We start from the raw sequence: 114653 nt of genomic DNA, 5'->3' as shown, positions 1-114653 counted from the left end.
GTACCAGAACGCCTTCAGCGCGGTGCCGCCGAGGACGGACGAGAAGATCTCCGACATGCCGAGGGCGAAGGTCGGCGCGCCGCCGGTCCGCGACAGCAGGCTGGTCTCCTCGACGTCCTTGGCCGCCTGGGCGAGTTGGTCGGGCGAGATGGTGAAGCCGAGGTTGGCGACCGCCTGCGACGCCGATTCGACCGTACCGCCGATGACCCCGGCCGGGGAGTTGACCGCGAAGTACAGACCCGGGTCGATGACACAGGCCGTGATCATCGCCATGATCGCGACGAACGACTCGGTCAGCATCGCGCCGTAGCCGATCATCCGGATCTGGGTCTCCTTCTGGACCATCTTCGGAGTGGTGCCCGAGGAGATCAGGGAGTGGAACCCGGAGAGCGCGCCGCACGCGATGGTGATGAAGACGAACGGGAACATCGATCCGGCGAAGACCGGCCCGTCACCCCGGCTCGCGAACTCGGTCACCGCGTCCATCTTCAGCGTCGGAAGCGCGATGACCACGCCGAGCGCGAGCAGCACGATCGTGCCGACCTTCATGAACGTCGACAGGTAGTCGCGCGGCGCCAGCAGCATCCACACCGGGAGTACGGAGGCGAGGAAGCCGTACGCGATCATCCAGATGACCAGCGTGCTCGCTTCCAGCGTGAAGGTGCCGGCGAGCGAGGACTCCGCGACCCAGCCGCCCGACACGATGGCGAGCAGCAGCAGCGCCACGCCGATGACCGAGACCTCGGTGACCCGGCCGGGCCGCAGCACGCGCAGGTACACGCCCATGAACAGGGCGATCGGGATGGTCATGGCGATGGAGAAGACGCCCCACGGCGAGTGGGCCAGGGCGTTGACGATGACCAGTGCCAGCACGGCCAGCAGAATGATCATGATCATGAAGACCGCGACCAGCGCGGCGGCCCCGCCGAAGGGGCCGATCTCGTCCCGGGCGATCTGGCCGAGCGACCGGCCGTCGCGGCGGGTGGAGAAGAACAGCGTCACCATGTCCTGGACGGCGCCGGCGAAGATCACGCCCGCCACGATCCAGATGGTGCCGGGCAGATACCCCATCTGTGCGGCGAGGACGGGACCGACCAGCGGCCCGGCCCCCGCGATGGCCGCGAAGTGGTGGCCGAACAGCACACGCCGGTCGGTGGGGTGGAAGTCGACACCGTTGTCGAGCCGCTCGGCCGGGGTGGCCCGGGTCTTGTCGACCTTGAGCACCCGGTTGGCGATGAAGCGGGAGTAGAAGCGGTAGGCGATGGCATACGAACCCAGGGCCGCGGCCAGCATCCAGGCGGCCGACACCTCCTCGCCGCGGGAGAGGGCGAGCACCCCCCAGCCCGCCGCGCCCACCAGGGCGACGAGCGCCCAGACGGTGATTGATCCGGGCGTGAGCTTCGGGGCCGCGCCCGGTGCGGATCCGGGTGCGGAACCGGATCCGGGTGCGGCGTCGGGTGCGGCGTCGGTCGGTGCGGGCTCTGGCATGGGCGAGTGGTCCCCTCACTGGTCACCTGCTGAACACGCAGGAAAACTAAGCCAGGGGATCGCCCGCCGTCACCCCCCGTCCGGACATCGGTACGGAAAGTGTGGATTCGGCAAGGAGTTGGTGACGGTCTCGCCGGTCGGCGTGAGTTGGTCAGCGCGCCGACCAGCGCGGCACTCAGCGCGCCGGGCGCTTCAGCCGCGCCACGAACTTGTAGCGGTCGCCGCGGTAGACGGACCGCACCCACTCCACCGGCTCGCCCGCCGCGTCCAGCGAGTGGCGCGAGAGCATCAGCATGGGCAGGCCGACGTCCGTACCGAGCAGTCCCGCCTCGCGCGGGGTGGCCAGCGAGGTCTCGATGGTCTCCTCGGCCTCGGCCAGATGGACGTCGTACACCTCGGCCAACGCCGTGTAGAGGGACGTGTACTTGACGAGCGAGCGGCGCAGCGCGGGGAACCTCTTCGCGGACAGGTGCGTTGTCTCGATAGCCATCGGCTCGCCGCTGGCCAGCCGCAGCCGCTCGATGCGCAGCACGCGTCCGCCGGCGGTGATGTCGAGCAGTCCGGCCAGCGTGTCGTCGGCGGTGACGTAGCCGATCTCCAGCAGCTGCGACGTCGGTTCCAGGCCCTGCGCCCGCATGTCCTCGGTGTACGAGGTGAGCTGGAGGGCCTGCGACACCTTGGGCTTCGCCACGAAGGTGCCCTTGCCCTGGATGCGCTCCAGCCGCCCTTCGACCACCAGCTCCTGGAGGGCCTGGCGCACCGTCGTGCGCGAGGTGTCGAACTCGGCGGCGAGGGTGCGCTCGGGAGGTACGGGCGTGCCGGGCGGCAAGGTGTCGGTGATGTCGAGCAAGTGCCGCTTCAGCCGGTAGTACTTGGGTACGCGCGCGGTACGGGTGGGAGTGCCGCCCTCGGTCTCGCTACCGCCCCCGTCCGTGGCCATGGCCTGCCTTCCCGACTCCTGCGCTGCTGCCGTCACCGGCTCCTCCGTCTGTCGCGGCTCACATGGTGGCACGGTCCGGCCACAGGGTGTCGCCCTCCCTCATGTGTCGGTCCGGTAACGGACGCGACAGCCCTTCTTATACACCCTTGACACCCCTAAAGGTCTAGGCCAAGCTCCCGGTACTGGTCTAAACCATTAAAGATCAGGTCCCGGCCCCAGCGGTACTTGTCAGTCGTACGTGTCAGCAGTACGTGTCAGTACTTGTCTTGAGTCTTCGCGGTCTTCGCGGCGGGCAGGGGGGTTGCAGGCATCCCTTGAGGAGGATGGCGTGAAGCGCAAGCTCATCGCGGCGGTCGGCGTCGCGGGCATGATGTTCAGCGTAGCGGCGTGCGGATCGGACGACAGCTCGGCGTCCAAGGATCCCAAGGACCGTAAGGAGACGCTGACCGTCTGGCTGATGTCCGACGCGCAGAGCACCTGGCCGGAACTGGTCAAGGACGTCAACGCGCAGTTCAAGGAGAAGTACCCGAACGTCAAGGTCAACGTCAACTACCAGCAGTGGGCGGACAAGGCCAAGAAGCTCGACGCGGCGCTCTCCGGCGACAAGTTCCCCGACGTCGTCGAGCTGGGCAACACCGAGACCATGACGTACATCCTCAACGGCGCTCTCGGTGAGATCGACCCGAAGAAGTACGAGAACTCGGACACCTGGATCAAGGGCCTGAAGGACACCTGCTCCTTCGAGGGCAAGCAGTACTGCGTGCCCTACTACGCCGGCGCGCGCGTGGCGATCTACAACAAGGACATGTTCAAGGCCGGTACGGGCTCCGACGAACTGCCCGCCACCGAGGCCGACCTGACCAAGGCGCTCGACAAGATCCAGGCGAAGAACGGCAAGGACAAGGCGTTCTCGCCGCTCTACCTCCCGGGCCGCTACTGGTACGCCGCCATGTCGTACGTGGCCGCGTACGGCGGGCAGATAGCCGAGTACGACGAGGGCGCCAAGGAGTGGAAGTCCACCCTCTCCACCCCGGAGGCCCAGAAGGGCATCCAGCACTTCGTCGACCTGGTGAAGAAGTACAACCACGGTGACAAGACCAAGGACGAGGCGGACCACGCCAACGTCATGGCCAACGAGAAGACCGCGCTCCTCTACGGCAACGGCTGGGAGTCGGGCAGCGTCATCGACCCGGCCCAGAACGGCAATCCGAAGCTGAAGGACAAGATCGGCATCGCCGGTATGCCCGGCCCCGACGGCAAGGCCCTGCCGTCCTTCATCGGCGGCTCCGACCTCGCCACCATCTCCAAGTCGAAGGTCCAGGACCTCGGCGAGGAGTGGATCGCCGCCTTCACCAGCGGCAAGTCGCAGGAGGTGCTCGCCTCCAAGGACATCCTGCCGAACAACACCAAGCAGCTGGAGCCGCTGAAGGCCAACCCGGACACGGCGCCGATCGCCAACGCCGTTCCCGACGCGTGGTTCACCCCGATCGCCCCGGGCTGGACCGCCATCGAGAAGAAGGAAACCCTTGAGGTGATGCTGCTCGACATCATCAAGGGCAAGTCGGTGGCCGACGCCACGAAGGCGGCCGACGCGGAGATCAACAAGATGATCAACGAAGACTCCTGAGCCAACGGCTCCGCGTTGATCGTCCGCGGGAGGGGGCGGGGTCCGAGGCCCGTACAGGGCCGTCCGGGCTCCGCCGCCTCCCGTCCTCCGGTACCAGGTCCGAACGGAAGGCCAGCACACGTGAGTGCCGCCGAGATGAAAGCAGCCGACCCGCCGGTAGCCGTCGCGCCGGTTCCCGAAGGGGCCGGCGGCCCCCGGTCTCCCCGGCCGGACCGGTCGCCGCCGACGCGCCCGCGGCGCAAGGCCGGGGCGCTGCTGCCCTACCTGCTGATAGCCCCCGCGTTCGTCGCGATCGCCGCCGTCTTCGTCTGGCCGCTCGTGAAGACCGTCATCATGTCCTTCCAGGACGTCGGCAGACGGGAGCTGTGGAGCGGGCAGGCCGCCCCCTGGGTGGGCTTCGACCAGTTCACCAACATCCTCGGCGACGGCGAGTTCTGGGCCGTGGTCCTGCGGACCGTCGTCTTCATGGTCGTCTGTGTGGTCGCCACCATGGCCGCCGGTCTCGGCATCTCCATGCTGATGCAGCGCATGGACACCTGGGTACGGCTGCTGCTCACCGCCGCGCTCGTCGCCGCCTGGTCGATGCCGCTGCTGGTCGCGACCTCCATCTTCCGCTGGTTCGCCGACTCCGACTACGGCGTCCTGAACATGGTGCTGACCAAGTACCTCGGAATGGACGCCCAGGGCCACAACTGGTTCCTCGACCCCAAGCAGGGCTTCGTCATCATCGGAGCCGTCGTCGTCTGGGGCGCCATCCCCTTCGTCGCCGTCACCCTCTACGCGGCCCTCACCCAGGTCCCCAAGGAACTGGAGGAGGCCGCGGCCCTCGACGGCGCGGGCGTCACCGGGATCTTCCGGTACGTGACCTGGCCGGTCATCAAGCCGGTCTTCCAGATGGTGGGCACCCTGTCCGTACTCTGGGACTTCAATGTCTTCGGCCAGGTCTTCCTGATCCGCGGCAACAAGCCGGAGCCCGAGTACTCGCTCCTCGGCATCTACTCGTTCGAGAAGGCATTCGAGTCCAACTCGTTCAGCCAGGGCGCGGCCATCTCCCTCATCACCGTCCTGCTGCTCTCCGGCGTCGCCGTGTACTACCTGCGCCAGCTGCTCAAGATCGGAGAGGTCGAATGAGCGCCTCCACCCCGCAGACCCTCCGCCCGGACCGCAAGAAGAACCGGCTCGTCTACAACGTCCTGGGCCTGGGCGTGTTCGTCGTCATGGCCTTCCCGGTCTACTGGCTGCTCATCAGCTCGCTGCGGCCCAACGTCGAGATCCGCAGCTACGACCAGACCCTGTGGCCCTCCTCGTTCACGCTCGACAACTTCCAGCGGGCCATGAACCAGCCGAACTTCGGCACGGCCATCCAGTCCAGCCTGATCATCTGCGGCGTCGCCGTACTCGGCGGGATGCTGCTGGCCACCATCGCCGCCTTCGCCATCGGCCGGTTCCGCTTCCGGGGCCGCAAGTTCTTCATGATCGTGCTGCTGGTCGTGCAGCTGCTGCCGCCGACCGCGATGCTCATCCCCATCTACATCCAGCTCAACGACCTGGGCGGGCTGAACGAGTACTGGGGCGTCATCGTCATCTATCTGGTGTCGACGCTGCCCTTCGCGACCTGGATGATCCGCGGCTTCGTCATCAACATCCCGCAGGAGCTGGAGGAGTCCGCGATGGTGGACGGCTGCGGCAGGATGGGCGCCTTCTGGCGGGTCACCTTCCCGCTGCTCGCCCCGGGGCTGGCCGCAGCGGCGATCTTCTCGCTGATCACGGCGTGGAACGAGTACCTGCTCGCCTATGTACTCCTCCAGGACAACGACAAATACACGCTGAACGTGTGGCTGATGAACTTCACCACCTCGCGCGGCGTCGACTACGGAGCCCTGATGGCCGCCTCCACCCTGATCGCCATACCGGTGGTGGCCTTCTTCCTCCTGGTACAGAAGTACATGGCGACCGGTCTCACCTCCGGCGCAGTGAAGGGTTAGGACAGCCGATGACGACGCTCGTATCCGGTACGGACACGCTCACCCGGGACGCACTCGCCGTCCTCCAGCCCGGGTTCCTCGGCACCGCCGCGCCCGACTGGCTGCTGCGGCGGCTCGGCGAGGGACTCTGCTCCGTCGGGCTCTTCGGCCGCAACGTCGACTCGCCCGAGCAGCTCGCCGCGCTCACCGAACGGCTGCGCGGGGAGCGCGACGACGTCCTCGTCGCGATCGACGAGGAGGGCGGCGATGTCACCCGTCTGGAGGTACGCCACGGCTCCTCCTTCCCCGGCAACTACGCCCTGGGCATCGTCGACGACCCGGAACTCACCCGGAGCGTCGCCCGGGAGCTGGGCCGCCGGCTCGCCGCGTGCGGGGTCAACCTCAACTGGGCGCCGTCCGCCGATGTGAACTCCAACCGGGACAACCCGGTCATCGGGGTACGGTCGTTCGGCGTCCGGCCCGAGCTGGTGGCCCGGCACACCGCCGCGTATGTCGAGGGGCTCCAGAGCGCCGGGGTCGCCGCCTGCACGAAGCATTTCCCCGGGCACGGCGACACCGCCGTGGACTCGCATCTCGCGATTCCCCGGATCGACGCCGATCTGGACACCGTGCACGCCCGTGAGCTGCTGCCCTTCCGTGCGGCGATCGCGGCGGGTTCCCGATCGGTGATGAGCGCGCACATCCTGCTCCCGGCACTCGACCCCGACCGGCCCGCGACCCTCAGCCGGCGGATCCTCGGCGGTCTGCTGCGCGAGGAGCTGGGCTTCCAGGGGCCGATCATCACCGACGGCATCGAGATGGCCGCCATCGCCTCGGCGTACGGAGTCGAGCGCGGCTCCGTCCTCGCGATCGCGGCGGGCGCCGACGCCATCTGTGTCGGCGGCGGCCTGGCGGACGAGGACACCGTGCTGCGGCTGCGCGACGCGCTGGTGGCGGCGGTACGGGCGGGCGAACTGTCCGAGGAGCGACTGGCCGACGCCGCCGCGCGGGTGCGCGGCCTCGCCGACTGGGCGCTCCGGGCCAGGGGGGCTTCGGGGCCGGGCGCGGACGCACAGGAGGGGACCGCGCCCGGCACCCCGATCGGCCTGGTCGCGGCCCGCCGCGCCGTACGGGTGACCGGGACGGTCCGGCCGCTCGCGCGGGCGCCGTACGTCGCCGCCTTCAGCCCCGTCGCGAACATCGCCGTGGGCGACGAGACCCCGTGGGGCCTCGCGGCGGAGCTGGAGCGGCTGCTGCCCGGCACCCGGTCCGGCACCTACGGCGCCCCGGCGGACGCGGCGGCCGGACCGGCCGCCGCGGTGCTCGCCGAGGCGGGGGACCGTACGGTCGTCGCCGTCGTGCGCGACGCCCACCGGCACTCCTGGATGTCCGACGCGCTGGACGCCCTGCTGGCGGCGCGCCCCGACACGGTCGTCGTGGAGATGGGCGTCAACGAGGCGGAGCCCAAGGGAGCGCCGCACATCGCCACGTACGGCGCCGCGCGTGTGTGCGGCCGGGCGGCGGCGGAGGTCATCGCCGGCCGGAGCTGACGGGAGCCGGTCGAGCTGACGGACCGTACGACACTGCCGGGCCACCCCGTGAGGGGCGGCCCGGCAGTGTCGTACGCGGGGGAGCGCAGGCTCCGAGCCTCAGATGCCCTGCCAGTCCGGCTTCGCGGCGAACGTCGCGCGGAAGTAGTCGGCGAGCTTCAGCCGCGAGGCCGCCGCCTCGTCCACGACCACCGTCGCGTGCGCGTGCAGCTGGAGCGCGGAGGCGGGCACCAGGGCGGCGACCGGCCCCTCGACGGCCTGCGCCACGGCCTCCGCCTTGCCCTCGCCGGTGGCCAGCAGCACCAGATGCCGGGCTTCCAGGATGGTCCCGATGCCCTGGGTGATCACATGGTGTGGGACCTCCTCGGGGCTGTCGAAGAAGCGCGCGTTGTCCTCGCGGGTCTGCCGGGTCAGCGTCTTGATCCGGGTCCGGGAGGCGAGCGAGGAGCAGGGCTCGTTGAAGCCTATGTGGCCGTCCGTGCCGATCCCGAGCAGCTGGAGGTCCACCCCGCCGGCCTCGGCCAGCGCGCGGTCGTACGCCTCGCACGCCGCCTGGACGTCCGGGGCGCTGCCGTCGGGGCCGAGGAAGGACGTCTCGTCCAGGCCCAGCGGCTCGACCACCTCGCGCAGCACCACCGAGCGGTACGACTCGGGGTGGCCCGGGGGCAGCCCCACGTACTCGTCCAGCTGCGCGATCCTGGCCCGCGACACGTCCACGGAACCGGCCCGCGCCCGTGCGGTCAGGGCCTGGTAGACGGGCAGGGGTGTCGATCCCGTCGCCACTCCGAGCAGCGCGTCGGGCTTGCGGCGCAGCAGTGCGGCGATGCTGTCCGCGATGAGCGCGCCGCCCGCCGCGGCGTCCTTGACGATGACAACTTCCACGCGGGGACCTGCCGATCTGGGTCTGAGGATGACTCACGCGTATCACTCTTGTGGTATAGACCAATTCTAGCAGAGGGGCGAGCGCCCCCGACAGGCTCTCGGCCCGGTGGCGGGGGATCGGCGGACCGTGGTCGACTGGGGTGTGAGCGACTGGGAGGCGTCGGAGATGGCTGCCGGGTATGCGCAGGACGGGCCCGTGGAGCGGCCGGGCCGCCTCATGTCAGCCGAGGTGATGGAGCAGCCCGAAGTCTTCCGGCGCGTCCTCCAGGACGGCGCGCCCCGGATCCGCGAGGTCGCGGCGGTGATCGCGGCCAGGAACCCGCGCTTCGCGCTGCTCTCCGCCCGGGGCACCTCCGACCACGCGGCGCTCTACGCCAAGTACCTGCTGGAGATCCGGCGCGGCCTGCCCTGCGGCATGGCCTCCATGTCCACGACGACGGCGTACGGCGCCCGCCCCGACCTCACCGGGGTGCTGTTCGTCGCGGTCAGCCAGTGGGGCGGCTCGCCCGATCTGGTGGCCTCCACCTGGGCCGCCCGGGAGGCCGGCGCGATCACTCTCGCGGTGACCAACAACCCGGACTCCTCGCTGGCCGCCGTCTCGGAGTTCCACATCGACGTGCTGGCGGGCCCCGAGCGGGCGCTGCCGGCCACCAAGTCGTACACCGCCTCGCTGCTCTCCCTCTATCTCTTCGTCGCCGCGCTCGGCGGCGGCGAGCGCGGCGACGACCACGACGACCGCCCGGCGCTCGAACTGCTGCCGGACCTCGCGGAGCGGATCGTGGAGCGCCGCGACGAGGTGCGTACGCTCGCCACCCGCTACCGGTTCGCCGAGCGCGCCGTCGTCACCTCGCGCGGCTACGGCTATCCGACCGCCCAGGAGGCCGCGCTGAAGCTGATGGAGACCTGCTATCTGCCCGCTCTCTCCTTCTCCGGCGCGGATCTGCTGCACGGCCCGCTCGCGATGATCGGCGACACCTCGGCGGTGGTCGCGATCGTCCCCGACGGCAAGGGCGGCGAAGTGCTGCGCCCGGTGCTCGACCGGCTGCGCGCCCGGGGCGCGGATCTTCTCGTGGTGGGTTCGGAGGCGGAGGCGGCCAAGGGCTCGGCGGGCTTCGTCCTGCCCACGGCGGGCGTCCCCGAACGGCTCCAGCCGATCCTGGAGATCCTGCCGCTGCACCTGCTGACGTACGAACTCGCCCTGGCCCGGGGCCACGATCCCGATGTCCCGCGCGCGATGGCCAAGACGCCGGAGTCCCGCTGAACGGCCGCCCCGGCTCCGGTACGCGCGGCACTCATCCGCGGGCGGCGGCACTCACCCGTGGGCCGCGGCGCCGCGACGGGACCCTCGGCCCGTCGGGCACCGCAGCCCCGAATGTTCCGGCCGGCGGGTGTGCGGTCCCGCGCGGCCGTGGAAGAGGTCCCGTCGCAGTCAGGGCAGAGAGCGCCCGGAACCCCGGTCCACCCTCCTGTGCGGGGAGGGTGGAGGCTTTGCCATCATTGTGGACTAGACCATTCTTCGCTGTCCATGCGTACAGCGGGCCTGTTCGACCAAGCCTATTTCCCCCGGCCCGCGCGGGCCAGACCTCGATCCGTACGGATCCGCCGGCCACGGGTACGCTCGCGGGTGTGCCCTCCATGAACGACCTCGTACGCCAGCACACAGCCCTCGGTGAATCCGACCTGGAGTGGCTGCATCTGCTGGTGTCGGAGTGGCAACTGCTCTCCGACCTCTCCTTCGCCGACCTCGTGCTCTGGGTCCCCACCCGCGACGGCACCCGCTATGTGTCCGTCGCCCAGATGCGCCCCAACACCGGCCCCACCTCCTACCAGGACGACATGGTCGGCCACCTCGTGCCGCGCGGCCGGCGGCCGCTGCTCGACGCGGCGCTCGACGAGGGCCGGATCGTGCGCGAGGGCGACCCCGAGTGGCGCGAGGAGGTGCCCGTACGGGTCGAGTCCATCCCCGTACGGCGCGACGGCCGGGTCCTCGGCGTCATCGCGCGCAACACCAACCTCCTCACCGTGCGCACCCCCAGCCGGCTGGAGCTGACCTACCTCCAGTCCGCCTCCGACCTGGCCCAGATGATCGCGGCCGGCTCCTTCCCCTTCCCCGGCCAGCAGGTCGACATGGACGCCTCCCCACGCGCGGGCGACGGGCTGATCCGGCTGGACGCCGACGGCATCGTCCAGTACGCGAGCCCCAACGCCCTGTCCGCGTATCACCGGCTGGGACTCGCGTCCGACCTGGTGGGACACCACCTCGGCAGGACCACCGACGAACTCGCGCCCGCCCGGGGCCCGGTGGACGAGGCCCTGGTCAAACTCGCCAGCGGCTACGCGCCCCGCGAGGCCGAGGTCGAGGGCGGTGACGGCGTCATCCAGCTGCGCACCATCCCGCTCAAGCCCAAGGGGATCCGGATCGGTTCACTGGTGCTGCTCCGGGACGTGACGGAACTCCGGCGCCGCGAGCGCGAGTTGATAACGAAGGACGCCACCATCCGGGAGATCCACCACCGGGTGAAGAACAACCTCCAGACCGTCGCGGCGCTGCTGCGCCTCCAGGCCAGGCGGATGGATTCGGAGCGCGGCAGGGAGGCGCTCAACGAGGCCGTACGGCGCGTCGGTTCGATCGCCATCGTTCATGAGACGTTGTCTCAGAATTTGGATGAACGCGTGGAATTCGACGAGATCGCCGACCGGGTGCTCGCGATGGTCTCGGAGATCGCGCCGGGACAGGTCGTCTGCCGCCGTACGGGCCGGTTCGGCATTCTCGACGCGGAAGTGGCCACTCCGCTCTCGATGGTGCTCACCGAGATCCTGCAGAACGCGCTGGAGCATGCTTTCGCCCCGGGCGAGCGGGGCACGGTCGATGTGTCGGCGGTGCGCGGCGGCGACGCGCAGGGCGGCCGGGTCGACCGGGCCCGCGCGGACTCCCGGCTGATGATCACCGTCCAGGACGACGGGCGCGGGCTGCCCGAGGGCTTCGACCCGCAGCGCGGCGGAAACCTGGGGCTCCAGATCGTGCGGACCCTGGTCGAGGGCGAACTGGGCGGCACGTTCGACATGGTGCCGGCGCCGGGGCGCGGCACACGGGTCATGCTCGACATCCCGGTGAAGCCGCACAAATAGTCGTATCCGTAACCCTGTTCGCGGACAGGGTGCGCTTCATCCGTACGAGTACAGCAGCGAGCCCCGGACCGTGGTGACGGTCCGGGGCTCGGTTCGAAGCTCACACTGCGATGCGCATCGGGGGGTACTGCGCGCTGCGTTTCGGGGGCGGGACTATGCGTACACGCTGTACGCTCCGCCGTCCAGGGCTCGTGGCAGGGGGCTTCAGGCGGTTGCGTTACGCGCCCGGTTGCGAGCGGCACGGCGCTTCATAGCGCGGCGCTCGTCCTCACTGAGGCCACCCCAAACACCCGAGTCCTGACCGGACTCGAGCGCCCACTGCAGGCACTGCTCCATGACGGGGCAGCGACGGCAGACGGCCTTGGCTTCCTCGATCTGCAGCAGCGCAGGACCGGTGTTGCCGATGGGGAAGAACAGCTCGGGGTCTTCCTCGCGGCAAACGGCGTTGTGACGCCAGTCCATGGCTGCTACCTCTCTTGTGTATGACGTACATGTTGCTTGTGAATGTGAACGCTTTCACGAATCCCTCGACAAGGGAAGGGCCGACCGCCAGTGAAACCGGTGCGGTCCTTGTGTTCGAGGAGGGGTTCTTGCTCTCAGAGAGGCCGGTGTTGCGGGCCGTCCCGATCGCCATGTAGAGATTCGCAAACCTCGGCGGCGGATACAACCCCTTCTGGAAAGTTTTTTTGGATTCCTCGGTGTCGACTAGGTCACAGCCGTACTTCCATGGGGTGGATGCCAGCCTAAACGTTCGAGTGAAAGGACTTTGGCCGCTTCCACTCACACAATCACACGCAGTGCACGGCGTACGCCTGTGAACGTCACGCTCGTACGCACTCCAAGATGGTCGCCGTCCATCTGAAAGGGCAGGGGCGCCTTGGAATGCAAGGTGAAGTCGGTCAGGTCATGCAGAGAGACCGCATGCCGCCCCTGGGGGCCCCGGTCGGGGGTGGAAGTCAGCAATTGGGTGGCATATCTGGCCACCGTGGGCGTCGACATTCTGGTCAGCCCGAGCACATCGAGCGCCGAGTCGAAGGACGCCGCCGGGGACGCGTAGACCGGACGATTGCCCAGGTAGGTCCAGGGAGCGGTATTGCAGATTATGGAGACGACAAGATCTTCCACCGGATCCTCACCGGGGCGCTCCAGCGTGATCACACCGTGCCGGCGGTGGGGTTCCTCCAGGAACTGCCGCACCACCTGGCGCATATAGAGGGCGTGCGTCGAACGTTTCCCGCGTTCCCGCTGCTGTTCGACCCGGCCGATCACTCCCGCGTCGAATCCGAATCCCGCGCAGAAGGTGAACCAGCGGGACGGCACCGATTCGTCGTCCGTGCCCGGCGTCCCGGCCGCCAGTCCCAGACCGACCGTACGTTCGCTCCGCAGCGCGAGCGCGTCCAGAATCGCGCCGGTCGCCTCGACCGCGTCATTGGGCAGCCCGAGCGCGCGGGCGAAGACATTGGTCGAACCGCCGGGGACGACCGCGAGCCGCGGCAGCCGGTCCGGATCGGGTCCGTTGTGCAGCAGGCCGTTGACGACCTCGTTGACCGTGCCGTCCCCGCCGAGCGCCACGACCAGCTCGATGTCGTCGGAGTCGGCGGCGCGCCTGCCCAGATCGCGGGCGTGGCCCCGGTACTCCGTGGTCACCGCCTCCAGCTTCATCTCGCTGGCCAGCGCGTGAATGAGTACGTCGCGGGTGCGGGCACTGGTGGTGGTGGCTGCCGGGTTGACCACGAGAAGTGCGCGCATGCCGAGCAGATTACCGGCCTGGCGCCCTGCGGTCGTCCCCGGGACGGCGGGCGCCTGCCGGGGAGGGCGGCCGGACGCGGTGGTTACCCTGCAAGGGTGAGCAGCAGCGATAAGGGGACCAACCCCGCGACCGGCCCCACGACCGAACCCACAGCGCCCCCGGCCGAGAGTGATCCGCGACCCGGACGGCTGACCGCCGCAGCGGCCGTCTGCGGGCTCGAAGGGCTGGCGCTGGTCGCCGGCGGGGTGTACCTGCTGGTGATGGGGCTGCTCGGGCGGCCCGACAGCCCGGAACAGGCCGAGATGGGCGGCGTCACCCTCATCGCGCTCGGCGCGATCCCGCTGGCCGCGGCCCGGGGGCTGCTGCTGCGCCGGGGCTGGAGCCGGGGGCCCGCGATGATCACCCAGATCATGGCGCTGCCGGTGGCCTACACCCTGCTGACCTCGCCAGGCGGGCTGATTCCGGCGGGGATCGCGCTCGCGGCCGTCGCCGTGACGGGGCTGGTCCTGATCCTCAACCCGGCGACCACCGAGGCCCTGGGCATCAGGGGCCCGGCGAGCGGCGCGTAGAGGTGTCGTAGGGGGTCCGGCGCGCGGCGGCCCCGCACGGCCGCCGTACCCGCTCCCGTACCGCCTACTCCTCCACCAGCAGCCGCTCGCGCAACTGCGCCAGCGTGCGCGCCAGCAGCCGGGAGACGTGCATCTGGGAGATGCCGACCTCCTGCGCGATCTGCGACTGGGTCATGTTGCCGAAGAACCGGAGCAGCAGGATCCGCTTCTCGCGTGGCGGCAGATCCTCCAGCAGCGGCTTGAGGGACTCGCGGTACTCGACGCCCTCCAGCGCCTCGTCCTCCGAGCCCAGCGTGTCCGCCACCGCCGGGGACTCGTCGTCCGTGTCCGGGACGTCCAGCGACAGCGTGGAGTACGCGTTGGCCGACTCCAGGCCCTCCAGCACCTCTTCCTCCGAGATGCCCAACCGTTCCGCCAACTCGTGGACCGTGGGGGAGCGGCCGTGCTGCTGCGACAGCTCGGCCGTCGCCGTCGTCAGGGAGAGCCGCAGCTCCTGGAGGCGGCGCGGCACCCGTACCGCCCAGCCCTTGTCCCGGAAGTGCCGCTTGATCTCCCCGACGACCGTCGGTGTCGCGTACGTCGAGAACTCGACGCCGCGCTCCGGGTCGAACCGGTCCACCGACTTGATCAGACCGATGGTCGCGACCTGGGTCAGATCGTCCAGCGGCTCCCCGCGGTTGCGGAAGCGCCGGGCGAGATGCTCGACCAGCGGGAGGTGCATCCGCACCAGCTGATTGCGCAGATCCGCCTTCTCGGGCGAGCCGTCGGGCAGTTTGCCGAGCGCGATGAACATCGCCCGCGCCCCGCTGCGGTCATGTGGATCGTGGTGCTGCTCGCTCATAAAGGCCGCCCGCTCTGCCTGCGCCTGCTCCGCCGCGGCCGTCTGGCCGTCACTTCCGTCCTCCGGGCGCCCGTCCTCCGGGTGGGGACGGGCCTGCTGCTCAGGGATGCCCGCGGGGGAGCGCACCGGCTCCGCCGGAGCTTCGTGCCCTCCCCGCGGTTCCTGCGGGATGCGCCCCTCGTCACGCATCGGACCGTCCCCGTTCGTCACGCCGGCCCGGGTCCCGCGCCGCGCTGTTTGTACAGGCTGATGGTGACCGTACGGTCCTCGGCGACCGTCGAGTCGACCTTGCCGGCCAGTGCGGAGAGCACCGTCCAGGCGAAGGTGTCGCGCTCCGGCGCGCGCCCGTCCGTGGTGGGGGCCGAGACGATCACTTCGAGTGAGTCCTCGACGAGACGGAACACGCAGCTGAGGACGGAACCCGGTACGGCCTGCTGAAGCAGGATCGCGCAGGCCTCGTCCACCGCGATGCGGAGGTCCTCGATCTCGTCGAGGGTGAAGTCCAAACGCGCCGCGAGACCGGCCGTGGCCGTACGCAGCACAGACAGGTAGGCACCCGCAGCGGGCAGCCGGACTTCCACGAAGTCCTGGGTCCCGGGCTCGCCTGCGATCTGGGACACCCTCACCTCCAAGGTGGCACAAGCTCTTCAGGGCTCCGGGACGGGGAGTGTCCAGGAGCCTCGCGGTACGTGTCGTTACGTAGCCGGTCTGGAGTGGCGACGCTATCGCGATCCATGGTGCCGTGTCGCCGGGACCCCCGTCCGGCGGCCGTCACTCATGGTAAGCATATGACCACGGAAAGTCGCTAGGGGTCTGCGGCGGTCAATTATGAAGAACCGGCGGAGGGTTGACGTACCCAGTCGTCAGACGATCGAACCGTCCACGAAGCACCACCGCCAGCCCTCTCCCGGCTCGAAACTCCGCATCACCGGGTGTCCCGTCCGCTCGAAGTGCTCGGTGGCGTGCCGGAACGGGGAGGAGTCGCAGCACCCGACCTCCCCGCAGACCAGGCACAGCCGCAGCTGGACCGGGTGGCTGCCGGCGGCCAGGCAGGCGAGGCAGGTGTCGCTCCGGGGGGCGGGCTCGGGGCGCGGCAGATCCGCGGCATGGACACACTCGCTCATGATTGCCAGGTTACGACGCGCGCGCGGGTGAGGCCGGGCGGGCGTGCGAGGCCGGGTGGGATGGAGCAGGGATGGACGTGTTGCCGCTGATCGCGCTGGTGGCGGGAAGTGCCGCGATCGCCGGGGTGGCCCGCAGGACACCGGTGGCGGCGCCGCTGCTGCTGGTGGCCGCCGGGCTGATCGCCGCCTACATCCCCGGCGTGCCCGAGTACACCCTCGACCCGCACATCGTGCTGCCGCTGCTCCTGCCGCCGCTGCTCTACACGGCGGCGGTCGACAGCTCGTATCTCGATCTGCGGGCGAATCTGAGACCGGTGGCGCTGCTCTCGGTCGGTTACGTCCTCTTCGCCACCCTCGCCGTCGGCTGGCTGGTCCATGTGATGGTGCCCGATCTGCCCATGACCACCGCGCTGGTCCTCGGCGCGGTCGTCGCGCCGCCGGACGCGGTGGCGGCCACGGCCATCGCCCGCAAGCTGGGGCTGCCGAGCCGGATCACCACCATCCTCCAGGGGGAGTCGCTGCTCAACGACGCGACCGCGATCACCGCGTTCAAGGTGGCGCTGGCGTCCGCCGCCGGCGCCGGGGCGAGCTGGGGCGCGGGGATCGGGGAATTCGCGCTGGCCTCGGTCGGCGGGGTCGGGGTCGGGCTGGTGCTGATGGTGCCGCTGCACTGGCTGCGTACGCATCTGACCGAGGCGCTGCTCCAGAACACGCTGTCGCTGCTCATCCCGTTCGTCGCCTACGCGGCGGCCGAACAGGTCGGCGCGTCCGGGGTGCTGGCCGTCGTGGTGGTCGCCCTGTACCTCGGCCACCGCTCCTGGCAGGTCGACTTCGCCACCCGGCTCCAGGAGGCGGCGGTGTGGAAGATGGTCGCCTTCGTCCTGGAGTCGGCGGTCTTCGCGCTCATCGGGCTGCAACTGCCCGTCGTCCTGCGGGGGCTCGGGGAGTACGGCGTCGCGCAGGCGCTGCTGTACGCGGTGGGGATCTTCGTGGCGGTGGTGGTGGTCCGGTTCGTCTGGGTCTACCCGGCGACCTTCCTGCCCCGCGCGCTGTCCACCCGGATCCGGGAGCGCGAGCCGGACACCAACTGGACCGCCCCGCTGATCGTCGGCTGGGCCGGGATGCGCGGGGTCGTGTCCATGGCCATCGCGTTCTCCATCCCGTTGACGCTGAGTGACGGAAAGCCGTTCCCGGGCCGCAATCTTGTCCTGTTCCTGACCTTCGCGACGGTGATCGGCACCCTGGTCGTCCAGGGGCTCACCCTGCCCCCGCTGATCCGGCTGCTGAAGGTCGAGGGCCGCGACCGGCAGGCCGAGACCCTGGCCGAGGCGCAGGCGCAGAGCGAGGCGTCCACGGCGGCCGAGCTGCGGCTCGACGAACTGCTCGCCGATGAGCGCAACGCGCTGCCGCAGCCGCTGGCCGACCGGTTGCGCACGGTGCTGGAGCGCCGCCGCAACTCGGTCTGGGAGCGGCTGGGCGCCGTCAACGAGGCCACGGGCGAGTCCGCCGACGAGACCTACCGGCGGCTGTCGCGGGAGATGATCGAGGCCGAGCGCAGGGTCTTCGTGGAGCTGCGGGACCGGCGGCGGATCGACGACGAGATGCTGCGGACGCTGCTGCGCAGACTGGACCTGGAGGAGGCGGCGGCGTACCGGGAGAGCGAGTCCGACTGAGCCCGGGGAGTGTGCCGCGCGGGGCCAGGGTGCCCCGTGTGCCCCGCGTGCCCGGCGAGGTTACGCGGCGGGCTCCGGGACGCCGGTGATCACGGCGGCGACGGCCGTACCGGGCGGGAAGGCGCCCTCCGCCGCCAGCGCCGTCAGGCCGTACAGCATTTTGGCGACATAGAGACGTTCCACCGCGAGCCCGTGCCGCTCCTCGAAGTCCGTCGCGAAGGCTTCCAGTTCGGCGGAGGTGCGCGCGAAGCCGCCGAAGTGGAACCGGTCCTCCAGCCTCCACCCGGCGACGGGAGTGACGCGGGCGGCACGTTGGAGATCGCGGGTCGCGGCGTCCAGGAAGCCGCCGCGCAGCACCGGGAAGCCGATGGCCCGCTGCCCGGCGTCTAGCCCGGCGGCAAGCCCCGCAAGGGTTCCGCCGGTCCCGCAGGCGACGGCCACCGTCTCGGCGGCGCCGCGCAGCTCCCGGCCGAGGTCCACACAGCCGCGTACGGCGAGCGCGTTGCTGCCGCCCTCGGGGAGGACGTAAACGGAATCCGGGTCCAGCCCCGCGTCGGCGAGCAGCGCGGCCACCAGGGCGGGCTCCGCCGCGCGCCGGTAGGCCGTACGGTCCACGAAGACCAGCCGCATCCCGTCCGCCGCGCACCGGGCGAGCGAGGGGTTGAGCGGGCGGCCGGCCAGCTCGTCGCCGCGTACGACGCCGACGGTGGTGAAGCCCAGCAGCCGTCCGGCGGCGGCCGTCGCGCGCAGATGGTTGGAGTACGCGCCGCCGAACGTCAGCAGGGTGCGCCGGCCCGCGTCCGCCGCCGCGCGGAGATTGGGCGCCAGCTTGCGCCACTTGTTGCCGGGCACCTCCTGGTGGATCAGATCATCGCGCTTGAGCAGCAGCCGTACGCCGTGCCGGGCGAAGCGCTCGTCCTCGGCCGCCCGCAACGGCGACGGGAGCCGTGGCCGCAGGGTGGCGAGGTCGAGCGCTCCGGACGAGGTCATGGGGCCATTGTCGGTCCGGCCGCCCCCGTTCGGACAACCAGGTGGCGAGCGACCAGGTGGCCGGGCAACCGGGTGGCGAGCGACCCGGTGGCCCGGCGGTTCACCCGGCCCGGCTCATTTCAGCCGGTCGCGGACGCGCTCGCGCATGGCGTCCATCGTGAAGCCCCGGGGATCGACCTTGCCCGGCTGCCACTCCAGATGCCCGATCACCGACCCCGAGCCCCAGCCGTGCCGGCGGCAGACGGCGGCGGCGGCCTTCTCGATCGCGGCCAGCTGGGCGTCGGGCCACGGGTCCTTGCCGTCGCCCAGGTTCTCGCACTCGAAGCCGTAGAACGCGCTGTTGCCGTCCGTGTCCGCCCCGTCGACCGGGGGCAGACGCTTCTCCGCGATCACCGCCCGCAGCACGTCGCCGTCACCGAGCCCGGCGTGGTTGGCCCGGCCGTAGCCGACCAGGTGCACGGTGCCGTCCTTGGCGATGACGCCGTGGCACAGCGGCCCCGGCAGAGCCGCGTAACCGTCCCTGCACAGCCGTACGGTGGCGGCCGTGCCCTCGGTGACGGTGTGGTGGATCATGACGCCGTGGACCGGGCCCCAGGCCCCCTTCGCATCGCGGTTGTGCGTGCGCCAGTCACCGACCTGCACGACGGTCAGCCCCTCGTCCTTCAGGGCGTTGAGGAAATCGGTCGCGGACATGGGTGGGGCCATGGCCGCCTCCTTCCGGTCATGAGCCGGTCCGTGCGGGGCCGTTGGTCCGGGTGCTCGTGCTCCGGGCGTTCGCGCCGTGCCGTCACGTTGGGCCGTGATGATGAACTTCCGCGTGTTGTTCCCAGTTTCGGGCGTTCCAGTCCCACTCGTTTGTGTAGTGGCGTGCGTACGCCAGGTGATGGAACCATTCTTCTCGCAGGTCGAAAGATGATCAGAACTACGAGGGGGAAGCCTTCATGTCGGTTGCTGATGAGGTCCGTACGGCTCAGACACCGCCCCAGCAGAGTCTGGGGACGGACGCCGCGCGGAACCTGGCGACCACCACCAAGTCCGCGCCGCAGATGCAGGAGATCACCTCACGGTGGCTGCTGCGGATGCTGCCGTGGACCCAGGTGCAGGGCGGTACGTACCGGGTCAACCGCCGGCTCAGCTACGCGGTCGGCGACGGCCGCGTGACGTTCGTGCAGACCGCCGACCGGGTCGCGGTCATCCCCGCCGAGCTGGGCGAGCTGCCCGCGCTGCGCGAGTACGGCGACGAGGAGGTCCTCGCCGAGCTGGCGCGCCGCTGCGAGCAGCGCGAGTTCGAGGCGGGCCAGGTCCTGGCCGCTTCGGGGGACGCGGCGGACGAGGTCTTCCTGCTGGCCCACGGCCGGGTGCAGAAGCTGGGCACGGGCCCCTACGGGGACGAGGCGGAGATCGCGGTGCTCGCCGACGGCGCGTACTTCGGCGACCAGGCCCTGGTGGACGGGGAGGCCACCTGGACGTACACGGCGCGCGCGGTCACGGCGTGCACCGTGCTGGTGCTGAGCCGGCGGGACGTGCTGAACCTCGCCGAGCGCGAGGACTCGCTGCGCGGCCACCTGGAGACGTACGCCGCCATTCCGGAGCAGCGGACCAACAAGTACGGCGAGGCCGCCATCGACCTGTCCGCGGGACATGTCGGCGAAGCGGTCGTGCCGCACACGTTCGTGGACTACGAGGGGGCGCCGCGCGAGTACGAACTGAGCGTCGCGCAGACCGTGCTGAAGGTCCACAGCAGGGTCGCCGACCTCTACAACCAGCCGATGAACCAGACCGAGCAGCAGTTGCGGCTCACGGTCGAGGCGCTGCGCGAGCGCCAGGAGCACGAGCTGATCAACAACCGCGAGTTCGGGCTGCTCAACAACTGCGACTACGGGCAGCGCCTCCAGCCGCACGACGGCGCGCCCACCCCGGACGACATGGACGAGCTGCTCTCGCGCCGCCGCGGCTCGAAGCTCTTCCTGGCGCACCCGCGCGCCATCGCCGCGTTCGGCCGCGAGTGCAGCAAGCGCGGGCTCTACCCGGACAGCGTGGAGGTCGCGGGCCATCACGTGCCGGCCTGGCGCGGGGTGCCGATCTTCCCGTCCAACAAGATCCCGGTCTCGGACGCGCGGACGACCTCGATCATCTGTATGCGTACGGGCGAGGCCGAGCAGGGGGTCATCGGGCTCCAGCAGAGCGGCATCCCGGACGAGATCGAGCCGAGCCTGTCGGTCCGCTTCATGGGCATCGACGAGCAGGCGATCATCTCGTACCTGGTCACGGCGTACTACTCGGCGGCGATCCTGGTGCCGGACGCCCTCGGAGTGCTGGAGAACGTCGAAGTGGGCCGCTGGAGCTGAGGTGACCGCCCCGGGCGGGCCGGCCGTCGCCCCCGGTGCCGGCGTCGCCCCCGGTGCCGGTCGCGGCGCCGGCCCGCCCGGGGTCCGTCCCCACGTTCCCGCCGTACGAGGAAGTGACCCCGTGACCATGACCAGCACGGATGCCGCCACCGAGAGCCATGAGGCCGTGGCCCTCCTGGAGCGCACCCGCACCGCTGTCGATCCCGAACTGCACGCCGCGGTGGGCTCGTTGCCCGGCGCGATACGACGTGTCGCGAGCTACCACTTCGGCTGGGAGCACGCCGACGGCACCCCGTCCCCGGCCGCCGGACGGGCGGGCAAGGCGATCAGGCCCGCGCTCGTGCTCGCCGCCGCACGCGCGCTCGGCGGAGACCCCGCGGCCGCCGTACCGGCCGCCGTCGCCGTGGAGCTGGCCCACAACTTCACCCTGCTCCACGACGACGTGATCGACGAGGACCCGACCCGGCGCCATCGCGCCACCGCCTGGACGGTCTTCGGCACCTCCGACGCCATCGTCGCCGGCGACGCCATGATGGCGCTCGCCCTGCGGCTGCTCGCCGAGGATCCGCACCCCGCCTCGGGCCCGGCCTCGGCCGCGCTCGCGGCCTGTGTCATCGAGCTGTGCGCGGGCCAGCAGGCGGACTGCGCCTTCGAGCGGCGGGACCCGCACGAGGTCTCGCTCGACGAGTGTGTCGCCATGGCGACCGCCAAGACGGGCGCGCTGCTGGGGACCTCGTGCGCACTCGGCGCGCTCTACGCGGGCGCGGAGCCGGAGCGGGTCGAGGCGGTGAACGCCTTCGGGCGTGAGGCCGGGCTCGCCTTCCAGCTCATCGACGACCTGATGGGGATCTGGGGGGACCCCGACCGTACGGGCAAACCGGCGGGAGCCGATCTGGTCGCGCACAAGAAGTCCCTGCCCGTGGTCGCTGCCCTGGCCTCCGGCACCCCGGCGGCCGAGGAGCTGGCCGAGCTGTACCGGGGCCCGCTGGACGAGCCCGGCGCTGTGGCCCGCGCGGCGGCGGCCGTCGAGCGGGCCGGCGGGCGGGAGTGGGCACAGCTCCAGGCCGCCGACCGGATGTCCCGGGCGGTTCATCAGCTGTCCCGCGCCATCCCCGATCTCACGGCGGCGGGCGATCTGCTGGCCCTGGCGGAATTCGTCACCCGCCGCACCCGCTGAGCGGACGGGCCCCGGGGCGGCGGCCTCCAGGAGAGCCGCCCGGGGCTCGCCCGCGGTGACGCATCGTCCCAACTCTAGGATGGTCGCGACAAGTTGACGATCCAGGGGAGGACCGGACAGATGGGTGCAGGGATCAGACAGGCGGGCGAGGCGGACCGGGCGACGCTGGTGCGGCTGCTCGAAGCGGCCTTCTACGACGACCCGGTGTGCAACTGGGTCTTTCCCGACGACGAGCACCGCCGCAAGGTGAACGGCCTGTACCTCGGGGTGTTCGCCGATCTCGCCCTCGCCGAGGGCCGGGTGGACCTCACCGACGACGAGACGGCCATGGCGCTCTGGCTCCAGGTCCCCGCCGGGGCGCCCGAGGAAGAGGACGAAACCCCCGCCCGGATGCGGGAGATCGCCGACCCGGACAACGAACGGACCGAGCTGGTCGGCCGCCTCACCGGGCTGGTGCACCCCGAGGACCGGGCGCACGAATACCTGCTGATGATCGCGGTCTCCCCGGAACACCAGGGCCGCGGCCTGGGCCGCGCGCTGATCGATCCGGTCCTCGAACGCTGCGACCGCGAGGGAGTCCCCGCGTATCTGGAGGCCAGCAGCGAGCGCAGCAGCCGCCTCTACGAGCGGCTCGGCTTCGCCTTCACCGAGCACACGGTGGACCTCCCCGACGGCCCGCACATGTGGCCCATGTGGCGCGAACCGCGCGAGCGCTGACCCGCGTGCGAGCCGCGCCGGGGGCCCGCCGGGTCCGGGCGTCCCGTTCCGTCCCGGTAAGAGATGACGAACCGTCATGAATCCTTGCCCCGTGCTGCGGTGGAATCTCCGCTACCGCTACAGTCCGCTGCCATGACAGCGGAGTCGACGGATTCATGGGCGGGTTGGTACCGGGACCGCCAGGGGGCGGAAGCGATCACCCTCACCGCGGGTGGTCAGCAGGTGCGCACGGAGATCAGGGGAGTGGAGTACGAAGGGGCGGATTTCGCCGCACTGGAGGCGGTGGGGGCGGGCGAGGTGCTGGAGTCCTGCGTCATGGAGTGGGACATCCCTCTCCCGGTGAGCGCGGGCGGCACGGTCGAACAGGCCACCCTCAGCTGTCTGCTCGCCCTGGGCGAGCGGGACGCCGAGGGGCCGGTCGGACGGGCGGAGCTGAGCCTGACCCTGCACTGCCGGGGGGCGGCCTACGCGTCGGGAATCGCCGGGGGCGGCTTCGAGGAGGCGCTCGGCCGGATCCGGAGCCAGCTGCCGACGGACACGGAGCTGGCCGACCGGCCCCTGGTGGGGGCCGCCTGACCGCCGCCCGGCGGCCCTGACGACCGGCCCCCGGTGTCCTCTCCCTCCCGTGGACGGATCTCTCCTGTGGACAGATCTCCCCCGTGGACGGAGAGGACACCGCACCGTTACTCCGCCGACTCCTCCACCCAGCCGCCGTCCGCCGCCGGGTTGTCGTCGTACAGCACGAACTCCTCGTGCGTGTCGGCAGGTTGGAACCCGGCGTCGATCAGCGCGTCGAGCAGCGTCTCCAGCCTGGCCCGCGCCGCCGGCCGGCCCGCGCCCGCGACGTGCTGGGTCACCACCCGCTCCTGCACACCGCCCGGCAGCGCCCGGCGCGCGTCGCGGGAGACGTGGGCGCGGTGTTCCTCGACGACGGCCGTCAGCCGGCCCGCGTGGTACGGGATCGCCAGCCGCAGGGTGACGCGGTGCTCGAAGCGGCAGTGTGCGGGGAGCGCGGCGGCCTCGGCGTCGTTCTGCGGTACGCCGTCGTTCCAGGGCGCCGCCACCAGTTTGGTCCTGACCACCGTGAACCCGGCCTCCGCCAGGCGCTGGACGCACCCCTCGGTGGCGCGGCGCTGTCCGTCCAGGCTGCCCGAGCCGCGCAGGGTGAGCGTCGGGCGGGACGGGGTGCGGCCGCGGTCCAGAACGACATGGCTGAGCGGCAGGCCGTGGGCGGCGGCCCAGTCGCCGAGCGCCGCCGCCCGGTCCCGCCGGTCGGCCCGCACCGTCAGATGTGTCTCGAAATCGCCCTCGATGCTGCGGTCGAGATCGCGCCGGGGCGAGGCGCCGATCTCCGTACGGAAGTCCACCGATCGACGTTACCAAGGGGGACAAGGGAAGGGGCGCACCCGAGGATATTTCGGGGGCGCCCCTTCCGGCCGCTTACGCCGGGTCGATCCGAACGAGCCGGGTGGCGGGTCAGGACACCTTGGCCATGGCCGCCGCGAGGCCGTTCGCCCACAGGGTGTTGACGCGGGCGCGCTCGGTCGCGTCGGGCTGGGAGTTCGTGCAGGACGTGCCGGGTCCGCCGCCCGACATCAGCTCGCTGCACGGACCCGAGTAGTGGTCCGGCAGGCCGAGCACGTGCCCGGTCTCGTGGGCCGTGACCCGGGTCGAGTTGTACTGCTGGTTCTGGGCGTAGTCCAGGAAGATGTACCCCTGGCCGTGGCCGTTGGTGCTCGCGTACGAACCGCGCGAGTCGTTGCCCTCGCGGTAGGTGAAGTCGGCGTTGCTGCCGGACTGGAGCTTCACATTGCTGACCGCGCTGTTCCAGATCGACGCGCTGGCGGCTATCTGGCTGGCGAAGGTGGGCGCCGCCGAGGCGTTGTAGACGACGGTGACGGCCTGGATGCCGGGGTTCGCCGCGCGCTTCTCGGCGACCGACTTGAGGACGGCGTCGAAGAACGCCTGGTTGCCCGCGGCCTCCGCCTTCGAGCCTTCGTAGCCCGCGTACGGGGCGGTGTGCGAGGTGGCGGGGGCGCTGGTGGGGGCAGCGGCCGAGCCGGTGGCGTGGGCGGCGGGCGCGACGCCGACCGCCGTGACAAATGCCAGACCAATTCCGGCGATCGCGGAAATCACCGACTTCTGGTGTGTCATGTGGGGGGCTCCTGCTCATCCGGTGAGAACGCGTCCGATGAAGCGCGTTCGGTACCGCAGAGTCTCGATGAGTCCGCCCCTGTGCGGATGATGTCAATTCCCGATAACACCAGCGCATCACCCTGGCCGTATTTCATCGAATGCGGCGCTAATTAGAGCGTTTTGGCCATCTGGTGTGGCTGAGAACCCCGCTCTACTCTTCGGGGCATGGAGCTGGAGGTAAGGCATCTGCGGGCCCTGTGTGCCATTGCCGACGCCGGCAGTCTGCACAAGGCGGCCCGGCTGCTGGGGATGAGCCAGCCGTCCCTGACGACACAGCTGCGACGGATCGAGAACTCCCTGGGAGCCGAGCTGTTCTCCCGCGAACGCACCGGCTGCCGCCCGACCCCGCTGGGCCGCACGGTGCTGAGCCGGGCGCGTCCGCTGGTCTCCGGCATGGCCGCCCTGGTCACCGAGGCCCGCGCGGCGGCCGACCGGGGCGGCGGCCCCCGGCTGCGGATCGGCTCGACCGCGAGCCGCGCCCTGGTGGGCTGGCTGCGCCGGCTCAGGCACCGGCTGCCGGGTACGGACATCACGCTCCGGATGGACGCGTCGGCCGGCGCGCTGCTGCGGATGGTCGCGAGCGACCAGCTCGACGTGGCCTTCGTGCACGAGGTCGAGGGCTGCCCGCTGGAGGTGCCCGAGGGGCTGGTCGGGCGGGTGCTGGTGGAACGCGAACCGCAGTTCGTCTCCCTGGCCAGGGACCATCCCGCCGCCGCCATGCAGGTGGTGGATCTCGCGGACCTCGCCGGGGACCGCTGGATGGTCGACCCGACCGTGGACGGCGAATGGGACGGACTGCGCCGGGTGCTGGGCGAGGCCGGGCTCAACCCGCCCGTTCTGCACGGGGATTACGTCACGGCCGCGTCGCTGATCGCGGTCGGTGAGGCGGTCGCCCCCTGCCAGCCCACCTCGGCGCCGCGCGACGACATGGTGATCAGGCCGCTGCGGGACGATCCGCTCGCGGTACGGCTGCTGCTGTTCACCCGGCCGGACGGCGGCGGGGGCGTCGTCGGGGCGGCGGGAGCGGAGGCAGCGGAGGGGACGGAAGCGGTGGTGGGGGCGGAGGCGGCTGGGGCGGCCGAGGCGGCGGTGGGCGCCGGGGGCGCCGGGCACGCCGGGGTCTTCGCCGATCTGGAGGCGGCGTACCGGGAGGCGGCGCTGCGGGCGGAGGGCTACCGCAGCTGGCTGGCGCGCCACAAGAGCCCGCTGCTGCACGCTCCGGCGGCCTGAGCGAGCCGCTTTACCGCCACGCCCTGCCACCCTGCCGCCCCTGGCCCGTGCGGTCCCGGGGCGGCCGTCCCGAGCCGAGCCGTCCCGGGCCGGGGCGTCCCGAGCCGGAGCGCTACGGCCCGCTGAAGCCCCGTCAGGCCACCACCCGGCCCTTGAGGATGATCCGGCTCGGGTGCGCCAGGACCGACGGGTCCAGGAGCGGGTTCCTGTCGTACGCCACGATGTCCGCCGGAGCGCCCTCGGTCAGCCCCGGCAGCCCCAGCCAGTCGCGGGCCGTCCAGGACGCCGCGCCGAGGGCGGCCTCGGGCGGCAGCCCGGCGCGGGCCAGCCAGTCGGCCTCGGCGGCGACGGTCCCGCAGGGGTGGCTGTCCGTACCGGCCAGCACGGTGACGCCCGCCTCGTGGGCGGCCCGTACCGTACCGGGCAGCGCCTCCCAGCCCGCGAGCCAGTCCGCGCGGCGGGCGTCGTGCTCGGCCGCGTAGTGCCCGCGCGCGCTCGCCGCGAAGACGCTGAGCGTCGGCACCAGCGCCGTACCCCGCTCGGCCATCAGGTCCAGCAGCCCCCGGTCGAGATGCATACCGTGCTCCAGACTGTCGGCCCCGGCCAGCACGGCGTTGCGGCTGCCCTCCGCCGTCTGGCAGTGCACGGCGACCCGGCCGCCGGTGGCGTGGACGGCCCGTACCGTCGCGGTGAGCAGGCCGAGCGGCACGGGCGGCTCGTTCCAGCGCCAGTCGCCGACGACCTTGCACCAGCCGCCAGCGGCGGCCTCCTCCACGGCGGCGGCGACGAGTTGGTCCTCGGAGATGTCACGGCCCAGCCCGGGGAAGAACCGGCCGGGCGTCGCCAGCCACCGTCCCGCCGAGCGGACCCGGGGCAGGTCCTCGTCCGTGTCGACCCACCCCGGCAGGGCCGCCGCTGTGCCCGGCGTACGGACCAGGAGCACGCCCGCGTCCCGGTGGTCCGTCAGATGGCGGCGCAGCACCCCCTCGTCGAAGGGCTCGTCGGTGCGCTCCGTACCGGGGTGGGTGTGCACGTCGACCAGTCCGGGCAGCAACCAGCCGCCGTCCACGACGAGTTCGGCGCCGGGTACCGGATCGGTGCGCAGCCGGTCGCCGTCGATCCAGAACGAGCGCTCCTCGCCGTCGGGCAGGGCCACGCCCCGTACGCGCAGCACCATGGCCGGCTCTCCTTCGTCGTCAGGCGGTCGTGCGGAGCAGGGCCTGTGCCTGGTCCCCGGCGTGACCGATCGGGTCGGGGAAGACGCCGAGGCCGTGGGCGACGAGGGCGCCCTCGTGCAGGAGCATCAGCGTACGGGCGAGCCGGTCCGCGTCCGCGTCCTGGTCCGCGTCCCGGTCCGCCTCCGTCTTCGCTCCCGCGTCCTTCTCGCCCCGCTCGCGGACGAGCGAGGTGAACAGCGTCAGCAGCCAGGCTTTCTGCGCGGTGATGACGGCGTACGCGGGGTGGGCCGGGTCGTCGATCTCGGCCCGCGCGTTGATCATGCTGCATCCGCGCGCACCGTTCTCGCGCATCCACCGTCCCGAGGCGTCGAAGACCGCGCGCACGCGCTCCTCGGGCGTGGGCCGCGGCCCCTCCGGCTCCAGATACGTGGCGAGCACGGCCCGCCAGCGCTCGTCGCGGGCGGCGAGGTACTCCACGACGAGCTGGTCCTTCGAGCCGAAGCGGTCGTAGAGCGTCTTCTTCGTCACCCCGGCCTCGGCGGCGATCAGATCCACCCCGACCGCGTGGATGCCGCGCTCGTAGAACAGCCGGGAAGCGGCCTCCAGGACGCGGCGGGCGCCGGGGGTGAGGGTGACGCGGTGCGGTCCCGGCCGGTGTGCGGGTTTTGCCGCTGTGCTGCGCATGCGTTCACTATACCGATCTGTATAGTCGAGGGCGTGAGTAAACCGATCTGTATACCTGTGAGTCGCACTACATCCACCGGGCCCGGCGGTGACGCCGGATGAACCTCCTCCTGGCCGCCGCCTTCGTGCTCTGCTGGAGCTCCGGCTTCATCGGGGCCAAGCTCGGGGCGGGCAGCGCCGACGCGGTGACGATCCTGATGTGGCGGTTCCTGCCCGCGGCCGTCGCCCTCGCGATCGTCGCCGTCGCACTGACCCGGTCCGCCTGGCGCGGACTGACCGCGCGCGACGTGCTCCGGCAGGCGGCGATCGGCATCCTGTCGCAGAGCGGCTACCTGCTCACCGTCTACTACGCGATCCAGCTCGGCGTCTCCAGCGGCACGACCGCGCTGATCGACGGCACCCAGCCGCTCGTCGCGGGCGCGCTGGCCGGGCCGCTGCTCCGGCAGTACGTCTCCGGGCGGCAGTGGGTCGGCCTGGCCCTCGGCGTGGCCGGAGCGGGAGTCGTCACCGTCGCCGACGCGACGGCGCCGGGCACCGGGGGTGTGCCGCCCTGGGCGTACGCGGTGCCGTTCCTCGGGATGTTCTCGCTGGTCGCGGCGACCTTCCTGGAGGGGCGCTCCCGTACCCGTACCGCGCCGTCGGTCGCGATGACCATCCACTGCGCCACCAGCGCCGTCGTCTTCACGGCGCTCGCGGCGTTCTCCGGCGCGGCGGCGCCGCCCGCGCAGATGTCGTTCTGGGTGTCGGTCGGCTGGCTCGTCGTGCTCCCGACCTTCGGTGGATACGGGCTCTACTGGGCGATCATGCGGCGCTCCGGGGTGACCGAGGTGAACACCCTGATGTTCCTGATGGCGCCGGTCACGTCCGTCTGGGGCGCGACGCTGTTCGGCGAGCCCTTCGGCGTGTGGACGGCCCTGGGGCTCGCCGTCGGACTGACGGCGGTGGTGGTCGTACGGCGGGGAGCGGCGCCCCGCGGCGGGCGTCGGGCTCCGGTCGTATCCGGTCCTGATCGGTGTGGCTGTCGGTGTGACTGAGCAAGCGGCGGCTCGCGGCCGTATGAGCGGGTAGACAGCTTAAGGAGCGCTGAGATGGCCCACCGTATGACCGTCCCCGGTCTGTTTCCCCCGCCGGACTACGCGCACGTGGCGGTCGTCGAGACGGGCCGGCGCCTGGCCTTTCTGGCCGGGTCCGTGCCGCTGGACGGGGACGGCAAACTCGTGGGCGCTGACGACTTCGTCGCGCAGACCGAGCAGGTGCTCGCCAATCTGGCGGACGCGCTGGCGGCCGTCGGCTGCGGGCCGGGCGATGTCGTGGCGACCACGGTGTCCGTGGCGACGAGCGACCCGGCGGACCTCAGCCGGGTCTGGGAGGTGGTCCGCGCGGGCGGTCTGAGCGCCGGCCCGCACACGTCCACGCTGCTCGGGGTGGCCTGCCTGGGGTACACGGGCCAGCTGGTCGAGATCACGGCCGTGGCGGAGGTACCGGCGGAGCGCTGACGCGGCGGACCGTCGGCGCACGGGGCGCGGATCCGCGCCGGCAGGAGTGGAATGGGTACGGCGGGACGACGAGGAGTGAAGGAATGTGGGACGTATGCCGACATCACCGGGCCGGGTCGCCGTTCTCTCCGACATCCACGGGGTCCTGCCCGCCCTGGACGCGGTGCTCGCCGAACCGGACGTCGCCGCGGCCGACCGGATCCTGATCACCGGCGACATCGCGGCGGGCCCGCAGCCGGTGGAGGTGCTCGACCGGCTGGCGGCGCTGGGGGACCGGGCCGTACTGATCGGCGGGAACGCCGACCGCGAACTCGTCGAGCTGCGCGCGGGCCGGATCCCCACCGTCCCGGACGCCATCGCGACCTGGGCCGCCGGCCAACTGCGCGACGAGCAGGTGGCCCTGCTGGCCGGGCTGCCGCGCACCCGGTATCTGCGGGTCGCGGGGCTGGGGCAGGTGCTGTTCTGCCACGCGACCCCGCGCGACGACGAGGAGGTCGTCCTGGTGGACTCCCGGCTCGCGCGCTGGGCCGAGGTCTTCGAGGGGCTCGGCGACGACATCGGTACGGTCGTGTGCGGCCATACGCACATGCCCTTCGTACGGCTCGCGCTCGGCCGCCAGGTCGTCAACCCGGGCAGCGTCGGCATGCCGTACGGGCGGCCGGGCGCGCACTGGGCGATGCTCGGCCCCGGCGTCGAACTGCGGGTCACCGCCTTCGACATCGACGCGGCGATCGCCGCGCTGACCGAGGCGTCCGGCTATCCGGACATCGCGGAGTGGGCCGACTACTTCCTCCACGCCCGCGCGAGCGACGCCGACGCCCTGGACGCCTTCGGGCCGCGCGACGGGCGGACGGACGGGCGCGCGGACGGGCGCGTTTCGGATGGGCGGACGGACGGGGGCGTGGAGGGGCGCGTTTCGGACGGGGAGTGAGTCCGGGGTGGCCGCCCCGGCAGTCCCGTCGCCAGGAGCGCCCCCGCGACGGCGACCACGGCGAGGCCCGTCAGCGCGGGTCCCATCGCGGCGAGGAAGCCGGCGTCGGTCCAGCGGTGGGCGGCGCCCGGCGGGCGGCCGGTGGGGGAGTGCGGCGCGGTCAGGGCCATCAGCGTGGTCGCGGCGGCGACCCCGAGCGCCGGGCCGACGTTCAGCGCGGTCTGCTGGAGTCCGCCCGCCACCCCCGGGGCCCCGGCCGGCGCGTGGCGCACGACGACGGCCGTCGCGGTGACCATCACCGTACTGAAACCGGCGCCCAGCAGGAGGAAACAGCCCCCGATCGCCGGGACCGTCGACGCCTGGTCGAGACGGGAGAGCAGAAAGGTGCCGAGGGCGACCAGGCCCATGCCCGTCACCGTCGTACGGCGAGGACCCCACGCGCGCAGCGGTACGGGGGCGACCGGCGCGGCGAGGACCATCATGGCGGCCAGCGGCAGCGCGCGCAGCCCACTGCCGAGCGGGTCCAGCGCGAGGACGTCCCGCAAGTAGTACGTGCCGAGGAACAGCGCCCCGAACAGCGCCGCCGACGCGGCCACCAGCACACCGAGCCCCGCCGTCAGGGCCGTCGACCCGAACACCCCGGGCGGCAGCAACGGGTCCGGCGCGCGCCGCTCGTGGCGGTCGAACGCGACGGCGGCGGCCGTCGCGACGACGAACCCCGGCGCGGCCCCCGTCACCGTCTGCGGGAGCGGTCCTCGCGTACGAGGAACTGCTGTCCGACATGTTTCGCATCCTGGGGCCGCATCACCCTTTGGCCTTCGATACCTTCTGTCAGATGCGGCACTGGAAGAGTCAGGCCATGTGAGACCTTCAGTAGATTTGGGCGACTTGGCGAGGCTGGGATTGCAAGGCGGGCTTCCTCGGGTGGGAGGAGGGCGCTGTTGGCGCTGAGCAGGGACGCCTACGGAGTGGGGCGCTGGCCATCCAGCCGACGGCGAGCGTCAAGCAGGTGCAGCTGGTCCTCGGCCACGCGTCCGCCGTCATCACCCTGCGGATCTACGCGCACCTGTGGCCGGGCGAAAACGACCGCACCCGGACCGTCATGGACGCCGTTCTCGGCGGCCTGCGGACCGGGTGCGGACCGGTAGGCGACATGACCAGCGAAACCGCAGGTCAGACGGCCTAGCCAGAGATCAAGCCTTCTTGGTCTCCCAGAAGATCTTGTCGATCTGGGCGATGTAGTCCAGGGCCTTCTGGCCCGTCGCCGGGTCCGTGGAGCCCTTGGCGGTCGACAGCGCCTTCAGGGTGTCGTTGACCAGCTGGTGCAGCTCCGGGTACTTCTCGAAGTGCGGCGGCTTGAAGTAGTCGCTCCAGAGCACCGAAACGTGGTGCTTGGCCAGCTCGGCGCGCTGCTCCTTGATGACCGTGGCGCGCGCCTGGAAGTGGGCGTCGTCGTTGCCCTGCATCTTCTCCTGGACGGCCTTGACCGACTCGGCCTCGATACGGGCCTGGGCCGGGTCGTACACGCCGCAGGGGAGGTCGCAGTGGGCGCTGACCTTGACCTTGGGGGCAAACAGGCGGGAAAGCATGGAGCTGTCCTTCCTCGTGATCGTCTTCTCAGGTGGGACATTACTCCGTGAGAAGAGCCTTTTCGCGTGTGCCCCCTGGGGCTTAGGACGAAAGTACGGGGCCGGTACGGGACCATGGCACCCCGTACCGTGGGAGCGGAGGTGGCGGATGACGGAGGACGGGCGGGAGCCGGGGGCAAGGCTGGGGATCGCCGAGGTGCGGGGTCCCTCCATGTATCCCACGCTCAAGCACGGCGATCAGCTCCTCGTCCACTACCGCGCCGCGGTGCGGCCGGGCGATGTGGCGGTGCTCAGACACCCGTTGCAGCAGGATCTGCTCATCGTGAAGCGGCTGATCGAGCGACGCGACGGCGGATGGTGGGTGCTCGGGGACAATCCGGGGGCCGAGGGGGACAGCCGGGTGTTCGGGGCGGTCCCCGAGGAATTGCTGCTGGGGCGGGTCAGGGCGCGCTACCGGCCGCTGGGCGATCAGCGGCGGCCGCGCGCTGTGGTCTCCTGGCTGGTGTCCGCGCTGCGGCCGGTGGCGGCCGAGCGCTCGGTCTCCAGGCGCTTGCGGGCCCGGTAGGCGGCGACGTTGGCCCGGGTCGCGCAGCGGTCGGAGCAGTAGCGGCGCGAGCGGTTGGTGGAGGTGTCGAGGTACGCGTTGCGGCACGGCGCCGCCTGGCACAGGCCGAGCCGGTCCACCCCGTACTCCGTGAGGTGGAACGCGAGCCCCATCGCCGCCGTCGCCGCGTAGCCGGCCGTCGCGTTGGACGGGTGGTCCGCGAGGTGCAGGTGCCAGCGCGGGTGGCCCTCGTCGTCCAGGAAGTCGTGGCCCGAGATCTGCGGGCTGACGGGGAACTCCAGCAGCAGCGAGTTCAGCATGTCCACCGCCAGGGTGGCCTCGCCCGAGTCGGCGGCGGTGAAGACCGCGCGCAGCCGGGACCGTACCGACCGGAAGCGGGTGACATCCGCGTCGGTGGCGCGGCGGGCCGCCTGGGAGCTGGGGCCGAAGAGGGAGCGGACGGTGTCGACCGAGGTCAGGGTATCCGTGCCGCGGGCCGGTTCCTCGGTGTTGACCAGACGTACGGCATAGTCCGAGTAAGAGGCCAGTTCCACTTGTAGTCCTTACGGAAGCGGTCTAGGGTCGGTTTCGTCGAAAACGGTAATGGCTGGTTCTGCTCTTAGGGTATTACGGAGGTGGGTTTCGTGGCGGAGACGGACATCGGCGCGGGGACCGGTACGGACATCGGCGCCGGGGCCGCTCCCGACTGGCGCGCCTGGCAGGACAGCTGGGACCGGCAGCAGGAGTGGTACCTGCCGGACCGCGAGGACCGCTTCCGGGTCATGCTGGACATGGTGGAGGCCCTCGTCGGCCCCGCGCCCCGGGTGCTCGACCTCGCCTGCGGCACGGGCAGCATCACGGACCGGCTGCTGCGCCGCTTCCCCCGCGCCACCAGCACCGGCGTCGACCTCGACCCCGCGCTCCTGACCATCGCCCACGGCTGCTTCGACGGCGACGACCGCGTCACCCTCGTGACCGCCGACCTCAAGGACCCGGGGTGGACGGAGCTGCTGCCGCACCGCTCGTACGACGCGGTACTCACCGCCACCGCCCTGCACTGGCTCCACGAGGAACCGCTCGCCGCGCTGTACGGGCAGCTCGGCGCTCTGGTCGCTGACGGGGGCGTCTTCATGAACGCCGACCATATGCGCCACGACGCCACGCCCCGGATCAACGCCGCCGAACGGGCCCACCGGCACGCCGCCATGGACCGCGCGAAGGCGGCCGGCGCCGTCGACTGGGCCGAGTGGTGGGAGCTGGTGGGCAGGGACCCGGTCCTCGCCGGGCCGACCGCCGAGCGGTTCAGGATCTACGGCGAGCACGCCGAGGGCGATACGCCGTCCCTGGAGTGGCACGTACGGACGCTGCGCGCGGCGGGCTTCGCGGAGGCGCGCGGCGTGTGGTCCTCGCCCTCCGACTCGCTCGTCCTCGCCCTGAAGTAGGCACGGCGGGAGGGGTGTTCCGGGCGGTACGGCCGCAACCGTACCGCCCCTCACCGCTCCCGCCGCGCCCCCGGTCGCGAGGCCCCTGGCGGGACCCGCGATCACAGCACCTTGGAGAGGAACGACTTCGTACGGTCGTGCTGCGGGTCGGTCAGTACGTCCCGGGGATGGCCCGACTCGACCACCACGCCGTCGTCCATGAAGACCAGCGCGTCGCCGACCTCCCGCGCGAAGCCCATCTCGTGCGTGACGACGATCATCGTCATGCCGTCCTCGGCGAGACCGCGCATCACGTCCAGCACATCGCCGACCAGCTCCGGGTCGAGCGCCGACGTCGGCTCGTCGAAGAGCATGAGCTTCGGCTCCATCGCCAGCGCGCGGGCGATCGCCACGCGCTGCTGCTGGCCGCCGGAGAGCTGCGAGGGGTAGTTGCCGGCCTTGTCGGCCAGGCCCACCCGGTCCAGCAGCCGTTCGGCGCGGGCCCTGGCCACGGCCTTGGCCTCGCCGCGCACCTGGACCGGCGCCTCCATGACGTTCTCGATCGCCGTCATGTGCGGGAAGAGGTTGAAGCGCTGGAAGACCATGCCGATGTCCCGGCGCTTCCTGGCGACCTCGGCGTCCTTCAGCTCGTACAGCTTGTCGCCGCGCTGCCGGTAGCCGACCAGCTCGCCGTCGACCGAGAGCCGGCCGGAGTTGATCTTCTCCAGGTGGTTGATGCAGCGCAGGAAGGTGGACTTGCCGGAACCGGACGGGCCGATCAGACAGAACACCTCGCGCGGCGCTACCTCCAGGTCGATGCCCTTGAGGATGTGGGCGGCGCCGAAGGACTTGTGGACGCCCTCGGCCTTCACCATCGCGGTCATGCCATGCCTCCCTTGGGCCGGCCGAGGGACAGCAGATTCGCGCGGACGCGCTGGAGCGGGGAGGGCGGGAGGGTCCGGCTGGACCCCCGCGCGTAGTAGCGCTCCAGGTAGTACTGGCCGACGGAGAGCACCGACGTCATGACCAGGTACCAGGCCGCCGCGAGGAAGAGCATCTCCACCGGGGCACCGGAGGACTGCCCGATGTCCTGCGCGTACCGCAGCAGTTCGTAGTACTGGACGGCCGAGACCAGCGAGGTCGTCTTCAGCATGTTGATGACTTCGTTGCCGGTCGGCGGCACGACCACCCGCATCGCCTGCGGGATCACGATCCTGCGCAGCGTCTTGGCGTGGCTCATGCCCAGCGCGTGCGACGCCTCCGTCTGGCCTTCGTCGACCGACAGCAGGCCCGCCCGGCAGATCTCGGCCATGTAGGCGGCCTCGTTCAGCCCGAGACCCAGCAGGGCCGTCAGGAAGGGCGTCATGAAGCTGGACCAGTAGTCCTTGTAGATCGGTCCGAGGTTGATGTACTCGAAGACCAGCCCCAGGTTGAACCAGACCATCAGCTGCACCAGGACCGGGGTGCCGCGGAAGAACCAGATGTACGACCAGGCGATCGAGGACATCACCGGGTTCTTCGACAGCCGCATCACCGCCAGCACGATGCCGCCGACGACGCCGATCAGCATCGAGACCACCGTGAGCAGCATGGTCTGGCCCACACCCTCGAGGATGCGGTCGTCGAAGAAGTAGTCGGGGATGGCGCCCCAGTTGATGTTGCCCTGGGCGAACGCGTAGACGATCGCGCAGAGCAGCGCGATGGCGACCACCGCGGAGACGTATCGCCCGTAGTGCCGTACGGGGATGGCCGTGATGGGTTCCGAGACGGGGGACGGCGTGCCCTGGGGGCCGCTCGGCTTGTCGATCTCAACGCTCACGAGAGCTGCCTTTCCTCGCCGGGCAGATCAGGAGCCACCGTTGATCTTGGCTTCCGTCACCGCGCCCTCGCCGGCGCCCCACTTGTCGAGAACCTTCGAGTACTCGCCGTTCTTGATGATCGCGTCCATGGCGTCCTTGAGCGCCTTCGCCAGCGGGCTGCCCTTCGCCACGGCGATGCCGTACGGAGCGGCCTCGACCTGCTCGCCGACGACCTCGAAGTCCTTGCCGCCGCCCGAGGTCTTGGCCGCGTAGGCGGCGACCGGGGCGTCACTGGAGCCGACCACGGCGCCACCGCTGCGCAGCCGGGTCTGCGCCTGCTGGTCGTTGTCGAACGACTCGATGGAGATCTTGCCCTTCCCGGCGCTCGTACACTTCTTGCTCTCGGACTTGGCCAGGTCCTCCGAGACGGTCGCGCGCTGGACGACGATCTTCTTGCCGCAGACGTCCGACCAGGTGGTGATGCCGGTGTTCGCGCCCTTCTTCGTGTACAGGGAGACGCCGGCCGTGAAGTAGTCGACGAAGTCGACGCCCTCGCCGACTTTCTTGCCGGTGTCGCTGTCCACCCCGTCCTGGCGGTCCTTGGTGTCCGTCATGGCCGACATGGCCATGTCGTACCGCTTGGAGCGCAGGCCCGTGAGCAGCGAGTCGAAGGTGCCGTTCTCGAACTCGAACGTGACGCCGAGCTGCTTGCCGAGCGCGTCCGCGAGGTCCGGGTCGATACCCACCGTCTTGCCGGACTTGTCCTTGAATTCGACCGGGGCATACGAGATGTCCGAGCCGACCTTGATGACGCCCTTGTCCTGGATGGCCTTGGGCAGCTGGTCGAAGAGGGGCGCCTTCGTGGATTCCGAGGACTTCTCGCCGCTCTGGGTCTGGTCACCGCAGGCGGTCAGCAGCAGTGTGCCGGCGACCACGATCGCGCCGGCCGCGGCGATCCGGGACTTCGCGGCGGTCGTACGGCGGGTGGTGCGTGCGGTCATGATCAGGGTCCTCCGGCGGGTGAGGGAGCTGCCAAGTGGCCGAGCACGCGTCTTCGAGTGTCGCGACCGAGTGTGATTACGGCATCCTGCCATTTGGACTGGCCCATTCAGGCGACCGGGCATGTCAAAATCGGGTAACGGGACACCCCCCGACCCCTGCGTGGCGGTACATCAATCCGGACCATCTGTGGGAATGCCTTCTTCCGGCCGGAGGATCTCCGGTCCGTTTCCCTCCTTGGGTGTGAATCATGGCGCTTACCGGATGCGTCCGAATTGCTCTGCTATGAGTCATCTCACCGCGGGAATCGCTGTCGGAATCATCCGTGGATCAACCGTCGATCACCGGAGGGAATGGACTCGTGAACGATGCGGTCCGTCCGGTATGAAGGACGATTACACCCCTCATCCGGGGCTCCGGGCGCGTGTGCGGCGCGCCCGCGCGTACGTATACATCCCTGCCGGGCGGCCCAACCGCGACGCGGGGAGCGAACGCGATGCCCGCCCACCCCTCCTCAACCAGGAGTGGACACCCTCAACTGATGAAGACTTAAGGGGTCATCTACATGGCAGCGGAGATCGTCAATCCTCGCAGCGACAGTGCTCACGGCAGTGCTCACGACAGCAGTACTCGGGGCAGCGCTCACAACAGTGCTCAGGACAGCGCGACGCACGGCACGGCAGACGCCGGCAACGGCGTGGACGAGCCCTTCGATCCGGCCTTCGCGCTCCACCGCGGCGGCAAGATGGCCATCAGGGCCACGGTCCCGGTGCGGGACAAGGACGACCTGTCCCTCGCGTACACGCCCGGCGTCGCCAAGGTGTGCAGCGCGATCGCGGAGCGGCCCGAGCTGGTGCACGACTACACCTGGAAGTCGCAGGTCGTGGCCGTCGTGACGGACGGTACGGCGGTGCTGGGACTCGGTGACATCGGCCCCGAGGCGTCGCTGCCCGTGATGGAGGGCAAGGCGATCCTCTTCAAGCAGTTCGGCGGCGTCGACGCGGTGCCGCTCGCGCTCGCCACCACGGACACGGACGAGATCATCGAGACCGTCGTCCGGCTCGCGCCCTCCTTCGGGGGCGTCAATCTGGAGGACATCGCGGCGCCGCGATGCTTCGAGATCGAGCGCAGGCTCCAGGAGCGCCTCGACATCCCCGTCTTCCACGACGACCAGCACGGCACGGCCGTCGTCACCCTCGCCGCCCTGCGCAACGCGGCGAAGCTGACCGGCCGGACCCTCGGCGAGCTGCGCGCGGTCATCTCGGGGGCGGGCGCGGCCGGGGTCGCCATCGCCAAGTTCCTGCTGGCGGCCGGGCTCGGCGATGTGGCCGTGGCGGACCGCAAGGGCATCGTCAGCGCCGACCGCGACGACCTGACGGACGTCAAGCGCGAGCTGGCGGCGCTCACCAACCGCGCCGGGCTCTCCGGTTCGCTGGAGACCGCGCTCTCCGGCGCCGACGTCTTCATCGGGGTGTCCGGCGGTACGGTCCCGGAGCCCGCGATCGCCTCGATGGCGCCGGGGGCGTTCGTCTTCGCGATGGCCAACCCCAACCCCGAGGTGCACCCGGACATCGCGCACCGGTACGCGGCGGTGGTGGCCACCGGACGCTCCGACTACCCGAACCAGATCAACAACGTGCTCGCCTTCCCGGGCATCTTCGCGGGCGCGCTCCAGGTGCGGGCCTCCCGGATCACCGAGTCCATGAAGATCGCGGCGGCGAACGCGCTGGCCGACGTGGTCGGGGACGAGCTGGCGGCGGACTACGTCATCCCCTCGCCGTTCGACGAGCGGGTCGCCCCGGCGGTCACGGCGGCGGTCGCGGCGGCGGCGCGCGCCGAGGGGGTCGCGCGGCGCTGACCCCGGGTCCGCCGTCCGGCGCGGGCCGTGTCGTACCCCTTTCCCAGGGGTGGGACGCGGCCCGCGGCCGTTGAGGTGTGTCACACGCGCCGACGGTTCCCGGCGTGCCGCCGCAGCCCTATCGTCGGGTCCATGTTCGCCGCCTACGCAGCACATACCGACTTCGCCGATCCCCTCAAGGGCCTTGAGCTGGGTGAACGCCCGGAGCCCGGGACGCCCCCCGGCTGGACCACCGTCAGGGTGAAGGCCGCCTCCCTCAACCACCACGATCTGTGGTCGCTGCGCGGGGTGGGCCTCGCCGAGGAGAAGCTGCCGATGATCCTCGGCTGCGACGCCGCCGGGCTCGACGAGGACGGCAACGAGGTCGTCGTCCACTCCGTCATCGGCGGCGGCGACCACGGCACCGAGCCCCGCTCGATCCTCACCGAGCATTACCAGGGCACCTTCGCGGAACGGGTCGCCGTGCCGAGGGCGAACCTGCTGCGCAAGCCCGAGGGGCTGAGCTTCGAGGAGGCCGCCTGTCTGCCCACCGCCTGGCTGACCGCGTACCGGATGCTCTTCACCAACGCGGGCGTACGGCCCGGCGACTCGGTTCTCGTCCAGGGCGCGGGCGGCGGCGTCGCCACGGCGGCGATCGTCCTCGGCAGCGCGGCGGGACTGCGGGTGTACGCCACCAGCCGCGACGCGGCCAAGCGGGCGCGCGCCGTCGAACTGGGCGCGCTGGAGGCGTACGAGCCGGGCGCGCGGCTGCCGCACCGGGTGGACGCCGTCATCGAGACGGTCGGCGCGGCCACCTGGTCGCACTCCATCAAGTGCCTGCGGCGCGGCGGCACGCTGGTCATCTCGGGCGCCACCAGCGGCGACCGTCCCGCGCACGCGGAGCTGACCCGGATCTTCTTCCTGGAGCTGCGGGTCGTCGGTTCGACCATGGGGTCGCTGGGGGAGCTGGAGGACCTGCTCGCGTTCTGCGCCGTGAAGGGCGTACGGCCGGTGATCGACGAGGTGCTGCCGCTGGACCGGGCGCGGGAGGGCTTCGAGCGGATGGCGGCGGGCGGGCTCTTCGGGAAGGTCGTGCTGACGCCCTGACGCCCTGACGCCTCCTGCCTTTTTCTTGTCAACTTTGATTGACGCTCCTCGTCTGTCAACGTACATTGACGGCATGACCGAAGCAACGGATCTCGCCGAGCGGGCGGGCGACCGCGACCCCCGGGTCGGGCTCAGGGCGGTCGCCGCGCTGCGCCGGCTGCTGGAGCAGCTCGAAGCCGTACAGGTGCGCGGCGCCCGCGACCAGGGCTGGTCGTGGCAGGAGATCGCGGACGAGCTGGGCGTCAGCCGGCAGGCCGCGCACAAAAAACACGGGAGGCAGTGATGTTCGAACGGTTCACCGAGGCCGCGCGCGGTGTCGTCACCGGAGCCGTCAGCCATTCCGAGCGCATGGGGACGGACAGCGTCACCGAGGAACACCTGCTGCTGGCCCTCCTCGACCGGCGGGGCACGCGCGCGTCGTTCGCGCTCACCGCCCTCGGCGTCGGCGACCGGCGCGGGTCCCTGGAGGACGCGCTCGCCGACAGCCGACGGCGCGGCGGCCTGTCGAAGGCGGACGCGGAGGCTCTCGCGGGCATCGGGATCGGCCTGGGGGAGATCGTCTCGAAGGTCGAGGAGGCACACGGGGAAGGGGCGATGCGGGCCGACGGGAGGCGCGGCCGGTGGTGGACGGGGCACCGGTCCTTCGTCCCCGGCGCGAAGGAGATCCTGGTGGAGGCGCTGCGGATCGCCCGCGGCCGGGGCGACCGGCACATCGGCGACGAACACCTCCTGCTGGCGCTGACGGCCCGCCCCGGCGTGGTCGCCGAGGTCCTGGCTGACCACGGCGCCACCTACACGGCGGTGGAGCGCGCCATGTACGGCAGGACGGGCGACGGCGCGAACCCCGGCCTGGCCGAGGCGGGCTGACGCGGCCCGCAGCCCGCAACCTGCGACCCGGAGCCCGCAGCCCGGATGTCGCCACGCGCGTCACGGTCGGGGCCGGTCGGGACAGAGCGAGTCGGGACAGGGCGGTGCGGGACAGGGCGGTGCGGGACAGGGCGCGGCGGAACAAGATCGGATCGCGGGGAAACGCCATAGGCATTGTCAGTGGTCATCCCTAGGATGGCTGTCAATTCCGCGTCCTTCTCGGCGGCTTGCGCACGGCACACGTGCGCCTGCCGCCGGGGTCAGGGCCGGGCCCATCGCGATTCGTGAGGGGGGGACCCCGCGATCGCCCGACCCGCGCCGGCAGCTGCCTTCGAGCTGCGCGGTTGCTCCCCGCATCCATGAATCCTGACGCTTCCGTACCCTCCGACGCCTCCGACGCTTCCATACCCTCCGACTCCATACCCTCCGACGCCTCCGACCCCTCCGTGCCCGCGGTCAACACCTTCCAGGTGGACCTGCGCGGTCTGGTCGACCTCCTCTCCCATCACCTCTACTCCAGCCCGCGCGTCTACGTCCGCGAGCTGCTCCAGAACGCGGTCGACGCCACCACCGCGCGCCTCCTCCACGAGCCCGGCGCGCCCCTGCGCATCCGCCTGATCGCCGACGGCTCCACGGTCGTCATGGAGGACTCCGGCATCGGCCTGACCTCCGACGAGGTGCACACGCTGCTCGCCACCATCGGCCGCAGCTCCAAGCGCGACGGCCTGGAGAACGCCCGGCAGGAGTTCCTCGGCCAGTTCGGCATCGGGCTCCTGGCCTGCTTCGTCGTGGCCCAGCGCATCCGCGTCGTCTCCAGATCGGCCCGCACTCCCGACGCACCGCCCGTCGAATGGCTGGCCCGCGACGACGGCTCGTACACCGTACGGACCCTGCCGCACGAGGCACGGCCCGAGCCCGGCACCACCGTCCACCTCGAACCGAGGCCCGGCGCCGAGGAGTGGACCGACCCGCGCCGCGTCGCCGAACTCGCCGCCGACTACGGCTCCCTGCTGCCCCACGACGTCACCTTCACCGGCCCCGAGGCCACCGACCGGCCGCTGACCGAGCGGCCCGCCGTCTGGGACCGCACGTACCCCACCCCCACCGCCCGCCGCGTCGCACTCGCCGGGCACTGCGCGCGGGTCTTCGGCTTCACCCCGCTCGACTCCATCGAGCTGGACCTGCCCGTCGCCGGGGTGCGCGGCGTCGCCTACGTGCTGCCCGCCGCCACCAGCCCCGCGCAGCGCGCCGCCCACCGCGTCTACCTCAAGGGCATGCTGCTCACCGACCGGGCGGACAACCTGCTGCCCGACTGGGCGTTCTTCGCCCGCGTCGTCCTCGACACCGACACGCTGCGCCCCACCGCCTCCCGCGAGAACCTGTACGACGACGAGACCCTCACCGCCGTACGGGAGGCGCTCGGCGCCCGCATCCGGAACTGGCTGACCGAGCTGGCCGCCGGCGACCCCGACCGGCTGGCCGCGTTCCTCGGGGTCCACCACCTGGGCGTCAAGTCCATGGCCCGGCACGACACCGAACTGTTCGCGCTGATGCTGCCCTGGCTGCCGTTCGAGACCAGCGACGGCCGGGTCACCCTCGACGAGTTCGCCCGTACGCACCCCCGGATCCACTTCACCCGGACCGTCGAGGAGTTCCGCCAGGTCTCACCCATCGCCGCCGCGCACGGCCTCGGCGTCGTCAACGGCGGATACACCTACGACGCCGACCTCCTCGCACTGCTCCCGCACATCAGGGAGGGCGTCACCGTCACCGAACTCGACGCGAGCGCCGTCACCGCCCAACTGGACCCGGTCGACGCCCGGCGGGAGCTGGCGCTCGCCCCCTTCCTCGCCACCGCCAGGACCCGCCTCGACGCGCTCGGCTGCGACGTGGCGCTGCGCTCGTACCACCCCGTCACCGTCCCCGCGCTCTTCCTCGACGACCGCGAGGCCCGCCACGAGCGGGACCGCGCGGCGGCCGAAGAAGGCGCCGACCAGCTCTGGAGCGGCATCCTGGGCGCCCTGCGCGGCTCCGCGCCCCGGGCCAGGCTGGTGCTCAACGACAACAACCCGCTGGTACGCAGGATCGCCGCCATCACCGACGAGGAGCTGACCGGCACCGCCGTCGAATCCCTCTACGGCCAGGCCCTGCTGATGGCGCAGCGCCCGCTGCGCCCGTCGGACACGTCCCTGCTCAACCGGGCCTTTCTCGGTCTCCTGGAATGGGCCACCCATCCGCTCGCGGCCCCGACCGGCACCCCGGGGACCGGCACTTCGGCACAGACCGGCACCCCGGCCGCCGCTCACGAGGAGGGCGACAAGTGACCACCGACCTCACGCCCGAGGACATCTACCGGGCCCTCCAGGAGAACGAGTACGCGCCCAACGGGCTCCCGCGCAACGCGCGCGCCGAACAACTCGCTGACGCCGCCGAGAAGACCGGCGATCCCGAGGTGCTGCGCAGGGCGCTCCTCGGCCTGATCAAGGCGTACGAGTACAGCACCGAGCGCGGCAAGATGCTCGTGCCGTTCGCCCGGCTGCTCCAGGAGTGGGACCGGGACTCCACCGCGTTCGGCTCGGGCGACGCCCACACCTTCCACTGGGTGTTCAAGTGGGCCAGCTCCGGGATGCTCACGCTCCCCGAGATGCCCCTCGCCACCATGGAACAGTGGCTCGCCGAGATGGAGACCCGCTATCGCGTCGCCGGTTACACCGAACGCGCGGTACGGCAGGCCGAGTTCGAGCTGGCCGACGACTCCGGAGACGCCGACCGGGCGGCCCGCGCGTTCGCCGCGTGGACCGCCGCCGACCGCGATCAGATGGCCAACTGCCACGCCTGCGAGCTGAGCGACCAGGGCGGCTACCGGATGAGGCAGGGCAACGACGAGCAGGCGCTGGAGATCTGGGAGCCGGTCCTCGCGGGCCGCTCCCGGTGCGCCGAGGAACCGCACCGGACCCTGGCCCACTCCCTGCTGCCGCTCGTCCGCACCGGCCGGCCCGACGAGGCGCGCACCCACCACCTGCGCGGCTACCGGATGGCCCGGGGCAACGAGAGCCTGCTGCCGTCGATCGGACTGCACATCGAGTTCTGCGCGCTGACCGGCAACGAGGGCCGCGGCCTGGAAATCCTCGCCGAGCACGCGGCGCACCTCGGCTCCGACGGCAACCCTTGGGCCCGGCTCCAGTTCATCGCGGGCATACTCACCCTGCTGCGCCGACTGCTGACGCTCGGTCTCGGCGGCCAGCCCGCCGCACCGGGCGATATCGCGGGGGAGCCGCGCACGGTACGGGGGCTGCACGATCTGCTCGACGCCGAGGCCACCGCACTCGCGGCCCGCTTCGACGCGCGCAACGGCAACGACACGGTGTCCACGCTGCTGGCCGCCAGACTCTCCGCCGAGCCGCTGCTGGACAGCCTGCCCCTGGGTATCCGGGCGCCACGGCTCGCCGCCGCCGGTGCCACCACCACTGGCGTCACCACCGTCGCCACCGTCACCACCGGCGCCGCCGCCGTCGCCCGCCCCGCGCCGGTGGCGGCGGGCGACCTCGCGGAGACCGTCACGCAGCTCGCGAAGGAGGCCCGCGAGCTGCGGGGCCGGGGCCATCCGCGAGCCACGTCCGTATGGGACCGGATCGAGGCTCTGACCGGTGAGGACGCCACGGCCGATCCGCTGCTCGCCGCCGAACTCCTCGAACACCGCGCCCTGCGCGCCGGCCACGCCGGCCAGGACGCCGCCCGCCCGCTCCTTGAAGAGACAGTGGCCGCCTTCCGTACCGCCGGTGAACCCGGCAGGGCCGCCCTCAACGAACTGCGCGTGGCCTACGCGGCGGCGCGGACCGGCGCACCGCCCGAGGAGATCCGGAGCCTGCTCGCCACCGCCGGCGCCTCGGCGGAGGCGCTGGACCCCGCCGACCCGGGCAGAACGCGACGCATCGCGACCGTCGCCCTCAACCGGGCCAGACTCGGCGCCCTGCTGCGCCACCAGGAGAACGGTCACGACGAGGACCCGGCCGACCTGTCGCATCTCGACGCCGACCTCGCCGCCTTCCTCACCGAATTCTCCGCACGCGCGGCCGGTGAACCCGACGCCGACGTGGACGACCTGCTCGCCGAGGCCGAGACCCAGCGCGCCGGACACGCCTGGCAGACGGGCGAAGGCGACCGGGCCGAAGCTCTGTTCGCCTCGGCCGCCCGGCGCTGCGTCGACGCGGGCCGCCCCTGGGGCGCCGCCGAGCCCCTCGCCCGGCGAGCCTCCCTGCTCATGGGCCTTGGCCGCCCCGAGGAAGCCGAAGAGGCGGCCCGCGCGGCGCTGGAGCACGGCGCCGAGCTGATCGAAGCGGACGAACTCGGCCGGATCCGGCTCACCCTCGCCGACATCCTCTTCCAGCAGTACGGCAAGGAGGCCGAAGCCGCCCAGTACGCCCTCGAAGCCGCCCACTGGCTCGACGAGGCCGGCGAATCGGCCGGCGCGGGAGCGTACGCCCGGCTCCTCCTCGCCCAGGCGTACGAGGAGACCGGGCGCCCCGCCGAAGCCGCCGAGGTGCTGGAATCCGCACTGCCCGACCTGCTGGCCCAGGGCGAACCGCGCGCGATACGGGCCAGAGAGGTGCTCGGCGGCATCCTCCGCACCCTGGGCGACCCGCGAGCGGCGGCCGAGCAGTATCTGCTCGCCGCTGACATCGCGCAGAGCTGGGAGGACCAGCAGCCGCACGCCCGCTTCGCCCACCTCGCCGCGGAATGCCTCGCCGGGGCGGGCCTCCGCGACGAGGCGATCGACGCGTACCGGCGAGCCGTCGAGCTGTGGCAGCGCATCGGCGACCCGCTCGGCACCGCGCGCGCCCTGCGCTCCCTGGCCTGGTGCGAAGCCGAAGCCGAGGACACGGACGCCGCGCGGGAGTTGATGGCCGAGGCGCTCGCGACGCTCGAAGGCGACGGAGACGAACTCCTGCTGGAGCGGGCCCGCACCTGGTACCAGACGGCCGAGCTGCTGCTCGACAGCCTCGACTCCGACGACTCCGACGACTCCGACGACTCCGACGGTCCCGGCTCCGGCGGAGCGGCCCCGGCGCGGCACGAGGCTCTCGGCCTGCTGGACCGGGCGGCCACCACGCTCCGCGCGCTCGGGGTGCTCGACGAACACGTGCGCTGCGTGGTGCGGATGGCCTGGACCGAGCAGGAACTCGGCCGGCCGGAGGCGGGCGCGGAGCGGGTGCGGGCGCTCGCCGAGGAGGTGGGCGCGGTGGACACGGACGAGGCGCGGGCGATGTTGCCGGGGCTCGGGCGGATGCTGGCGCGGCTGGAGGGCTAAGGGCTAAGGGTTGGCGGGGGGGGAGGGGACGGGGGAGAGGGAGGGAGCGCCGGGAGAGAGCGCCGGGAGAAGGGGATGGTGCCGGGTGCCTTCTGATCCGGCACCATCCCCTCTCCCGGTCCCTCCCGTCACTCTCCCCGCCACTCCCAGCCCCCTGTCGCTCCGGTGTCGCTCCGGTGTCACTCCGGCGGTATGCCGCCGTCCTCCGGTGTCTCCCGCAGCAGCGAGCCGAGGCGCGCGGCCACCGCCGACAGATGGTGGCGGGCCTCGCCGAGCTGGGCGTCCGTGACGCCGTTGTCCCTCGCGGCGTCACGGATGTCGTCGCGGAAGCGGTCCAGCAGACGGTCCAGATCGCGGGCCGGGTCGCCCGTGGTCGGCAGGTCCGCGTAGATGTCCACCGGGAGCTTGCGGAAGTCGGGGCGTGGCCCGTGTTCCTCGGGCTTCGGGGCCTCCTTCGCCGGGCGGGACCACGACTGTCCCGTCAGACCGCCCAGCTGTCCGGCCAGCTCGGACAGGCCCTCCCTGACCCCGGTGGGCCAGTCGCCCCGGGCGAAGTGGTCCTGGACCTGGTCCTGGACCTGCTTGGCGATGCGCTGCATCTCCTGACGCGCCGTCTCCTGGGCCTCCTTGGCCTGGCGGCGGGCCTGCTGCGCCTCCTCGCGGGCGCGGCGGGACTCGTCCTTCGCCCGGCGGGTCTGTTCCTTCCACTCGTGCTTCGCGCGCTTCAGCTCCTCCTTCGCGGTGCGCCAGGAGTCGCTGTCCGCGAAGGTCTTGTCCCACTCCGTGTGCCCGCCGCCGTCCCGCGTCTCGGAGGCCGCCGCGCGCATCTCGCTGCGCAGCGCCCCCGCCGCGCCCCGTACGTCGTCACGGATCTCGGCGGCCAGTTCCGAGACGGAGTCGCGGATCTCCAGCTCCAGGTCGGCCAGTTCCCCCGTCCGCCCGGCCAACTCGGCGCGGCCCGCGTCGGTGATGGAGTAGACCTTGCGGCCGCCCTCGGTGGCGTGGGTGACCAGGCCCTCGGCCTCCAGCTTGGCCAGCCGGGGGTAGACCGTGCCGGCGGACGGCGCGTACAGGCCCTCGAAGCGCTCCTCCAGCAGCCTGATCACCTCGTAGCCGTGGCGGGGGGCCTCGTCCAGGAGCTTGAGCAGATAGAGGCGGAGTCGGCCGTGGGCGAAGACCGGAGACATGTCACAGCTCCTTGGAGTCGGCGGTCGGGCCGGTGGCGGCTTCGCCGGTGGCCTCGGCGTCGGTGGCTGAGGGGGCGCCGGCCTGGGAGGGGATGTGCGGGTCCTCCTCCGCAGGTGGCTTGCGCAGCAGAGCGATCGAGCCGGTGACGGTCGTCGCCCTGAGCGTGCCGGTGCCCGCGCCCAGATTGCCGGTGATCTTCTTCGCGCCCCACTGGCCGCTCACCCGCAGATCGTCGAACGCGTTGGACACCGATCCGCTGGCGGTATTCGCCTCGACCCGCGCGTCCGCCGGATGCGGCAGCCGGATCGCGACCTCCCCCGAGACCGTCGTCAGCTGGATGTCGGTGGGCTTGCCCGCCGGATCGAGGTCGATCACCATGTCGCCGCTGACCGAGTCGGCCCGTACGGACGAACCCGCTCCCTCGATGACCGTCAGATCGCCGGAGACGGAGTGGAAGCGCAGATCCCCGGTGACGGCCTGGGCCTCCAGGCCGCCCGACACCGTATCGGCCCTGACCTCGCCGGACAGTCCCACCAGAGCCGTGTCACCGCTCACCCCGCGCACATCCGTACGCCCCCGGACCCCGGAGATCACGGCGCCCGCGCCCACCACGCCGACCTCGACGGAGGTGTCCGCGGGGACGGCGAGGGAGACGACCGCCCGGCGGTGCCAGCCCTTGGGGTCGAGCCATTTGAGGAAGCCCTTCCAGGGCAGATCCTCGTAGGCGACGGTGAGGGTGGAGCCGCTTCTCGTCACGATCAGCGGAGGGCCCTCCAACTGGGAGACCTCCAGACGGGCGCCGTCCCGGTCCGTGCCGACGACGTTCACCGTGCCGCTGACGATCCGCACGTTGAGTGCGGTGACCGGGCCGTCGAAGGTGAGCCTCTCGGGCTCGGCGACTTCCCATGTCGACTCTGCCATGGTGCTGACCTCCCACAGACCGGCATGACGCAACATATCGCGTCTCTTGGTGAACACGATATATCGCGGTCGCGGGAAGTCAAGGCGCGTCAGGGCGGGCCGGGTGGACCTGGGGGTTATGCCGGGGTCGGCGCCGGGGATGCGTCGGGGTCGGCGCCGGAGGCGGTGTCGGGGTGGACCCGGGGATCACTCAGGGGGCCTCAGGAGGTCCGGTGCCCATATCGGGGCAAAGTGTCCTAGCGTAAGGGCCATGAACGCGACACCCGTGGGAGCGCTGCTGCTGTGCCGGGCCGAGCCGGTGGAGGTCTCGCCCGCCGCCCATCTGCTCCGGGAGCGGCTGCTGCTCGCCCCGGCCGGCGACGGCTGGAGCGTGCTCGTCCCCGAGGGCAAGCCCTGGCTGGACGGCGCTGATCCGGTCGACCGGGTGGTCGCCGGATGGGCGGGCGCGCTCGCCGTCGGCGCCGGCTGGCCGGTGCTCGCGCTCTGGTGGGACGGCGACCGGGCGGGCTACACGCTGGCGGCCGGCTTCCGCCGTGCCGTCGGCTATGTCTGGCTGGCGGACGGCACCCCGGCGGGCGAGGACGAGGCGATGCGCACCTTCGTGGCCCGGCTCGGTCTCGATCCCGTACTGGACCTCCAGGCGCTGGAGCCGCTGACCCGGCCGGACCCGGAGGCCGACTCCAGGACCCGGCTGGTCGCGCTGGCCGCCTTCCTGGCCCGTACCGGCCTCACCCTTCCGGCCGGTCTCAGCCCCGGCGAACCCGCCGACCGGCTGCGCGAGGTGGCCCGTGTCCAGCCCGCCGCCGGGCAGATCCAGTGGGCGGGCTGGCGCGACGCGGTGCGGGCCGAGCTGGAGGTGGTGGAGGAGGGGCCGCTCGGTCCCTGGCTCCTCGGCCCCCGGGCCCGGCTGCTGGGCGCCGCCGAACTCGCGGTCGGTATCCCGCTCTCCCTGTGGGCCCTGCGCCGCTCCAGCGCTGGCTGGGCCTTCGCCGGCGCCCTGCTGATCGCGCACGGCACCCTGGAACTCGCCTACGAGCGGCTTCGCGTCGAGGTCTGAGCCGGGGTCCGAGGCGGCATCCGCGGCGCCTTTTCGTCGCGTCTATTCGTCGTCGTCCTCGTCGTCGTCCAGCCGCGCCAGCCAGGTCGCCAGGCGCTCCACCGGCACTTCGAAGTCGGGGTTCAGATCGACGAACGTACGCAGCTGCTCGGCCAGCCACTCAAGAGTGACCTCCTCCTGGCCGCGCCGCTTCTCCAGCTCCTCGATCCCTCGGTCGGTGAAGTACATAGGCACCAGACTAACGCCTGGTGAGGCCCCCTACGGCGGCCGGGAGCCGGCTTCGCCGGGCCCGTGAGAACCGTCCGGGGGCGAATCGCCGTCCTCCGCCATGTACCTCGCGCGGGCACCGTACTGCCGCTAACCTGCGGGGAATTGGGGGAATGGGGATGCCATGGATGATGGCGGGGCGACGGTCACACGCATCGAGTTGCCGGACGGGACGCCCGTCTGGGCCAGGATCAGCGGCGCGGCGGAGCTGGAGCGGCCCTCCGGGGGGCTGGAGTACTCGGACACCGGGTTCGCCGAGCAGGTGCAGGCCCGGGTGGAGAGTCTCCAGTCGGTGGTGACCGGCGTCGCGCGGTCGCTGGCCGGGCCGCTGCGCGCGGTGCGCCCCGACGAGGTGAGCGTCGAGTTCGGCATCGAGCTGACCGCCAAGGCGGGCCGGGTCGTGGGGCTGCTCGCGGACGGCGAGGCCAAGGGGGCCATCAAGGTCACGCTCACCTGGAGCGGCGGCGGTCCGCCCGCCGATCTGAGCGGCCCCGCCGTCGTACCGCCGCAGGCCGCCGCAGGACCCAGGGGCGCACCCCCCGGCGCACCGGCGCATCCCGGCGGGCCCACGCCCCGGGCCGGGAGCGGACGGTGATCGACGCGTACGGCGGCCCCGGCGGGGGCGCGCCGGGTGTGCCGAACGACAGCGTGCGTGCGCTCGTGGACCTCGTCATGGCGGCGACCGTGCGCATCCATGCCGCGGAGCGCGGGTATGACCCTGAGGGGCCGGGCGGAAGCTTCCTGGGGAGCGGCTTCTTCATCGCCCCGAGCTGGGTTCTCACGTGTGCGCATGTGGCGATGCAGGGGGAGGGGCGGGACGTGGCGGTGGTCTTCGAATCCGGTCCCGAATCCGGTCTCACCTCGGTCGCCGGCACCGTCGTCGCCGCGCTTCCCGAGGCGCCCCGCGAGCCCGGTGCCGACCCGATGGCCGCTCCGCGCGGCAGCTGGCCCGCGCCCGATCTCGCCCTGATCCGGCTCGGACGGCCCGTCGACCACGCCTGCGTGTACGTCGCGGAGCGCCCCGCCCCGTTCTTCGGCGGCGGCCAGGTGCTCTACACCGGCTGGACGGAGGTGGGCGGCCGGATCAAGCGGCTGACCGGGCGGTGCACCGTCCAGGGCACGGTGGGCGGCTGGGCCGATCCCGACGAGCAGATGCGCCTCGGCGGTGATGTGCTGCCGCCGGGGGTCTCCGGCGGGCCGACCGTCGACCTGACCCGCGGCGAGGTGGTCGGGGTGCTCAAGTCGCAGCTCGTCGGCGGCATGGGCGGGACCTCGATCGGCATCGAGCGGCTGCGGTCGCTGCCGGTGCCGGGCGCGATGGCCGGTGCCGAGGCCGACGACGACTACCAGGCCGTGTTCCACGCCCACGACCGCTACCACGCCGACCAGCACGCCAGCCGGGTCAACCAGGGACCCACCTGGGTCGATGTGCAGGACGGCCTCGGCGCGGGCGCCGGCCGGGTGCTCAGCCCGCAGCAGCGCATCGCCCTGCTCGGCAGGCTCGCCGACCTGCCGCCCCCGGTCTCCACCCACAGCCTGCTCGATCTGCTGGTCCGGCTGCCGGGCGTGCACACGGTCGACCGCTATCCGGCGCCGCGCGGCTGGCGCGACGGGCTCGGCGCGCTGTACGAGAACAGGGGCGGGGAGGCCGCGCTCAGACTCGTCCTGAGCTACTGCGTGAGCGTCATCTCCGCCGAGCGGCCCTATGTCACCCAGTCCACGGCCGCGGCCGAGGAGTCCCTGTGGAACTGGGTGGACGGCATCGCGGCCGACCGGCTCCCGCGCGACTTCCGCAATGAGATCTTCCTGCTCAGGGCGGCGGCCAGGCACCGCACCGACCGCGAGCAGCGGCGTGCCTCCCCGGCCTACGGCGAGGGTCCCCGCGAGGGCGAGCGCCCCTTCGTCCTGCTGGAGCTGGAGCCGCGCGGCTGGGAGCGCGACAGCTACGACTGGCGGGTCGGTGTCGCCCGGCACACCGGCGAGGTGGTGCCGGTCGGCGAGGACAGCCGGGGCACCGCGGGTCACGAACTGGCCACCAGGCTGGGCGCCCCGCTGACCGAGGCGTTCCGGCGGTGCGACGAGCCGGACAGCCCCGCCGTGCTCCAGGTCGCCGTCGTACAGGCCCAGTTGGGACTGGAGGTCGACGGCTGGCGGCTGTCGGCGGACGAGCCCCCGCTCGGCGCCGTACGGCCCGTGGTCGTCCGCCCCTCCGACCAGGAGCCGCCGCTCACGGAGGACGAGGCACGGGAGCGGCGGGCGCGCTGGGACCGCGTCAGGAGCGCCGCCGTCCGGGCCCGGATCGTCGACTGCGAGGGCGGATTGCGGGTACCCGTACCGCTGGACGACGAGCTGCGGACGCTGGCGCACGAGACCGTGCCGGTGCTCTGCCGCTACGCCGACCGGCCCGACGCGGAGACGGCCGCCGGGCTGACGCGGCTGGTGCGCGGCGGCTTCCACATCGCCCTGCTGCGGCGCGGCAGGGACCGCTCCCACGCCGTATGCGCGGACTTCCACCGCCGGGCCGTCGCCACGGTCGCCGAGGCGGGCGGCGCCGACCAGCTGCCGCGTACGGTCCTCGAACTGCGCCGGGGCGTCTGGGCGGGCCGCGCGGAGACGTACTGGTCGGACGGGGTCGCCCTGTTCTACGACGATCCGACCCACCCGCTGCCCGGCTCGGGCCACTTGCTGGAGGCGCCGTGAGCGGGCCGGTGCGTACGCGGTGCTCGGAGGCCCGTTCGACGGCCGCCGCCCCTGCCGGACGAGTGACGACGACGAGGAACCCGTTATGAGTGAACCGAGCGAGTGGCTCATCTACCGAGGAGCGGGCGAACCGCACGGCGGCATCACCCAGTTGCCCCCGCCGCCGCCCTGGCGCGACTTCGCGGGCCGGGGCGCGGCGAACGGCGACGGGGCGGGTGACGGTGCCGCGACCGGTGACGGTGCCGCGGCCGGTGACGCCGCGACCGACGGTTCCGCCGACCGCCGGCTCGGCGGCTACCGGCACGAGGCGGAGCTGCACCGCCCCGGCGCCGAGGAGCTGGAGATGATCAACGCGGCGCTCTACCTGCGGCGCCCGCTGCTCGTCACCGGCAGCCCCGGCGCGGGCAAGTCCACCCTGGCCCACTCGGTCGCGCACGAACTGGGGCTCGGCCGCGTGCTGCGCTGGCCCATCGTCAGCAGGTCGGCCCTCCAGGACGGTCTCTACCACTACGACGCGATCGCCCGCCTCCAGGACGTCCAGCTCGCCGCGCACGGCGCGGCGGCCGGGGTGGACACGACGGCGGGCCACGATCCGTCGGCGGACATCGGCAGTTACATCAGGCTCGGCCCGCTGGGCACCGCCCTGCTCCCCTCCGACCAGCCGCGCGTCCTGCTCATCGACGAGCTGGACAAGAGCGACATCGATCTGCCGAACGACCTCCTCAACGTGCTGGAGGAGGGCGAGTTCGGCATCCCCGAGCTGGAGCGGATCGCCGACCGGCTGCCGGACGGCGAGGCCGAGGTCCTCACCGACGACGGCAGGAAGGTCAAGGTCAAGGGCGGCCGGGTGCAGTGCCGCGCCTTCCCCTTCGTCGTCCTCACCAGCAACGGCGAGCGCGACTTCCCGGCGCCGCTGATGCGCCGCTGTATCCATCTGCGGCTCGGCCGCCCCGACCACCAGCGGCTCGCGACCTTCGTACGGGCGCACCTCGGCGACGAGGCCGCGCGCGTCGGCAACGACCTGATCGCGCACTTCCTGGAGCGCTCGCGCAGCGAACTGATCTCCACCGACCAGCTGCTGAACGCGATCTATCTCACCGACGCGGCCGCCCCGGCCGGCCGTGACCGTCTCGCCGACCTGATCATCCAGCGACTCGACCGGCCGAGGTGATGCGCTGATGCCCGACATCACGGAACGGCCCGGCCCGGACAGCGAGCCGGACCCGGGACGCGGGCATGCCCGGACCGACGGGCCGGAGGGGCGCCCGGCGCGGGCGGGCGGTGCCGGGCCGCTCCCGCCGTACGACGCGACCCTGCTGACCGCGCTGGTCGAGCGGCTGCGCCACGCCGGACTCGACCCGGACGCCGAACAGCTCTGCGACGCCCTGTGGCTGGCCGGCTGGACCGGCCGCGGCCGGCGGGCGCCGCAGGGCGGCGACGGGAGCGGCGACGGGCTCCGGGCCGAGCCGCGCGCCCCGGGCACCGGCGGGGAGCCGGGCGCACCGGTTCCCGGGGGCGACTCCGGCGGCGATCCGGGCGCCGCTCCCGGAAGCGGCCCTGCGGACGAGCCCGCCGGGCCGGGGGACTCCGGCGACGACGAACGCCCGGTCACGCTCTACCCCATGCCGCGCTCCGGCCGTAAGCGGGCGCAGTCGCCCGGCGCGCTGACCGGGCGCCCGCTGGGCGTGCCGGTGGCGCCCGCGCTGCCCGCGCCGCTCGAACTCCAGCGCGCGCTACGGCCACTCCAGCGATACCGGCCCGCCGTGCCTCCCTCGCGCCGTACCCTTGACGAGGTGGCGACCGTAGAGCTGAGCGCCCGAGCCGGCGGGCTGATCATCCCGGTGTTCCGCGGGGTCTCGCGGGCGGACGCGCTCCTTCAACTCGTGCTGGACGCGTCGTCGTCGATGCGTGTATGGGAACGGCTGTTCACCGAACTCCAGGAGATCTTCGGCCAGTTGGGCGCCTTCAGGGATGTCCAGGTGCGCTATCTGCACCAGGGGCCCGAAGGGGCGCCCGCCGTCAGCCGCAGCCCCGACCCCGCCGCCGCGCCGCTCAGCTCCGCCGACCGGCTCAGCGATCCGACCGGCCGCCGCGTCACCGTCGTCGTCAGCGACTGCGCCGGTCCGCTGTGGCACAGCGGGCGCGCCCACCGGCTGCTGCACCAGCTGGGCCGCCAGGCCCCCATCGCCGTCCTGCAACCGCTGCCGCAGCGCATGTGGAACCGCACCCGGCTGCCCGTCACCTACGGACTGCTCTCCCGGGGCGAGGGACCCGGCGGCGCCGCCGTCCTGAAGGTCGACGCGGCCACGGCGCCCGCCGTACGGCCCGGTTCGCTCGCCATCCCCGTACTGCCGCCGGTCGCGGGCGCGCTCGGCGCCTGGGCCCGGCTGCTGTCGGGCACCGGCGCGGGACGGATCTCCGGCGCGGTCGGCTGGGTGCGCGCCGACCAGCCCCCGGCGCCGGTGCCGCGCCCGGGCAGCCCGCTGTCCTCGCTCCAGCTCGTCAGCCGCTTCCGCTCGGCCGCCTCGCCGGTCGCGGGCCAGCTCGCCGTCTATCTCGCCGCAGCCCCGCTCTATCTGCCGGTGATGCAGCTCGTACAGCGGACGATGCTGCCCGACTCGGGCCCCTCCGAACTCGCCGAGGTGCTGCTCAGCGGGCTGCTCTCGCGCGCCAAGGGCAACAGCCCGGACGACGAGCCGTGGTACGAGTTCGCCCCCGGCGTCCAGGAGGCGCTGCTCGGCCCGCTGGGCCGCGACGAGGCGGTGCTCGTCCTCAAACACTGCTCGGAGTACATAGAGCAGAGATTCGGCAGGGGCGGCCCGAACTTCCCCGCCATGGTCCTCGCCCAGCTGGAGGACGCCCGGCGCGGCCCGATCCACCCGGGCGCCGCAGAGGAGGGCGACGGTCTCGACGAGCTGTACGAGAGCGCCGCCCTCGACGGTGAGCGGGACGGCGACCGCGAACAGCGCGTCCCGCACCCCTTCGCCGAGGTCGCCCGGCGCGTCCTGGACCAGTTCATCCCGCAGGCGCCGCCCGACGAGACCGAGCCCGTCGTCAACGCGGCGGTGGAGAGCGCCCGCGAGCTGCTGCGCCAGTTCGACTCCGACGGCATGGTGCAGTACCTGATCGACGCCGTACAGCTGCTGCGGACCGCCACCGAACACGAGGAGCCCGGCGGCTTCGACCCGGCCCTGTGGGCGGAGTTCGCCCGCTGTCTGCTGCGGCTCTGGGAGGTCCAGGGCAGCGGCGAACTCCTCACCGAGGCCGAGCGCGCGGCCGAGCGGGCCGTCGCCCACCCCCGGGCCGTACGTGAACGGGCCGTCCTGGCCAAGGTGCTGCACGCGGCGGCCGACGACCGGCGCAGGCGCGGCGACCGGCGCGGCGCCCTGGAGCTGCTGCGCCGCGCCGACCGCGAGTACACCGTCGCCGGCGCGGCCCTAGGGCTCGACCCCGCCGAGGTGCTGCGGCTCACCCTGGACCGGGTCCGCGCCCTGGAGACCCAGTGGCTGCTCGGCGGCGACACCGCGCTGCTCCAGAGCGCGATCGGGATGCTGGAGGCGTTCGCCGACGTCTGGCCCGACCAGGAGAACCGGCCCGCCGGGCTGCCGCTGGCCCACGGCAGGACCCTGCTGCGGCTCTCGGGCGCGACGAGCGACACCGAACAGGCCCAGCTCTACGCGGAACAGGCCGCGCGCTCACTGCGCAAGGCGCTCGCCCCCGGCGACCACACCATCGGCGGCCAGGCCCGGATCCAGCTCGACCTGGTGGACGCGCTGCTGCGCTCAGGGGAGGGCCTGGAGGAGGCAGGACGGCTGATCGAGCAGTCGCTGGCGACCGTACGGGACGAGCGGCTGCTCGCTTCGCTCAGGACCCGGGCGGCCCGGCTGCGGATCGCCCGCTACGAGCGCGCGGGCGAGGCGGGCGGCGCCGGGGACGCGACGGATCTGGAGGAGGCGGCCGAGTACTTCGCCCTCGCGGCGCGCGGCACCGCGCGCGACTCCCGGGCCCACGCCGACCTGCTCGCCGAGTGGGGCAGCGCCCTGCTGACCCGCGCCGGACTCCCGGACGGCGGGCCGTACACGGGCGCGGCGGTGCGGGTGCTGCGCGACTGCCGTACGGAGACGGTGACCGGCACGGCGCGGCAGGCGGAGCGGCTGCTGATGCTGGGTCAGGCGCTGATGCTCCGGCACGGGATCAACGACGACCGGGTGGACCTGCGGGAGGCGGAGCATCTGTTCGGACTGGCCGCCCAGGAGGCGCGCGACCCGCTGACCGCCGCCCGCTGCTGGCTGGAGCTGGGCCGTTCGCATGTCGAGGCGCACCGCAGCCTGCGCCGGCCCGCCCGGCTGGACGACGCCGCCGAGGCGTTCCGGGACGCGGCGGACGCGGCCAGGACGGCCGAAGCGGAACTGGACAATCCGCGCCAACTTCTGGAAGCCGTGCAGTTACGTGCAGAGGCCCACCGTCAACGGGGTATGACCTATGAGGAGGCGGGCCGCCCCCGGGCCGCGCGCGAGGCGTACCGGGCGGCGCACGCGGAGTGGCGCAGGCTGCCGGACGGCGGCGGCGAGGCGGCGAGGCTGACCACGGACAGGCTGGCCGAGCTGGAGCGCTGAGCGGGACCGGGACGGACGGGGGATCGTCATGAGCGAAGGCGTGGAGCGCGGCGGGCAGACGCGTCGCGGGTGGCAGGACGAAGCGCGGGGACCGAACGGGGCGGAGCGGCCGGAGCGGGCCGAGGCGGAGCGGCCGCCACCGGCCCTGCCCGATCTGCTCGCCCTCGACCTGGCGGCGCTGCGCACCCTCGACCACCCCGTACTGGCCGAGATCCTGACCGATCTGCGCGGCCGGAGCGAGCAGCCGAAGGAGACGCTCTGGGGGTTCAACAACGCGTTCTGACGCCCTTCCCCGGCATCTCCCGCGCGCGTCCCTTTCGGTCCCGGGCAGCCGTCGAACAGGACAACCTGACCCGTGGCGGGTTTGCCTCCCCGGGGGCCGAGGGAAACAGGCCCACGGCCGAACCGCCGCGAATCGCCGCCCCGGAGGCCGTACGGCATGGGGGGTAGGGACGTGACTCGACCGCGCGGCACGGCAGCGCCCGTGGGCGTCCGACGTCCCGTGCCCTTCGGCCAGTTCATCGTGAAGGTGCACGGCCGCTGCAACCTCGCCTGCCGCTACTGCTACCTGTACGCGGGCCCCGACCGCGGCTGGCGCGCCCGCCCCGCCGCCGCGTCGCCCGAGGTGCTGGAGCGCGCCGCGACCCGTATCGCCGAGCACGCCGCCGCCCACGGACTGCGCGACCTCGCCCTCGTCCTGCACGGCGGCGAACCGCTGCTCGCGGGCGCCGACCGGCTGGCCGCCTTCGCGCGGGACGTACGGGAGCGGGCCGGAGCGGGCCGTACGGTCGCCGTCACCGTGCAGACCAACGGCACCCTGCTCACCGAGCGCCGCACCGCCACCCTCGCCCGGCACGCGATCCGCGTCGGCATCAGCCTCGACGGCGGCCGGGCCGCCCACAACACCCTGCGCACCGACCACGCGGGCCGCCCCTCCTGGCCCGCCGCCGCACGCGGCGCCCGGCTGCTCGCCACGCACCACCCGCAGGCGTACGCGGGCATCCTCACCGTCGTCGACCCGCGCACCGACCCCGTCGAGATGTACGAGTCGCTGCTCGAACTGCGCCCGCCCGCGATCGACCTGCTGCTCCCGCACGGCAACTGGACCAGCCCGCCGCCCGGCCTGCCCGCGCACCGGCTCGGCGACCCCGGCCGCCCCACCCCGTACGGCGACTGGCTGACCACCGTCTTCGACCGCTGGTGGCGGGCCGGGCACCGGGAGACCAGGATCCGGCTCTTCGAGGAGTGCCTCGCGCTGCTGCTGGGACTGCCCGGCGCCACCGAATCGCTCGGACTCGACCCCCTCAACGCCGTCGTGGTCGAGACGGACGGCGCGATCGAACAGGTCGACTCCCTCAAATCCGCCTACGACACGGCCGCCGCCACCGGACTCGACGTCTTCCGCCACACCTTCGACGACGCGCTGCGCCACCCCGGGATCGCCGCCCGCCAGGCCGGCGCTGCGGCGCTCGCCGACGGCTGCCGCGCCTGCCCGCTGCTCACGGTGTGCGGCGGCGGCCACTACGCCCACCGCTACCGCGCCGGGGAGGGCTTCAGGCACCCGTCCGTCTACTGCGCCGACCTCGACCGGCTGATCCGCCATGTCGCCGCCGCCCTCGCGGGAGCCGCGGGAGCCGCAGGAGTCGCGGGAGCCGTCCGGTGAGCCCGGCCGTCCCCGAGCGGGCGCTGCGCGAACTCGGCCGCACCGAAGGCGGGACGGACGCCCTCGGGCTGCTCGTACGCGACCAGCACACCCGCCGGCTGATCCTGCTGCGCGCCCTGCTCGACGCGGCGGCCGACGCCCCGGCCGCCGTCCGCCCGACCGCGGCCGCCGCCGGGCCGCGCGAGCACTGGGCGCTGCTGGAGGCGGCCGACCGCGCCGACCGCGCCGCCGTACGCACCGTCCTGCTGCACCCGCTCACCGGACCCTGGGCCCAGCGCTGTCTGCGCGGGCTCACCTCCCCGGCGCCCACCCCGGAACTCGCCGCCGACCTGGCGCACTTCGGCGCGCTGGCCGCCGCCGCCGCGATCCGGGCCCGGCTGCCCTTCAGCGCGCGGCTCACCGCCCCCGCCGGGCCCCTCGTCCTGCCCACCCTGGGCGCGCTGCGCACCGGCCGGGGAGCATCGTCGCCCCTCGACATCACCCTGGCGGACTCGCGCGTGACGGTACGTCAGGCGGGCGCGGCGCCCGTCGTCCTGGAGGCGGACGGCGACGGCCCGCGCTCCGAGGACCCGCGCTGGCTGCCCGTGCTCACCCTGCCGCCGCTGCGGGACGGCGCGCCGCCCGTCCACCTCGACGACCTCGACCCGTACCGCGTCGCGGCCCCCGGCCCCCAGCGGCACGGGCTCTCCGCCGCCACCGGACCCGACCCGGCCGAGCGCGCGGCCTGGGCGCGGCTGTGGGCGCTGACCGGGCCCGCGCTGGCGGCCGGCGGCCCACACCGCCCCGCCGAGGCGGCGGCCCTGCTGCGCTGCCTCGTACCGCTGCGTCCGCCGCCCGGCTCCGCGCCCTCCGGCGACGGCCCCGCGCAGTGCAGCGCCACCCGCCGCGAGGCGTTCGGCGCGGTCCTCAGCAGCAAGCCCGCCACCGCCGCCCTCCTCGCCTCGACCCTCGTGCACGAACTCCAGCACACCAAACTCGCCGCCCTCAGCGCCCTCGTCCCGCTGCACCACGAGGACGCCACACCACGGCACTTCGCCCCCTGGCGCTCCGACCTGCGCCCCTTCGACGGACTCCTCCAGGGCGCCTACTCCCATCTCGCGCTCGCCGACTACTGGCAGCGGCTGGCCCTCGGCGCCGAGCGGCTCTCCCGGCGCGACCTGGCCTGGGCCGAGCACGCCCGCTGCCGCGAACAGGTCGGCGCCGTCCTGCCCGTACTCGCCGGCTCCGGCGCCCTGACCCGCGAGGGACGCGTGCTCGTCAACGAGATGATCGCCGTCTACCACCGGCTCGCCGACAGCCCGCCACCGGCCGGACACCGCGCCAGGGCCGAGGCATACGTGCGCACGGCACGGATGATCTGGCGCCAAAGGAACGGAACGTAAAGCGGCGCGCGACAGGATCGCTCCATGGGGTGGCGGGGTATGTTAAAAGGGCGTATGACGACGCAGGGAGACGGTTGAATGCCCGGAGCACACAAGCAAGTTGGAGCCACCGGGCCGCAGGTTGTCACCATCAGTTTCGCCGGGTTCAACCGGGCCTGGGCAGCCTGGATCGGGGACCGCCTGGAGCGGCGCGGCCTCTCGGTCGTCTACCAGCGGTGGGACCCGCCGGACGACATCACACTGGAGGAGTGCCTGCGCGATCTGCTGCTCGCGCCCGGCCCCGTCCTCGTCGTCCTCAGCGACTGGTACTTCCAGCTCGGCCCGCGCAGCCACGACGAGTGGAACACCGCCCTGCGCCAGGTGGTGGCCGCCGACCCCGGCCGGTTCGCCGCCGTCACCGTCACCACCTCCGCGCTGCCCAGCGCCACCACCGTCTTCGCCGCCGCCGATCTGACCACCGTCGGTGAGTCGGAGGCCGAGCGGCGCGTGCTCACCCGCCTCGGGCTGTCCACCGAACCGCCGCCCGCGCACGGCGACCCCCGGCGCGGACCGCGCTACCCGGCCGACATCCCCGACGTATGGGGCGGCGTGCCCCGCCGCAACACCCGTTTCACCGGCCGCGAGGCACTGCTAGGCGACGCGTACGACGGGCTCCAGCAGGCCGGCCGGGGCGCCGGAGTGGTCACCCTCCACGGCATGTCGGGCGTGGGCAAGACCCAGCTCGCCGCCGAGTACGTGTACCGCTTCGGCGCCGAGTACGACGTCGTGTGGTGGGTCGCCGCCGACAAGCGCGTCACCTGCCGCCAGCGGCTCGCCGAACTCGCCCCGGCGCTGGGCCTGTCCACCGGCGTCGAATACGGCGAACGGCTGCGCGCCGCCCGCGACGCGCTGCGCCGGGGCGACCCGTACAGCCGCTGGCTGCTGGTCCTCGACGGCGCCGACGAGCCCGACCAGATCTGGGACCTGGTGCCGACCGGACCGGGCCATGTGCTGATCACCGCCCGCAACCCGGAGTGGGGCGAGCACAACAGCACCCTGATGGAGGTCCCGGTCTACGACCGCGAGGAGTCCGTGGCGTTCGTCCGCCGCCGCGCCCCGCGCCTCACCTACCGGGAGGCGGCGCAGCTCGCCGTCGCGCTGGAGGACCTGCCGCTGCTGCTCGACCAGACGGCCGGCTGGCTCAACGACTCCGACATGTCCGTCGACCAGTACATCGAGCTGCTCAGGGGCGGCATCGACCAGGACGTCGTACGGGTCTCCGCAGACTTCCCGCTCGCCTTCCAGACCGGCTGGTCGATACTGCTCAACAAGCTCCGCGAGACCGTCCCCGAATCCGTGGACCTGCTGCGCCTGTGCACGTTCTTCGCGCCGGGCGCCATCCCCGTACGGCTGGTGCGCGACCTGCCCGCCGACACCCTCCCGGAGAAGCTCCGGGGCCTGGTCGACGACCCGGTGCGCTGGACCCGCGCGATCAACAAGCTCCGGCAGTACGCGGTGGTGCGCGCCGCCGGGGTCGGCGAGCGCGAGGTCAGGGACCAGGTGGGCGAGACCGGGACAGGATCGGCCGGCGACACCCTCTACATGCACCGCATGGTCCACCAGATCGTCCACCAGGACATGCCCGCCCAGGACCACCAGGACTTCATCGAGGTCGTCCGCCGCGCCCTGGTCGCCGCCGACCCCGGCCGCCCCACCGACACCCGGCTGTGGCCCCGGTACGCGGAGATCACCCCGCATCTGAAGTGGGCCGACGTCCTCAAGAGCACCGACCCCGGGGTGCACGCCCTGGTCCTCAACTGTCTGCGCTACATGTACCTGTCCGGCGAGTACAAGGCCGGCATCAACCTCGGCAGACGCGCCATGGCGGCCTGGAGGCGGCTCCTCGGCGACACCCACGCGAGGATCTGGGACCTCAGCTACCACTACGCCAATCTGATGCGCGCCGTCGGCGACTACGCGGGCACCGAGGCCATCGAGCGCGCCGCCGCCGAACATCTGCGCGCCGAGCGCGGCCCGCAGGACCTGGAGTACCTGCGCGCGGCGGGCGGACTCGCCGCCGACCTGCGCGGCCTCGGCCGCTACGACGAGGCGTACGAGATCTCCGGCCGGCTCGTCGCCTCGTACCGCGAACTCCTCGGCGAACAGGACTCCCGCACCCTCAACGCGCAGAACAACCTGGCCGTCACCCTGCGGCTGTTCGGCCGGTACCAGGAGTCCCTCGACCTCAACCGGCGCACCCTGGAGGCCCGTCGGCTGCTGCTGCGCCCGCGCCACAGCTGGACCCTCTTCTCGGAGATCAACTACGCCACCGACCTGCGGCTCCTCGGCCGCTACAACGAGGCGGAGTCGCTCCAGTCGCAGAGCGTCCGGGTCCACCGCATCGTGATGGGCCGGGACAACCCGCAGACGCTGCGCGCCGAGCACAACCTGGCGCTGTGCCACTACCGTTCGGGCGAACGCGGCAGGGCGGCCGCGCTGTTCACCCAGGTCCTGGAGAGCTGCGAACGGGTCCTGGGCGAACACGACCCGCTGACCATGATGTTCGCCGCCTCCCAGAGCTGCTTCGCCCGCGAGCACGGCGACATCGACCAGGCCAGGGAGATAAGCGAGAAGGTCGTCTCCGGCTATCTGGACATGCTCGGCGAGGGCCACCCCTTCCTCGCGGGCACCCGCGCCAACCACGCGCTGATCCTGCGCAACGTCGGCGAGCGCGACCAGGCCCACGTCCAGATGGAGAACTCCCTGACCGACATGGCGCGGGCGGTGGGGGAGCGCCACCCCTGGACGCTGGGCTGCGCCATCAACGCCTCCGCGCTGCGCAACCTCGTGGGCGACCCGGAGGGCGCCGCCGAGCTGACCGGCGACACCATCGCCCGCGCCACCGAGACCCTCGGCCGCACCCACCCGCTGACGCTCTCCGCCCGGATCGCCCACGCGGCGGACCTGCGGGCGCTGCGGGACCGGCAGCGCGCCGAGAAGGTCGAGGGGGAGGCGCTGGACGACCTGGTGGCGACGCTGGGCGCGCAGCATGTCCATACGGTCACGGCCCGCTCCCGCAACCGCCCGTACTGGGACTTCGAACCGCCGATCGTCTGACCCGGCTGTCTGACCCGGTCACATCTGACCCGGTCGTCGGCCGTCCGGGACGTACCGCACGCCGGAGGGCCCGGCTCCGCGATCAGCTCGCGGGGCCGGGCCCTGACGGTTCGTACGGACGCGGGTCAGGCGTCGAAGACCTCGCTGACCAGCTGCTGCTGCTCCGCCTGGTGCCGCTTGGCCGAGCCGACCGCGGGCGACGAGGAGTGCGGGCGCGAGATGCGCCGCAGCCGCTCGCCGTGCGGGATGTCGGCGCCGACCGCCAGGTCCAGGTGGTCGATCAGGTTGAGCGCGATGAACGGCCACGCACCCTGGTTCGCCGGCTCCTCCTGCGCCCACAGGTACTTCTCGGCGTTCGGGAACTTGGCGATCTCGGCCTGAAGCTCCGTACCCGGCAGCGGGTACAGGCGCTCAAGACGCAGGATCGCGGTGTCCGTGACGCCGCGCTTCTGCCGCTCGGCGTCCAGGTCGTAGTAGACCTTGCCGGTGCAGAAGACGACCTTGCGGACCGCGTTCGGGTCCACGCCCTCGTCGCCGATCACCGGGCGGAAGCCGCCGGTGGTGAACTCCTCCGCCGTGGACGCCGCGGCCTTCAGACGCAGCATCGACTTCGGGGTGAAGACGATGAGCGGCTTGTGGTGCGGGTTGTGGACCTGCCAGCGCAGCAGGTGGAAGTAGTTCGACGGCAGGGTCGGCACGGCGACCGTCATGTTGTTCTGCGCGCACATCTGGAGGAAGCGCTCGGGACGCGCGGACGAGTGGTCCGGGCCCTGGCCCTCGTAGCCGTGCGGCAGCAGCAGCGTGACGCCGGACGTCTGGCCCCACTTCTGCTCGGCCGAGGAGATGAACTCGTCCACGACGGACTGCGCGCCGTTGACGAAGTCACCGAACTGCGCCTCCCACATGACCAGCGCGTCCGGCCTGGCCAGCGAGTAGCCGTACTCGAAGCCCATCGCCGCGTACTCGCTGAGCAGCGAGTCGTAGACGTTGTACCGGGCCTGCTCCTCCGTCAGGTACTGGAGCGGGGTGTAGTCCTCGCCGGTGCCCTGGTCGACCAGGACCGCGTGGCGCTGGCCGAACGTACCGCGACGGGTGTCCTGGCCGGAGAGCCGGACCGGGGTGCCCTCCATCAGCAGCGAGCCGATGGCGAGGGTCTCGCCCATGCCCCAGTCGATCGTGCCGTCCTCCACGGAGGAGGCGCGGCGCAGCATCTGCGGCATCAGACGCGGGTGGACGGTGACCGTGTCCGGGATGTTGACCTGCGACTCGGCGATCCGCTTGACGACCTCCTGGGAGACCGCCGTGGTCACCGCGACCGGGAACTCCGCCTGGACATCGGGGATATGGGTCGGACCGGCGTGCGAGGTGGCCTCGCGGACCTCGGCGAAGACCTTCTCCAGCTGCCCCTGGAAGTCCTGGAGCGCCTGCTCCGCCTCTTCCAGCGTGATGTCGCCGCGGCCGATCAGCGACTCGGTGTAGAGCTTGCGCACCGAGCGCTTCTTGTCGATCAGGCGGACCATCTGCGGGTTGGTGAACTGCGGGTTGTCGCCCTCGTTGTGACCGCGGCGGCGGTAGCAGATGAGGTCGATCACGACGTCCTTGTTGAACGTCTGGCGGAACTCGAAGGCGAGCCGTCCGACGCGGACGACGGCCTCCGGGTCGTCACCGTTCACATGGATGATCGGCGCCTCGATCATGCGGGCCACGTCGGTGGCGTACATGGAGGAGCGCGACGCCTCCGGGGCGGCGGTGAAGCCGACCTGGTTGTTGATCACGATGTGGACGGTGCCGCCGGTGCGGTAGCCGCGCAGCTGCGACATGTTGAGCGTCTCGGCGACGACGCCCTGGCCCGCGAAGGCCGCGTCGCCGTGGAGCGCCAGCGGCAGGACCGTGAAGTCCGTACCGCCCTTGTTGATGATGTCCTGCTTGGAGCGGACGATGCCCTCCAGGACCGGGTCGACCGCCTCCAGGTGCGAGGGGTTCGCGGCCAGCGAGACCTTGATCTGCTCGCCGTCCAGACCGGTGAAGGTGCCCTCGGCGCCCAGGTGGTACTTGACGTCGCCGGAGCCGTGCATCGACTTCGGGTCGAGGTTGCCCTCGAACTCGCGGAAGATCTGGGCGTACGACTTGCCCACGATGTTCGCGAGGACGTTCAGTCGGCCGCGGTGGGCCATCCCGATGACGACCTCGTCGAGACGCGACTCGGCGGCGGAGTCGATCACCGCGTCGAGCAGCGGGATGACGGACTCGCCGCCCTCCAGCGAGAAGCGCTTCTGGCCGACGTACTTCGTCTGGAGGAACGTCTCGAACGCCTCGGCCGCGTTGAGCCTGCGCAGGATCCGCAGCTGCTCCTCGCGCTCCGGCTTGGCGTGCGCGCCGCGCTCGATGCGGTCCTGGAGCCACTTGCGCTGCTTCGGGTCCTGGATGTGCATGAACTCGATGCCGGTGGTGCGGCAGTACGAGTCGCGCAGCACGCCCAGGATGTCGCGCAGCTTCATCATCGACTTGCCGGCGAAGCCGCCGACCGCGAACTCGCGCTCCAGGTCCCACAGCGTGAGCCCGTGCTCGGTGATGTCGAGGTCGGGGTGCTTGCGCTGGAGGTAGTCCAGCGGGTCCGTGTCGGCCATGACATGGCCGCGCACCCGGTAGGAGTGGATCAGCTCGAAGACCCGGGCGGGCTTCGTGACGTCCTCGTCGTGCGACGCGTCGATGTCCTTGAGCCAGCGGACCGGCTCGTAGGGGATGCGCAGCGCCTTGAAGATCTCGTCGTAGAAGTCGTTCTCGCCGAGCAGCAGTTGGCTGACGATCCGCAGGAACTCGCCCGAGGCGGCGCCCTGGATGACCCGGTGGTCGTAGGTCGAGGTCAGCGTCATGACCTTGGAGATGCCCAGCTTGTTCAGGGTGTCCTGCGACGTGCCCTGGAACTCGGCCGGGTAGTCCATCGAGCCGACGCCCATGATGACCGACTGACCGGGCATCAGCCGCGGTACGGAGTGGACGGTGCCCAGGCCGCCGGGGTTGGTCAGCGAGACGGTGACGCCGGTGAAGTCGTCCATCGTCAGCTTGTTGCCCCGGGCGCGTCGGACGATGTCCTCGTACGCCTGCCAGAACTCGAAGAAGTTGAGCGTCTCGGCCTTCTTGATGCCGGCGACGACGAGCTGGCGGTCGCCGTTGGGCTTCACCAGGTCGATGGCGAGACCGAAGTTGATGTGCTCCGGCTTCACCAGGGTCGGCTTGCCGTCCTTCTCCGCGAAGGAGTAGTTCATCGACGGCATGGCCTTGATCGCCTGCACCATCGCGTACCCGATGAGGTGCGTGAAGGAGATCTTGCCGCCCCGCGCACGCTTCAGGTGGTTGTTGATGACGATGCGGTTGTCGAAGAGGAGCTTCACCGGGACGGCGCGCACCGACGTGGCGGTGGGCACCTCCAGCGAGGCGCTCATGTTCTTCGCGACGGCGGCGGACGGGCCGCGCAGCGTCAGGAACTCGGGACCGGCGGGCGCCTCGGCGGCCGCACCGCCGTTGGCGGCGGGCTTCGCCTTGGCCGGCGCCGGAGCGGCGGCGGGCTTCGCGGCGGGCGCGGGAGCGGCCGGTGCCGGTGCCGCCTGCGCCGGGGCCGCCTGCGCGGGCCGGGCGGCCGGGGCCGGTGCCGGTGCCTGGGCGGGCGCCGGAGCGGCGGCCCGTACCGGCGCCGGAGCGGCGGCGGCGGGCTTCGCGGCGGGCGCGGCGGGTGCCTGGGCCGGTGCGGCGGGCGAGGCGGTGGGTACCGCAGCCCCCGCGGCTGCGGACGCGTCGCCGGACTTTTCCGCCGTACCGGAGGTGCCCGGCTTGTAGTCGGCGAAGAAGTCCCACCAGGCACGGTCGACCGAATTCGGATCCTGGAGGTACTGCTGGTAGATCTCGTCGACAAGCCACTCATTGGCTCCGAAGGCCGCGGCAGGGTTCTTGCCCTGCCCGTCTTCGTCGGTCGAGATGCTCGCGTTACTGGGGGACTGAGACGACACGGCGTGAACCGCCCTCTTCCGCTTCACAAGGTGATGGACAGCGGGAATCAAGGCTACGCCTACCGGGCCGACACATGCAGACCGGGCGTGCCATCGTCGTGCAAGTCACATCGGACGGCGGGTTTCAGCGTATGAATTGGCGGGAAACAAGCCAGGTTCCGCTGCGCCGGGAAGACAAATCGACCCGGCCACGGCCGGTACACGGCCCGTAGCCCCGCCGGTCCCCGACTCCGTACCCGGAGATCGTGCGTTTTCGCTTCGAACCCTTCGAACTCTACGTCAACCACGAGGCCGGGGTGCTCCCGGCAGAGTGACCCGGATGAGACAGCCGCGTTCCGATTCGGCCACACCGATGTTCCCGCCGTGCAGATCGACGGCCCAGCGGGCGATCGCCAGCCCCAGCCCCGTACCGCCGTCGCTGCCCGGACCGTGCGGCGAGGGCGCCGTACCCCGGTTGAACCGCTCGAAGACCTGGTGCCGCTCCTGCTCCGGGATGCCGGGCCCCTCGTCCTGGATCTCCAGCTCCAGCGACTCCGGGCCGCCGCCGCGCCGGGCGCGCACGGTGACCCGGCCGTGCGGCGGGCTGTGCTTGACCGCGTTGTCGATGAGGTTGGCGACGACCTGGTGGAGGCGTTCCGCGTCCGCGTGCGCGGTCAGCTCCGGCGGCGAGACGTCCAGATGCAGATGAACATCTGTACGGGTGTGATTGACCGAGCCGGAGACTCCGGAGACCGGCCGGCGCTGCGAGGCCGCCAGATTGGCCTCCTTGAGCACCCCGGACAGATACGGCCACACCTCGAAACGGCCCGCGCGCAGCGGTACGACCCCGTTGTCCAGCCGGGACAGGTCGAGCAGCGTCTCCGTCAGCCGGCCGAGCCGCTCGGTCTGCCGCAGCGCCGTCAGCATCATCTCGGGATCGGCGGCCGTCACCCCGTCGACCACGTTCTCCAGCACGGCGCGCAGGGCCGCGATGGGGGTGCGCAGCTCGTGGGAGACATTGGCGATCAGCGCCTTGCGGTGCTGGTTCTCGGCCTCCAGGTCGTCGGCCATGCGGTTGATCGTCGCGGCGAGGTCGCCCAGCTCGTCCCGGCGGTCGGAGCCGCTCACCCGCCGGGTGAAGTCGCCGTGCGAGATGCTCTTGGCGACCGTGCTCATCTCGTCCAGCGGCGCGGTCAGCCCGTGCGCCACGAACTGGGTGATCAGCAGCGTGGCGATCATCGAGAAGACCGTGATGAAGCGCAGCTCGGTCTCCGTGCGCAGCGCCACCACCAGCAGTCCGGTGGTGATGAGGACGGAGATGACGACGAGGGTGCCGAGCTTGGCCTTGATGGAGAGCCGGAGCCTGGCGGTGCCGGGACCGAGGCCCAGCAGCGCCCCGAGGCGGGCCGCGAAGCGCGCGCCGCGCCGCGGCGCCGCCCCGGCGCGCTGGCGGCGGCGGTCCTCCCAGCGGGGGGCCGCGGCGCCCCGCTCGTCGCGCGGGGGCCGCTCGGCGTGGGGCCGCGCGGACGGGGCCGGGTCGTGCGGGAGCCGCTCGGACGCGGGCCGGGTCATGGAGCGGGCGTCTCCAGTGCGTATCCGACGCCGTGCACCGTACGGATCCGCTCCGCACCGATCTTCCGGCGCAGCGCCTTGATGTGGCTGTCGACGGTACGGGTGCCCGAGGCGTCCGCCCAGTCCCACACCTCGGCGAGCAGCTGCTCCCTGGAGAGGACCGCGCGCGGCGTGTTCGCCAGGCAGACCAGCAGGTCGAACTCGGTGGGTGTCAGATGGACGTCCTCGCCGCGCACCCGCACCCGGCGCTGCGCGTGGTCGATCTCCAGCTCGCCCAGGCGCAGGATGCCGCTGCGCGGCGTCACAGCGGCGAGCGCCGCGCGCTCCACCCGGCGCAGCAGCACATGCACCCGGGCCGCCAGCTCCCGCATGGAGAACGGCTTGGTCATGTAGTCGTCGGCGCCGACCCCGAGCCCGACCAGCATGTCGGTCTCGTCGTCCCGCGCCGTCAGCATCAGCACCGGCACCGGGCGCGTCGCCTGGACGCGCCGGCAGACCTCCAGACCGTCGAAGCCCGGCAGCATGACATCGAGGACCATCAGGTCCGGCTGCCACCCCTCGGCGGCGTCGACGGCCGCCGGACCGTCCACCGCCGTCTGTACGAGAAAGCCCTCGGCCCGCAGCCGCGCGGCGATGGCGTCCACGATCGTCGCGTCGTCCTCGACGACGAGAATCCGGCGCTGCGCGCCGGGCGTCGCGGCGACTCCGTTGTGGCTGGTCTGTGTCTGCTCCATCGCCCGCCCCTGGTACGCGTTCCGCGATCCTTGTTCCACGATCTGCATGAAGTATGCAGACCCATGTGTCGGGAGCAGCGTAGATGCAGCGGGAGCCTCCCGGCTACGCAGTGCGAACAGCGAGATGGACCACGTCGGGTACGCCTCGGGCAACCGGCACCTCTTCCGCCCTTACCCCTGTGAACCCGGCATTCCGCAACGCTTCGCCAAAGGCCGGAGAGGGGTTCGCCGACCAAACGGCGAGGACACCGCCCGGATTCAACCGCGCCCGGCACGCGGCGAGTCCGGCCGGCGAGTAGAGATTCCCGTTGTCCTCGGTGACGGTCCATTCGGGCCCGTTGTCGATATCCAGACAGAGTGCGTCGTAACGGTCCGTGGTCGTCCGCAGGTACTCCACGAGGTCGGTGTGCAGGATCACAGTGCGCGCGTCGCCCAGCGCCGCCCCCGAGATCGCGCCGAGCGGCCCGTCGCTGTGCCAGTCGATCACCGCCTTCTCGCGCTCCACGACCACGATCCGTCCCCACCGCGCCTCGGCGGCGGCGTGCGCGAGGGAGAAGCCGACGCCGAGCCCCCCGACCAGCACGGACGGCCGCGCCCCGGCCGCCGCGCCGCGCGACTCCTCGGGCAGCGCGCGCAGCGCCGCGTCGATCAGCAGCCGCTCCGAGCGGCCGTCCGAGGTGTCCATCAGGAAGCAGCCGTTGGCGATGATCTCCAGACGCGCGCCCCGGCGGCGCAGCACGACCTCGCCGTACGGGCCGTCGCGGCGGTCGAGCGTGACGGGCTCGGCGCCGGGATCGTGGGGGTGGCCGGTCGGGAAGGAAGTCGTGGCGGAAACGGACGCGGACGCGGGTGCGGACATGCTTCGGGGCCTCTCCGTCTGGCGGTGATGTCGGCGGATGACGACGCCATCCTGGCCGCGGGCCATCTGCTGAGCCAACCCGTTTCCGGCCGGTGCCGGACGCGACGCGCCGGGCCGGGGTTGACCGATGATGGAGGGTGTGTCCCCCGTCATAGACGGGGGACGTGGCTGTCGCGTTCTCTGAGAGTCCCCCGTGGAAGGAGCCGCCGACGGTGAAACGGCTGGAGACGACGCGTACGGGTACGGGCGACGGGGGCGCCGCCGCCCCAGCGCCGCGACTGGACGCCGTACCGGCACCCCGCCCCGCCGTGCGCGCGGAAGCGTCCCCTCCAGAAGAGGCCGCTTCCACGGACCTCCTTAAAAGGAACCTTCCTGAAGCGGACCTCCTTAAAGAGGAGCCGCTCGGGGAGGCGCCGACCACCGGCCGGCAGTGCCGGACGCCCCTGGCCCTGCGGCACGCCCGGCTGCTGCTGCCGGGGCCCGTCCGGACCCCGTTCACCTTCTGGTACGCCCTCCTCCTGATCGCTACCTCGCTCTTCGCCGAGTACGCGGAACGGGACACCGTCTCCGCCCTGCTGCGCGCCTCCAGCACGGACGCCGCCCACCTCGCCCACACCCCCGTCCTCGTCCTGGTCGCCAGCGCGCTCTGGGTCGCCGGGGGCCTGGCGTCCCCGTACGCCGTCGGATTCGTCCTCGTCCTGACGGCGCTGGAGCGCCGGATCGGCGGCTGGCGCACCGCCGGGGTCTTCCTGCTCGGCCATGTCGTCGCCACCCTGGCCACCGAGATCCCGGTCGGGATCTCGGTCGCCGGTGGCCAACTGCCCGTGACCTCCCTGCACCGACTCGACTACGGCATCAGCTTCGGCCTCATGGCGAGCATCGGCGCACTGGCCGGGCTGCTCGCCCCGCTCCCGCGATGGATCCTCCTCGGCGCGGTCGGCGTGACCCTGCTCCAGGAACTGCTGGAGTTCGACGACCCGCTCACCGGCTGGGGCCATCCGGTGGCCCTCCTCGTCGGCGTCGCCTGCTGGCCCGCGCTGCGCCGGGTCGGGCTCCGGCTCCGGTGACCGCACGCGATCGCTCAGAGCGAACGTGGCCGGGGGAACATCCAGGCACTCATAAGCATTGAGTCGGTATAGCTCAACTTGCTTGACGCCGATTGCTTTGCCGAAGGGGAGACCATGGCTGTCACGTCCACATCGCTCACGCTTCCCGTGCTGCCGCTCGACGACGAGGTCGTCCTGCCCGGCATGGTGGTGCCCCTGGACCTGTCCGACGCCGAGGTCCGCGCCGCCGTGGAGGCCGCGCAGGCGGCCTCGCGCGCCGGTGATGGCGGTGACGGCGGCGCGGGGAAGCCCGAGGTGCTGCTGGTGCCGCGGATCGACGGGACCTATGCCGCCACCGGCGTGCTGGGCACCGTCGAGCAGGTCGGCCGGCTCTCCGACGGCGACCCCGGCGCGCTGATCCGCGGCCGCCGCCGGGTCCGGATCGGTTCCGGTACGAGCGGGCCCGGCGCGGCCCTCTGGGTGGAGGGCACCGGCGTCGACGAGATCACGCCCGAGCCGCTGCCCGGCTCCGTGACCGAGCTGGTCAAGGAGTACAAGGCGCTCGCCACCGACTGGCTCAAGAAGCGCGGCGCCTGGCAGGTGGTCGACCGGGTGCAGCAGATGGACGACGTCTCCGCGCTCGCGGACAACTCCGGGTACTCGCCGTTCCTCTCCACCGCCCAGAAGGTCGAGCTGCTGGAGACGGCCGACCCGGTCGCCCGCCTCAAGCTCGCCACCGAGCAGCTGCGCGAGCACCTCGCCGAGCAGGATGTCGCCGAGTCCATCGCCAAGGACGTCCAGGAGGGCGTCGACAAGCAGCAGCGCGAATTCCTGCTGCGGCGCCAGCTCGACGCCGTCCGCAAGGAGCTGCGCGAGCTGAACGGGGAGGGCGACGAGGACGAGTCCGCCGACTACCGCACCCGCGTCGAAGCCGCCGATCTGCCCGACAAGGTGCGCGAGGCCGCCCTCAAGGAGGTCGACAAGCTGGAGCGCTCCTCCGACCAGAGCCCCGAGGGCTCCTGGATCCGCACCTGGCTGGACACCGTCCTCGAACTGCCGTGGAACGAGCGGACCGACGACACCGCCGCGTACGACATCGCGGGCGCCCGCGCCGTCCTGGACGCCGAGCACTCGGGCCTGGACGACGTGAAGGAGCGCATCACCGAGTACCTGGCCGTGCGCAAGCGCCGCGCCGAGCGCGGCCTCGGCGTGGTCGGCGGCCGGCGCGGCGGCGCCGTGCTGGCCCTCGTCGGCCCGCCCGGCGTCGGAAAGACCTCGCTGGGCGAGAGCGTCGCGCACGCCATGGGCCGCAAGTTCGTCCGGGTCGCGCTCGGTGGCGTACGGGACGAGGCGGAGATCCGCGGCCACCGGCGTACGTACGTCGGCGCGCTGCCGGGCCGTATCGTCCGCGCGGTCAAGGAGGCCGGTTCGATGAACCCCGTCGTCCTGCTCGACGAGATCGACAAGGTCGGCTCCGACTTCCGGGGCGACCCGGCCGCCGCGCTGCTCGAAGTCCTCGACCCGGCACAGAACCACACCTTCCGCGACCACTACCTGGAGGTCGAACTCGACCTGTCCGACGTGGTGTTCCTCGCCACCGCCAACGTGCTCGAAGCCATCCCCGAGGCGCTGCTCGACCGTATGGAGCTGGTCAGGCTGGACGGCTACACCGAGGACGAGAAGGTCGTCATCGCCCGGGACCACCTGCTGCCCCGGCAGCTGGAGCGCGCGGGCCTGGAGCCCGGCGAGGTCACCCTGGCGGACGACGCCCTGCGCAGGCTGGCGGGCGAGTACACCCGCGAGGCGGGCGTACGGAACCTGGAGCGGTCCGTCGCCCGGCTGCTGCGCAAGGTCGCGGCCGAGCACGAACTCGGCGAGCGGGAGCTGCCGTTCACCCTCGGCGCCGACGACCTGCGCGGGCTGATCGGCCGGCCGCACCACGTACCGGAGTCCGCGCAGGACCCGGCCGAGCGGCGCACGGCGGTGCCGGGCGTGGCCACGGGCCTCGCGGTCACCGGCGCGGGCGGCGACGTCCTCTTCGTGGAAGCGTCCCTCGCGGACGCGGAGACGGGCGGTTCCGGGCTCACCCTGACCGGACAGCTCGGTGACGTCATGAAGGAGTCGGCCCGGATCGCGCTGTCGTTCCTGCGCTCGCGCGGCGCCGAGCTGGAACTCCCGGTCGCCGACCTCAAGGACCGGGGCGTCCACATCCACTTCCCGGCGGGCGCGGTCCCGAAGGACGGGCCGAGCGCCGGCATCACCATGACGACGGCGCTGGCCTCCCTGCTCAGCGGCAGGCTGGTCCGTACGGACGTGGCCATGACGGGCGAGGTCTCCCTCACCGGCCGGGTCCTGCCCATCGGCGGCCTCAAGCAGAAGCTGCTGGCCGCCCACCGCGCGGGCATCACGACCGTGGTGATACCCAAGCGCAACGAGGCCGACCTCGACGACGTCCCCGCCGAGATCCTCGACAAGCTGGAGGTCCACCCGGTGACGGACGTCCGCCAGGTCCTGGACATCGCCCTCTCCCCGGCGGACGTTCCGGTCCCCGCGGCGGCCTGACCGGCGAAGGGCTGCTCGAACGGCGAAGGGCGGCCGGCCGGAACATGATGTTCCGGCCGGCCGCCCTCGTACGGGGTGCGCCGTGCCGTCAGCCGTTCGCCAGTGCGACGACGCGGTCCGGGGCGCCGTTGAACCGGTCGTGGTCGCCGACGATGGGGCCGGTCGACGTGTACTGCCAGATCGTCTGGAACTCCCAGCCCGCCGGCAGTTCGCCGACGGTCGTGTCGTAGCGGGCGATCCAGAGCGGGTTCGTGTCGCCGAAGCCCGCGTAGTCACCGGTGCAGGTCTTCCACCAGCTGGTCGCCGTGTAGATCACGGCGTCACGGCCGGTACGGGACTTGTACGTGGTGAGGAAGTCCCGGATCCAGGCCACCATCTGGGCCTGCGTCTTCCCGTAGCACTGCGCGCCGTACGGGTTCCACTCGATGTCCAGCACCCCCGGCAGGGTCCTGCCGTCGCGCGACCAGCCACCGCCGCCGTCGACGAAGTAGTTGGCCTGGTTGGCGCCGCTGGAGTCGTTCGGGGTGCCGAAGTGGTAGGCGCCCCGGATCATGCCGACGCTGTAGGCGCCGTTGTACTGCTGCGTGAAGTAGGGGTTCTTGTAGTAGTTCCCCTCGGTGGCCTTGTTGTACGACCACTTCACGCCGCTGTTCCACAGGGCCGCCCAGTCGACGTTGCCCTGGTGGCTGGAGACGTCCACGCCCTCCGTCTGGGCGACGCGATCGGAGCGGGGCAGCCCGCCCACGCCGTCGTGCTCGACGACGCCCATGCCCATATGGGCCGAGCCTCGTACGGGAGTGCTGGTCGGCGGGTCGGCGTCGGCGGGAGTGCCGGCCGGGGGCTCCGGGTCGGCGGGGGCGTCGGTCAGGGCGTCGGTCGGAGGGTCGAGGCCGGCGGGGGTGCCGACGGGCGGGTCGGTGTCGGCGGGCGTGTCGGACGCGCTCGCGGCTCCCGGGTGGGTGAGCAGCAGCGCGCCGGTGGCGAGGAGGGCGGTGGCCGCCGCGACGAGCGGGCGGCGGCGGGACGGTCCGGATCTGTGCGCGGGCATTGGCGTGCCTCCGAAGACCTCGGTGGGGGGAACTCATGACAGGCCCCGCGAGCCCTCCGGTGTGTTGGCCGTGCTGGGGATCACCGAAGGGACCCGTGAGGGGGAGCGTGGGCGAGTACGGGGCGGGAGCCGGGCAGGAGTGGGGATACGAAAGAGCTGCCCACACCGACGCTACGCACGTAGACCCGCACGATGGAAGAGAGCCACGCTGCTGCCGTTGGTATAAACCTGCGAAATACTTACCGAGCTGCGGCAATGGCCGTCTGTGAAAGAAACTTTCAGGAGCGGGAAAGCGCGCGATGGGTGCTGACGTGCACAGAAGCGGTATGACAAATGACTCCGGGCCGAACCGGGGGAGTGGTGTGGACCACGAATTCCTGGCTCTGGAACGGGAGCTGGCGGTCTTTCTGCGCCGCGCCCGCGCCAACTCCGGAGAGATGGCGCGCGAGGTCCATCCCGAGCTGGAGCCCGCGGCGTACGGACTCCTCGTACGGCTGGAGGAGAGCGGCTCCCAGCGGGCCACCGAGCTGGCCGCCTACTTCGGGGTCGGCAAGGCGACGATGAGCCGTCAGCTGCGCGCCCTGGAGGAGCTGGGGCTGCTGGTACGCGAGCCGGACCCCGCCGACGGCCGCGCCTCCCTCGTCCGCATCACCGAGGAGGGCCGGGCCCGCTTCCGCCGGGTCCGCGACGCGCGCCGCGAACGGTACGTGCGGAAGCTCGCCGACTGGGACCGCGACGAGATCGCCGAACTGGCCCGGCTGCTCCGCCAGCTCAACGTCGCCGCCGAGAGCTGACGGCCGATGGCCGACAGCTGACGGGGCGACTGACGAAGTACTGACGGGGCGACAGATATATACGGGTACGGACGGGGCGGCCGGGCGCGCGTACGTCCTCACAGCTCCACGTACGTCACCGTCGCGTCGTCCCCGCGCTTCCCCCGGGGGAACGCCACCCCGTCCGGATCCGCCGACTCCGCCGCCCGCACCCGGTCGACCAGCTCCCGCGCGCCGTGCTTCCGTACCAGCGCCGGGCAGTCCGCCCAGCTCCCCTCCCCGAAGACCTCCACCCAGCGGGTCGCGCCGTCCGTCATGGCCAGCAGGGAGCGGACCCGCGCGGCCGGGGTGCGGCCCGTCACGGCGCGCGCCGCGACGGCCGGGTCGGCCGCCGCGGTGAAGAAGCCGCCCTCCGCGTTGCGCAGCGCGTCCGTCGCGGCGACCGAGCGCAGCACCTCGCGCGGGACGCGGTCCAGCCGGTCGTCGAGGACCGCCCGTACCTCTCCGTCGGGGGACTCCAGCAGCAGAGTGGAGTCGGAGAGCACCAGATACTCCACGTCGTCCGCGCCCCAGCGCGCCATGACGACCGTGGCCTGGGGTGTGCGCACGTGAGAAAGGTCACAGGTGTCACGGTGGGCGTCCGCCGTCCGCCGGATCGACGCCGCCAGGGCATCGGCCAGGGTCATATCCAGTCGTGAACCGGACAGTTCCGCGAGCGCCCCGCCGAGTCTCGCCGTGAACCACGGCACACCGTGCGCACATCCGTCGTCACCGGCCGGCGGGGTCACCCCGTCCAGGACCACCAGGACACCGCCCGCACCGCCTGCGGGGACGGCCACGGTGGTCCAGTCCTCGTTGGGGCGGGAGGGGGTGCCGGGGGCGGTGGTGAGTTCGATGCGCATGTGCCCCAGTCTGCACGATTGCCCCGACCGTCGACATGGCTCCTTCACGGAGTCTCCATACCGTGTCGGTCCGGCCGTAGCCCCAGGTCAACCGCTGTCATTCGGTCAGAATCAGGCCCCTGGGCGACCCGTGGGGAAGAGTGCCCGAACGGCGCCGCGCGGCCCCCGGAAGCTGCGGGCGGGCATCTTGCCAAAGGCCGACCCGAAGGTCCACCCGGCGCGACATGTTCAAGCGCCGCGCCATGGGGGAAGAGTTGTTCGTCAACTCCTTCGTGATGTTCACTCGTTCAGGTGGCGGAGCGGCCGATGCGCGCCTCCCTCCAGGAAGCGCTGGAATGGTCGAACGCCGTACCAGGGGTGGGGGTTCTCTCGTAAGTGACCGGTTGTCACCTCTGCTTCATGGGCGGACGAGTCAAGAATGTGAGCACCGGTGCAGAAGAAGCGGCCTCGGGGCAATGGCAGCACACAGAACGGATCCCCGGGTGAGGCCGGTGAAGCGGTGAAGACGCCGGCCGGCTCCGGCGGCGCCGCCGCGCCCGGGAAGGGCACGGGACGCACCGGGGAGGGCACGGCGCGCCCCGAGGAAGGCAAGGGACGCCGGGCCCGGGTACGCAACCGGCTCGTCCTGGGGGTCGCCCTCGTCGGCGTCACCGTCGTCGCGGCCGGAGCGCCCGCGATCCTGCGCGCCTCCGAGGACCTCAACGACGCCCAGAACCTGGCCAACCTCGCCGCGCTCGACCAGCAGGCCATCACGCTCTCCCAGTCCCTCGCGGACGAACGCGACGAGGTCGTCGTCTACATCGCGGCGGGCCGCGACGAGCAGCCCGCCGACTCGTCCGGCTCCGGCGACACCGCCGGAGGAAAGGGCGACAAGGGCACGTACGAGATCACCAAGACCCGAAGCGCCCGCGTGGACCGGCAGATCGAGGAGATCCGCGCCGTCTCCGCCGCCTCGCCCGGTCTGCTGCGCGACCTCGGCACCGTTCCCTCCATCCGCCGTACCGCCCTCACCGGCAAGGGCTCCGCGCTGGAGGCGTACCGCGCCTACTCCGAGGTCATCGCCAAGCTCCAGGCCCTCGCCGACCAGCTCGCCGAGAGGACCCCGGCCGACGCCGCCGACAGCACCCGCGCGCCCGCCGCGCTCGGCCGCGCCGTCGAGCAGGCGTCCGCCACCCGGGGTCTGCTGCTCGCCGCGCTCGCCGTACCGCAGCCCACCGACGCCACGCCCACGTACGACTCGATCACGGGCCTGCCCGTCGAGTCGCGGGACGACGCGGACAAGAAGAAGTACGACCAGCTCCGCGACGAACTCAGCGCCGAGGCCCAGAAGTCCCGGGTCCGCGAACTCGCGGCCCTCGCCGACTTCGACCAGACCGCGAACGCCACCGCCCGCGAGTCCCTCACCGCCACCGTCACCGGCCCCGAGGTCAAGACCGCCGAGGCGTTCCTGACCCGGCTCACCGACCGGCCCGAGCTGTCCGAGTCCGACCGCAAGGCCGATCCGGAGAAGGTCGAGTCCGCGCTCTCCTCCCGGATCGACCAGATGCGCGGCGTCGAGTCCGGCCTCGGCTCCAGCCAGGTCGAGCGGCTGGAGAAGCTGCGCGACGACGAGGTCACCGCCCTCGAACTCAGCATCGCCCTGCTCGGCGGCTGTCTGGTGATCGCCGTCGGCGTCTCCACCGCCGTCGCCCGCACGCTCACCCGGCCGCTCGCCGTCGTACGCATCGGCGCCGCCAGGATCGCCACGGCGCCGGCGACCGAGGAGCCCATCCGCTTCACCGGCCGCAACGACGAGTTCGCGCAGGTCGTACGCTCCCTCAACCTGCTGCACGGCCAGCTGCTCGACCTCTCCTCCCGCGCCGAGGAACTGTCCGGCGACCGCACCGACCTGATCGGCGCGCGCGAGAAGGTCGCCGGGCAGCGCGCCGAACTCCAGGAGCGTACGAGCGAACTCGCCGCCCAGCTCCAGCGGCTGCGCCACACCGTCCACCACACCTTCGTCAACCTCTCGCTGCGCAACCTCGGTCTCGTGGAGCGCCAGCTCGGCGTCATCGAGGGGCTGGAGGACCGCGAGCAGGACCCGGAGCGGCTCGCCACCCTCTTCAAGCTCGACCACCTGGCCACGGTGATGCGCCGGCACAGCGAGAACCTGCTGGTCCTCGCCGGCCACGAGCACGGCCACGGCTCCACGGGACCCGTACCGCTGGTGGACGTGCTGCGCGCGGCGGTCAGTGAGATCGAGCGGTACGAGCGGGTCACCATCCAGTCCCTGCCGTCCCACTCCCAGGTCGCGGGCTTCGCCGCCGACGACCTCAGCCATCTCGTCGCCGAGCTGCTGGAGAACGCCACGTCGTTCTCGCCGCCCGACGCCGAGGTCCAGCTCTCCGGCTGGATGCTGGAGAGCGGCGAGGTGGTGCTCTCCGTCCAGGACCAGGGCATCGGCATGTCCGCCGAGCGGCTCGCGCACCTCAACGCGCGGCTCGCGGAGCCGGAGAGCCCCGAGGTGTACGAGAAGCTGCCGCGCGACGCCAGGACACAGGCGTACGGAGACGGTGCGGGCGGCGCCCCGCGCGGCGCCCTCGGCCCCGGCGCCGCGGAGGGCGAGGGGCTCGGGCTGCGTGTCGCCGCGCTGCTCGCCGCGCGCCACAGCGTGCGGGTCGAGCTGCGGGAGCACCAGCAGGGCGGGGTGGCGGCCGTCGTCGTGCTGCCGCCCGCGCTGCTCCCCACGGCCCCGCCGCCCGCCGTACCGCACCAGGCCCGGCCGGCCGGCGCGGCTCCCGTGATCAGCCTGCCGGGGTCGGCGGCGGAGGCCAACTCCAACGCGCTGCCCGGACGTCCGGACGTCGACCCGATGGTGGTCGCGGCGGAGGCCGCGATCCTCAAGGCGGAGGCGGAGGCCGCGCAGGCGGAGGCCGCGGTGGTCCTGCCCACACCTGCTGCCGCGCCCGCACCCACTTCCGCGCCCGAGCCCGACCGCCACGACCGTGCCGCCGACGGAGAGCCGGAGACCACCGGCACCGATCAGGACACCTTCGTGATGCGGCTGCCCGCCGAGCCGGTGGAGGCGGACGAGCCCGGCGAGCCCGCTCAAGAGGCGGACGAGCCCGGCGAGTCCCCGGCCGGGGAACGCATCACCGACAAGGGCCTTCCCAAGCGCACCCCCAGAATCGTCAAACCCACCGAGGCGCCCAGCGGTCGCACCGGCAGCGTCGACGCGGAGGCCCTGCGCCGCAGACTCGGCGGCTTCCACAAGGGCGCCATCGAAGGCCGCCGCGACGTCGAGGCCGAGCTGACCGAGCGCGATGAAGCCGACGTACGAGATGAAGCCGATGGAGCGGACGTACGCGAAGAAAGCGGCAGACGCGACGAACAGGACGGCCCCGATGATCGTGACCAGCGCTACCAGCGTGATCAGCGGGAAGACGACCAGCGGGAAGACACCGACCCCCCGGGCCGGACAGCACCCCCGCGGCGGTCGGAGCTAGACACCGGAGAGACGGGGGAAACAGTCGAGGAGGCACGCAGTTGACTGCGACCGGTACATTCGGACTGAGCAGCGAAGCCCGTAACCTGCACTGGCTGTTGAGCAACCTCGTCGAGGAGGTGCCAGGGGTCCACGCGGTGGCCGTCGTCTCGTCCGACGGACTCCTGCTGCTCTCCTCCGACCCGGAGCGGAACGCCGAGGCGACCGCGCCCCCCACCACCCCCAGAGAAGGCCCGCGCGGCTCCAGCGCCGACCTCGCGACCATCGTCTCGGGGATCGGCAGCCTCGCCCACGGCGCGGCCAAGGTGATGGACGGCGGCGGGGTCAAGCAGACCATGGTCGCCATGGACGACGGCAGCGTCTTCGTCATGTCGATCAGCGACGGCTCGCTCCTCGGCGTGCACGCCACGGCGGACTGCGACATGAGCGTGGTCGCCTACCACATGGCGCTGTTCGTCGGCCGCGCCGGACATCTGCTCACCCCCGAACTGCGCGACGAGTTGCGTACATCGATGGAGAGCACCCGATGACCCCGGCCGCCGAGCCGGTGCGCGGTCTCCCCGTACGCGCCGCCGACCGCAGGCCCGCCCGGGTCCGGCCGTACTCGCTCACCGGCGGGCGCACGCGCTCCGGCCATGTGCTGCTGGTCGAGACGTTCGTCGCCGCTCTCGAAGCCGGCGAACAGCCCAAGGAGCTGACGGACGGGGGAAGCGCGCCGCGCGGCATGCCGGAGATGCGGGCCATCGTCGAGCTGTGCCGGCGCATGCGTACCGTCGCCGAGGTCTCGGCGCTGCTCAAGATGCCGCTGGGCGTGGTCCGGGTGCTGCTCAGCGACCTGGCCGACCAGGGAAAGATCCGTGTGTACGGGACCGGTCACGGCACCGGCCAGCCCGACCACGCGCTGTTGGAAAGGGTGCTGAGTGGACTCCGCCGTCTCTGACGTCACCGGTGTGCCGGTGACGGCCGCCCCCGCCGAGGCAGGGCCTCCGGCCGAGGCAGGGCTTCCGGCCGGGATATGGCCCCCGGCCGAGCCCGAAGAGGAGCTGAAGCCCTGGCAGAAGGACCGCACACGCGCGCCCATCGCCACCAAGATCGTGGTCGCGGGCGGCTTCGGCGTCGGCAAGACGACCTTCGTCGGGGCGGTCTCCGAGATCCCGCCGCTCCAGACCGAGGCCATGATGACCGAGGCGAGCGCGGACACCGACGACCTGAGCGCGACCCCGGACAAGATCACCACGACCGTGGCGATGGACTACGGCCGGATCACCCTCGACGACGACCTCGTGCTGTACATCTTCGGCACCCCGGGCCAGCAGCGTTTCTGGTTCATGTGGGACGACCTGGTGCGCGGTGCGATCGGGGCGGTCGTCCTCGCCGACACCCGGCGGCTGCCGGACTGCTTCCCCGCGCTCGACTACTTCGAGAGCTGCGGACTGCCGTACGTGGTCGCCGTCAACCACTTCGACGGCACCCCCGCGTTCGGGCCGGAGGACGTACGGGACGCCCTGACGATCCCGCCGGAGATACCGGTGCTGATCATGGACGCGCGGCAGAAGATCGCGGCCGTCGAGTCGCTGCTCACGCTGGTGCGGCACGCCCTCGACGTCACCCCCGAGTAGGGCCTGACCTCAGGTCACGGGTGGGGCCCGACCCCCTGGTAGGGCCTGTCCGACCCTGATCCGCCGGACAGGCCCGCGAGCGGGCAGGCCCGGGGCAAGCCGGCCCCGGGCCGTACCACGTACGCAAACGGAGAGCCCCGCCCATGCGGAAGATACTCATCGTCGGAGCAGGCCAGTCCGGGCTTCAGCTCGCCCTGGGACTCCAGTCGCACGGGTACGGGGTCACGCTGATGGCCAACCGCACGGCGGACGAGATCCGGTCCGGGCGGGTGATGTCCACACAGTGCATGTTCCGCACCGCGCTCCAGCACGAACGCGACCTCAAGCTGGGCTTCTGGGAGTCCCAGGCGCCGCGCATAGAAGGCGTGGGCATCTCCGTGGCCGCGCCCGACTCGACGCGCGCCGTCGACTGGGTGGGCAGGCTGGACGGCTACGCCCAGTCCGTCGACCAGCGCGTCAAGATGGCCGGCTGGATGGACACGTTCGCGCAGCGCGGCGGCCGACTGGTGATCCACGGCGCCGCCGTCTCCGACCTGGACTACTTCTCCCGTACGTACGACCTGGTGCTGGTCTCGGCGGGCAAGGGCGAACTGGTCGAGATGTTCGCCCGCGACCCCGCCCGCTCGCCGTACGCCGCCCCGCAGCGGTCCCTCGCCGTCGCGTACGTGCACGGCATGGCCCCGCGCCCCGAGCACCCGCACCTCGACGCCATACGGTGCAATCTGGTGCCGGGCGTCGGCGAGATGTTCGTGATGCCGGCCCTCACCACCTCCGGCCGCGCGGACATCCTCTTCTGGGAGGGCGTACCCGGCGGTCCGCTCGATGTCTTCCGGGGCGTCAGGGACCCCGCCGAGCATCTGTCGCTCACGCTGGAACTGATGGAGCGCTTCACGCCCTGGGAATACGCGCGCGCCACGAAGGTCGAGCTGACGGACGCGGGCGCGACCCTGTCCGGGCGGTACACGCCGACCGTACGCAAGCCGGTGGGGCGGCTCCCGGGCGGCGGGCTGGTCCTCGGCGTCGCGGATGTCGTCGTGGCCAACGACCCGGTCACCGGCCAGGGCTCCAACTCGGCCGCCAAGTGCGCCGCCGCGTACCTCGCCGCCATCCTCGACCGGGGCGACCGGCCCTTCGACGAGGCGTGGATGCGCTCGGCGTTCGACCGCTACTGGCACACGGCGCAGCACGCCACCAAGTGGACGAACGCGATGCTCGCCGCCACGCCGCCCCGGCATGTCCTGGACCTGCTCGGCGCGGCCGGGCGGCTCCAGCCGGTCGCCGACCGGATCGCCAACGGCTTCGACAATCCGGGCGACTTCGAGAACTACTTCTTCGAACCGGAGCGGGCGGCGGCCTACTTGGCGGAGGTGGCGGCCACGGCCTGACCGGGTGGGTGCGCGCCGCCGTCACTGTTCTTCGGGGTCCACGTTCCTCGGCGTCAGCCTTCCTCGTTGTTGCCGGTGTCCGAGCCGTCCGTGGCGCCCCGGGGCAGCTCGGGCGGCTCGTACGCGGCCGGGTCCAGGGCGGCGGCCGCCGGGTCCGGCCGTACGGCGCCCAGCAGGGGGTTGGCCGCGATGGGGGAGACCTTGACGTGGCTGCCGGGCCGGGGCGCCTGGATCACCAGGCCGTCACCGAGGTAGATCGCGACGTGCGTGGCCTTCGGGAAGTAGACGACCAGATCGCCGGGGCGCAGCTCGCGCAGCGAGACGCGGGGGAGTTCGTTCCACTGCTCCTGGCTGGTACGGGGAATGGTGTGGCCGGCGCGCGCCCACGCACGCGAGGTGAGCCCGGAGCAGTCGAACGAGTCGGGGCCCTCGGCGCCCCACTCGTACGGCTTGCCGATCTGCGCGACGGCGTATTCGAGGGCGGCGGAGCCGGCGGCCGAGGGGGCGGCGCTCCGCGCGCCGGTCGCGGGCGCGCCGGGCGCGCCTGACGCACCGGGTGCGCCCGGCGTACCGGGTGCGCCGAGGGCTCCGGAGTCGATCAGTTCGCGCTGGGCCCTGTCCGTACCGTCCCGCTCCAGCGCGGTCACCGCCGCGATCTGCGCACCGCTGAGGGAGGCGAGCAGCTTCTCGACCTCCCGGAGCCGGGAGGTGACCATGTCGCGCTGCTTCTTCTGCTTCGTGGCGAGGGCCTGCTGCTGGTCGAGCGCCGTGCGGGCCGCCTCCGTCAGGGCGGCGGCGCGCTTCTCGCCGCCCGTCAGCCGGGTCAGCGAGGCCGCCCGCTCGCGCGCCGCGCGCTCCATCAGATAGCTCTCGTCCATGGCGCTCAGCGGGTCGTGGGCGAGCAGCAGCCGCAGATAGTCGGAGAGTTGCGACTGCCCCCGGTACTGCGCGCGCGCCAGCTCCCCGGCGTCGCTCCGGCTGAGGGTGAGCGCTTTGCGCGCCCGTTCGAGGTCGGCGGTCAGCTTCTTGGTCTCGGCGCGCTGCCGGGCGAGGGCGACGGCGGTGGCGTTGTACGTCTCGGTGGCCTCCTCGGTCTCCTGGTAGAGGAGCTGGAGGCGGGACAGCAGGCCGGAGACGCTGGTGGTGGCCGTGGTCTCGGGCGCGCCCCCCGGCTCGGGCGCGGACGCGAGAGCGGGGTCGGGGTCGAGGTCGGGATCCGGCTCGGGCTCGGGATCCGGCTCGGACGCGGTTGCGGTCGCGGCCTCGGGCGGGGTGGGCTCCGCGGTGGCGTACGGAGCGAGCGGCACCCCGGCGAGGACGACTGCGGCGGTCAGCACCGCCGCCCTGGCACAGGCGGCCCGCAGCACTCTGCCTGACATGCCATCACCTCCGGTTGCGGACTGGCGGATCCAGCCCTACGGGATGATGCGGCGACGGAGGACGATAGCTCGTCTGAATAACGCACTAATGGGCGGATTGGCGCAACGGCGTCACTCCTCCGGGCGACCCGGCTTCGACCACGGCCACTTCAGCGGCTCCCGTACGCGCCCCTCGGGCGCGTACTCGTACTTCCAGCCCCGCTGGATCCCGAGCCGCTTACTGAACCCGGCGGGCACGCGCCGGTACGCGAACACGGTCGGCGCCCCGCCGTCCGCGTCCGGCACGGGCACCTCGTACCACTTCGGCGGCTGCCCGGTGGGCCCGGTCAGCACGGGCAGCACGCGCCCGTCCAGCGGCCCGCCGACAAAGGGTGTCTCTTCGCTTCTCACGCGTCCCAGTCTCGCGCAGTCCGGGGCGGGGGGCGCGTGGATGCCGGGTGCGCGTCCCCACCTGCGCGCCACTCACTGTCCGGCGCGGCGCTGCTGGCCTTCGTCGTGCTGCTCGCGCGGTACGGAACGGCCCAGCAGGTCAAGGGATTCGAGATCACTCGGGGCAGCGCTGCGTCGAGCGCGGGTGCGTCGAGTGGCGACACGTCGGGCGCCGGTACGTCGGGCGGCGGCGAGGCCCACTGGGGGCGCACGCGCCCCACGGTCCCCGACGGAACGCTTCCGCCGCAGGTCAGAGGCGACGACGACGTCGCCATGATCCGGCAGATCGACCAGAGCGTCCAGGCCGTGCAGGACACCGCTCTGCGGCAGATGGTCCTCTGGTCGGCCGTCGGACTGATCGGCATGGCGCTGCTGGCCGGACTCCTCGGCTGGTGGCTGGCCGGGCGAGCACTCGGGCCGGTCGCCGCGATGACGGACACCACCCGCCGGATCAGCGAACACAACCTGCACCAGCGGCTGGCGCTCACCGGCCCTGACGGCGAACTCCACCGCCTCGCCGACACCTTCGACACCATGCTCGACCGGCTGGAGAAGTCGTTCGAGAGCCAGCGGCGCTTCGTCTCCAACGCCTCCCACGAGCTGAGGACCCCCCTCGCGGTCCAGCGCACCAGCCTGGAGGTCGGCCTCGCCGACCCTCTCCCGGACGGCCTCGCCGAGGTGCGCGAGGACCTGCTCGCCGCCAACCGCGAGGCCGAGCAGCTGATCAGCGCGCTGCTGGTGCTGGCACGCAGCGACCGAGGGCTGGAGGAGACGGATACCGTGGACCTGCCGGCCGTTGCCCGGCTCGTGGCGGCCGAGCTGGCTCCTCGGGCCGAGGAGGGGGAGGTGGACGTCGACGTGACGGTGACGGCCGACCGGCCGCTGAAGGTCCTCGGCGATCCCGTACTGCTGCGCCACCTGCTGACCAACCTCGTCCGCAACGCCATCCAGTACAACCACCCCGGCGGTCAGGTCCGGGTACGGCTCGAAGGCCACACGCTGACCGTCACCAACACCGGGCCCCCGGTACCCGCCGACCGGGTACCGGACCTGTTCGAACCGTTCCGCCGCCTGGCCCAGGACCGCGTCTCCACCACGGGCCACGGCCTCGGCCTCGCCATTGTCCGCTCCATCGCCGAGGCCCACGGCACACAGGCAACGGCCGAACCCGGCCGGCGGGGCGGCCTGAAGGTTACGGTCCGCTTCCCTTGACGGGGCTGGGCTTTGACGCTGAGGACGAAGGTGTGGAGTTGGGTGGGGGCGATGGGGCCTGCGGCCGGGTGGGTGGTGCGCACACTTTGTGTGGGGTGGCCCGGGTCCGGCTCGGCGGCTGTCGGCCGGATGTTGGTGGGGGTTCATGCCCCGCTGGTCACTGTTGCGTTGTGTGCTGCGGGTTCGGACCGAGGGGTAAGCGTGGTGGACGGGGGCGTTGATGGCGGGTGGGGGCCGCCCCTCTCGGTTTGAGTTTCGCGCCTCCGGGCCGGGTGTAAAGGGCGCTCCTGCGTCGCGTCGCTGCGCGATGACCTTCGGTCACCCTTGACACCCGGCCCTGCGGCGCAAGTGCAGGTACTCGGGAGGGGCGGCCCGGGGGGAAGGGTTCCCAGGGAAGGCAGGATCGCTGCGCGGGCCGGACCCTGACTGCCGGGCTGGTTCGCCCTGCGGGGCTGCGCGGCAGTGGTGTGGGGTGGCCCGGCCCCGGCTTAGCGGCTCTCCGTCCGCTGTGTGCTGGGATGCATGCCCCGCTGGTCGCTGTGTGGTGGGAGGGGTGGGGCAGCTGGGGTCTGTGTGGCACCGAGTGGGCTCCTGAAGGGAGTCGGTGTGTCGTGGAGCGCGGTTTGTGCAGCCGAGGGCACATGACGGGTTGGAGGGGACCCTCAACGCCCTGCCAATCTAGGGTATATGGGGCATCTTGGTGAGGGTGGGTGCCGATATTCCGTGGAGTGTGACGTTGCAGCGCCTGGGCGGCCTTGTAGTGGCTCTAGCGTCGCACTCCACGCCCCCGGGCTCCCCGAGGCCGTTCGGAGGAGTCTCCGGCCCGAGGTCCCCGACCGGGCGTGAGATCTCTGCCAGCTTTCGGGCGCCCCACCCCACCACAGTGACCAGCGGGGCATGAATCCCAGCCAACGGCGGACCGTCAGTCGCTGAGCCGGGGCCGGGCCGCCCCACACCACTGCCGCGCTGCCCCGCAGGGCGAACCGGCCCGGCGGCCGGGATCGGGCCCCCGCGCACAGATATGCCCCTCCGGGAACCCTTCCCCCGGGGCCGCCCCTCCCAAGTACCTGCACTTGCGCCGCAGGGCCGGGTGTCAAGGGTGACCGAAGGTCATCGCGCAGCGACGCGACGCAGGAGCGCCCTTTACACCCGGCCCGGAGGCGCGAAACTCAAACCGAGGAGGGGCGGCCCCCACCCGCCATCAACGGCCCCGTTCACCACGCTTACCCCTCGGTCCGAACCCGCAGCATGCAACGCAACAGTGACCAGCGGGGCATGAACCCCCACCAACATCCGGCCGTCAGCCGCCGAGCCGGACCCGGGCCACCCCGTGCAAAGGTGCGCACCACTCACCGGGCAGAGTTCCGTGCCCTCCCGCTCTCGGTGATTCGGAGTGGACGCCCGGACGCTGTCCACGCACCGCCACGCTTACGCGACGAAGTGGTCGAACTCTCCGGCTTTGACGCCTTGGATGAAGGCGTGGAGTTTGGCGGGGGTGGTGGTGACGATGACGTTGGGATCGTCGCTTTCGACGAGCTTGACGGTGCCGTCGTCGGCAGCGGCGACGTGAACGCAGCCGTTCGCCTCGGCGCTGTACGAGGACTTCTGCCAATGGAGGGCGGACACGTGCCTTCCCTTCCTTACAAAGCTGCTGCGACGCGGCGGATCAGATCCCTGGAGTCTGTTGGATCGAGGGTACAACTCTCAATGCGGTCCAGAACGGTCCGGTACTTCACCAACTGGGGCTGAGCATCAAGGAACGCGGCACCGTGATCGGTGTCCAGCTGGACCGTGTCCAGGGCCGGGACGGCTCCGGTCATGTAGTAGATGCCGGTTCCGGCGCTGGGGAAGGCGCCCCCGCCGAAGGGGATGACCAGGATCGTGACGTGCTCCAATTCGCCGACTTCGAGGAGGTGCTTGAGCTGTGCCCGGGCCACCTCGGGGCCACCGAATCCCATGTGCAGAGCGGCTTCGTGAAGGATCGTGGTCAGTGGCTTCGGATTCACTCCGTATACCGCCACTTGCCGCTTGATCCGGAATGAGACTCGGTGCTCCACCTCGTGCGGCGCGAACGCCGGCACCGCAGCGCTCATGACGGCGTGAGCATGGGCTCTGGTCTGGAGCAGCCCCGGTAGATGGCCCAGCGACGAGGTCCGCATCGACGCCGTGTGGTGTTCGAGTTCGGCCAGGTCGATGGCATCAGGCGGCAGCAGCGTGCGGTACTCGTCCCACCAGCCACGCGTCCGCCCTCCGGTCATCTCCGTGAGTGCCTCGATGTACGCCTCATCCGTGCAGCTGTAGCTCCGGGCCAGGGATCGGACGCGGTCCGCGCCCACCGCGTAACGGCCCGACTCGATGCTGCTGATGCGCGGCTGCGAGGAACCGTCGAGCACGCCCGCCTGGGCTGTGGTCAGTTCGGCCTGCTGGCGGAGTCTGCGCAGTTCAGCGCCGAGGCGCCGCTGTCGCACGGTCGCAGGAAGGTGCTTGGGGCGCATATTTCTCCCTCACTCATTTGGATGCTCTCGCCTCGGGCAGGTAGATGAATCATAGTTGCATCGTTACGGTGTGAACCAAGCCACATCAAGTGGCCCCGCCGCAAGGCGTCTTCGCTCCGCCGTGCCCTCCCGCGTCTCCATCAGGCGGACGGGCATGTCTACCGAAGGGGATCGTGATGACCGTATCGCCGCAGGACTCCGCCCTGAACTCGTTCGATTTCGAGCGGGAGTTGTACGAACTCGTGCGCGACACCGCGCCCCGGCTCTTCGCCGTCGTCGTGGAGTACCGCGACGGCGAGGGCGAGTTCGGCAGGGACGCCGCCGTCGTCGCCTGGGGGCTGGCGCACGAGGACGGTGGGGCTGATGTGACGCGCGTCGGCGACGGTGGCCAGTTGCGGCTTGCGGCGCCGGAGAACGTGGCGCGGTACTTCGGGCGGGCGGACGGGTGCTCGCCCCGTCTCGTGTGGCTCGCTCCGGAGGTGGGCGCCTCGGTGGCGTGAGTGGGTGCGTACGTACGTACACAGGGGGCCGGAGCCGGGTCCGGCCCCCCGGCTAGGCTGTGTCGGCTGGTGGGTTGGAGCCTGCGGGAAGCCGGAGAGTACGGCGGGCCAGGTCAGGAGGAGGGGAAGCGGGCGCGATGATCGGGACGGTGTTCCGGAGCGAGGATGTGCCGGTGGAGGACCGTTTCGACTACTGGCGGGAGCTGATCAACCGGACGACCGCCCCCAGCGACCTGAACAGTGACCACGCCGCCGATTTCTGGGCGGAGCAGCGGCTGATGGAGCTGGGGCCGGTGAAGGTGTGGCCCACGTCGTTCCTGCCGGCGCGGTTCCTGCGGAGCGCGAGGCTGGTTCGGCAGTCCGACCCGGAGGAGTACCACATCTCGCTGGTCCTCGGCGGCGGGCTGGGGCTCGACCATGTCGGACGGACCGACACCTATGGCCCGAGCGACCTGTGGATTTCCGACACCTCGCAGCCCTACGAAGTGGTACCGCCGGACGCCGGGGACCATCGCGTGATCACAGGGGTGGGTGTGGAGTTCCGCAAGGTGCTGCTGCCCGCGTCACCCGACAGGGTCCGGCATCTGCTGGGAAGGCGCCTGCCGGGACAAGAGGGAACAGGCGCCCTGCTCACGGGGTTCCTCACCGGGCTGAGCCGGGAGTGCGACACTCTCCAGCCGTCCGCCGCGCCGCGCTTGGGCGCCGTCCTGCTCGACCTGCTGGCGGCCTGGTTCGCCGAGATACTCGACACCGAGGACGCCTTGCCCCCGGAGACCCGCCACCGGGCCCTGATCGAAGGCATCCGGGCGTTCATCCGGCAGAACCTGCACGACCCCGCGCTGACCCCGCCCGTCGTCGCCGCCGCACACCACATCTCCCTCAGCTATCTGCACCGCCTCTTCCGGGACGAAGGCGTCACCGTCTCCGCCACGATCCGGCAGCAGCGCCTGGAACGCGCGCGCCACGACCTGGCCAACCCGGCGCTGCGGAACGTGCCGGTCCATGACATCGCCGCCCGTTGGTGCTTCACGCACCCGGCCGCGTTCAGCCGCGCCTTCCGCGCCGCCTACGGCATTCCGCCCACCGACTACCGCCACCGGGCCCACCTGATCGCGGCGTAGCCCCAGCGGCCGTTGCCTCGTCGGTCGTAGCCCCAGCGGCAGTGGCACGGGAGACCCGACCGGCCGTGGGGCGACGAGACCCGCGCCTCGGCCCGGCAATCCCGAACCCGCGCCTCGGCCCGGCAATCCCGAACCCGCGCCTCAGGCCAGCAACCCCGACGCCTGCCACATCCGGCGGCCCGGTCCGCGCAGTACGCCGATGTCGTCCAGGAAGTCCGTCAGCCGCTTCGCGCCCGACTGCATCACCTCTCGCCGGTGTCCGCTGGCCTTCACCTGGGCGACGGCCTCGCGGCGGTCGAGGCCGATGTCCTCGTACACCTGCGGGTTGACGAAGCAGACGGAGAAGACCTTGGCGGCCTGGCCGCAGTTGAGGCGGGTGAACTCCCGCTCCCAGCGCGGCGCGGTCACCATCTGGCGCCGCAACTCCTCGCGCGCGTACCGGACATGGCGTGACTCCTCGATCACATGGATACGGGTCACGCCGCGCACGAGCGGCTGGACGCGCTCGTCGGGGAAGGTCAGGCGCTGCATCCAGTCGAGTATTTCCTCGCCGAGGAGGGTCGCGGCGAAGGAGCCCGGGGTGGTCGAGATGGTCTTCAGGACGCGCGCGAGGTTGTGGTAGCGCCTCGGTACCGGGTACGAGGGCGTGCCGCCCTGCTGGATCAGCCGGGCGAACATCATCGAGTGCCGGCACTCGTCCGCTATCTCCGTGAGCGCGTAGCGGACGTGATTGCTGGTCACCGGCTTGTCGTAGATGTGCCGCACCAGCAGCTGCATCAGGATGATCTCGAACCAGATGCCGAGGGAGGCGAGCGACGCGGATTCGTGCCTGGCCAGGTCCATTCGCTGTTCCTCGGACATCCTGTCCCAGAGCGGGGTGTCGTAGAGCGAGACCAGTTCCGGCGGCCAGAACCACTTCCCGTCTTCGAACGGCGCCTCCCAGTCGAGTTCCTTGTCGGGGTCGAAGGAGTGCTTGGCGGACGATTCGAGCAGCCGCTCGGCGACCTGTTCGCGGTCCCGGAGCGGGCCGAGCGCGTCACGGAGCAGCTGTACGTCCTCGGGGGTGACGGGCGTCGGTGATGTGGCTGGCTGCGGCGGGGGCGGCGTCATGGCTGAGTGCACCTCGTGGCTGGGTTACCGGCGGTCACTTCTTATGAGACTGCGTGTCAGTAACGACGTCAATCCCCGGAGCGCCAGTTGTTGACTCCCTGTCCAACAGCGTCCGCGTGTACGGCCGTCACAGAGTCCGGGTGAAGGCGAGCACCCGCGCGGCGATCTCCTCGGGCTCCTCCAGCAGCATGGCGTGGGTGGCGTCGACGTTCTCGACGGCCAGCGAGTCCCGCTCGGCCTGTGCCGCCGCGAGGCTCCGGTCCAGCCCCTTCGCGTGCGCCGCGGTCAGCTCTTCGAACCACCCCATGCCCGGCGTCGGCGGTTGCGGCCGGCGGGCCCGTACGCACAGGACGGGGCACGGCACGCTCCGTACCAGCCCCATCAGGTCGAGGGCGTCCAGCGCCGCGTACATCTCCAGCGCCCGTTCGCGGACGGGCAGCGTCTGGAAGCGGCCGTCGGGAAGCTCCCGGACCGCGCCGCGCGCCGCGGCCTCCGCGCGGTCGTACGGAATGCCGAACAGGCCCGCGTACGAAGCCTGTTGCTCGACGTGATCGGCTTCCGCGACCTGCCCGGCGGTCGCCCGGATCATGTCCCCGATCCGGGCGAGAGCGCCGGCCACCGTCTCCTGGTCGAGCCCCGGGTACTGCTCGGGACGGCCGCTGCCCCACCAGAAGCCGTCCAGATTGACCGCCCCCGGGGTCGCGCCGGAGCCCTCTGAGGTGCCGGAGGCGCCAGCGCACTCGGAGGCGCCAGAGCCCTCGGAGGCCACTGCGGCGCCCCCGGACCGCTGTTCGCCGCCGTGCCGGGCCGCGTACCGCAGCGCGACCATGCCGCCCAGGGAGTGGCCCACGGGGACGGCCCCTGGCATGCCGTACGCGTCGAGTACCTGCTCGACCGAGGCGACGACGCCGTCGAACGACCAGGGCCCCGGCGCGTGTTCGGAGCCTCCGTGACCCGGCAGGTCGACCGCGAGCACCCGGTGCCGCCGGGTGAGGAGCGGCGCCACCGTGGCCCAGTCGGCGAGTGAGCGGCTCGCGCCGTGCAGGAGGACGAGCGGCGGGCCGTCGCCGCCATGGTCATGGGCATGGAGAAGTGAGGGGAAGGAGGGGTGTGAAGGCATGGGAAACAAGGTAACTGCCCCTGCACGGCGGGAAATCGTCCGCCGGAAGGACGGAATCGGCCCTTCCGGTCCCCCATACTGGATATACGGCGGAATAGTGCGGCACGGAGGCGTCGGTACACGGCACGATGGCCGGTATGACCGCCCGAAACCAGGACGCCCGCAGCGCCTCCGACCGTGGACCCGACCGCACGGTTCACGGAGCCGACCGCACGGTTCATGGACCCGACCGCACTGCTCACGGAGCCGACCGCACGATCGGCCGCGCCGCCGCCCGGCGCAGCCTCGAAGGGCTCGCCCTGGGCGACGCCTTCGGCGAACGCTGGTTCCCGCTCTTCCGTGAGCCGCAGCGCGCGTACGACGAGATCAGGGCCCGAAAGACCCCGCCGGAGCCCGAGTGGCCCTGGACGGACGACACCGCCATGGCGCTCGCGATCCACCGCGTCCTCGACGAGTGCGGCGCCATCGATCAGGACCGGCTGGCGCTCGCCTTCGCCCTCGCGTTCGAGGCCGACCCTGGCCGTGGCTACGGATACGGCATGCACATGCTGTTACCCGCGCTCCTCGCTGAGCCGGAGAGCTGGCGCACGCTCGCGGGCGGACTGTTCGACGGCGGCGGCAGCCTCGGCAACGGCGCCGCCATGCGGGTGGCCCCCCTCGGCGCCCGGTTCGCCGCCGACCTCGGCCTCGTCGCCGAACAGGCCGCGCGCTCGGCCGAGGTGACCCACGCCCACCCGCAGGGCGTCGCGGGCGCGGTGGCGGTCGCCGTGGCGGCGGCCCTGTCCGTACGGTCCGAGCTGACCGTCGCGGCGGTCGCCGAGGCCACCCCGGAGGGGCCGGTACGGGACGGGCTGGCGCGCGCCGCCGCACTCCCCTTCGCCACTGAGCCCCGGGCCGCCGCCGAACTGCTGGGCAGCGGAAGCCTGATCCGCGCCGACGACACCGTTCCGTTCGCCGTCTGGACGGCGGCCCGCCACCGTGACGACCTGACCGGGGCGCTCTGGGCGACGGCGGAGGGCGCCGGTGACACCGACACCACCTGCGCCATCACGGGAGGCATCGTCGCGGCCCGCACGGGCACGGACGCCGTCCCGGCGCTGTGGCGCGCCCGCCGCGAGCCCCTGGAGTAGGGACGGCGCGGCTCCTACCCGTCCGCCCCTACCCGTCCGCCTCGGCCCGGTCCGCCTCGGCCCGGTCCGCTCCGGCCCCGCCCGGCGGCCGGACCATGTACACGTCGACCGGGTCCTCCCGCTCCACCGTGAACCCGTGCCGCTCGTACAGCCGCCGCGCCGCGCTGCCCCGCATGACATCCAGCCGTACGGTCGCGCCCCCGGCGTCGGTCCGCTCCAGCAGCGAGCCCAGCACCGCCGAGCCGAGCCCCCGGCCCTGCACGGCGGGGGAGAGGTAGAAGTGCTCCAGCCACCAGCCTGCGTCCCGGGGCCGCAGGGTGACGGACCCCGCGAAGGCGCCCCCGGCGAGGACGACCGAGGTGTGGCCCGGCGCGAACGAGTCCCGCAGCCGCTGCCTGACGCGGTGCTCGTCGTACCGGCCCAGCCGCTCCAGATCCGGCCGCATCACCGTCGCCCGCAGCTCGGCTATCGCCTCGACGTCGGCGGACCCTGCGGCGCGGAGGGACCAGGCGAGGCCCGGTAGCACGCCCGTGTGTATGTTCATGTGTTTCATTGTATATTCATGCATTAAGGTGTTCCGTCCGCGCGTCAGCCGTCCAGCGCCGCCTCCATCACCGCCCGCGCGATCGGCGCCGCGTCGCCCCCGCCGCTGATGTCCGCCCGGTCCGCCTCCGCGTCCTCCACGACCACCGCCACCGCCACGGCGGGCCGGCCCGAGTCGCCTGCCTGCGCCCAGGCGATGAACCAGGCGTACGGCGTACCGGAGTTGCTCACCCCGTGCTGCGCTGTTCCCGTCTTGCCGCCGACCGTCGCGCCGTCGATCGCCGCGTTGGCGCCCGTACCGTCCTCGACGACGCCGATCATCATCTGCCGGAGCCGGTTCGCCGTCAGCGGGTTCATCGCCCGCCGGTAGGTCCGCTCGCCGGTGCGGGCGAGCGTGTCGCCGTCCGAGGCGAGCGTGCGGTCCACCAGGAAGGGGTACTTCAGCTCCCCGCCGTTGGCGACGGCCGAGGCGACCATCGCCATCTGGAGCGGGGTGGCCCGGGTGTCGAACTGCCCGATAGAGGACAGCGCCAGCTGGTCGTCGCTCATCCTCGTGTCGAAATTCGACGCCGCAACCCCGGACGGGATCCTGATCCCGGAATCGTTGAAGCCGAACTTCTCCGCCGACTTCACCATCGCGGAGAGCCCCGTCTCCACCCCGAGACCGGCCATCACCGTGTTGCAGGACCATCTGATGGCGTACTCCAGCGACGCCCGGTCGCACCCCTCCGCCTCGTTGGGCAGCGTGGTGCGGGTCCCCGGCAGGACGTACGGCTCCGCGATATCGGTCGGGGCCTCCACATCGGTGACCGTCCCGGCGTCCAGTGCTGCCGCCGCCGTCACGATCTTGAAGGCCGAACCGGGCGGATAGGTCTGCCGGATGGCCCGGTTGAGCATCGGCTGCGCCGCCTCGCCGTTCAGCCGGGTCCAGGCGTCCGTGACCTCCGTACCCGTGCCCGAGATCAGGCCCGGGTCGTAGGACGGGCTGCTCACCAGCGCCAGGATCCGACCGCTGAACGGTTCGATCGCCACGACCGCGCCGCGCCGTCCGGCCAGCCCCTCGTACCCGGCGCGCTGCATCGGCGCCTTGATGGTGGTGGCTACCTTGCCGCCGGGGCTGCGGCCCCGGGTGATGTCGTTCCAGAAGGGGAACGGGGCGAGCATCGGGTCCGTACCCGACAGGACGGAGTCCTCGGCGTTCTCCAGCAGCGTCGTGCCGTACGTCTGGGAGGCGTAGCCGGTGACGGGCGCGTACAGCGGGCCCTGCCGGTACGTGCGCTCGTAACGCAGCTGCTGTCCGGTGTCCCGGGAGCCGGTGACCGGCTTGCCGCCGACCAGGATCGGGCCGCGCTGCTGTGAGTAACGGGACACGGTGTCCCGGCGGTTGCCCTGGTTGTGGTCGAGCGAATCCGCGTCGAGGACCTGGATCCGCGCCGAGTTGACCAGCAGGGCGGCCAGCAGGAGCAGGAAGAAGGCGGCGGTCCGCCGGATGTATCGGGTCATCGCGCGTCCTCCTCCGGGCGCGGCCTGCGCGCCGAGTCGCTGAGCCGGATGAGCAGCGCCACCATCACCCAGTTGGTGACGACGGACGAGCCACCCTGTGCGAGGAAGGGCATCGCCATGCCGGTGAGCGGGATCAGCCCCATCACACCTCCCGCGATGACGAAGACCTGGAGGCCGAGGATCGAGGAGAGGCCGATCGCCAGCAGCCGGCCGAACGGATCGCGCAGGGAGAGCCCGGTGCGGAAACCGCGTGCGACGAGCAGCGCGTACAGCAGGAAGATCGCGGTCAGCCCGACCAGGCCCAGCTCCTCGCCCGCCGTCGCCAGGATGAAGTCCGACTTGGCGGCGAAGCCGATCAGGATCGACCGGCCGAGCCCGAGACCGGTGCCGAGCATCCCGCCCGCCGCGAACGCGAAGAGGGACTGGGCGAGCTGACCGGGCCCGCGCCCCGCGTCGATGGAGGCGAACGGGTCGAGCCAGTCCTCCACCCGGCTGTGCACATGCGGTTCCAGCGAGCCGACGGCGAACGCCCCGACGGCCGCGAGCAGCAGCCCGACCGCGATCCACCCGGTGCGGCCGGTCGCGACGTACAGCATGATCACGAAGAGTCCGAAGAAGAGCAGCGAGGTGCCCAGATCCCGTTCGAGCACCAGGACGAGGACGCTGAGCGCCCAGATGGCCACGAGCGGCCCGAGCACCCGTCCCGTGGGCAGTTGGAGCCGCCAGAGTCTGCGGCCGGTGTGCGCGAGGGCGTTGCGGTTGGCGGCGAGGTAGGCCGCGAAGAAGACCGCGAGCAGCACCTTCGCGAACTCGCCCGGCTGGATGGAGAATCCGCCGAACCTGATCCAGATCTTCGCGCCGTTCACGGCCGGGAAGAAGATCGGCACGATCAGCAGCCCCAGCGCGGTGGCCACCGAGAGGTAGGCGTAGCGCTGGAGGACCCGGTGGTCGCGCAGGAACGCGACGACGGCGATGAACAGCGCGGCGCCCAGCGTCGACCAGATCAGCTGGGTGGGCGCGGCCCGGTCGTTCGGGGTCTCCAGGTCGAGCCGGTAGATGAGCACCAGGCCAAGGCCGTTGAGCAGGATCGCGATGGGCAGCAGGAGCGGATCCGCGTACGGGGCGCGCAGCCGTACCACGATGTGCGCGAGGAGGGCGAGGGCCCCGAGCCCCGCGCCGTAACCGGCGGCGTCGGGCGGCAGGGTGTGGTTCTTGCCGAGGCCGACGCTGATGTAGCCGAAGACGGAGATGAGGACGGCGCAGACGAGGAGCGAGAGTTCGACGCCGCGCCGCTTGCGCGGGGGTGGCGCGGGCGGGGGAGCGTCCGCCGTCGTTGCGGTCATGTCCCGCAACGTAGCAAGGCGGCACGCCTTATGTCCGTTTATGTGGGCACGTAAGGCATGCCGCCTTGCGGGACCGGCTCGTGTTCGGTCAGCAGAGGTGCGGGACCGCGCCGATGCTGCGGATGTACTTGGCCGATGCCCAGGCCCAGCGGCCGTCCGCGAGGAGGTACCAGTTGCTGTTCCCCTCGACGTCGTCGGCCTGCACCCGGCAGAAGATCCGGACGATCTGGCCGTACTCGACCGAGCCGACGATCCGGGCGCTGCGGTACGGCTTGTCGTGGAGCAGCAGTCCGGTCCTGGCCGTGACCTCGCCCAGGTAGTCGCCGGGCGCCGCCTGGACGGAGACGGCGGGCGCGGTGCCGCTGTCCGCGGGCGCTGCGGGCGCCGCGTTCGCGGGGGCGACGGCGGTGAGGGCGAGGGCCGCGGCGGCGACGGTGGTGACGGCGAGGGTGGCGGCGGTGCGGCCGAGGGAACGCACGTGCATGGTGACTCCTGTGTTCCTGGTGTGCCTGTGTGCCTGGACCTGCGGCGCGAGGCGACGGCCATGCGGTGAGCCGACCTCGCGTGGTTCACGCTAGGTCGGCTACTCAAGGTCCGCACTTTTTACGGTGCGTAGTCCTCCGGCCGGTCGCCGGGCCGGGCCGCCGGCTCGTCGGGGTCCTGGGCGGAGCCCCGGCCGGGTACGTACTCGGGCAGCGTCAGCCGCGCCAGCGCCCCGCCGTCCGGCGCGTTGCCGAACACCAGCTCGGCCCCGATCACCGCCGACTGGCCGACGGCGATGGTCAGCCCGAGCCCGTGCCCCTTGGCGCCGCCCTCCGTACGGAACCGCTGCGGCCCGTGCTCCAGCAGGTACGCCGGATAGCCCGCGCCGTGATCGCGTACGGTCACGGTCGGCCCGTCCACGGTCAGCACCACCGGCGGCCCGCCGTGCCGGTGCGCGTTGGCGACGAGGTTGCCGAGCACCCGTTCCAGCCGCCGCCGATCCGTCTCCACCGAGGCGTCGCGCACGATCCGTACGCCGCACTCCGCGCCCGAGGCGCGCACCACCCCCTCGACCAGCGGCCCCAGCGGGTGGACGGCGAGATCCACCTGCTCCGTACGGGCGTCGAGGCGCGAGATCTCCAGCAGGTCCTCGGTGAGCGTGCGCATCGTGCGCACCCGTTCCCGCACCATCTCGGTCGGCCGGCTCTCGGGCAGCAGCTCGGCGGCGGCCGAGAGTCCGGTCAGCGGGGTGCGCAGCTCATGGGCGACGTCGGCGGTGAAGCGCTGCTCGCTCAGCAGCTTGTCCTGGAGCGTCGAGGCCATCGTGTCCAGTGCGGCGGAGACCGTGGCCACCTCGTCCTGGGGGCGCGAACGGCCTTTCGTGCGGGGGTCGTTGACGCGCGCGTCGAGATCGCCCGCGCCGATCCGCCGCGCCACCTGCGCCGTCAGATGCAGCCGCCGGGTGACCCGGGTGACGGCGAAGGCGCCGACGAGGAGGGTGGCGCCGATGGCGAGTGCGGAGGAGCCGAGGATCGCCTGGTCCAGATTGGTGATGGTGTTCTGGCTGAGTGTGTAGTCGACGCGGGCGGCGAGCGCCCTGCCGTCGGCGGGCCCGGCCGCCCACATGGTGGGGTGCCCGTCGAAGTCCGCGACCATCGTGCCGCGCCGCCCGCTCAGGGCGAGGGCGCGCAGCGGCTCGGGCAGCCCCGGCGCGTCCAGCCCGGCGAACCGGGGGAGCGGCTCGCCGGCCTCGTACGTCTGTGTGACCGCGTTCAGCCGGGAGAGTGCTTTGTCTCGCGCGGAATTGACGGTCTGACGGGTGACGGACACATGGACGAGCGCGCCGAGCAGCGCGGCCAGCGCACAGCACATCACCGTGATGAAGACGGCGGCCTTCCAGGTGAGGGTGGCGCTCCAGGCCGGCAGCCGGGGCCGCAGCAGGTGGGGCCTCGTCAGGCGGGGTCTCGTCAGGTGGGGCCTCACTGGCCGGGGCCTCATGGGCGGCTTACGTGGTCGGAGGCGGCGAGGAGGGCGTGGTGGCCCACATGGCTCAGCGGGGACGCCCCGTTGGCACCCGGGGGCGGGGACGATCCGTTGGTGCCCGGCGGCTGGGGACCGGCGATGCCCGGGGGTGGGGGCGGCCCGACGGCGCCCGGCGGCGGGAAAGCGGGGCCGCCCGGCGGCGGCCCCCGCCGTGCGCCCTCGCGCCCCGAGGGCGCCGGAGTCGCGGCCGGGACGATCTCGTCCCGGGTGGGCAGCATCGTCCCCCGGCGCCCGTCCCAGGACCAGGCCGTCCGGTACTCGTACCCCGGGATGCCCGCCGAGACCACCCGCAGGATCAGGTCCCGGCCCGCCAGTTCGGCGCCCACGATCTGGTCGGAGGTGGACATGATCCGGATCAGCCCGCCCTGCTCGGCGGTGTAGCAGCGGACGGCGAGCTGCTGGTAGGGCAGTTCGATCCCGATGATCAGCTCGTCGCGGCCGTCCCCGGTCAGATCGTGGTGGTACGCCCGGAGGACCGGGCACCCCGGTCCGCGCCGGGCGCCCTCCCCGCAGCCGGCGAGCCGCGCCGCGGTCTCCCGGGGGAGCCCGTCGATGCCCGTGAGGTCGTCCGGGTGGGCGGCGGCCTCGGCCCGTACGACGGCGACCGGGCTCACCGCGTCGATGTCGTCGTGGGCGACCTTGATGCCGGGGACTCGCTCGCGGGTGCTCTCCCCGAAGTCGAGGGGCGGCGCCGAGATGGGGGGCAGGCCGGGCCACAGCCGCACCGGCCCGATCGCGGTCGGCGTCGGGCCCGCGCTCCTGAGCCCGCTCTGCCCGGCGCACGCGGACAGGGCCAGCGCCAGCGCGGCGGTGGTGGCCAGCGCTGTTCCGGCGGCGACGCGGCGAGGGGGCAAGACGCTCCTGGAACGAACGATCGAACGATCTAGGTCGTTCTGTCACTTTATGGTGAGAAAGATGAGTTAAGTCGCATTTCATGGCCGGTGGGCGTCCTGCCACCCGGAGTGGCGCCCCACCCGGAGTGGCGCCCCACCCGGAGTGGCGCCGCCCCCGGAGTGGCGCCGCCCCCGGAGTGGCGCCGCCCCCGCGCCCGCCCCGCTGTCTTGCCCGGTGGCCCGGCGGCTGTTCCCATAATCGTGGGGGGCGATGACCCGATTACGCGTCACGCCGGGCGGCCGACGCGGCCCGGACCGGCTGCACGTCATCCGGCGGGACGGGACGACCGTCGCCTGGTACGACGGGGACGCCGGGCGGATCAGCCTGCTCCCCGAGGCGCTCGGCGGCGTACTCAGACCGGCGGACATCGAGGCGCTGTACGCGGCGGCCCGGGGACGCCGTACCTGGCTCAGGCAGGCCGGGGCAGACGTCCGGCCCGGTCCCGTTCGGTGAGCGGGGCGAGGAGGTCCCCGTACCGCTCCAGCCGGTCGGCGAGGTCGTCCAGCCGGAAGACCAGCTGCCCGGCATTCGTGCAGCTGGCGACCTCGTCCCAGGTCAGGGGAGTGGACACGGTCGGTTCCGGCCCGGCGCGCAGGGTGTAGGGCGCCGCCGTCGTCTTCGCGGCGGCGTTCTGGCTGTGGTCGACGAAGACCTTCCCCGGCCGCAGCGCCCGCTTCATCAGGTGCACCACCAGCTCCGGCATCGCCTCCTGTGCCTCCACGGCCAGCTCCTTCGCGTACGCCGAGACCTCGGGCGAGGGTGTCCCCGTCAGCGGCACGAGCACATGCAGCCCCTTGGAGCCCGACGTCTTCACGTACGCGGCCAGGCCGTCCTCGTCCAGCCGCCCGCGCAGCCAGCGCGCCACCGCGCAGCACTCGACGGCGTCGGCGGGAGCGCCGGGGTCCAGGTCGAAGACCAGCCGGTCGGCGACGCCGGGCGCCTCGGCGCGCCACTGGTGCGTATGGAACTCCACGACCAGGTTCGCCGCCCACATCAGCGTCGCCAGATCCGCCACCACCACCTGTCTGCCGGAGTCCGCCGACTTTCTGGGCACCTCGGCGATCCGTACCCACTCCGGGGTGCCGGGCGGCGGGTTCTTGGTGAAGAAGCGCTGGCCGCCGGGGCCGTCGGGGTAGCGCAGGAAGGAGACGGGACGGTCGGCGAGATGGGCCAGCAGAGGGGCCGCCGTACGGGCGTAATAGTGCAGGATCTCGCCCTTGGTGGTGCCGGTGGCGGCGTACAGGACCTTGTCCAGATTGCTGAGCGCCAGGCTCCGCCCCTCCACCTCTGTGATAGGCGTCATACGATGAGAATCCCATGATTACGTGAGGAAAGGGATGGAACGTGCGATCCATATGGAACGGCGCGATCTCCTTCGGGCTGGTCAGCATCCCGATCAAGCTCGTCAACGCCACCGAGAACCACTCGATCTCCTTCCGTCAGATCCACAAGGAGGACGGCGGCCGGATCCGCTACCGCAAGGTCTGCGAACTGGACGGGGAGGAGGTGACGGCGCCGGACATCGGCAAGGCGTACGAGGACGCGGGCGGCGTCATGATCCCGATCACCGACGACGACCTCGCCGCGCTGCCGCTGCCCACGGCGAAGACGATCGAGATCGTCGCGTTCGTCGCCGCGAGCGAGATCGACCCCCTCCAGATGGACACGGCCTACTACCTCTCGGCGAGCGGCGTGCCCGCCGCCAAGCCGTACACCCTGCTGCGGGAGGCGCTGAAGCGCGGCAAGAAAGTCGCGATCGCCAAATTCGCCCTGCGCGGGCGCGAGCGGCTCGGGATGCTCCGGGTGGTCGACGACGTGATCGTCATGCACGGCCTGCTCTGGCCGGACGAGATCCGCGCCCCCGAGGGTGTCGCCCCCGAGACCGACGTACGGGTACGGGACGCCGAACTCGACCTGGCCGATGCCCTGATGGACACCCTCGGCTCGGTCGACCTCGACTCCCTGCACGACGACTACCGCGAAGCCGTCGAAGAACTCATCGCGTCCAAGGCCGAAGGCGCACCGGCCCCGCCCCGCGCCCCCGCGGCGGCGGGCGGCGGCAAGGTCATCGACCTGATGGCCGCCCTGGAGAACAGCGTCCGCGCGGCCCAGAAATCGCGCGACGAGGGCGGCCACACCACGGATGCCGAGGCCGAGGTCACGCACCTCGCGGACCGCGAGCCGGCCAAGAAGACGGCGGCGAAGAAGAAGACGACAGCGAAGAAGGCGACGCCCGCCAAGCGCGCGGCCGGGAAGACCGCCACCAAGGCCACAGCGAAGAGCACGGCCAAGAAGACCACCACGACGAAGAAGACCCCCGCCGCCCGCGCCAAGCGCGCCTCCGCCTGACCCGAAATACCTGTTCACGGCCACCCCACCGAAGCTGGTAAGGTTTCCCTCGTCGCCAAGCAACACAGGCAACACGCCCCCGTAGCTCAGGGGATAGAGCATCGGCCTCCGGAGCCGGGTGCGCAGGTTCGAATCCTGCCGGGGGCACCTTTCAGAAGGTGCCCAAAGACCACGTCCTCAGCGGTTTCGCTGAGGACGGGGTCTTGGCGTATGCGCAGGCGGATGTCGTTGGAAGCAGGTGGTCGCCCGGTCGCATGACCGGCCCCGGCCCCGACGCTCACGGAATGGCCGAGCCTCGGAGTCGGACCCGCGAGGGCCGTCCGCGTGATCCGATCGTTCAGCGAGCGAGCGAGCGACCGGTGCCGGCCGCGACGAACCGGAGCGGATCGGCGACTTTGGCGAGGCCGGATCTGCCTCCGCAGGGCCGGCCACTTTTTCCGTGACGTCAATGCCGCCCGTCGAGTCGCTCACAGTGCCCGCACGCCTTCAGGTTCTGCTCCTCCGCCATGCTCTTCGGCATGGGGACAATCCCCTTGAAAGTGTCCTCCTTGCCGTTCAGTGAGGGGCATTGGGGGTCAGTGTGATATGCGGTTCGATGCACTCCGACGCGCACATGCACGGTATTCATAGGACTTCCTCTCCCAGTCGCGTGGTGGCCCCGACGAGTCGGTCCAATCCGTCAACGATCGAGGCCATCCCGGGGCAACGGACCCTCGCGATCGGACGGGCGCCAGGTGAGGCAAGCGGGACGCGGAGCTCGGAGCCGAGGAGTTCTGCGTAGGAGTCCAGGGGCCATGTCCGGCCCCTCTCGCCGCCATCCAGCCGTTGCTACGGAGCAACCCTGCCCGGGATGAGCGTGCGCAGTTTGGCTTGCGTTTCGGGATCGGTGGAGAACAGTACGGTTCCGGTCAGGCCACGCGTCAAGAGCACTTTGTACCGGTTGCGTACAAGGAGCTGGAATTCTTGGGGGGCGGCCCTCTTCAGACCGCTGTCCTCGCACGCGTCCTTGCTGGCGTACCACCCGTTGTCGCGCCAAACCAGGTCGGGGCCGAGGATGGTGCCGTTCCACGCGTATTCGAATCCCTGGGCTGTGTAGACGCAGCCGACCTGGGCGATGCCGCCCGGCTCGGTGGCCCAAAGGGAGGATCGCGGTCCACCGGAGACCTCCCGCTCACCTTTGACGTTCCAGGCCCGGCGCCAGTCCCCTATGACGATGTCGTCGACCAGGGTGCCGTCCTGGCGCGGGGCGCTCCACGGCCAGCAGAATCCCGCGGTCATGCGGGCTGTGGATCCGGCCGCCTGGCGTGCGTGAAGGTAAGTCTCCATCTGCTGGGGGGTGTCGGCGAGCAGTAGTTCGAAGTTGGGCTCGGGCTTCCAGCTCACCGGTCCTCCCGGATTCAGATCCAGCAGCCGGAGGACCCACTCCTCGTAGGCGCGGCTGCCGCCGCAGCGGAACTGCTCGTCGAGGTTGACATGCCGCACTTCGCAGCCCCGCGCCTTGGCTGCCTCGTCGATCTCTCTCACGCTGCCCATCTCGCCGGGCAGTACAACCTGGTGCTCGTCGAGCAGGAAGACCGGAACCCTGGCGGCGTCGATGAGTTGGGCCACCTGGCTTCGCCGGCTCCGACGGACATCCGGGGCGCTGGAGGTGCCCGGATGGTGGCGGATCCGATGCGCCTCGTCGCAGATGAGGACGTCGAGCGCGTTCTTCTCCGCGCTGCTGAAGTCGAGGAAGTAGCGGAAGAGTTTGGCCGCGCGCCGGTGTTTCTGCTCGACGACATGCTGCAAGGTGGTAGTGAACGACTTGGAGCCTGTCGCGTGGACGACGCTGCGGCTGTTCCGGCCGAGATGCCCCATCAGGTGCAGGGCGATCAGGCTCTTGCCCGATCCAGGGCCTCCGGTGACCACGATGACTTCTTTGCGGTCCGACTGCTGCGAGATGGTGACAGCACGCTTGACCAGGGAAACCGCGACCTGTTGCTCGTCCATGAGACGGAACTTGCCGCCATTCAGGATCTCTTCAGCAGCGGTTCGCATGAGTTCTCGGCTTGGGACAGCGGGGCTCTCCAGGAGGGCGTCCGCGTCGAGGGCTCCGGCGAGCGGCGAAATCTGGTTCTGCAGATGCTGGATGAACGCGCCGCGCGAACTGTCGGTGAAAAGATGGGCTCGCCCATTGCCCATTCCGAGCAGTTCGGCAACGTCACGGTCCTTGGCGTTGTGGAGGTAGGCAACGCCCGTGACGTGGCGGTCCGTGCCGTCCAGCAGGGCAGTGAAGTCCCGCAGGTACTCGCAGTAGCGGCGCACCTGGGCGACGGGGTGGAGGTGGGCGCGGTAGCCGAATCCGGGAAGCCAGCAGAGATCTTTCGTTTCGGGCACCAGCCGCGCTTCACTCCACTGCTTCAGCTCGACCAGGACATATGAGGGTCTGCCCGTTTCCGGGTGTGTGCCGGCCAGCAGGGCGTCCGCGCGCAGGCTGCTGTACGGCATTTTGTACTCGAGGAGAACTTCGACCTCTTCCAGTCCGGCGTCGCACAGCACCCGGGCAAGAGCGGGAAGGCTGTTGCGCCATGCCCGGACCTCGGCGCTCGCCGCCGAACGGAGGAGTTCCGCAAGGGACCGTTCCGCCAACCCCTCGGCCAGCGCACCGGGGTCGGTGCGTTCCAGAGCACGGGCGGACATACGCAAGAGGGCCACAGAAAATCTCCGTACGATTACCGCCCGCGACGGGGCGAAGGGCGCATCGGCAGAAACGGGGTCGGTGACGGTTGCGGATCAGTCGGTGAATGGCAGGCGGTACTCGAACCGGCGGGGACGCAGATCTTCCTCTTCCGGGTACCAGTCCTCGAAGTGCGCCACCCTTCCTCCGCTCATGGCGTAGTCGGAACTGTGCGCGTCGACGACGATGTCGCTGACCACGTACAGATCCACGGCGTGTTGCGGGTTACGCGCGTGTTCGACTTCGTTGATCGTCAGTTCCACACTCGTGGCCGCGCCCGTCGTTCCCTTGACCTCGACGCGCCGCTCCTCCCGCGCGCGCGTGCAGTGCAAGTCGTACGGTTTGCCCAGGCGTTCGACGGTCCATCCCTGCTGTTCGTAGTGAGCGACGGCCATGTTCTCCGCGTGGAGTTCGATGGCCTTCCGCTTCTTGGGATCGGAGATGAACCCGGCACCGCGCCCCGGGCGCTTGGGCGCCTCGACCTGTTCCGTCGTGAACCGCGGCGCGCGGTTCAGGGGAACGTACTGCCGCTGCGCCCAGTCGACCTGGATGCCCGCGGCGTCGAGCAGCGGCTGGGGGTCCAATTCGCAGAGCTTGCCGATGCCTCGCTCGGTGCCGGAACGGCGGATGGCGTCGCTGCCGGCCAGCCCCAAAGGTCCGCTTTCATCGAGCGATATGTCGCGAACTATGGCCAGCGGCTCGATCCCGAAGCGCACCGGGTACTTGACGGTGTTCTCGGCTTCCTCGTCGGGCCAGTGAGGTGCGCGCCCTTCGTAGAAGCTCGTACGGACTTCGCACAGCCACAGATTGATCCGCCGCGTGAGCCACACGTCGAGGGGCACCCGGGGGCCCGCTCCGGTGGCCAGCACGGCGAAACGTGGACGCGCCGACCCGTACTCGGGTTTCGATGTCGGAAATCCCCAGGAACGGGTCTTGAGCCCATGGCAAAGGTTGTGCTGGGACTCACGGCTCTGACCGACATGCACCATAACGAAAGACTCACGCTTCACGCAGGTAATCATAAGAGCAGATCGTCGTAAGGGGCGATCGATAAAGAGCTTCAGTGGCCGGTGTACGGGAGCTTGAAAGCGCCCCCCGGCCTTCCCGGATTGCCGGCGGCGGAGGGGCGGTCGTGGAACGGGGGCGAGCAGCGATCCAGCCCCGACGGTACGAACACGGCGGTCAGGATCGGCTACGTACTCACCTGTCGGGCCGAAAGCGCACTTGCACGGCTGTGTTTTCCCTCCGTGGACTCTCGTGCCCTGACCGGGCTCAAGTTCAGTGCCGCTCTGCCGCAGCGCCTGGCCGAGGCGACCCTGGCCTCTCGTCTCGCCGACCTTGATGGCGCTGCCGCATCGCTCCGTGAACCTGTGATGTACACCATGGGCAGGGTGTGACGGGCCCCGCGCTGCCGACCGAGGGCGTTGTCGCGCCAGGTGTGTCAGGCGTGGCAGGTGGGGACGCGGCCGTGGTGTTGGATCATTTCGCCGAAGAGGGCGCCGATGTCCAGGGGGACGCCGGGGGCGGCGCCCCGTTCCTCGGCGTAGGCGCGGTGGAGGTTCGGTACCAGGCGCTCGGAGTCGAGGAGTTCGGCGTAGGGGCCGAGGTCGGTTTCGCGGGCCACTTCCAGCGGGGTGAGTCCGGCGCTGACGCCTTCTTCGGCCAGGCCCTGGAGCCAGCGCAGATAGCTCTCGGTCACGTCGAAGACCTCGGGGCCCGTGACCGGGCCGTGGCCGGTCACCAGCGTACGGGCGTCCAGCGCGCGCAGCCGCTCGACGGCCTGGAGGGAGCCGGAGACCGAGCCCATGGGGCAGAAAGGGGTCACGCCGGACATGACCAGGTCGCCGAGGAACAGCACGCCGCGCTCGGGCAGCCAGACGGCCGTGTCGTTGGTGGTGTGCGCCGGGCCCACATGGATCAACTCGGCCCGCAGGCCGCCCACATGGAGCGTCATCCGGTCCTGATAGGTGAGCGTGGGCAGGACCAGCTCCAGTTCCCCCCAGTGGACCTCCGGCCACAGCCCGGTCAGATGGAGTCCCGCCTCGGCCATCTCGGTGCGGGTGCGCTCATGGCCGATCACCACGGCCTCGGGGAAGACGAAGTTGCCGAAGGCGTGATCGCCGTGGAAGTGCGTGTTGACGACCGTACGGGGGGCGGCCGGCGCGACCGTCAGGGCGGCGTCCCTCAGCTGCCGGGCCCGCGCCTCGGTGGCGGCCGTGTCCACGAGCGCGGACTCGCCGTCCGCGACGATGACGCCCGCGTTGTTCAGGCACCATCCCCCGTCCGGCTGGAGATAGGCGAACACCCCGTCCGCGACCTCCTCCAGACGGGCGGCGGGACTCGTCCACTGACGTGAGATCACGGATGCTCCTGAAGGGTCGGCCCGCTGGATACGTGACGCGGGCGCGGGATACGGGAGGTGGGCGCGGAGCACGGGGCTCTCGTCACACACCTCGGCGATCCTCGCCGCAGCGGGTCGAGTCCCGGTCGAGGGGGACGCGGGACCCGCGCCGTCAGGGCATCGAGTGCATACAGGGCTGCCCGCAGTCCTCCATTTCCTCGTCCTCCTTCTCCTTTTCCCTCTCGTCCACGGGATACCCGGTGGCTGCCGGTGTCTCCGGAACGGGACACACCGCGAGCAGATGGAACCAGCCGTCCCTGTCGGTGTATACGGACAGCTCGCCGCCGGCGTCGGCCATCCGGGCCGCCAGATTGTCCAGCCCGTTGCGCCGCCGCCGCGTCGGGTCGGGACTTCCCCTCAGCCCGTCGTTGGACAGCGCCAGCGAGATATTGCCGCCCGCCCGTCTCACGCGGATGCGGCACCTGCGCGCCTGGCTGTGGCGCAGCAGATTGGCGACGCCCTCCCGCAGCACCGTGGCCATCACGGTGCTGACCTCGGTGGGCAGCGCTCCGGCGTGCACCTCGATGTCGGAGGCGACACCCGCCGAGTCCAGGACGCCGCGCACCGAGGCGACCGCCTCGGTCAGCGACAGGTCCGGATAGCGCTGGGACACCTCCCGTACGTCGCGCAGCGCCTGCCGGGAGATCTCCAGGACCTCCGCCAGCTCCCGCCGCGCCCGGATCTCGTCGCTTCCCACCATCCTCCGGGCGAGTTCGCTCTTGAGGGTGATGGCCGAGAGGCTGTAGCCGAGCAGGTCGTGCAGGTCACGGGCGAACCGCGCCCTCTCCTGCGCCACGGTCGCCGCGGTGTCCTCGCTCCGGGCGTGGGAGAGGGTCAGCCCGTGGCACAGGAGCCCGGCGGCCACGGGGGTCAGGATCGCGAGCACGGCGTCCAGCAGGTCGAGGCCCCCGCGGGAGTGGTAGAGATTCAGGAGTGCCACGAGGCCCAGGCCGCACCAGCCGCCGAGGATGATCCGGAACCCCGGCCGCCGAGTGGACGCGTACCGCTCTGCCGACATGCAAGAACCCCCCTCGCGACCGTCTGCCTCCAGTCTGGTCGCTACGCGTAGGAATTACCTTGGTGGTGGTGTTCTGTCGCGAAGTGGTAACTCCCCGGCAATACGCGCTCGTTCCCAGTGCAGGACGCGGCGCTGAGGTTGGCCGGAAACCACGGCCGAACCACTGAGAACCAGCCGGTCTCCGTCCAGTGTGACGTCGCGGATCTGCTCGGTGTCCGCCCACAAAGGATTCGAGCACACTTCGATCATGTGTACGAGTTGATTCCCGGACACTCTCCAGCCCCCCGCGTATCCCATGTAACCGACGGCGGGGCCCGGTGGTCCTGGGCGCATCATGTCGACCGACATGTAGCCGTCGGCGCTGTAGAACAGCAGCCCCCGGGGCTCGGGGCCGAGCGGTCCCTCGGATGTGGCGCCCTCGTCGTCGATGTCGAAGTACGCGACGAGCCGCCACAGTCCGGCCAGTTCGGCGCCGCTCGGTGCGGGCGTAGTTGTGGGCGCGGTTGTAGTCGTCGTCGCGGTCCGCGTCTCTCCGGTCGTTCCTGGCGCGCTCACTTGTCCGCTCCGACGCTCTCCGGGCGGACGCCGAGCCCGACGATACGGGCCAGGAGGCGCGGGACGACCGGGAAGCGGCGGCCCAGCCGTGGCACCAGCGGCTTGTCCGTCCCCTTGCGGGTCGCGCTCGGGTAGAGGTCCGAGAGCAGCCGCAACTGGATGAACTGCACGACCCGCATGGGGAATTGCCTGCGCCGCTGCACCCGGCGCAGCTCGGGGAGGGTCGGGGTGCGTCCCTCGCGCAGGACCGGCCCGAGGATCCGGGCGGCGGCTACCGCGTCCTGGATGGCCAGATTGATACCGACGCCGCCCGCCGGTGACATCGCGTGGGCGGCGTCGCCGACGCAGACCAGGCCCGGACGGTACCAGCGGCGCAGCCGGTCGATCCTGACGTCCAGGAGCTTGATGTCGTCCCAGTCGTTGATCTCCTTCTCCAGCCGCTCGCGCATCCCGCCGTGGATCGCGGCGACGGCGTCCCGGAAGCCGCCGAGGCCGGCCTCGCGGACCGCGCCGTACCCGCCCTTGGGGATCATGTAGACGATCTGCCAGAAGTCGCCCCGGTTGATGGTCCCGATCAGGAACCCGTTGCCCGCCCGGATGGTGGGGTAGACCTCGCCGTCCTCCCTGCTCAGCCGGAACCACAGCGCGTCCATCGGGGCGACGCTCTCGGCGGTCCGCAGCCCGGCGTGGGCGCGCATCGTGGAGTGCCGTCCGTCGGCGGCGACCACCAGCTTCGACGCGAACTCCACAGGCCCCTGGGGGGTGTCGGCCCGTACCCCGGTGACGTGGCCGCCGGCGGTCACCAGTCCGGTCACCGTGGCTTCCTGGAGGAGCCGGAAGCCCGGGTAGCGGCGCCCGGCCTCGGCCAGGAAGTTCAGGACGTCCCACTGCGGCATGAAGGCCATGTACGGATAACGGCTGCGCAGGCGGGTGAAGTCGCTGAAGGTCACCGGTCCCATGGCGGTCTCCATGGTGATGGCCGGAGCCTTGATGTGATGGATCTTCAGAAACTCCTCCACCAGGCCCAGTTCCTCAAGCACCTGGAGCGTGGAGGGGTGCACGGTGTCGCCCCGGAAGTCACGCAGGAAGTCCGCGTGCCTCTCCAGGACGACGACTTCGAGCCCCTGTCTTGCCAGCAGCAGGCCGGCCATCATTCCGCCGGGCCCGCCTCCCACGACACACACGTCGACGCGTTCGACACTCATGCGCAACTCCCCTGATCGGACCGGCCATCAGGCTGTCCGAGGGGACTCGAATACGGGTCGAACGGTCCGGGCGGGACGGTGTCGGGCGGGACGGGTGGGACGGGCGGACGGGACGTCGGGCCCGCCCGCCGTCCCGTCCGAAACATCCCGCCCGGACGGCGGGTCAGCCGACGCCGATGGACACCCGGCGCACCTGGAGTTCCGCGCCCTGGCCCCACAGCCGGTTGGCCGGAAGGCTGCTGTCGTCGATGAAGGTCTGCGGCGTCGGCTCGCCCTGGCGCGGGGCGTAGTACGACCTGTCGGAGTCCAGCCGCACCAGGCCGCCGCCGTCCGCGCCCGCCCCGTCCAGCAGGGTGAAGGTGCCCACGCCGCAGTTCAGCTGGCGCGGCAGGACGGTCTGGTCCGTACCGCCGTGGTCCACCAGCAGATACCGGCGGTCCAGCGCCCGGTGGCCGATGGCGTTCACGGACAGCACGGTGGCCCCGTTGATCTTCCACGTCACCCGCGACCGGCCGCGGTCCAGGACCACCTGGTACGTCGGGCTCGTACCCCGGGCGAAGGTCGCGACGGGCACGGCGTAGCTGTACGCGGCGTAGTCGGTGCCGGGGACGCGGATCCGCTCGTAGAGCGCGTACGCCTTGTTGTCGGTGACCAGGAAGCCGAGGATCACGCCGCTCTCCAGGTCGCCCGCGACCACCGCGCCCGCCGCCAGCCGGGGGTCGTTGCGCGCGTCGGTGACGGCCGAGCCGAAGGGGTGGCGCTCGGAGCCGCGGGTACGCGCCGACATGGTGGTCGTGCAGGTCATCGCGCCGGTCGCGGGGGTGTCGTACCCCGGGGTGCCACTGGCGGCGAAGTGCCGGGGCCAGGCCAGCCACTTCATCCGGTCGGCCGTTCCGGCGCCGCCGGCCGACTGCTGTCCGCTGGTGAAGGCGAAGGCGGGTGCGCCGGTGAGCGGATCGGTGCCGGAGGGCACGACCTTCAGCCCCTGGGACGAGGTGGAGGTGACACCGTCCCCGCCCGGCAGATCGCCGATCGGCAGCCGCATCCAGGGCCCGCTGTCCGAGCTGTCGAATCCCGATCCGAAGTCGTCGCTGAACAGGACGGTGCCGGCGGTGCGCGCCCGCTCCGACGACGCGGACGTCCGCGTCTGCGTCTGCGTTTGCGTCTGTGCCTGCGTTTGCGTCTGTGCCTGCGCCGCCGCCGGCAGCAGAGCGGCGGTGAGGGCCACGGCGATCAGGCCGATCGCGGCTCGTAGTCTGCTTCCCATGCTCGTCTCCTCTGTGGTGGAACTGCGCGCCACAGCATGGAAGGACGGGCACGAGGAACACTTGAGGGAGGCCGGGGTTCCTCTCGGCGGCGCGGGACATCCCGCCGTCGCCGCCCCCGGGGGACCGGTCCCTCAGGGAGCGGCCGGACCCCCGTGCGCGCCGGTGCTCAGACCGTCACGACGACCTTGCCCCGGGTGTAGCGCCCGGCCGCGAACTCCGCGAGCGCCTTCGGGGCGTCGGAGAGCGGGTACGTGGCGGTCACCTCGACGCTCAGGTCGCCCGAGAGCACCCGCTCGGCGAGCGCCCCGAGCCGGCCGTCCCTGGTGGCCATCCGGACGTACGTCACGGTGACGCCGCGCTCGAACTCCGTCGGTCCCATCAGGGTGGACACCAGCCGGCCCCCCTCCTTGACCGCCGCCGCCGTGCCGGCCAGCGCCGGACCCCGGCTGATCAGGTCCACCACGGCGTCGACCCCGTCGGGCGCGAGGCGCAGCGCCTCCTTCAGGGTGTCGACGGCGGTGTAGTCGATGACCTCGGACGCGCCCAGGCCCCGTACGTACTCCGCGTCCGCCGGGGCGGCGGTGGCCAGCACCCGCAGGCCCGCCCGGGACGCCAGCTGCACCACGAAGCTGCCGACACCGCCGGTCGCGCCGATGACGAGCAGGGTCTGCCCGGTCTCGCCCGCCACCGCGTCCAGCACGCACTCGCCGGTGAGCGAGGTCGAGACCAGCGCCGCCGCGCGCGCCGCGTCCAGCCCCGCGGGCCGCGGGGCGACGTCGGGACCCTCGGTGACCAGCGTGTACTCGGCGATGGTGCCGGGGTGGAAGTGGGTGTACGCCAGGACCTCGTCCCCGGCGGCGTAGCCGGTGACGCCCTCGCCGACCGCCTCCACCACGCCCGAGGCGTCCATGCCCACCACGAAGGGGTGCTCGACCGGCATCATCTCGCGCATCGCGCCGACGACCAGCGCCGCGTCGAGCGGGTTGAGCGCGGCGGTCTCGACCCGGACCAGGATCTGCCCCGGACCGGGCGCGGGCTTGGGCACATCGGTGACGACGAGCTGGTCCAGGGGACCGTACGAAGGGGCGACGAGAGCCTTCATCGGGACGTAACTCCTCAAGGAGGGGAAGCGGTTCCCGCCCAGCTTCACCCCCCGGTCCCCACTCCGTACCTGCCCGTCGGAGCGGTTGGACCTACCCGAAAGAGCGGTCCCCACCGGCTGCCCGGCGACTAGCATCGCGGCCATGGACCTTCAGGGCCGATCGGACCCCGGGCAGGCGTCGGACGCCCGTCATGTGTCGCACGCCGGGCACGCGTCGGACCTCGGGCACACCTCGGACCCAGGGCACACCTCGGACGCCGGGCACGCGCTCGCGTGGGCGCTCGCCATCCTCCAGGCGCCGCCGGGCCGGACCCTGGACCGGCTGTCAGTGGTCCTGGCCGAGGCGCTGCCGCACCGGGCGCTCGCCATACTGACCGGGGACTGCGCGCGCTCCCCGATGCGCACGCACGGCGAACCGGCCCTGGCCGACAAGATCTCCAGCGCCGAACTCGCCCGGCTGGCCGGATCGGTGGACATCGGCACCCCCTACTTCGGCCCCGCCGCGCTCGCCGGGGACACCCGGCCGGTGCTGGGCGCGGCCTCCGCGCCCTCCGGCGCCTCCGGGGCGCTGCTGGTCATCGTCCCCGACGACGGTGTGGTGCCGGACGCCGCGGTGCGCGGGACCGTCCAGCAGCTGTGGGACCTGGCCTGTCTGCACCTCGCCGGATACGCCGCCCAGGCGCATCCGGAGCCGCTCGCCGGCAACCGCGCGGCGGCCGGCGAACGGGCCCGGGTGATCGCCGAACTCACCGACGCCCACACCGCCGCCCTCACCGCGATGCTGGGCGCGCTGCGCTCGCGCACCCTCGACGACACCACGGCCCGGCGCACCGCCACCGACATCGCCGTCTCCGCGCTCATCGAGCTGCGCGCCACCAGTGACCTCGACCGGGCCCTGAGCGAGGAGACGGCGGGCGAGGCGTTCGCCCGGCTCACCGAGCGGCTCGACCCGCTCATCCGCTACAGCGACGTGGTTCTCGACCTCGTACCGCCCCCGCGCGCCCACCAGTTGCTGCCCAGCGACATCGCCAACACCGCCCGCGCTGTGGTGCGCGGCACCGTACTGATCATGCTGGAGCAGGAGGGCGTGGGGCGGATCCGGGTGGCGTGGCACGCCGAGAACACCGAACTGCGGATCGATCTGCGCGACGACGGCCCCGGTGCGCTCGCGCCGGACGCCCTGGCGATACACCGGCTGTCGGACCGGGTGACCGCGCTCGGCGGCACACTGGCCCTGGACGCGGCCCCCGGCTGGGGCAGCACGCTCACCGCCACACTGCCGCTGGCCGCGTCGGAGACCGCGTCCGCGCACGCGCTGGACTCGCTCAATCCGCGCGAACTCCAGGTCCTGGAGTGCCTGACCCAGGGATATCGCAACCGGCGGATCGCCGAACAGCTCCACATCAGCGAGCACACGGTGAAGTTCCATGTCGCCAATGTCCTGGAGAAGCTCTCCGTCGGCTCGCGCGGCGAGGCCGCCGCCGTCGCCCGTGACCTCGGCCGCGCGGTGCCGGCCCCGCCCCGGCGGCCGGCCTCGACGGCTCAGTAATTCCCCAGGCCACCACAGACGTTGAGCGCCTGGGCGGTGACCGCCGCCGCGTCGTCGCCGACCAGGTACTCCACCATCGCCGCGACCTCGCGGACCTCCACGTACCGGCCGAGCGGCACCCGCTGGCTGATCCGGTCGTGGGTCTCCTCCTCGGTCACCCCCCAGATGTTCGCGTAGTGCGTGCGCACCCGCTCGGCCATCGGCGTCTCGACGAACCCCGGGCACACCGCGTTGACGGTGATGCCGGTACGGGCCAGCTCCAGCCCGAGCGCCTTCGTGAAGCCCACCACGCCGTGCTTGGACGCCGAGTACGGAGCGGCGTGCACCACGCCCTGCTTGCCGCCGGTCGACGCGATGCTGATGATCCGGCCGCGCTCCTTGCCCAGCATGCCGCCGGCGTTCAGCACCTCCTTGGTCATCAGGAAGACGCTGTTCAGATTCGTGTTGATCACGTCGAGCCACAGCTCGTCGGAGATCTCTGCGGTGGCTCCGCCGCCGCTGCGCCCCGCGTTGTTGACCAGGATGTCGACCGGGCCGAAGCGCTCCACCGCCGACCGCACGTACGCCTTGATCTGGGCCGGATCAGCCACGTCACAGGTGGTGCCGTCCACCTCCAGGCCCTGTTCCTGCAACTCCTTTATGGTGGCGGCAAGTTGCTCCTGCCGGCGGCCGCAGACGTAGACGCGGGCGCCCAGTCCGGCGAGCCGCCGGGTGATCTCCAGTCCGATGCCGCTGGTGGCGCCCGTCACCAGGGCCACCGGCTTGACTGCCTCCGCCATGTTCTCCTCCATCACCTGCGGTCGCGTGTGCGTCGAGCCTGCGGCGCGCCCCTTGAGTACCGGTGGAAGCGGTCTCGACCGTGCCTCGGCGGAGG

Annotated in this window: 98 protein-coding genes, 1 tRNA gene and 2 pseudogenes (1 of these 101 only partly in view); 50 read left to right on the top strand and 51 right to left on the bottom strand. The window is 71.9% G+C overall.

All coding sequences use genetic code 11. The annotated features are described in order from the left end of the window. Both OG627_RS10260 and OG627_RS10255 read right to left on the bottom strand, forming a co-directional pair. On the bottom strand, positions 1–1488 hold the 5' portion of the coding sequence (locus tag OG627_RS10260) for a carbon starvation CstA family protein (protein WP_329063630.1). The gene continues 771 nt to the left of window position 1, outside the view; only the first 1488 of its 2259 coding nucleotides appear in the window; the start codon lies at positions 1486–1488; its stop codon lies beyond the left edge, outside the window. A 175-nt stretch (positions 1489–1663) separates the two neighbouring features. Beyond that, complete coding sequence (locus OG627_RS10255; RefSeq protein WP_329072546.1) at positions 1664–2428, bottom strand: GntR family transcriptional regulator; 765 nt, start codon at positions 2426–2428, stop codon at positions 1664–1666. Positions 2429–2756: 328 nt separating this feature from the next. Here OG627_RS10255 and OG627_RS10250 point away from each other — a divergent pair, with 328 nt between their 5' ends. From OG627_RS10250 to OG627_RS10235, 4 genes are all read left to right on the top strand, one after another. After that, the gene (locus OG627_RS10250) at positions 2757–4055 is read left to right on the top strand and encodes a sugar ABC transporter substrate-binding protein (protein WP_329063627.1); all 1299 of its coding nucleotides are present in this window, start codon (positions 2757–2759) and stop codon (positions 4053–4055) included. A gap of 120 nt (positions 4056–4175) precedes the next feature. Beyond that, on the top strand, positions 4176–5186 hold the full coding sequence (locus tag OG627_RS10245) for a carbohydrate ABC transporter permease (protein WP_329063625.1): 1011 nt from the start codon (positions 4176–4178) through the stop codon (positions 5184–5186). Continuing rightward, positions 5183–6040 (top strand): carbohydrate ABC transporter permease, encoded by an 858-nt coding sequence (locus OG627_RS10240; RefSeq protein ID WP_329063623.1) that lies wholly within the window; start codon positions 5183–5185, stop codon positions 6038–6040. Before OG627_RS10245 ends, OG627_RS10240 begins: the two co-directional genes overlap by 4 nt. Positions 6041–6048: 8 nt before the next feature. Further along, positions 6049–7569, top strand: a complete 1521-nt coding sequence (locus tag OG627_RS10235) for a glycoside hydrolase family 3 protein (protein WP_329063621.1) — start codon at positions 6049–6051, stop codon at positions 7567–7569. A 99-nt stretch (positions 7570–7668) separates the two neighbouring features. Here OG627_RS10235 and nagB read toward each other — a convergent pair whose 3' ends face one another. Continuing rightward, positions 7669–8451, bottom strand: coding sequence for a glucosamine-6-phosphate deaminase (gene nagB, locus OG627_RS10230; RefSeq protein WP_329063619.1), 783 nt, complete (start codon positions 8449–8451; stop codon positions 7669–7671). 166 nt (positions 8452–8617) lie between these two features. Here nagB and OG627_RS10225 point away from each other — a divergent pair, with 166 nt between their 5' ends. Further along, the gene (locus OG627_RS10225) at positions 8618–9712 is read left to right on the top strand and encodes an SIS domain-containing protein (protein WP_329072544.1); all 1095 of its coding nucleotides are present in this window, start codon (positions 8618–8620) and stop codon (positions 9710–9712) included. Positions 9713–10086: 374 nt separating this feature from the next. Continuing rightward, positions 10087–11580, top strand: a complete 1494-nt coding sequence (locus OG627_RS10220; protein WP_329072542.1) for a PAS domain-containing sensor histidine kinase — start codon at positions 10087–10089, stop codon at positions 11578–11580. A gap of 204 nt (positions 11581–11784) precedes the next feature. Here OG627_RS10220 and OG627_RS10215 read toward each other — a convergent pair whose 3' ends face one another. Both OG627_RS10215 and OG627_RS10210 read right to left on the bottom strand, forming a co-directional pair. Next, complete coding sequence (locus tag OG627_RS10215; protein WP_004937597.1) at positions 11785–12042, bottom strand: WhiB family transcriptional regulator; 258 nt, start codon at positions 12040–12042, stop codon at positions 11785–11787. A 318-nt stretch (positions 12043–12360) separates the two neighbouring features. Then, positions 12361–13329, bottom strand: a complete 969-nt coding sequence (locus OG627_RS10210; RefSeq protein WP_329063617.1) for a diacylglycerol/lipid kinase family protein — start codon at positions 13327–13329, stop codon at positions 12361–12363. Between the two features lie 96 nt (positions 13330–13425). Here OG627_RS10210 and OG627_RS10205 point away from each other — a divergent pair, with 96 nt between their 5' ends. Continuing rightward, positions 13426–13899 carry a hypothetical protein gene (locus OG627_RS10205; protein ID WP_443073443.1) on the top strand — a complete coding sequence of 158 codons (474 nt, stop codon included), beginning with the start codon at positions 13426–13428 and terminating at the stop codon, positions 13897–13899. Positions 13900–13963: 64 nt separating this feature from the next. On the opposite strand, the gene OG627_RS10200 is transcribed toward OG627_RS10205, so the two are convergent. The 3 genes from OG627_RS10200 to OG627_RS10190 all read right to left on the bottom strand — a co-directional run bounded on the left by OG627_RS10200 (position 13964) and on the right by OG627_RS10190 (position 15864). Further along, positions 13964–14929, bottom strand: coding sequence for an RNA polymerase sigma factor SigF (locus tag OG627_RS10200; protein WP_329063615.1), 966 nt, complete (start codon positions 14927–14929; stop codon positions 13964–13966). A gap of 17 nt (positions 14930–14946) precedes the next feature. Beyond that, positions 14947–15360 carry an anti-sigma regulatory factor gene (locus OG627_RS10195; protein ID WP_114622250.1) on the bottom strand — a complete coding sequence of 138 codons (414 nt, stop codon included), beginning with the start codon at positions 15358–15360 and terminating at the stop codon, positions 14947–14949. Positions 15361–15603: 243 nt separating this feature from the next. After that, on the bottom strand, positions 15604–15864 hold the full coding sequence (locus OG627_RS10190; RefSeq protein ID WP_329063612.1) for a UBP-type zinc finger domain-containing protein: 261 nt from the start codon (positions 15862–15864) through the stop codon (positions 15604–15606). Between the two features lie 71 nt (positions 15865–15935). On the opposite strand from OG627_RS10190, the gene OG627_RS10185 reads away from it, so the two are divergent. After that, a complete protein-coding gene (locus OG627_RS10185) occupies positions 15936–17537 on the top strand; it encodes a Na+/H+ antiporter (RefSeq protein ID WP_329063610.1) in 1602 nt (533 codons plus the stop codon). Between the two features lie 60 nt (positions 17538–17597). Here the strand turns inward: OG627_RS10185 and OG627_RS10180 are convergent, their stop codons facing one another. Continuing rightward, complete coding sequence (locus OG627_RS10180) at positions 17598–18527, bottom strand: 1-aminocyclopropane-1-carboxylate deaminase/D-cysteine desulfhydrase (RefSeq protein WP_329063608.1); 930 nt, start codon at positions 18525–18527, stop codon at positions 17598–17600. 114 nt (positions 18528–18641) lie between these two features. After that, entirely contained in the window at positions 18642–19232 is a 591-nt protein-coding gene (locus OG627_RS10175) for an N-acetylmuramoyl-L-alanine amidase (RefSeq protein WP_329063606.1), read from the bottom strand. A gap of 236 nt (positions 19233–19468) precedes the next feature. Between OG627_RS10175 and OG627_RS10170 the strand changes: the two genes are divergently transcribed. From OG627_RS10170 to OG627_RS10155, 4 genes are all read left to right on the top strand, one after another. Beyond that, positions 19469–20875, top strand: a complete 1407-nt coding sequence (locus tag OG627_RS10170; RefSeq protein ID WP_329063603.1) for a family 2B encapsulin nanocompartment shell protein — start codon at positions 19469–19471, stop codon at positions 20873–20875. Positions 20876–21002: 127 nt separating this feature from the next. Next, positions 21003–22052 (top strand): family 2 encapsulin nanocompartment cargo protein polyprenyl transferase, encoded by a 1050-nt coding sequence (locus tag OG627_RS10165; RefSeq protein ID WP_329063601.1) that lies wholly within the window; start codon positions 21003–21005, stop codon positions 22050–22052. 120 nt (positions 22053–22172) lie between these two features. Continuing rightward, positions 22173–22769 carry a GNAT family N-acetyltransferase gene (locus tag OG627_RS10160; RefSeq protein ID WP_329063599.1) on the top strand — a complete coding sequence of 199 codons (597 nt, stop codon included), beginning with the start codon at positions 22173–22175 and terminating at the stop codon, positions 22767–22769. A gap of 132 nt (positions 22770–22901) precedes the next feature. Further along, on the top strand, positions 22902–23345 hold the full coding sequence (locus tag OG627_RS10155; protein ID WP_329063597.1) for a DUF6304 family protein: 444 nt from the start codon (positions 22902–22904) through the stop codon (positions 23343–23345). 107 nt (positions 23346–23452) lie between these two features. Here OG627_RS10155 and OG627_RS10150 read toward each other — a convergent pair whose 3' ends face one another. Continuing rightward, positions 23453–24136, bottom strand: a complete 684-nt coding sequence (locus tag OG627_RS10150; protein WP_329063595.1) for a hypothetical protein — start codon at positions 24134–24136, stop codon at positions 23453–23455. Positions 24137–24245: 109 nt separating this feature from the next. Next, positions 24246–24923: a snapalysin gene (gene snpA, locus OG627_RS10145; protein WP_329063593.1), complete on the bottom strand. Its 678-nt coding sequence runs from the start codon at positions 24921–24923 to the stop codon at positions 24246–24248. Between the two features lie 207 nt (positions 24924–25130). Here snpA and OG627_RS10140 point away from each other — a divergent pair, with 207 nt between their 5' ends. Beyond that, positions 25131–26195 carry a LysR family transcriptional regulator gene (locus tag OG627_RS10140; RefSeq protein ID WP_329063591.1) on the top strand — a complete coding sequence of 355 codons (1065 nt, stop codon included), beginning with the start codon at positions 25131–25133 and terminating at the stop codon, positions 26193–26195. Positions 26196–26328: 133 nt separating this feature from the next. Here the strand turns inward: OG627_RS10140 and OG627_RS10135 are convergent, their stop codons facing one another. Then, positions 26329–27372, bottom strand: coding sequence for an amidohydrolase family protein (locus OG627_RS10135; protein WP_329063589.1), 1044 nt, complete (start codon positions 27370–27372; stop codon positions 26329–26331). Between the two features lie 19 nt (positions 27373–27391). Further along, positions 27392–28057, bottom strand: coding sequence for a TetR/AcrR family transcriptional regulator (locus tag OG627_RS10130; protein WP_329063587.1), 666 nt, complete (start codon positions 28055–28057; stop codon positions 27392–27394). Positions 28058–28155: 98 nt separating this feature from the next. On the opposite strand from OG627_RS10130, the gene OG627_RS10125 reads away from it, so the two are divergent. From OG627_RS10125 to OG627_RS10115, 3 genes are all read left to right on the top strand, one after another. Next, positions 28156–29091, top strand: a complete 936-nt coding sequence (locus OG627_RS10125; protein WP_329063585.1) for a DMT family transporter — start codon at positions 28156–28158, stop codon at positions 29089–29091. Positions 29092–29145: 54 nt separating this feature from the next. Then, positions 29146–29553 carry a RidA family protein gene (locus tag OG627_RS10120; RefSeq protein ID WP_329063583.1) on the top strand — a complete coding sequence of 136 codons (408 nt, stop codon included), beginning with the start codon at positions 29146–29148 and terminating at the stop codon, positions 29551–29553. 94 nt (positions 29554–29647) lie between these two features. Next, positions 29648–30484, top strand: a complete 837-nt coding sequence (locus OG627_RS10115; protein WP_329063581.1) for a metallophosphoesterase family protein — start codon at positions 29648–29650, stop codon at positions 30482–30484. A 251-nt stretch (positions 30485–30735) separates the two neighbouring features. On the opposite strand, the pseudogene OG627_RS10110 reads toward OG627_RS10115, so the two are convergent. After that, positions 30736–31122, bottom strand: a pseudogene (locus tag OG627_RS10110) (MFS transporter); the annotation flags it as partial. A gap of 356 nt (positions 31123–31478) precedes the next feature. Here OG627_RS10110 and OG627_RS10105 point away from each other — a divergent pair. Further along, positions 31479–31670: pseudogene (locus tag OG627_RS10105) on the top strand (tyrosine-type recombinase/integrase); the annotation flags it as partial. Positions 31671–31677: 7 nt separating this feature from the next. On the opposite strand, the gene sodN reads toward OG627_RS10105, so the two are convergent. After that, positions 31678–32073, bottom strand: a complete 396-nt coding sequence (gene sodN, locus OG627_RS10100; protein WP_329063580.1) for a superoxide dismutase, Ni — start codon at positions 32071–32073, stop codon at positions 31678–31680. A 148-nt stretch (positions 32074–32221) separates the two neighbouring features. On the opposite strand from sodN, the gene sodX reads away from it, so the two are divergent. Beyond that, on the top strand, positions 32222–32638 hold the full coding sequence (sodX, locus tag OG627_RS10095) for a nickel-type superoxide dismutase maturation protease (protein ID WP_329063578.1): 417 nt from the start codon (positions 32222–32224) through the stop codon (positions 32636–32638). On the opposite strand, the gene OG627_RS10090 is transcribed toward sodX, so the two are convergent. Next, positions 32542–33171 (bottom strand): CGNR zinc finger domain-containing protein, encoded by a 630-nt coding sequence (locus OG627_RS10090; RefSeq protein ID WP_329063575.1) that lies wholly within the window; start codon positions 33169–33171, stop codon positions 32542–32544. The genes sodX and OG627_RS10090 overlap by 97 nt on opposite strands. Before the next feature lie 90 nt (positions 33172–33261). Between OG627_RS10090 and OG627_RS10085 the strand changes: the two genes are divergently transcribed. After that, on the top strand, positions 33262–34059 hold the full coding sequence (locus OG627_RS10085) for a class I SAM-dependent methyltransferase (RefSeq protein WP_329063573.1): 798 nt from the start codon (positions 33262–33264) through the stop codon (positions 34057–34059). A gap of 101 nt (positions 34060–34160) precedes the next feature. Here OG627_RS10085 and OG627_RS10080 read toward each other — a convergent pair whose 3' ends face one another. From OG627_RS10080 to OG627_RS10070, 3 genes are read right to left on the bottom strand one after another with little or no spacing between them, the layout of a single operon-like run. Next, positions 34161–34922 carry an amino acid ABC transporter ATP-binding protein gene (locus OG627_RS10080; protein ID WP_329063571.1) on the bottom strand — a complete coding sequence of 254 codons (762 nt, stop codon included), beginning with the start codon at positions 34920–34922 and terminating at the stop codon, positions 34161–34163. Next, entirely contained in the window at positions 34919–35857 is a 939-nt protein-coding gene (locus tag OG627_RS10075; protein ID WP_329063569.1) for an amino acid ABC transporter permease, read from the bottom strand. Before OG627_RS10075 ends, OG627_RS10080 begins: the two co-directional genes overlap by 4 nt. A 27-nt stretch (positions 35858–35884) precedes the next feature. After that, on the bottom strand, positions 35885–36838 hold the full coding sequence (locus OG627_RS10070; protein ID WP_329063566.1) for an ABC transporter substrate-binding protein: 954 nt from the start codon (positions 36836–36838) through the stop codon (positions 35885–35887). Positions 36839–37401: 563 nt separating this feature from the next. Here OG627_RS10070 and OG627_RS10065 point away from each other — a divergent pair. From OG627_RS10065 to OG627_RS10040, 6 genes are all read left to right on the top strand, one after another. Next, complete coding sequence (locus tag OG627_RS10065) at positions 37402–38694, top strand: NAD(P)-dependent malic enzyme (protein WP_329063564.1); 1293 nt, start codon at positions 37402–37404, stop codon at positions 38692–38694. A 132-nt stretch (positions 38695–38826) separates the two neighbouring features. Beyond that, a complete protein-coding gene (locus tag OG627_RS10060) occupies positions 38827–39780 on the top strand; it encodes a zinc-binding dehydrogenase (RefSeq protein ID WP_329063562.1) in 954 nt (317 codons plus the stop codon). 73 nt (positions 39781–39853) lie between these two features. Then, positions 39854–40063, top strand: coding sequence for a helix-turn-helix domain-containing protein (locus tag OG627_RS10055; protein WP_329063560.1), 210 nt, complete (start codon positions 39854–39856; stop codon positions 40061–40063). Next, positions 40063–40647: a Clp protease N-terminal domain-containing protein gene (locus OG627_RS10050; RefSeq protein ID WP_329063558.1), complete on the top strand. Its 585-nt coding sequence runs from the start codon at positions 40063–40065 to the stop codon at positions 40645–40647. Before OG627_RS10055 ends, OG627_RS10050 begins: the two co-directional genes overlap by 1 nt. Before the next feature lie 359 nt (positions 40648–41006). Continuing rightward, entirely contained in the window at positions 41007–42971 is a 1965-nt protein-coding gene (locus OG627_RS10045) for an HSP90 family protein (protein WP_329063556.1), read from the top strand. Continuing rightward, positions 42968–45955, top strand: coding sequence for a tetratricopeptide repeat protein (locus OG627_RS10040; RefSeq protein ID WP_329063554.1), 2988 nt, complete (start codon positions 42968–42970; stop codon positions 45953–45955). Before OG627_RS10045 ends, OG627_RS10040 begins: the two co-directional genes overlap by 4 nt. A 179-nt stretch (positions 45956–46134) precedes the next feature. On the opposite strand, the gene OG627_RS10035 is transcribed toward OG627_RS10040, so the two are convergent. Both OG627_RS10035 and OG627_RS10030 read right to left on the bottom strand, forming a co-directional pair. Next, entirely contained in the window at positions 46135–47142 is a 1008-nt protein-coding gene (locus OG627_RS10035) for a helix-turn-helix transcriptional regulator (RefSeq protein ID WP_329063552.1), read from the bottom strand. 1 nt (position 47143) lies between these two features. Then, positions 47144–48064, bottom strand: coding sequence for a DUF4097 family beta strand repeat-containing protein (locus OG627_RS10030; protein ID WP_329063550.1), 921 nt, complete (start codon positions 48062–48064; stop codon positions 47144–47146). Between the two features lie 250 nt (positions 48065–48314). On the opposite strand from OG627_RS10030, the gene OG627_RS10025 reads away from it, so the two are divergent. Next, positions 48315–49121, top strand: coding sequence for a hypothetical protein (locus OG627_RS10025; protein ID WP_329063548.1), 807 nt, complete (start codon positions 48315–48317; stop codon positions 49119–49121). Between the two features lie 42 nt (positions 49122–49163). On the opposite strand, the gene OG627_RS10020 is transcribed toward OG627_RS10025, so the two are convergent. Further along, positions 49164–49349: a DUF6104 family protein gene (locus tag OG627_RS10020; RefSeq protein ID WP_329063546.1), complete on the bottom strand. Its 186-nt coding sequence runs from the start codon at positions 49347–49349 to the stop codon at positions 49164–49166. 163 nt (positions 49350–49512) lie between these two features. Between OG627_RS10020 and OG627_RS10015 the strand changes: the two genes are divergently transcribed. The 8 genes from OG627_RS10015 (at position 49513) to fxsT (ending at position 62845) form a co-directional block, all read left to right on the top strand. Further along, positions 49513–49983 carry a CU044_2847 family protein gene (locus OG627_RS10015; protein WP_329063544.1) on the top strand — a complete coding sequence of 157 codons (471 nt, stop codon included), beginning with the start codon at positions 49513–49515 and terminating at the stop codon, positions 49981–49983. Further along, complete coding sequence (locus tag OG627_RS10010; RefSeq protein WP_329063542.1) at positions 49980–52088, top strand: VMAP-C domain-containing protein; 2109 nt, start codon at positions 49980–49982, stop codon at positions 52086–52088. The genes OG627_RS10015 and OG627_RS10010 overlap by 4 nt, the downstream gene beginning before the upstream one ends. 85 nt (positions 52089–52173) lie before the next feature. Beyond that, the gene (locus OG627_RS10005) at positions 52174–53259 is read left to right on the top strand and encodes an AAA family ATPase (protein ID WP_329063540.1); all 1086 of its coding nucleotides are present in this window, start codon (positions 52174–52176) and stop codon (positions 53257–53259) included. A gap of 7 nt (positions 53260–53266) precedes the next feature. After that, on the top strand, positions 53267–56704 hold the full coding sequence (locus tag OG627_RS10000; protein WP_329063538.1) for an SAV_2336 N-terminal domain-related protein: 3438 nt from the start codon (positions 53267–53269) through the stop codon (positions 56702–56704). Between the two features lie 28 nt (positions 56705–56732). Beyond that, a complete protein-coding gene (gene fxsA, locus OG627_RS35465; RefSeq protein WP_443073442.1) occupies positions 56733–56987 on the top strand; it encodes an FxSxx-COOH cyclophane-containing RiPP peptide in 255 nt (84 codons plus the stop codon). Between the two features lie 156 nt (positions 56988–57143). Continuing rightward, a complete protein-coding gene (locus tag OG627_RS09990; RefSeq protein WP_443073441.1) occupies positions 57144–58367 on the top strand; it encodes an FxsB family cyclophane-forming radical SAM/SPASM peptide maturase in 1224 nt (407 codons plus the stop codon). Further along, a complete protein-coding gene (locus OG627_RS09985) occupies positions 58364–59749 on the top strand; it encodes an aKG-HExxH-type peptide beta-hydroxylase (RefSeq protein WP_329063534.1) in 1386 nt (461 codons plus the stop codon). The genes OG627_RS09990 and OG627_RS09985 overlap by 4 nt, the downstream gene beginning before the upstream one ends. Before the next feature lie 78 nt (positions 59750–59827). Beyond that, positions 59828–62845: an FxSxx-COOH system tetratricopeptide repeat protein gene (gene fxsT, locus OG627_RS09980; RefSeq protein ID WP_329063532.1), complete on the top strand. Its 3018-nt coding sequence runs from the start codon at positions 59828–59830 to the stop codon at positions 62843–62845. Positions 62846–62970: 125 nt separating this feature from the next. Here fxsT and OG627_RS09975 read toward each other — a convergent pair whose 3' ends face one another. The 4 genes from OG627_RS09975 to OG627_RS09960 form a co-directional block, all read right to left on the bottom strand. Then, positions 62971–66849, bottom strand: a complete 3879-nt coding sequence (locus tag OG627_RS09975; RefSeq protein WP_329063530.1) for a multifunctional oxoglutarate decarboxylase/oxoglutarate dehydrogenase thiamine pyrophosphate-binding subunit/dihydrolipoyllysine-residue succinyltransferase subunit — start codon at positions 66847–66849, stop codon at positions 62971–62973. Between the two features lie 279 nt (positions 66850–67128). Further along, positions 67129–68400: a HAMP domain-containing sensor histidine kinase gene (locus tag OG627_RS09970; RefSeq protein ID WP_329063528.1), complete on the bottom strand. Its 1272-nt coding sequence runs from the start codon at positions 68398–68400 to the stop codon at positions 67129–67131. Then, complete coding sequence (locus tag OG627_RS09965) at positions 68397–69134, bottom strand: response regulator transcription factor (protein WP_329063526.1); 738 nt, start codon at positions 69132–69134, stop codon at positions 68397–68399. The genes OG627_RS09970 and OG627_RS09965 overlap by 4 nt, the downstream gene beginning before the upstream one ends. Before the next feature lie 103 nt (positions 69135–69237). Then, positions 69238–69993, bottom strand: a complete 756-nt coding sequence (locus OG627_RS09960) for a spermidine synthase (RefSeq protein ID WP_329063524.1) — start codon at positions 69991–69993, stop codon at positions 69238–69240. A gap of 212 nt (positions 69994–70205) precedes the next feature. Here OG627_RS09960 and OG627_RS09955 point away from each other — a divergent pair, with 212 nt between their 5' ends. Both OG627_RS09955 and lon read left to right on the top strand, forming a co-directional pair. Then, the gene (locus tag OG627_RS09955; protein WP_329063523.1) at positions 70206–71060 is read left to right on the top strand and encodes a rhomboid-like protein; all 855 of its coding nucleotides are present in this window, start codon (positions 70206–70208) and stop codon (positions 71058–71060) included. Positions 71061–71174: 114 nt separating this feature from the next. Then, positions 71175–73601 carry an endopeptidase La gene (lon, locus tag OG627_RS09950; protein ID WP_329063521.1) on the top strand — a complete coding sequence of 809 codons (2427 nt, stop codon included), beginning with the start codon at positions 71175–71177 and terminating at the stop codon, positions 73599–73601. Positions 73602–73689: 88 nt separating this feature from the next. Here lon and OG627_RS09945 read toward each other — a convergent pair whose 3' ends face one another. Then, entirely contained in the window at positions 73690–74649 is a 960-nt protein-coding gene (locus OG627_RS09945; RefSeq protein ID WP_329063519.1) for a lysozyme, read from the bottom strand. A 326-nt stretch (positions 74650–74975) separates the two neighbouring features. On the opposite strand from OG627_RS09945, the gene OG627_RS09940 reads away from it, so the two are divergent. Continuing rightward, positions 74976–75443, top strand: coding sequence for a MarR family winged helix-turn-helix transcriptional regulator (locus OG627_RS09940; RefSeq protein ID WP_329063517.1), 468 nt, complete (start codon positions 74976–74978; stop codon positions 75441–75443). 98 nt (positions 75444–75541) lie between these two features. Here the strand turns inward: OG627_RS09940 and OG627_RS09935 are convergent, their stop codons facing one another. Continuing rightward, positions 75542–76324 carry a protein phosphatase 2C domain-containing protein gene (locus OG627_RS09935; protein WP_329063515.1) on the bottom strand — a complete coding sequence of 261 codons (783 nt, stop codon included), beginning with the start codon at positions 76322–76324 and terminating at the stop codon, positions 75542–75544. Positions 76325–76754: 430 nt separating this feature from the next. On the opposite strand from OG627_RS09935, the gene OG627_RS09930 reads away from it, so the two are divergent. The 5 genes from OG627_RS09930 (at position 76755) to OG627_RS09910 (ending at position 82812) form a co-directional block, all read left to right on the top strand. After that, a complete protein-coding gene (locus tag OG627_RS09930) occupies positions 76755–79853 on the top strand; it encodes a nitrate- and nitrite sensing domain-containing protein (RefSeq protein ID WP_443073440.1) in 3099 nt (1032 codons plus the stop codon). Next, positions 79850–80338: a roadblock/LC7 domain-containing protein gene (locus OG627_RS09925; RefSeq protein WP_329063511.1), complete on the top strand. Its 489-nt coding sequence runs from the start codon at positions 79850–79852 to the stop codon at positions 80336–80338. The genes OG627_RS09930 and OG627_RS09925 overlap by 4 nt, the downstream gene beginning before the upstream one ends. Beyond that, positions 80335–80748 carry a DUF742 domain-containing protein gene (locus tag OG627_RS09920; RefSeq protein WP_329063509.1) on the top strand — a complete coding sequence of 138 codons (414 nt, stop codon included), beginning with the start codon at positions 80335–80337 and terminating at the stop codon, positions 80746–80748. Before OG627_RS09925 ends, OG627_RS09920 begins: the two co-directional genes overlap by 4 nt. A 73-nt stretch (positions 80749–80821) precedes the next feature. Next, entirely contained in the window at positions 80822–81427 is a 606-nt protein-coding gene (locus OG627_RS09915; RefSeq protein ID WP_329072536.1) for a GTP-binding protein, read from the top strand. Between the two features lie 143 nt (positions 81428–81570). Then, positions 81571–82812: a styrene monooxygenase/indole monooxygenase family protein gene (locus OG627_RS09910; protein WP_329063506.1), complete on the top strand. Its 1242-nt coding sequence runs from the start codon at positions 81571–81573 to the stop codon at positions 82810–82812. A 53-nt stretch (positions 82813–82865) separates the two neighbouring features. Here OG627_RS09910 and OG627_RS09905 read toward each other — a convergent pair whose 3' ends face one another. Beyond that, positions 82866–84191, bottom strand: a complete 1326-nt coding sequence (locus OG627_RS09905; RefSeq protein WP_329063504.1) for a C40 family peptidase — start codon at positions 84189–84191, stop codon at positions 82866–82868. A gap of 111 nt (positions 84192–84302) precedes the next feature. Continuing rightward, positions 84303–84581, bottom strand: a complete 279-nt coding sequence (locus OG627_RS09900; RefSeq protein WP_329063501.1) for a hypothetical protein — start codon at positions 84579–84581, stop codon at positions 84303–84305. 36 nt (positions 84582–84617) lie between these two features. On the opposite strand from OG627_RS09900, the gene OG627_RS09895 reads away from it, so the two are divergent. Beyond that, positions 84618–85832 carry a sensor histidine kinase gene (locus tag OG627_RS09895; protein WP_329063499.1) on the top strand — a complete coding sequence of 405 codons (1215 nt, stop codon included), beginning with the start codon at positions 84618–84620 and terminating at the stop codon, positions 85830–85832. Positions 85833–87260: 1428 nt separating this feature from the next. Here OG627_RS09895 and OG627_RS09890 read toward each other — a convergent pair. After that, positions 87261–87458, bottom strand: a complete 198-nt coding sequence (locus OG627_RS09890; RefSeq protein WP_329063497.1) for a DUF397 domain-containing protein — start codon at positions 87456–87458, stop codon at positions 87261–87263. A gap of 14 nt (positions 87459–87472) precedes the next feature. Then, the gene (locus tag OG627_RS09885; RefSeq protein ID WP_329063495.1) at positions 87473–88300 is read right to left on the bottom strand and encodes a helix-turn-helix domain-containing protein; all 828 of its coding nucleotides are present in this window, start codon (positions 88298–88300) and stop codon (positions 87473–87475) included. Positions 88301–88503: 203 nt separating this feature from the next. Between OG627_RS09885 and OG627_RS09880 the strand changes: the two genes are divergently transcribed. Both OG627_RS09880 and OG627_RS09875 read left to right on the top strand, forming a co-directional pair. Beyond that, positions 88504–88827 (top strand): hypothetical protein, encoded by a 324-nt coding sequence (locus tag OG627_RS09880; RefSeq protein ID WP_329063493.1) that lies wholly within the window; start codon positions 88504–88506, stop codon positions 88825–88827. 137 nt (positions 88828–88964) lie between these two features. After that, the gene (locus OG627_RS09875; protein ID WP_329063491.1) at positions 88965–89948 is read left to right on the top strand and encodes a helix-turn-helix domain-containing protein; all 984 of its coding nucleotides are present in this window, start codon (positions 88965–88967) and stop codon (positions 89946–89948) included. Between the two features lie 141 nt (positions 89949–90089). Here the strand turns inward: OG627_RS09875 and OG627_RS09870 are convergent, their stop codons facing one another. Together OG627_RS09870 and OG627_RS09865 are read right to left on the bottom strand one after the other, a co-directional pair. Further along, positions 90090–91058 (bottom strand): AurF N-oxygenase family protein, encoded by a 969-nt coding sequence (locus OG627_RS09870; protein ID WP_329063489.1) that lies wholly within the window; start codon positions 91056–91058, stop codon positions 90090–90092. Positions 91059–91185: 127 nt separating this feature from the next. After that, positions 91186–92178 (bottom strand): alpha/beta fold hydrolase, encoded by a 993-nt coding sequence (locus tag OG627_RS09865; protein ID WP_329063486.1) that lies wholly within the window; start codon positions 92176–92178, stop codon positions 91186–91188. Between the two features lie 137 nt (positions 92179–92315). On the opposite strand from OG627_RS09865, the gene OG627_RS09860 reads away from it, so the two are divergent. Beyond that, positions 92316–93308, top strand: a complete 993-nt coding sequence (locus OG627_RS09860; RefSeq protein ID WP_329063485.1) for an ADP-ribosylglycohydrolase family protein — start codon at positions 92316–92318, stop codon at positions 93306–93308. 28 nt (positions 93309–93336) lie between these two features. Here OG627_RS09860 and OG627_RS09855 read toward each other — a convergent pair whose 3' ends face one another. The 6 genes from OG627_RS09855 to OG627_RS09830 form a co-directional block, all read right to left on the bottom strand. After that, positions 93337–93852, bottom strand: coding sequence for a GNAT family N-acetyltransferase (locus OG627_RS09855; RefSeq protein WP_329063483.1), 516 nt, complete (start codon positions 93850–93852; stop codon positions 93337–93339). 44 nt (positions 93853–93896) lie between these two features. Further along, a complete protein-coding gene (locus tag OG627_RS09850; protein WP_329063481.1) occupies positions 93897–95354 on the bottom strand; it encodes a penicillin-binding transpeptidase domain-containing protein in 1458 nt (485 codons plus the stop codon). Then, a complete protein-coding gene (locus OG627_RS09845; protein WP_329063480.1) occupies positions 95351–96697 on the bottom strand; it encodes an FtsW/RodA/SpoVE family cell cycle protein in 1347 nt (448 codons plus the stop codon). The genes OG627_RS09850 and OG627_RS09845 overlap by 4 nt, the downstream gene beginning before the upstream one ends. Before the next feature lie 88 nt (positions 96698–96785). Further along, a complete protein-coding gene (locus OG627_RS09840; protein ID WP_329063478.1) occupies positions 96786–97181 on the bottom strand; it encodes an SH3 domain-containing protein in 396 nt (131 codons plus the stop codon). A gap of 119 nt (positions 97182–97300) precedes the next feature. Beyond that, positions 97301–98620 (bottom strand): HAMP domain-containing sensor histidine kinase, encoded by a 1320-nt coding sequence (locus OG627_RS09835; protein WP_329072534.1) that lies wholly within the window; start codon positions 98618–98620, stop codon positions 97301–97303. Between the two features lie 53 nt (positions 98621–98673). Further along, entirely contained in the window at positions 98674–99576 is a 903-nt protein-coding gene (locus tag OG627_RS09830) for a hypothetical protein (protein ID WP_329063476.1), read from the bottom strand. Between the two features lie 250 nt (positions 99577–99826). Between OG627_RS09830 and OG627_RS09825 the strand changes: the two genes are divergently transcribed. Next, a complete protein-coding gene (locus tag OG627_RS09825; protein ID WP_329063474.1) occupies positions 99827–100069 on the top strand; it encodes a hypothetical protein in 243 nt (80 codons plus the stop codon). Here the strand turns inward: OG627_RS09825 and ligD are convergent. Further along, positions 100026–100919 carry a non-homologous end-joining DNA ligase gene (gene ligD / locus OG627_RS09820; protein WP_329063472.1) on the bottom strand — a complete coding sequence of 298 codons (894 nt, stop codon included), beginning with the start codon at positions 100917–100919 and terminating at the stop codon, positions 100026–100028. The genes OG627_RS09825 and ligD overlap by 44 nt on opposite strands. A gap of 41 nt (positions 100920–100960) precedes the next feature. Between ligD and ku the strand changes: the two genes are divergently transcribed. After that, positions 100961–101965 carry a non-homologous end joining protein Ku gene (gene ku / locus OG627_RS09815; RefSeq protein ID WP_329063470.1) on the top strand — a complete coding sequence of 335 codons (1005 nt, stop codon included), beginning with the start codon at positions 100961–100963 and terminating at the stop codon, positions 101963–101965. Positions 101966–102040: 75 nt separating this feature from the next. Further along, positions 102041–102112 (top strand) — tRNA-Arg (locus OG627_RS09810). 681 nt (positions 102113–102793) lie between these two features. On the opposite strand, the gene OG627_RS09805 is transcribed toward OG627_RS09810, so the two are convergent. The 8 genes from OG627_RS09805 to OG627_RS09770 all read right to left on the bottom strand — a co-directional run bounded on the left by OG627_RS09805 (position 102794) and on the right by OG627_RS09770 (position 112230). Next, positions 102794–104659 carry a DUF2075 domain-containing protein gene (locus OG627_RS09805; RefSeq protein WP_329063468.1) on the bottom strand — a complete coding sequence of 622 codons (1866 nt, stop codon included), beginning with the start codon at positions 104657–104659 and terminating at the stop codon, positions 102794–102796. 78 nt (positions 104660–104737) lie between these two features. After that, the gene (locus tag OG627_RS09800) at positions 104738–105691 is read right to left on the bottom strand and encodes a protein NO VEIN domain-containing protein (protein WP_329063466.1); all 954 of its coding nucleotides are present in this window, start codon (positions 105689–105691) and stop codon (positions 104738–104740) included. Positions 105692–106122: 431 nt separating this feature from the next. After that, the gene (locus OG627_RS09795) at positions 106123–107043 is read right to left on the bottom strand and encodes an MBL fold metallo-hydrolase (protein WP_329063464.1); all 921 of its coding nucleotides are present in this window, start codon (positions 107041–107043) and stop codon (positions 106123–106125) included. A 151-nt stretch (positions 107044–107194) separates the two neighbouring features. Beyond that, positions 107195–108100, bottom strand: coding sequence for a sensor histidine kinase (locus OG627_RS09790; RefSeq protein ID WP_329063462.1), 906 nt, complete (start codon positions 108098–108100; stop codon positions 107195–107197). 54 nt (positions 108101–108154) lie between these two features. Next, positions 108155–108655, bottom strand: coding sequence for a lipocalin-like domain-containing protein (locus OG627_RS09785; protein WP_329063460.1), 501 nt, complete (start codon positions 108653–108655; stop codon positions 108155–108157). After that, positions 108652–109860, bottom strand: coding sequence for an FAD-dependent oxidoreductase (locus OG627_RS09780; RefSeq protein ID WP_329063459.1), 1209 nt, complete (start codon positions 109858–109860; stop codon positions 108652–108654). The genes OG627_RS09785 and OG627_RS09780 overlap by 4 nt, the downstream gene beginning before the upstream one ends. A 163-nt stretch (positions 109861–110023) precedes the next feature. After that, complete coding sequence (locus OG627_RS09775; RefSeq protein ID WP_329063457.1) at positions 110024–111127, bottom strand: DUF6081 family protein; 1104 nt, start codon at positions 111125–111127, stop codon at positions 110024–110026. Positions 111128–111294: 167 nt separating this feature from the next. Continuing rightward, positions 111295–112230, bottom strand: coding sequence for an NADP-dependent oxidoreductase (locus tag OG627_RS09770; RefSeq protein ID WP_329063455.1), 936 nt, complete (start codon positions 112228–112230; stop codon positions 111295–111297). Positions 112231–112372: 142 nt separating this feature from the next. Here OG627_RS09770 and OG627_RS09765 point away from each other — a divergent pair, with 142 nt between their 5' ends. After that, positions 112373–113779 (top strand): LuxR C-terminal-related transcriptional regulator, encoded by a 1407-nt coding sequence (locus OG627_RS09765; protein WP_329063453.1) that lies wholly within the window; start codon positions 112373–112375, stop codon positions 113777–113779. Here the strand turns inward: OG627_RS09765 and OG627_RS09760 are convergent. Next, positions 113773–114558 carry a 3-oxoacyl-ACP reductase gene (locus OG627_RS09760; protein WP_329063451.1) on the bottom strand — a complete coding sequence of 262 codons (786 nt, stop codon included), beginning with the start codon at positions 114556–114558 and terminating at the stop codon, positions 113773–113775. The genes OG627_RS09765 and OG627_RS09760 overlap by 7 nt on opposite strands. Positions 114559–114653 lie beyond the last annotated feature (95 nt).

Origin of the sequence: Streptomyces sp. NBC_01429 (assembly GCF_036231945.1) — a bacterium.
Lineage (GTDB): Bacteria > Actinomycetota > Actinomycetes > Streptomycetales > Streptomycetaceae > Streptomyces.
Note: the sequence above shows the minus strand (reverse complement) of the source record. Positions and strands in the feature narration are given on the sequence as shown.

Bases quoted from the DNA above. Each gene is read 5' to 3' on its own strand.
- OG627_RS10255 (WP_329072546.1), bottom strand. From the start codon at position 2,428: ATGGCCACGGACGGGGGCGGTAGCGAGACCGAGGGCGGCACTCCCACC.
- OG627_RS10240 (WP_329063623.1), top strand. From the start codon at position 5,183: ATGAGCGCCTCCACCCCGCAGACCCTCCGCCCGGACCGCAAGAAGAAC.
- OG627_RS10235 (WP_329063621.1), top strand. From the start codon at position 6,049: ATGACGACGCTCGTATCCGGTACGGACACGCTCACCCGGGACGCACTC.
- OG627_RS10225 (WP_329072544.1), top strand. From the start codon at position 8,618: ATGGCTGCCGGGTATGCGCAGGACGGGCCCGTGGAGCGGCCGGGCCGC.
- OG627_RS10220 (WP_329072542.1), top strand. From the start codon at position 10,087: ATGAACGACCTCGTACGCCAGCACACAGCCCTCGGTGAATCCGACCTG.
- OG627_RS10215 (WP_004937597.1), bottom strand. From the start codon at position 12,042: ATGGACTGGCGTCACAACGCCGTTTGCCGCGAGGAAGACCCCGAGCTG.
- OG627_RS10210 (WP_329063617.1), bottom strand. From the start codon at position 13,329: ATGCGCGCACTTCTCGTGGTCAACCCGGCAGCCACCACCACCAGTGCC.
- OG627_RS10200 (WP_329063615.1), bottom strand. From the start codon at position 14,929: ATGCGTGACGAGGGGCGCATCCCGCAGGAACCGCGGGGAGGGCACGAA.
- OG627_RS10190 (WP_329063612.1), bottom strand. From the start codon at position 15,864: ATGAGCGAGTGTGTCCATGCCGCGGATCTGCCGCGCCCCGAGCCCGCC.
- OG627_RS10185 (WP_329063610.1), top strand. From the start codon at position 15,936: ATGGACGTGTTGCCGCTGATCGCGCTGGTGGCGGGAAGTGCCGCGATC.
- OG627_RS10180 (WP_329063608.1), bottom strand. From the start codon at position 18,527: ATGACCTCGTCCGGAGCGCTCGACCTCGCCACCCTGCGGCCACGGCTC.
- OG627_RS10175 (WP_329063606.1), bottom strand. From the start codon at position 19,232: ATGGCCCCACCCATGTCCGCGACCGATTTCCTCAACGCCCTGAAGGAC.
- OG627_RS10170 (WP_329063603.1), top strand. From the start codon at position 19,469: ATGTCGGTTGCTGATGAGGTCCGTACGGCTCAGACACCGCCCCAGCAG.
- OG627_RS10165 (WP_329063601.1), top strand. From the start codon at position 21,003: ATGACCAGCACGGATGCCGCCACCGAGAGCCATGAGGCCGTGGCCCTC.
- OG627_RS10160 (WP_329063599.1), top strand. From the start codon at position 22,173: ATGGGTGCAGGGATCAGACAGGCGGGCGAGGCGGACCGGGCGACGCTG.
- OG627_RS10155 (WP_329063597.1), top strand. From the start codon at position 22,902: ATGACAGCGGAGTCGACGGATTCATGGGCGGGTTGGTACCGGGACCGC.
- snpA (WP_329063593.1), bottom strand. From the start codon at position 24,923: ATGACACACCAGAAGTCGGTGATTTCCGCGATCGCCGGAATTGGTCTG.
- OG627_RS10140 (WP_329063591.1), top strand. From the start codon at position 25,131: ATGGAGCTGGAGGTAAGGCATCTGCGGGCCCTGTGTGCCATTGCCGAC.
- OG627_RS10135 (WP_329063589.1), bottom strand. From the start codon at position 27,372: ATGGTGCTGCGCGTACGGGGCGTGGCCCTGCCCGACGGCGAGGAGCGC.
- OG627_RS10130 (WP_329063587.1), bottom strand. From the start codon at position 28,057: ATGCGCAGCACAGCGGCAAAACCCGCACACCGGCCGGGACCGCACCGC.
- OG627_RS10125 (WP_329063585.1), top strand. From the start codon at position 28,156: ATGAACCTCCTCCTGGCCGCCGCCTTCGTGCTCTGCTGGAGCTCCGGC.
- OG627_RS10120 (WP_329063583.1), top strand. From the start codon at position 29,146: ATGGCCCACCGTATGACCGTCCCCGGTCTGTTTCCCCCGCCGGACTAC.
- OG627_RS10115 (WP_329063581.1), top strand. From the start codon at position 29,648: ATGCCGACATCACCGGGCCGGGTCGCCGTTCTCTCCGACATCCACGGG.
- sodN (WP_329063580.1), bottom strand. From the start codon at position 32,073: ATGCTTTCCCGCCTGTTTGCCCCCAAGGTCAAGGTCAGCGCCCACTGC.
- sodX (WP_329063578.1), top strand. From the start codon at position 32,222: ATGACGGAGGACGGGCGGGAGCCGGGGGCAAGGCTGGGGATCGCCGAG.
- OG627_RS10080 (WP_329063571.1), bottom strand. From the start codon at position 34,922: ATGACCGCGATGGTGAAGGCCGAGGGCGTCCACAAGTCCTTCGGCGCC.
- OG627_RS10070 (WP_329063566.1), bottom strand. From the start codon at position 36,838: ATGACCGCACGCACCACCCGCCGTACGACCGCCGCGAAGTCCCGGATC.
- OG627_RS10065 (WP_329063564.1), top strand. From the start codon at position 37,402: ATGGCAGCGGAGATCGTCAATCCTCGCAGCGACAGTGCTCACGGCAGT.
- OG627_RS10060 (WP_329063562.1), top strand. From the start codon at position 38,827: ATGTTCGCCGCCTACGCAGCACATACCGACTTCGCCGATCCCCTCAAG.
- OG627_RS10055 (WP_329063560.1), top strand. From the start codon at position 39,854: ATGACCGAAGCAACGGATCTCGCCGAGCGGGCGGGCGACCGCGACCCC.
- OG627_RS10050 (WP_329063558.1), top strand. From the start codon at position 40,063: ATGTTCGAACGGTTCACCGAGGCCGCGCGCGGTGTCGTCACCGGAGCC.
- OG627_RS10045 (WP_329063556.1), top strand. From the start codon at position 41,007: ATGAATCCTGACGCTTCCGTACCCTCCGACGCCTCCGACGCTTCCATA.
- OG627_RS10035 (WP_329063552.1), bottom strand. From the start codon at position 47,142: ATGTCTCCGGTCTTCGCCCACGGCCGACTCCGCCTCTATCTGCTCAAG.
- OG627_RS10030 (WP_329063550.1), bottom strand. From the start codon at position 48,064: ATGGCAGAGTCGACATGGGAAGTCGCCGAGCCCGAGAGGCTCACCTTC.
- OG627_RS10025 (WP_329063548.1), top strand. From the start codon at position 48,315: ATGAACGCGACACCCGTGGGAGCGCTGCTGCTGTGCCGGGCCGAGCCG.
- OG627_RS10020 (WP_329063546.1), bottom strand. From the start codon at position 49,349: ATGTACTTCACCGACCGAGGGATCGAGGAGCTGGAGAAGCGGCGCGGC.
- OG627_RS10015 (WP_329063544.1), top strand. From the start codon at position 49,513: ATGGATGATGGCGGGGCGACGGTCACACGCATCGAGTTGCCGGACGGG.
- OG627_RS10005 (WP_329063540.1), top strand. From the start codon at position 52,174: ATGAGTGAACCGAGCGAGTGGCTCATCTACCGAGGAGCGGGCGAACCG.
- OG627_RS10000 (WP_329063538.1), top strand. From the start codon at position 53,267: ATGCCCGACATCACGGAACGGCCCGGCCCGGACAGCGAGCCGGACCCG.
- fxsA (WP_443073442.1), top strand. From the start codon at position 56,733: ATGAGCGAAGGCGTGGAGCGCGGCGGGCAGACGCGTCGCGGGTGGCAG.
- OG627_RS09990 (WP_443073441.1), top strand. From the start codon at position 57,144: ATGGGGGGTAGGGACGTGACTCGACCGCGCGGCACGGCAGCGCCCGTG.
- fxsT (WP_329063532.1), top strand. From the start codon at position 59,828: ATGCCCGGAGCACACAAGCAAGTTGGAGCCACCGGGCCGCAGGTTGTC.
- OG627_RS09970 (WP_329063528.1), bottom strand. From the start codon at position 68,400: ATGACCCGGCCCGCGTCCGAGCGGCTCCCGCACGACCCGGCCCCGTCC.
- OG627_RS09965 (WP_329063526.1), bottom strand. From the start codon at position 69,134: ATGGAGCAGACACAGACCAGCCACAACGGAGTCGCCGCGACGCCCGGC.
- OG627_RS09960 (WP_329063524.1), bottom strand. From the start codon at position 69,993: ATGTCCGCACCCGCGTCCGCGTCCGTTTCCGCCACGACTTCCTTCCCG.
- lon (WP_329063521.1), top strand. From the start codon at position 71,175: ATGGCTGTCACGTCCACATCGCTCACGCTTCCCGTGCTGCCGCTCGAC.
- OG627_RS09945 (WP_329063519.1), bottom strand. From the start codon at position 74,649: ATGCCCGCGCACAGATCCGGACCGTCCCGCCGCCGCCCGCTCGTCGCG.
- OG627_RS09940 (WP_329063517.1), top strand. From the start codon at position 74,976: ATGACAAATGACTCCGGGCCGAACCGGGGGAGTGGTGTGGACCACGAA.
- OG627_RS09935 (WP_329063515.1), bottom strand. From the start codon at position 76,324: ATGCGCATCGAACTCACCACCGCCCCCGGCACCCCCTCCCGCCCCAAC.
- OG627_RS09920 (WP_329063509.1), top strand. From the start codon at position 80,335: ATGACCCCGGCCGCCGAGCCGGTGCGCGGTCTCCCCGTACGCGCCGCC.
- OG627_RS09910 (WP_329063506.1), top strand. From the start codon at position 81,571: ATGCGGAAGATACTCATCGTCGGAGCAGGCCAGTCCGGGCTTCAGCTC.
- OG627_RS09905 (WP_329063504.1), bottom strand. From the start codon at position 84,191: ATGTCAGGCAGAGTGCTGCGGGCCGCCTGTGCCAGGGCGGCGGTGCTG.
- OG627_RS09880 (WP_329063493.1), top strand. From the start codon at position 88,504: ATGACCGTATCGCCGCAGGACTCCGCCCTGAACTCGTTCGATTTCGAG.
- OG627_RS09875 (WP_329063491.1), top strand. From the start codon at position 88,965: ATGATCGGGACGGTGTTCCGGAGCGAGGATGTGCCGGTGGAGGACCGT.
- OG627_RS09870 (WP_329063489.1), bottom strand. From the start codon at position 91,058: ATGACGCCGCCCCCGCCGCAGCCAGCCACATCACCGACGCCCGTCACC.
- OG627_RS09865 (WP_329063486.1), bottom strand. From the start codon at position 92,178: ATGCCTTCACACCCCTCCTTCCCCTCACTTCTCCATGCCCATGACCAT.
- OG627_RS09860 (WP_329063485.1), top strand. From the start codon at position 92,316: ATGACCGCCCGAAACCAGGACGCCCGCAGCGCCTCCGACCGTGGACCC.
- OG627_RS09855 (WP_329063483.1), bottom strand. From the start codon at position 93,852: ATGAACATACACACGGGCGTGCTACCGGGCCTCGCCTGGTCCCTCCGC.
- OG627_RS09850 (WP_329063481.1), bottom strand. From the start codon at position 95,354: ATGACCCGATACATCCGGCGGACCGCCGCCTTCTTCCTGCTCCTGCTG.
- OG627_RS09845 (WP_329063480.1), bottom strand. From the start codon at position 96,697: ATGACCGCAACGACGGCGGACGCTCCCCCGCCCGCGCCACCCCCGCGC.
- OG627_RS09840 (WP_329063478.1), bottom strand. From the start codon at position 97,181: ATGCACGTGCGTTCCCTCGGCCGCACCGCCGCCACCCTCGCCGTCACC.
- OG627_RS09825 (WP_329063474.1), top strand. From the start codon at position 99,827: ATGACCCGATTACGCGTCACGCCGGGCGGCCGACGCGGCCCGGACCGG.
- ligD (WP_329063472.1), bottom strand. From the start codon at position 100,919: ATGACGCCTATCACAGAGGTGGAGGGGCGGAGCCTGGCGCTCAGCAAT.
- OG627_RS09790 (WP_329063462.1), bottom strand. From the start codon at position 108,100: ATGTCGGCAGAGCGGTACGCGTCCACTCGGCGGCCGGGGTTCCGGATC.
- OG627_RS09780 (WP_329063459.1), bottom strand. From the start codon at position 109,860: ATGAGTGTCGAACGCGTCGACGTGTGTGTCGTGGGAGGCGGGCCCGGC.
- OG627_RS09775 (WP_329063457.1), bottom strand. From the start codon at position 111,127: ATGGGAAGCAGACTACGAGCCGCGATCGGCCTGATCGCCGTGGCCCTC.
- OG627_RS09770 (WP_329063455.1), bottom strand. From the start codon at position 112,230: ATGAAGGCTCTCGTCGCCCCTTCGTACGGTCCCCTGGACCAGCTCGTC.
- OG627_RS09765 (WP_329063453.1), top strand. From the start codon at position 112,373: ATGGACCTTCAGGGCCGATCGGACCCCGGGCAGGCGTCGGACGCCCGT.
- OG627_RS09760 (WP_329063451.1), bottom strand. From the start codon at position 114,558: ATGGCGGAGGCAGTCAAGCCGGTGGCCCTGGTGACGGGCGCCACCAGC.